Below are 112,745 nucleotides of genomic sequence, written 5' to 3' on the forward strand. Positions count from 1 at the left end.
GCCAAGCGGGCTTGAACGACCAACGTCGATGAGAAGCCGAGGCAGTTCGTGTGCAGCCGCGACGACGGCGCATGCTGGAACAACTCACAGACCAACACCAAACTGTGCGCATGGTGAGGGGACGCGGGAACCGGTTTAAGCTGGCATAAACCGGCTCAATGCGACAAGGGTTGCGCCGGGCCTCCCTTACGCCCACATCAAAGCCCCTGAACGCCTGCGGATGGGACGGACTGGACATGCATCGCGTCATCATCAGCGGTATCGGCGTCGAAATCCCCGAGCCTGAGATCAGCAATGAGGAACTGGTCGCCAGTTTCAACAGCTGGGTCGACACGGAAAACGCGCGCCGGTCGGGCACGGACCAGCCGCTGCTGCAGAAATCGGACAGCGATTTCATCGTCCACGCCTCGGGCGTGCGCAGCCGTCATGTGATCGAGCGCGAAGGCATACTCGACCCGACCCGTATGGCACCACGCATTCCGGCGCGGCCGGACGATGCGCTGTCGCTGGAGGCCGAGTTCGGCATAGCTTCGGCCCGCAAGGCCCTCGATCATGCCGGGCTGAAGCCGTCCGATATCGATTTGGTGATCTGTTCGGCCTCGCACCACCAGCGGCCCTATCCGGCGATCGCCATCGAGATGCAGCAGGCCCTGGGCACCAGGGGGGCGGGCTTCGACATGGGGCTCGGCTGCTCATCCGCCGCGGCGGCACTTCACATGGCGGTCAATCTCGTGCGTGCGGGCGCCCACAAGCGCATCCTAGTGACGACGCCCGAGATCATCACCGGCCATCTCAATTTCCGCGACCGGCAGACGCATTTCATCTTCGGCGACGCCTCGGTGTCGATGGTGGTCGAAGGGCTGGCACTCGGCGAGAAACGGCCGGGACGTTTCGAAGTGCTCGACACGCGCATCTGGACGCAGATGTCGAACAACATCCGCACCAATCTCGGCTACCACACCCGCACCGCACAGGACGATCCCTACAGGATCGATCTGGAGGGCAATCTGATCAAGCAGGTCGGCAACAAGGTGTTCAAGGAAGTCACCGTCGCTGGGCACAAATTCATCGTGGAGTTCCTGGCCGAGCACGGCCTGACGCCGCAGGCGGTGCGACGCTTCTGGCTGCACCAGGCCAATGCGCGCATGAACGCCATGATCCTGAAACTCTCATTCGGCCACGAGGTCGATCATGACCGCGCGCCCATGGTGCTGGAGCGTCTCGGCAACACGGCGGGCGCCGGCGCCATCGTCGCGCTGTCGGAGAACCATGCCGACATGAAGGCGGGCGACTTCGGGCTGATCTGCGCTTTCGGCGCGGGGTATTCGATCGGCGGCGCGCTGCTGCGGATGCTGTAGGACGCGCTTGCCGCTTCAGGCCGGCGAAAAGGGAACGAGCATCGGCACGCGGCGCGCGTAGTCGTCATAGGCGGGCCCAAGCTCGCCGCGCAGGAAACTTTCCTCCAGCCTCGCCTTGATGACGATCCCGACAAGCAGCAGGGCGGCGCCCGCGACGCCCCATACCGTGCCCTTGACGGCCACGGTGGCGAGGATCGAAAGCAGCAGGCCCGTATAGATCGGATGACGGACAAGCGCGTAAGGGCCGGTGTCGATGATGCGATGATCGGCCTTGGCCGTTACCGTGCTGGACCACAGCCGGCCGAGATGCAGGCGGGCCCACCATGCACAGGCGATGCCGATGGCGATCAGGGCGACGCAAATCCAGGCTTGGGTGAGCGTCGGTGTCCAGAGCCGAAGCCGACCCACATAGCCGTGCGCCGGAACGAACAGCAGGACGGTACCGGCGAGCCAGAGAACCCGATATCGCGCCTCCGCCCTGAAATCCGCCCGCTTGCGCACGGGATCGGCCCATGAAGCGGCAAGGATCCACGATACCAGCCAGAACAACCAGAGCGCGGCAACGGCGTGTCCCACCTGCATGACCCGAACCTCCTCCCGATCTGGCGCCATCGTCTATGCCGGCGGCGCGGCGGCAATGCGGCGCGCTGAGGACCGCAACGGCGTTTCCGGTAAGAAAGTCGTGATCGGCATCAAACGGCGTGATCGGATCATCAGCGCTTTCGACTGGACCGCATTGCGCAGGGCCTCTAGACGAGACTGATGCAGGAAACCAACTTCGAGCTTTTTCCGGCGGACCTGACGGTCGACATCGTGCCGGGCCGCAGGCTGGCGGCAAGGGCGGTGGCGCTCTATGCCGCTCCGTTCGACCATTTCGAAACCAAGGCGGTCGAGAAATTGCAGCTGGGCTTCGACGGTATAGCCGGCGATTTTCATGCCGGGATAGCGCGACGCTCCGGCGGGCGCGAACCGTGGTATCCGCGCGGCACCGAGATGCGCAACGAGAGGCAGTTGTCGCTGGTGGCGGCGGACGAACTCGCGCTGGTCGCCGAACGCATGGGCCTAGAGGAGATCAAGCCCGAGTGGATCGGCGCCAATTTGCTGATCGAAGGGGTGCCGCATCTTTCGATGTTGCCATCCGGCTCGCTGCTGTTCTTCCAGGGCGGCGTGACGATCAAGATCGATGCCCAGAACAAGCCATGCCGCGTCGCCGGGCAATCGATCGCCGAGCATGTCCGGGCGGCGGACCATGACGCCACCGCGCTGCTCTTTCCGAAAGTGGCCAAGCGGCTGCGGGGCCTTGTAGGCTGGGTCGAGAAGCCCGGAATCGTCAGGTCCGGCGAGGAAATCTCCGTGCGGGTGCCCGAGCAGTGGATTTATCGCGCCTGACGAGGTAGCCACGCCGCTCGAAACGGCGTGGCTGAGCGACCCGGACTAGGCCTTGCGGTTCTTGTTGGCGCCTTGCGCCATGACCGAAACATGGTCCCACTTTTCCCAGGTGGCGATGCGGTTGGCGTATTCCTGCTTGATCATCGGCAGCCCGCCGTCGCCGAAGAATACTCTGAGAGGTGGCTCGGCCGCGTCGACGATCGCCAGCATCGCCGGTCCGGTGGCCTCGGGATCGCCGGCCACGGCGCGACTGCGGCGCTCCGCCATGGCAGCGCGGACGGGCGCATAGGCGTCCAGCGCTTTGGAGACCTTGGCCGACGGACCGGCCCAGTCGGTGGAGAAGCCGCCGGGCTCGACCAGCGTGACATGGATGCCGAACTCCGCGACCTCGAGGCTCAGCGACTGGCTGAAGGCTTCCAGCGCCCATTTCGAGGCGTGGTAGAGGCCAAGCGAGGCGAAGGCATTGACGCCGCCGATTGACGAGATCTGGATGATGTGGCCGGAGCGCTGCGCCCGCATGATCGGCAAGGCGGCCTGGGTGACCCACAGCGCGCCGAACACATTGGTTTCGATCTGGTCGCGGGCTTCCTGCTCGCTGACCTCCTCGATGGCGCCGAAATGGCCATAGCCGGCATTGTTGACGACGACGTCGAGCCGGCCAAAGCGCTTGTGCGCCCCGGTGATTGCGGCATCGACGGCTTTCTTGTCGGTGACGTCGAGCTTTATCGCCGCGATGTTGTCGCCATACTTCTCGACGAGATCGGCGAGTGTGCCGGCATCGCGGGCGGTTGCCGCGACGCGGTCGCCGCGAGCGAGCGCGGCCTCGGCCCAGACCCGGCCAAAACCTTTCGACGATCCGGTGATGAACCAAACCTTGTTTGTCATGATGAAGTCCTTGCCCGTGCAAGCTGGAATTTTTTCAGAGATAAGTGGAGGCCTCTCCGCTTTGTGCCATATACGGTGCGTCCCGCGACTTTCCAGAGGCGGTGGCGGAATTATTTGGACGGGAGCGGCGACCGGTCAGGGGTAGCGTACAGCGCTCGACCAGGCCGGATCCTTATGCTTGTCCCAATAGAGCGCCATCAGTCGGCCGGTAATCGCGCCGGGCCTGCCGTCCGCGACTGGGCTGCCGTCGATCATCGTGACCGGCATGATGCCGCCGGCGGTAGAGGTGATGAAGACCTCGTCGGCCTCGCGCAATGCCGCGACACTGACGTCCGCCGGGGTGGCGAAGAGGCCTTCCAGCGCACAGAGATCGAAGACAGTGCGGCGGGTTATGCCGGGTAGCACTCCGATCGCTGGCGTCGAGAGCTTGTTGTCCTTGATACAGAAGACGTTGAAGCCCGGACCTTCGGCGACATTGCCGTTGAAGTCGAGAATGAGCGCTGTCTCGGCGCCGCGGTCATAGGCATCGTAAAGGCCGCGCACCAGGTCGAGCCAGTGGTAGTTCTTGATCGCCGGGTCGATCGAGGCCGGCGGAATGCGCACCTTGTCGCTGATGGCGACATTGAGGCCGCGCTGTAACTGCTCGGGATTGGCGACCGAGCCGAACGGCACGGCAAACGCCATGAAGCGGTTGATCGCCTGGCGCGGATCGCGGCTGAAAGTAGGGGAAGCGCCGCGCGTGCACAGCATTTCGACATAGGCGGCGCTGTGTCCCGACAGTGCCACGCAATCGTGCAGGATCTCCGTCACGCCATCGCGGTCGAACGGGATCGTCATGCGCAATTTCTCCAGTCCGCCGAAGAAGCGGTCGAGATGCAGGTCAAGCCGGAAGAAACAGCCGTTCCAGACATGCACCGTGTCGTAAGTGGCATCGGAATGCAGGAATCCCCAATCCAGCACCGAGATCTTGGCCTGCGACATCGGCAGGTACTGGCCGTCGAGGAAGGCGATGCCGTCGGGATAAGCATGCGGGTCGACGTGGCGGTCGCTCACCACAGGCAGCGGCCGTGTATCCTGTGCGGTCTGGCTCATCGGCACCTCCTTGCATCACAGGCTATCGGTGTCAGGCAGAGGGCATAGAGCCAGTCATCCGGCGTCGTTCGTCCTCGAAGTGAAAAGCTGCCAGCCATGCTACCGAGCGCCGTGCCGGACCGGCAACAGCTTCAATCATCCTCGTCGTCGGCGTCGAGCAGGCGGGTGGCGCGCCAGCGGGTAAGCACGACATTGGTCTGCTCGATGACGAAGAAACGCGCCGAGTCGCGGTCATAACCTTCGGCGAGCAGCTTTTCGTAGTCGGTATGGGCGTGGCGGATATGGGCAACCGTCGCCAGCCACACGGCAATGGTCGGCGGCAAGGTCTTCATGTGGACGGAGCCGGCATCCGCTCGGATCTTCTCCATATCGGCATAGGGCGCCAGCGGCAGAAGCGCGGTCAACGCCTTCGCGACGGCGCGGCGGCGGCCGGTCGGCGCCTTCATCATTCGTCGCGCCCTTCGATGGTCGCCTCGGCGAAGGCATCGGTCGATGCGAAATAGGGTTTTATGTCGACCACCGGGGTGCCGTCGAGCACGTCGATGGCGTCGATCTCGATGCGCCCGGTGGCGAGGTCGAGCGCAACCAGTTTCGCCACATGCAGGCCGATCGGGTTCGGTCGGGCAGGGGAGCGCAGACCGAATACACCTTTTGCTTCAGCCGCATGGCGCGGTTTCTGCACGATCAGAGTCCGCGGCGCCTGGTGGAGCCACGACAGGATGACGAGATGGCTGGCGCGCTCCAGCCCTTGCAGGCCGGCGCGGTAGGGTGGGTCGATCGTCAGTGCTGCCGGCTGTCGGGTCTCGCGCGCTGCGCGCATGTTTTTGGGGCAGGTTTCGCGCGTCGTCCATGGCGAGGCGATACGGCCGATGAAGACGACGCCGCCATCCGCCGGCATCAGCGCCGGATCGATCTCCAGCCTCTGCTCGCCCTCCCGTGCCTCGAACATCTCACGTCGCCCGGTCATTTTATCCATCTTTTTGTTGACGCATGTCTTGCCCTGAAACCGCTACACATTTTTAGGCAACATGCATCGAGAAATCACGCCTGCGGCATTTTCTTGTCCGGAAGCGACATAGCGCTTGCAAGGCTGCTAAAATCGACATAAACATATGTTTATATCTTTTTTCAAAGAGAATACGCTGATGCATGTCGCGCTCGACACCATGGTGGATACATTGAAGGCGGCGGCCGAATCGAGCCGCTTGCGCATACTGGCGCTGCTGTCGCGCGGTGATCTCACCGTGTCCGATCTTACCGAGATTCTCGGCCAGTCGCAGCCGCGCGTGTCACGCCACCTGAAGCTGCTCCTGGAGGCCGGGCTGATCGGCCGTTACCAGGAGGGGTCGTGGGCCTTCTTCCGGCTGTCGGATACGGATTCCGCGCGCGACTTCGTGCTGCGGCTGGTCGCCGGCATTCGCGGCGCCGATCCGCAGGTCGAGCGCGATCTCGAGCGGCTGGCCTCGGTCAAGCGCAAGCGGCAGGACCGCGCGGCGGAGTATTTTTCGCAGAACGCGGCAAGCTGGGACCATATCCGCTCCCTGCACGTGCCTGACCGTGCGGTCGAGGCAGCCCTCATGAAGCTCGTCGGCAAGCGGCCGTTCCAGTCGATGCTCGATCTCGGCACCGGCACCGGACGCCTCTTGGAGATATTCTCGCCGCTCTACCGGCGCGGCATCGGCATCGACATGTCGCGCGAGATGCTGACCGTCGCGCGCGCCAACCTCGACAAGGCCGGCGTCTCCAATGCTCAGGTGCGGCAGGGCGACATCTTCTCGCCGCCGGTCGAGCGCGACGCCTTCGATCTCGTCACCATCCATCAGGTGCTGCATTATCTCGATGATCCTGCGCGCGCCATCCATGAGGCGGCGCGGCTGCTGCGCCCTTCCGGACGGCTGGTGATCGTCGATTTCGCGCCGCATACCCTGGAATTCCTGCGCGACGAGCACGCGCATATGCGCCTCGGCTTTTCCGACCGGCAGATCGGCGAGTGGTTCTCCGAAGCGGGCCTTGATCTCGAAGATGCCCAGGAGTTCGAGCCGCGCGGCGGCACCGAGGCCAGGCTCACGGTCAAGCTCTGGCTTGGCCGCGACCGGCGCCTGCTGATCGCCGATCCTGCCAATGACAGCCAGCAGACCAAAGTGAGTTCGATAGGGGAAATCGCCTGATGAACCAGTTCCGCTTTTCCCGCCGCCCCGACATTGGCGACAAGGTCAGGGTTTCCTTCGAATTCTTCCCGCCAAAGTCGGACGAGATGGAAGCGAGGCTGTGGGACACGGTCACCCGACTGGAACCGCTGAAGCCGAAATTCGTCTCGGTGACCTATGGCGCCGGCGGTTCGACTCGGGAGCGCACGGCACGCACCGTAGGCCGCATCCTGAAGGAGACCAGCCTGACGCCGGCAGCGCACATGACCTGCGTCGACGCCCCGCGCCCTCAGGTCGATGCGGTGATCCAGGAATTCGCCGACATGGGTGTGAAGCGGTTCGTCGCCCTGCGCGGTGATCCGGCCGCGGGCGTCGGCACCGCCTATCGTCCGCACCCGGACGGCTATGCCAATGGCGCCGAGCTGGTCGGTGCGCTGAAGAGCGCCGGCGATTTCGACATCTCGGTCTCGGCCTATCCGGAAAAGCATCCGGAAAGCCCCGACTTCGCCACCGACATCGACATGCTGAAGCGCAAGGTCGACAATGGCGCGACGCGGGCGATCACCCAGTTCTTCTTCGACAACGATCTCTACGAGCGCTATGTCGAGCGCGCGCGTCGAGCCGGCATCTACATTCCGATCGTGCCGGGCATCCTGCCGGTGCACAATTTCACCCAGGTCGCCAATTTCTCGGCACGCTGCGGCGCGCTGGTGCCGGCATGGCTGGCCGAACGTTTCGACGGCCTGCAGAATGATCCGCAGACGCATGCGTTGGTCGCGTCGGCGGTGGCGGCCGAGCAGGTGCTGGACCTGGTCGAGCGGGGCGTGGGCGATTTCCACTTCTATACGATGAACCGGGCCGACCTCGTCTTTGCCGTCTGCCACATGATCGGCATCCGCTCGCATGAGGCGGAAGTGGCTGGCTCCGCAGCCGCCTGAACCGGACTTGAGATGCAGAAAGGCCGGGTAAAAACCCGGCCTTTCAAACTGGTTGATTATTGGGTGCTGGTCTTCCCCGTTTTTGGCGGGTTCAGGGAAGAACGCCTATAATGAGGGCGCCGATGAATGCAAACGCAGCACAGATCATCAATGCGTTGATTGGCCTCGTAAGTCCCATGACATAGCCTCCTTTTAAAGAGCTATGCCCAGAGTCTAGGGTCATTTGTGCCACAGGCAAGCGGAAAATGTGCTGCATTGCGACGCGATTGTGGAGTTTGCGACCTCATTTTCGCCGTTAGGCGTTGAAACTTCTAGGCAAAAACCAGATACGAACCTGTGAATAAATTATGGCGGCTTCGTGTCGTTGGCATGTCATGGCAGCGCTACCCTGCGGATGAACAGGCGCCCGTCTATGGTCACCAGGCCGAGACCGATCAGCATCATGCCGCCGATTTCGAACAATTCCAGCCGCTCGCCGAGGAACAGGAAACCGAGCAGCATGGCACTCACCGGCACGATCAGCGTCACCAGGGAGGCGTTGGTGGCGCCGGCCGAGGCGACGAGGTTGAAATAGAGGATATAGGCGAAGGCGGTGGACAGCAGCGCCAGCGCCAGCACCGCCGCCCAGACCGGCGGCGAGGCCGAGAACAGGCCCGCGGGACCGTGCGCAAGCAGCACCACCGGGATCATGATGATGGTCGAGGCGGTCAGCTGCCCGGTGGCAATGACCGGCGAGGGCACGCCCTTGAAGCGACGGGCGACCATCAGTGCGACGCCGTAGGACAACGATGCTCCGATCAGCGCGAATTTGGCCCAGACCGGGCCGCCGAGGCCGGCAACCAGGCCGGGGCCGATCATCACAGCCGTGCCGGCGACGCCAAGCGCAATGCCGGCCAGCTTGTTCCAGGAGAGCTTCTCGTCCGATGTCAGGGCGTTGGCGAGGATCAGCGTCCAGAACGGCGTGGTCGCATTGAGCACCGAGGCGACGCCGGCGCCAAGCTCAGTCTGGCCGGCGAAGATCAGCGAAAAAGGCACGACGTTGTTGGTGAAGGCCAGCAGGAAGAACAATCCTGCATGAGGAAGGTCAAGGCGGAAGGATGGGCCGCGCAGGAAGAGATAGAGCTGTAAAGCGAGTGCCGCGATGGCGACGCGAAACAATACCAGCACCAGCGGGTGAAGCTCCGCCACGGCAATGCGGGCGAAGAAAAAGGAGCCGCCCCAGATCGCGCCGAGCAGCAGAAGCTGCGCCCAGTCCTTGAGGGCCATCGGTCCGCGCGGTGCTGATGTCGCGGCTATTGCCATGTGATGCGTCCTCCCCGGACGGCCGAATGCAGGCAGCCAGACAGAAGCCATATCGGGTTCGCAGGCAAGAACCACCCGAAACCTGCCCGATGGCCTGTCTCCCCTGACAAAGCCTAGCGCCCTGCCGCCAGGCGCACGAGACACAGAATTGTTTTCATTGGCCGCTAGCTTGGATTAATTGTGCGCAGGCTAGGTCAAGGATTCGTCCATGCAGCGATTCGAGAATGCCCGCGAGGCGGCACTGGCGCTTCGCCCGGACGATCCGGTCTACTGCTTCCGCCCGCAGGTGCTGAAGGCCGATGCCTTGCAGTTCATGGGCATGTTCCCCGGCAAGACGGCCTATGCGGTCAAGACCAATGGCGAGCAGATCGTGCTGAAGACGCTGGTCGAGGCCGGCGTCTCCGCTTTCGACGTGGCCTCGCCCGGCGAGTTCGCCGCCGTTCGCGCGGTCTCGGCCGATGCCGAGATGCTCTACATGCATCCTGTCAAGGCGCAGTCGGACATCAGGCTGGCGCTGGAGAAATACGGCATCCGCGTCATTGCGCTCGACCACGAGGACGAGATCACCAAACTGACGCGGGTGGTCAGGGCGCTCGACATCGACCCGGGCGCAATCAGCGTGTTCGTTCGAGTGCAGACCAAGGGCCATGCGGCCTACGAGCTGTCGAAGAAGTTCGGCGCCGGCCCGGCCTATGCGGTCGAGCTCGCCGAACGGCTGAACCGCACCGGCTACAAGGTCGGCCTGTGCTTCCATGTCGGCAGCCAGATCGAGGACCCCGACACCTACGAAAGGGCATTGGCTTCCGCCGACTGGGTGCGCAACCGGCTGACCTTCGACCTGGCCGGTCTCGATGTCGGCGGCGGTTTTCCGGCCGAATACGGGCATGATCCCAACCGCAAGCAAGTCGCGATGCCGTCGCTCGGCCAAATCATGTCGCGGCTTTCTGGAGACCTCAAGGAATACCAGTTCGACCAGATGCCGCTGGTGGCCGAGCCCGGCCGGGTGATCGTGGCGCGCTGCCTGTCGCTGATCGTGCGGGTGCTGTTGCGCAAGGGCAAGCGGCTCTACATCAATGACGGCATCTGGGCGTCGCTGTCGGATTCATGGACCGGCAAGATCACGCTGCCGGCACGCTTCATTCCCGATCCGGCGATCCGCACGCGCAATGGCGACGAGAAAACCATCGTGCCGTTCAAGGTCTGCGGCGCGACCTGCGATTCCGTCGACATATTGTCGCGGCCGTTCTGGCTGCCGGAAACCGTCGACACCGGCGATTGGATCGAGATCGGCCATATCGGTGCCTATTCGCTGTCGCTGAGAACCCGCTTCAACGGCTTTTATCCCGACACTTTCGTCGAGGTGGCGACGCCGTTCGACGAAGGCGACGCGCCGGTGGGATTGGCGAGTCTGGAGACGATGGCGGATTAAGTAGGGAGTAGGGAGTAGGGAGTAGGGAGTAGGGAAATGGCTCCGTCACTACTTACTACTCACAGCTTCGCTAAAAGCTCCGGCGTCGGCCAGCCGTCCACGGGCAATCCCAGCCGCGTCTGCTCCTTGCGGATCGCTTCGCGGGTGTTGGTGCCCAGGATCCCGTCGACCGTCCCAACATCATAGCCCTTGGCCTCCAGTTTGGTCTGCAAAGCCTTCATCTGCTCGTTGTTGAGGCCTGGTTCAGGATTGCGCGGGTCGATCGGTGGCGCGCCGGCAAGCCGCGCGGCAAGATTGGCCGCGGTCAGCGCGTAGGTGAAGGACTGGTTCCATTCGAGATAGACGTCGAAATTTTCGTAAGTGAGGAAGGCCGGCCCCTTGCGGCCCATGGGCAGCGCCAGCCCGGCCTTCAGGCCCTTGTCGACCAGCGGCGAGCCGTCGGGATTGGTAACACCCCACTGCGTCCACTGTGTCAGCGGCAATTTGTTTGTGCGCCCGGTCTGTTCCCATGGCATCTCGTCGGGCACGCGCACTTCCTGGATCCAGGGCTCGTCGCGTTTCCAGCCGCGCGACAGCACCTTGTTGGCCGTCGTCATGATCACGTCCGGCACGCTGCCCCGCAGGTCGATCTTGCCGTCGCCGTCGCCGTCGACGCCACGGGCAAGATAATCCGAAGGCAGGATCTGCGTCTGGCCGATCTCTCCAGCCCAGGCGCCGTTGACGTCGGCCGGCAGCACGCCATGGTCGATCAATTCCAGCAGTGGCACCAACTGCTGCCGGAACAGCTGCGGGCGGCGGCAGTCATGGGAAAGCGTCACCAGCGCGCTGAGCGTATGGAAATCGCCCTGCACGGCGCCGAAATCGGTCTCCAGCGCCCAGAAGGCGGTGATGACCGGCGCCTGGACGCCGAACTGCTGGTCGGCGCGGGCGAAGATATCGGCATATTTCTTCATGTTCGCCGCGCCCTGCTTCAGCCGGTAGGCCGAGATCATCCGGTTGGAGAATTCGATGAAGGTCTGGGTGAAGACACCCTGCGCACGGTCGCGCGCCAGGGCTCTCTCATCGAAGCTGGCATCCTCGAGCGCTTCGAGGCCGACAGCGCCGACACCCGCCGCCTTGGCTTCCGCAGCCACGCCCTGCTTCCAGGTTTCGAAGTCGCCGCCACATTCCTGCGCCATTGCCGGCAAGGCCGTGGCGCACAGGAACAGCACCGCGAGGGCTTGGGGACGCAGTCGCATAGACTTCCTTTCGACATTCAGATTCCGGGCGGCCTGGCTGTCCATCTGGATGCGCGTCGCCCCGGAATACCGGCGGTTGCACTCTTGGCCGCCGGCCGTGTCGAAAGCAGGCGGCAGGCCCGGTGTCAACGGGTGTTCTGCAGCAACCCTTCCTCCGGGCGGCCTGGCTGCCGTTGACACGGTGTCAACGGGTGTTCTGCCTCAACCATTTGTCCCAGGCGGCTTGGCTGCCGTTGAAGACGTTTATATCGGACTTGCCGATCATGCCGGGAACGATGCCGGTTCCCGTATACTGCCAGAAGGTGAAGGGGTGGCTGCCATATTTCTGACGCGGGTGGCCGGCGACGGAGCGTAGCCAGTAGGGATAACCGCGGAAGGTCGACAGCTCGTTGTCTTCAAAGAAGTCTACCGACGTGTAGATGATCGGCTTCTTGCCGTAATGCCGCTCGACGATTTCGAGGAAGGTGGTCATCTCCGCGCGCACGGTGGCCGGGTCGGGGCGCAGCCTGCAGGTCGGCGATTTCGGGTTCCATTCCATGTCCAGCACCGGCGGCATGGCCGAACGGTCGACGGGGACGTTGCGGATGAACCAGCGCGCCTGTACCGCCGCCGGAGTGCAGAAATAGAAGAAATGATAGGCGGCACGAGGAACGCCGGCGGCTTTGGTGCGCGCCCAATGCTCGTTGAAATAATCATCGAAACGGTCGCCGCCCTCCGTCGCCTTGATGAAAGCGAAGGAAATACCGCTGGCCTTGGCGGTCGGCCAGTCGACCGAGGTCTGGTATTTTGAGACGTCGGTGCCGTGAACTGCGTAATTCCAGGGCGCGCCGCTGTCCCATTCATGCGGCTTGGAATCGGCGAAGCGGGGCGCGCGCACCGTAACCGAAGGGGTGCTGGATGGCGACAGTGGCGACAGATCCTCCACGGTCGAGCAGGCGCCCAGCAGCGTCAGCATGAAAAGGGCCGCGAGACGGCGCATTGCAACTCCCGAGCCGGTTGCAGCCGGTCGCTGATGGGTTTGTGCACTGATGGCCGGCGCTTGGTCTGGCCCCCGCCGGGACGATCGCCCCACAGCATCGCCCGGTATATCGTCAAAGCGCGCATTTTCGGCGCGCTTTGATTTTGTTTCCTGCCGTGATCCCAAAAACGCGGCGCGCTGTTGGGCGACATGCACCTGTGATAGCCGATCATGGTTGATATCTGGTTGACGACGCTCGACAAGGCCCATGATTTTGCGGAAGCAATGGCGGCAAATCGATGACATGGATCGAGCCTGGATTCGGGGGCGGGAAAGATGCGGATTATTGCCAAGATCGTCAAATGGCTCCTCGGCCTGGTGGTGCTGGCGGTCGTGGCGCTGTTTGGGTGGCTTTATTTCGCGCCGCCCGAACTGATCCGGGTCGGCTCGGGCTATTCGGCAAAGATCGTCTGCTCCAACGTTTTCATCGCCGGGCGCGACGCCAACGAGGTGCTTGCCATCGACGTGCAGGCGGCCGGTCATCCCTTGCTCAAGCTGATGCGGGTCTCGGTCGACAAGAACCGGGGCACAGTCTCCGCCGGCCTGCTTGGCTTCCTCGGCAAGAGCATCGCGGTTTTCCGCGACGGGCTGGGCTGCGCCTCGGTCCCGGATGGCGATGTCGGCAAGGCGCGGCGCACGGCGATCCATGTCGAACCCTCGGCGACAAGACAGGACGCGCTGTGGCCGGAAGGCGAGCGGGTCGAAGCCTCGCAGAACCCGGAGGTGGTGAAGATCGTCGACGATGCCGCCATGACCGGCGCCGGCATGCGCGCCGTGGTGGTGGTCAAGAACGGCCGCGTCGTCGCGGAACGCTATGGCGAGGGCTTTTCCGCCCGGACGCCGTTGCTCGGCTGGTCAATGACCAAGACGGTCAATGCCGCCATAGTCGGCACGCTGGTCAAGAACGGCAAGATGGCGATGACCAACCAGGGCCTTTTCGCGCCGTGGAAGGCCGATGGCCGCGCCGCGATCAGCCTTGCCGACATGATGGCGATGTCGAGCGGGCTGGAATTCAACGAAGACTATGGCGACGTCGCCGACGTGACGCGCATGCTCTATCTCGAACCCGACATGGCGGGCTTTGCCGAAGCCAAGCCGCTCACGGGCGAGGTGGGCAAGGTGTTCTCCTATTCGAGCGGAACGGCGGTGATGCTGTCGCGGCTCTGGCAGGATGCGGTCGGCGACAAGGCCAAGGCGTTGACGTGGCCGCGCACCGCGCTGTTCGAGCCGCTGGGCATGCACAGCGCCGTGCTCGAGACCGACGAACAGGGCACGTTCGTCGGCTCATCCTATCTCTACGCCACCGCCCATGACTGGGCCCGCTTCGGCCAGTTCCTGCTGCAGGGCGGGGTCTGGAACGGCAACCAGATACTGCCGGCCGGTTTCGTCGACTGGATGCGCGAACCTGCGTCGGCCTCGAAAGTCTACAGCAAGGGGCAATTGTGGATCGAGGCGCCGGGCGACGAGGAAAACCCCGGTGCCGGCGTGGCGGCGGGCCTGCCCAAGGACACCTATTGGATGGAGGGGCATGATGGGCAGACCGTCGCCATCATTCCATCCGAGCAATTAGTGGTGGTGCGGCTCGGCCTGACGCCGGCCAAGCTGGGCTACAGGCCGCAGACCATGGTCGGGGCATTGGTGAAGGCGCTGCGCTAGCCAATCAGCTGCTCGGCCGGACCACCGCCAGCCAGGCGTAGCCGCGATAAAGTGTGCGGAAACGGAAGGTTGCGCCGATTTTTCGCGATTCCGATTCCAGCACCTCGCGCAACATTTCACGGGGCGTGACGTGGAATTTTCTGAGCCAGCCGCGAAGCAGGGTCCGAAACCAGTCCGGCAGGCCTTCCTGCTGGCCGAAGTCGACGATGTGCAGGGAACCGCCCGGAGCGAGCGTTGCCAGCGCGGCGGAGACCGTCTTTTCCCAGCCTGGGATCATCGACAATGAATAGGACACGAAGACACGGTCGAAGCTGTCGCGGCCGAACAGCGCCTTTGCGTCGAACTCCGTGGCGTCGCCCCTTGCCAGCATGACGCGATCGGACAGGCCTTCGCGGGCAATCGCGGTGCCCGCGGTCTCCAGCATCTCTGCCGAAATGTCGAGGCCATAGAAGCGCGCGCCGGGAAAGCTGCGGGCGGCGAGGATGATGTTTCGCCCGGTGCCGCAGCCGAGCTCCAGCACCGTGCCGCCCGGCGGAACGTCCAGCCCTGATATCAGCCGGTCGCGGCCGAGCAGATAATATTTGCGGGTCAGGTCGTAGATGTGACGCTGCCAGCGGTAGACACCGTCCATCAGTTCGGCGTGATTGGCCGGCAGCTCGGTAGTGCTCATGAGGCGCGCTTCACGTAGAGATGAAAGCCGCCATAGATTGCCGAGCGGTCGCGGGTGGAGAATTCGCGCGAGGCATCGCTCTCGTAGCTCCACTGGTCGAGCAGGGAAGCGGAGACGCGGCCCGGCAGCAGACTTGGCTCGGCCGCAGTACGGAAGATGACACGCGCGCCGGCGGAGGCGGTGCGGGTGATTTCCGACCACAGCGCATTGAGCTGGTCGTCGGTCATCCAGTCCTGCGCGTCGAGCAGGATGAAACGGTCGACGGAACCCGCGTCCTTGCCTGCCAGGAATTCGATCAGATTGGCATGATGAATGGCGACGCGGTCTACATTGCCGCGAATGGCCTCATAGTTCTGCCTTTCAAGATAGGCGGGCAGGGCGGCTTCGCCGGGTTGGGGGTAGCGCCTGGCAAAGGCTTGCCAAGCGAAATAGTTGTTTTTCAATGGAAAATCGCAGGCGAGCTTTTCCAGCCGGGCTTTCAGCACACTGGCCATGGTGCCGTCGCCGGACGTGATGAGAGAGTCATATTGCGCCGGCGGGATGCCGAGGCCGAACAGCGAGGCCTTGCGCGAGGTCGCCCATTTCAAAAGCGGCTTTTCGAACACCGGGGCCAGCTCCTGGTGGAAGAAGCGGCGCTGCTCGCCAATGTTCCTGGCCTGCATGATGCCGGCGGGGTCGACGCCGAAGAATTTAGCCGTGCGGTGGCCCATGGCGATGAACAGGCCAAGCAGGCCGGTCTGGTAGAAATTGCGGTCGAAGACGGCGATGCGCCTGATGCCGCGCCAGTTGCGGCGCTCCCAATAGTGGCGGCTGACCGGATCGAGATGCGGCGCGATGAAGCGGTCGTAAGCCTGAGAATTGTGGTCGTTGCCGGCGGCACCGAAGAAGCGAAACAGGTCGCCCTGCGAAGGCAGGTGGCGCACCGCCTCCAGCTTCATGCGGTTCAGGGCTATGTGAGCGGCATTGAGATCGACGGCGTCGATCCTGGCCGGCGACCGGGTGAGATAGGCCAGGATATTGCAACCGCCGGAGGCAATAGTGACGACGCGGTGGCCTTCGCCAAGCTGCATTGCGTCCATGTCGACATCGGGATCTTCCCAGATCTGCGGATAGACCAGGCCCGAAAACAGGAAGGCGAACAGCCGTTCGGAAATTCCTGCCTTCGACAGGGGGCGGTTCTGGTAGACGGCTTTTCCAACTTCCTTGCCACGGCGAAAGATCAGATCTGCGGAAACGTCCGTCATGGCAAGGTGATTCCCCATTTGCTTTGCCGCAAGCGGGTAACGCCCGGCTATGACAGGTGGATGACAGCGATCCGCACAGGGGAGCGCAAAGCTGTTTCACCCCCGGGGAGGCGCAAGGCGAGGATGCGAGCGATGTTACATGCGGAAACGCATCGTTACGAAACCCATGGCTGAGTGATGCATTTCCTTCTCGACCGTTCACTGCAACGTGAGCGTGTGTTGAAGGAGAGATATCATGAAAAAACTCATTCTTGCGTCGGTGTCCGCGCTTGCGCTGCTCGGCGTCGCTGCATGCAGCGACAGCGGCACGGGGACGGATAACACCACCACCCAGAGCACCAATCCGCCGGCCGAGCAGCCAATGAAACCTGCGGCGCCCGCGGATAATTCGACCAAGCCTGCCGAGCCGGCTCCGGCAACGCCCGCTCCTGCGCCCGCGCAGTAGTCCATTAGTACCTGTGTTCTGGCGAAGGGCCGGCGTCTTGCCGGCCCTTCGCCTAGGCGGGTAGTGGTTCCGACACGAGATCGATTGTCGTCGGAGGTATGATGCCGGCCGTTATTGGCTTGATAGCGGGGACCGGTTGGCTCTAAGAAGCGGCCATGTCGATTTGGGACCGCCTCGGCGACTTCATCACGCGGATTTCGTCCTCAGCCTCGTCGGGCGTCGCCGACGTGGTCGAGGCTGTACGCACCGTTTTTTCCGGCGATGCGGATTTGCGCCGTCGCGTCGCTTTCTCGGTGGCGATGATTGCGCTCTCGGCCAAGATGGCCAAGGCCGACGGGGTCGTCACCCAGGATGAGATACGCGCCTTCCAGGAAATATTCGAGGTGCCGCCAAAGGAGACGCGCAACGTGGCGCGGCTCTATGATCTGGCCAAACGTGACGTTGCCGGCTTCGAGACCTATGCCGAGCGCATGGCGCAGCTTTGTGGCTCCGGCCATTCGAACTGCATGATGCTGGAGGATATACTCGATGGCCTGTTCCACATCGCCAAGGCCGACGGGCTGATCCATGAGCGTGAAGGCCAGTTCCTGCACCGCATCGCCGAAATCTTCCGCATAGACGAGGTGCACTACGAGGCGATCCTTGCCAGGCACGTCAATCTTGGTGCGGCCGACCCCTATGTCGTGCTCGGCATCGAGCGCGGCAAGCCGTTCGAGGAGGTCAGGAAACGCTACCGCAAGCTGGTTTCCGACAATCATCCGGACCGGCTGATCGCGCGTGGCCTGCCGCAGGAATTCATCAAGATCGCGACGACGAGGCTCGCGGCGATCAACACCGCCTATGAGATGATCGAGCGGGGCCTGCGGCACGCATGAGCGGCTTCCTGCCCGACGAGCCGAGCGCCGAGGTCAGGGTATCGCCGAATTTCGGGCCACGGCGCGAGACGCTGAAGCCCGACATGATCGTGCTGCACTATACCGGCATGCCGACAGGCGCCGGGGCCGAGGCGTGGCTGTGCGACCCGGCCAGCGAAGTCTCCTCGCACTATCTGGTGCATGAGAACGGCCATATCGTGCAGATGGTCCGGGAAAGCGACCGCGCCTGGCACGCTGGGAAGAGTTCGTGGTTCGGACGCACCGACATCAACTCCTGTTCCGTCGGCATCGAGATCGTCAACCCGGGGCATTCATTGGGTTATCCCGGTTTTCCCAAGCGACAGATCGATGCGGTGATCGGCTTGTGTGCCGGAATTGCCAGCCGGCATGCGATTGCCCCCCAGCGGGTGCTGGCGCACTCCGACGTGGCGCCGGGGCGCAAGATCGATCCGGGCGAGAAGTTTCCCTGGCGGGCCCTGTTCGAGGCCGGCGTCGGCCACTTGGTGGCGGCGGCACCGATCAGGCGCGGCGCCGTGCTGAAGACCGGCGACGCTGGCGCCGATGTCGAGGCGCTGCAATCGATGCTGGCGCTCTACGGCTATGGAGTCGAAATATCGGGTGTTTTCGACCAGCAGACGCGGGTCGTGGTCGAGGCTTTCCAGCGTCATTTCCGGCCACGCCGGATCGATGGAGTGGCGGACGGATCGACGATGCGCACGCTTCAACGGCTGCTCGCTTCCCACCGAACTTGACCCTGGGTCAGGATGCCGTCCAAGTAATGCTTTTCCGACATTAAGTTACAAACTGTCACTTAAAGTGACTTGCCCCGCCTTCATTGCGCGCAATTCGGGCCTCAAAGGGCAATCCGTACAGTTTGTCGGGCGTCTAACCCCCGGATGGTCCGACATTAATCAAGCAATGCCGCGCGGAGATCTTCGCGCGTTCAGACAGAACAGGATCACATGCAGAAATTGACCGTTGTAACGGCAGCTCTTGCTGCCGGCGTAATGACTTTTGCCTTCGGAACGGCGAGCGCCGCGCCGCTGAGCCCACGGGCCGATCAGGGGCTCGTCGCAGCGACCGCCAAGGGCAAGGCCATTTCGGCCAAAAGCAGCAAGGATGTGAGGGCGGCGAAGCGGTCTTCCGCGAAGGTGGAGAAGGCGAGCTGGACCAAGGCCAAGAAGCCGAGCACAAAACAGAAGACCAGGCGAGGCCGCAAGGCCGTCGACAAAACGACGACGGCATCGATCGGGATCAAGGAAGCAGTGGCCTCGACGGCAGCGGTGGCCAGTGGCGATCAGTATTCGGCCATCGTGGCGCGTTACGCCGCAAGCTATGGCGTGCCGGCGTCGCTCGCTCACGCCGTGATCAAGATCGAGAGCAACTATCGGCCGAACCTCGTCGGCGGCGCCGGCGAAATCGGCTTGATGCAGATCAAGCCGGCGACGGCGCGGATGATGGGCTATAGCGGCTCGGCCAATGGGCTCTTCAATCCGGACACCAACATCAAATACGGCATGAAGTATCTTGCCATGGCGCGGGATCTCGGCGGCGGCACGACGTGCGGCACGATCCTGAAATACAATGCCGGCCACGGCGCCACCCGAATGAACCCGGTCTCGGCCGCCTATTGCAGCAAGGTCAAGGTGCAACTGGCGGCTGTCGGGTCGCCGGCGTGACAAGAACCGGTCGTAACCGGCTTTTTTAGTTGCGTTTTGTGGCGTGAACCCCTTTATACCCTGGCCAGCTGGCCGGGCGGCCGCACCAGCAAAAGCCGAAAGGCCGCGGGTGAGGAAAGTCCGGGCTCCATGGAGACACGGTGCCGGCTAATGGCCGGCGGGGGCGACCCCAGGGAAAGTGCCACAGAAAGCAAACCGCCACGACTTGGCTTTGCCGGGTCGGGGCAAGGGTGAAAGGGTGGGGTAAGAGCCCACCGCGCGACTGGCAACAGGAGCGGCACGGTAAACCCCACCGGGAGCAAGACCGAATAGGGGCGGTGCGAGGGGAAACCCTCGAGGGCTGTTTCCGGCTCACCGTCCGGGTAGGTTGCGTGAGGCGCATGGCAATATGCGCCCAAGATGAATGGCCGCCACGTTCTCGCGCCGCAAGGGGCGAGGGCCATACAGAACCCGGCTTATAGGCCAGCTGGCAGTTTTTCGTCGCGATATCGAAAAGACGAGTTTGCGATCAACAGGTTGCGCCCTCGGGCGCGCCTGTTGATTCAAGCTGGCAGGCCGTTCGCCAGCCAAGTGATATCCCCCGTTGCTTGAAGCTGGTACGATTAAATCGTACCATAGGCAACCAATAGCATTTGGGAATCTTATCATGGGACAGGTCGACAAACGCAGCATCACCCTCTCGCCGGAACTGGCGGCGGCGGTCGACGATGTGGTCGCCGCTGGTGAATATGCTTCGGCTAGCGAGGTGATCCGCGATGCGCTCCGGCAATGGAAGGATCGGCGCGACCTCTTCGGCTATACGGTCGAGGAGTTGCGGAGGTTAGTTCAGGAAGGGATCGACAGCGGACCGGGACGATTTGAATCGATGGACGAAATCAAGGCCGAGGCGCGGAGACGCCTGCGATCTGACGACGCAGGATGAATTTGCTCCCCATCGTCCGGAACGCGCGCGCCGAAGACGATCTGATCATGATCTGGCTGCATATTGCGAGCGACAGCGAGGCCGCAGCCGACCGGCTGCTCGACCGCATCGAGGCGCGGTGGCAGCAACTGGCTACCTATCCTTTCTCAGGCGCGCCACGAGACGATATCGCACCGGGTGTTCGCCATCTGGTCGTCGGCAATTATCTCACCCTGTATCGAGTCAGGGGCGATGCGATCGAAATCCTTCGCGTGCTGCACGGCCATCGCAACTTCGAAACCGACGACCTCGGTTCGTAACCGATTTGTCAGTCGCCGATCCTGTCCAGCGACGCCTCGATCGCCGCCCAAAGCTCTTCAACTGGTTCGCAGCCGACTGAGAGGCGGACGAAGCCGGCTGGAACCGCATCGCCTCGTTTCGAACGCCGCTCAGCGGAGGTGTGGACGCCGCCGAAGGATGTCGCGGCCTGCATCAATTCGCAGTTGTTGATGAAATCCTCGGCCTTCTGCTCCGAAGCGAGTTCGAAGGAAACAAGGAAGCCGAAGCGTTCCATCTGGGCACGGGCAAGATTGTGCGAAGGATCGCCTTCCAGGCCGGGATAGCGCAGGCCCGTGATCGCCGGGTGACCTTGCAGGCGCCGCGCGATCACTTCCGCCGAGGAGCACATGCGGTCGAAGCGCACATCGAGCGTTTCGAGGCCACGATGCACAAGCCACGCTTCGAACGGCCCTGGAATGCCGCCGGACGTTTCGCGCCAATCCGTCACCGCGGCGATGATGTCGGCGTTGCGGCTCGCGACGTGGCCGAACAGCACGTCGGAGTGGCCGTTGGGCGCCTTAGTGTCCGCGGCGATGACAATATCCGCGCCATGGTCGAGCGGGCGCTGGCCGAAAGGCGTCATGGTCGTATTATCAACGACAAGCAGTGCGCCCGCTTTGTGTGCGGCCGCGGCCAGCGCCGCGATATCGCATATGTCCAGCCCCGGATTAGCGGGCGTCTCTACGAAAGCGAGACGATAGCCTTCGAAACCGCCATCGAGGAAGGTCGAGGTTGGCCTCACATCGTAGGCGATGCCGAGTGGTTTCAAGAAGCGTTCGGCCAGTGCCCTTGTCGTGTGATAGCCATCCGAAGGCAGAAGAATGCGGTCGCCGGTCTTGAGGACAGCGAAAAATGCCGCCGAAATCGCCGCCATTCCGGAAGGAAAAGCGACGCAGGGCGCGTCTTCCAGATGCGCCAGCATATGTTCTACCGCATCCCAGGTCGGATTGCTGAAACGGCCATACTGGTTGAAACCGGTGGCGTCGCCAGGCGCGTGAAAGATGGCAGCCATGGTGAGTGGCAGGGGGATGGAATCGCCGACGGCAAGTGCGTTGCGACGGAGGTGGGCAAGAGCCGCGGCGCGCGACCGTGCTGTTTCAGACATCGACATTCAAACCCTCTTGGTGACCCTGGACGTGTGGTGAGACGCTATGCCCGGCAACAGCTCGCGACAAGGCGCGTCCGGTTGGGCCAAGCGGCTCTAAACGCTTCGTTAGGCTTAATGATCCATAAAGACGAGACGTGTTTTCAAAGCCGCTTCCATCGGTCGCGACTGCATGTTGTGAAGCCTGTTCCCGTTGACGCCCATAACACCCCATGATATCCCATATCGATACCAAAGCCTTCGTTCCGCGTCAGAGTGAAGCGTACGCCAATCGGGCAGCCGCGGCGGCTGCGCGTTTGCCGGTTTTCGCCCCTGTCACGGAGGCGGGTTCAGGGCAGGGAACGCGTAGCGGTGGCGCGTGCAACACGACGAAGAGGGGTGCGGCGGCGCAAGCGGCCGTGACGTGTGATGGACCGGTTTCTGTCGAACACGGTGAGCAGGATCGATGCGAAGGGGCGGGTGTCCGTTCCTGCGCATTTTCGCGCCGTCGTTCAGAAACGCGGCTATTCGGATCTCTACGCGCTGCGTTGCCTGGATCTGCCGGCCATGGATGTCGGCGGGCCCGACCTGCTCGACCGCTACGAGCAGCGCATCGCGCTCGAGGATCCGTTCCAGCAGACGGCGGACGACATGTCGTTCTTCTGCCATGGCGACGGAACATTCCTGAAGCTGGACCAGGATGGTCGCATCACGATCAGCGACTTCATCCGCGAACATGCCGGCCTTTCGGCGGAAGTAGCCTTTGTCGGGCGCGGCAATTTCTTTCAGATCTGGGAGCCGGGACGGCTTGCGGCCTACGGAGCGCAGGCGCGGGCCCGGCTTTTGCAGCTTCGGCAGGGGACGAAGCCTGGGGAGCGACCGGAATGACGGTGGGCCACGGCGATGATATCAACGCCGTTGGCGGACCGGCCCGCCACATTCCGGTCCTCCTTGCCGAAGTGTTGCAGGCGCTCTCGCCAGCGGAAGGGGACGTCATCGTCGACGGCACGTTCGGCGCCGGCGGCTACACCAAGGCCATCCTGGCGGCCGGCGCGTCCGTGGTTGCCATTGATCGCGATCCGGATGCCATAGCGGCTGGTCGCAATCTCGAAGCCCAATCAGGCGGCCGCCTGCGATTGGTGCAGGCGCCATTCTCGATGCTGGACCAGCATGTCGAAAGTGCCGACGGCGTCGTGCTCGACATCGGCGTTTCCTCGATGCAGCTCGACCAGGCGGAGCGCGGGTTTTCGTTCCGCGTCGATGGGCCTCTCGACATGCGCATGGCGCAGGCGGGCCTCAGCGCCGCAGATGTCGTCAACAACTTCAAGCCGGGCGATCTTGCCCGCATCTTCGGCTTCCTCGGGGAGGAGCGCCACGCCGGGCGCATCGCGCGCATGATCGAAGCGCGTCGCGAAAAGCGTCCGTTCGAGCGCACGCTGGAGCTTGCCGACGCCATCGAGACGCATATCGGCCGGGCGCCGAAGGACAAGATCCATCCCGCCACCCGCGTCTTTCAGGCGCTGCGCATCTTCGTCAATGACGAGCTCGGTGAGTTGGCCAAGGCGCTGTTCGCCGCCGAGCGGGCGCTGAAGCCGGGCGGACGACTTGCCGTGGTGACATTCCATTCGCTGGAGGACCGCATCGTCAAGCGCTTCATTGCCGATCGCTCCGACGCCGCGAGCGGCTCGCGCCACATGCCGGAGGCACGGGCACGCAGTGCCACCTTCAGCAAGTCCGGCGGCGGCGTGACGCCGGGTGAGGCCGAGACTGCGGCCAATCCGCGCGCCCGCTCGGCAAGGCTGCGCGCCGCCATCCGCACCGATGCGCCGGCGCGTGCCGGCGATTTTTCGATTTTCGGCCTTCCAAAACTTCCCGGCCCAAAACTTCCCGGCATCGAGCGGCCGGGGGAGAGGTAAGCACGTGTTTCGTTCCAGCGACATCGTCCTCATCGCCGTCATGGTCTCGGCGGCGGCCCTGACCTACAAAACCAAGCGCGAGGCCGAGGACCAATTGGCTGCAGTGCAGAAGATCCATGCTGAGATACGCTACGAGGAGGACACGATCGACCTGCTCAAGGCCGACTGGAGCCTGCTCACCCAGCCATCGCGGCTACAGAAGCTCGCCGAGCTCTACAAGTCGCAGCTTGAACTGGAGCCGGTCAGCGCGCACCAGATCGTCGGCCTCGGCGACCTGCCAGCCAAAACCCTCGACATCCAGGACATCCTGAACGGGCGCCAAGGCGGCATGGCAGACAATTCCGGCAACACACCCTCGGACGGCAAGGATCCCATCGTGACCGGAGGCATCGCCCAATGATCGGCAAACTGCTGAAACGTCGCCCCAGGGCCAGCGAAGACGGTTCAATCGTGGTCGATGGCGCCCGCAAGGCGACCGGAGGCAAGGGCAAGGCGCGCATCGTCATGACGATGGCGGTGTTCTTCGGTATCTTCTCGATCATTTCCGGGCGGCTTGTCTATCTCGGCTTCCAGACCCCCGACATGTCGGGCGGCCCGCAGAGCCGGGTGACGGCCTCGCGACCCGACATTGTCGACCGCAACGGCGAGGTGCTGGCGACGGACATCAAGACGGCATCGCTGTTTGCAGAGCCGCGCCGCATCGTCGACGCCGACGAGGCGATCGAAAAGCTGTCGACGGTGCTGCCGGAGATCGATTACGAGCAGACCTACCATAAGCTGAAGAGCGGCGCCGGCTTCGTCTGGCTGCAGCGGCAGCTGACGCCCAAGCAGCAGGCCGACATCATGCAGCTCGGCATTCCCGGTTTCGGCTTCCGCACCGAGAAGCGCCGTTTCTACCCCAGTGGTGAAACCTCGTCCTACATTGTCGGCCTGACCAATATCGACAATCAAGGCATCTCCGGCATGGAGAAATATATCGACGAGCAGGGCCTGAGCGATCTGCAGGCGTCGGGCCTGGCGGTGGCGAAGGATCTCAAGCCGGTGAAGCTCTCGATCGATCTGCGCGTCCAGCATGTGGTGCGCGACGAGATTGCCGCCGGCCTGGAGCGCTATCGCGCCATGGGCGCGGGCGCCGTCGTGCTCAACGTCAAGACCGGCGAAGTGGTGGCCATGGCCTCGGTGCCGGATTTTGATCCGAACAATCCCTACAATGCACAAGACAAGGACCGGCTGAACCGGATGTCGGCGGGGCTCTATGAGATGGGCTCGACCTTCAAGAGCTTCACATCGGCCATGGCGCTCGATTCCGGCAAGGCGACGATGGCGAGCCGCTTCGACGCTTCGCATCCAATCCGGGTCGGCCATCAGGCCATTCACGATTTCCACGGCAAGAACCGCGTGCTGTCGTTGCCGGAGGTGTTCCTCTATTCATCCAACATCGGGTCGGCCAGGGAGGCCGAACTGGTCGGCATCGAGGCGCACCGCGAATTCCTGCATCGTCTTGGCATCTTGGACAAGATGCAGACCGAACTGCCGGAAGTCGCCCGTCCGACTGAACCGAAGGTCTGGAAACAGGTCAACTCGTTCACCATCGCCTTCGGTCATGGCGTGTCGACGACACCGTTGCAGGCGGCTGTCGGCTGCGCGGCGCTGATCAATGGCGGATATCTGATGGAGCCGACATTCCTGGTCCGCAGCCAGCAGGACGCGATGGCGGCGGCCAAGAAAGTGGTAGCCGACAAAACGGTCGAGGGCATGCGCTATCTCTACATGCTCAACGCCGAGAAGGGCTCGGCCAGAAATGCCAGGGTCCCCGGCTACCGCGTTGGCGGCAAGACCGGAACAGCCGAGAAGGTCATCAATGGCCGCTACTCGAAGGAGTTGAATTTCAATACGTTCGTCGCCGCATTCCCGATGGACGATCCGCAATATCTCGTGTTTACGATTGCCGATGCTCCGCACCCGGAAAAGCCGGGCATGACGGACGTCGCGGCCGCGAATGCCGGGGTCATGGCCGGCAATATCATCAGGCGTTCCGCGGCCATGCTTGGCGTGAAGCCAGATTTCAGCCATGAAAATGGTGCAACGCTGGTTTCCTATCAATGATTCTTAGGGCGCGCCGGCAACTGCGCGCTATTTTGTTGCGGTGAACGGAACTCGATGAAGCTCAAAAATCTAACCGGTATCCTGCCAGTCGAAGGAACAGCTTCCGTCGATCTGGAGGTTACCGGCATCTCTTCGGATTCCCGCCAGGTTAAACCCGGCGTCGTCTTTTTCGCGCTCGCTGGAAGCAAGGCGGATGGCGCCGTCTATGCCGCGGAGGCCGCCGCACGAGGGGCTGCCGCGATCGTCGCGGGCAAGGACAGCGCCCTTGGGGGACTGCCGGTTCCCGTGTTGACCGTCGATGACCCGCGCCTGGCGCTGGCCCTGAGCGCGGCCCGTTATTTCGGCAAACAGCCGCAGACGATGGTGGCCGTCACCGGCACCAGCGGCAAGACCTCGGTCGCCGCTTTCGTCAGGCAGATCTGGGAGCAGGCCGGCTTTGCCGCGGCCTCGATCGGCACCACCGGCGTGGTGGCGCCGGGCCGCAACGATTATGGCTCGCTGACGACGCCAGATCCCGTCGCCTTGCATCAGCTGTTGCTTGAACTGGCGGACGCCGGCGTCACCCATGCCTCCATGGAGGCCTCCAGCCATGGTCTCGACCAGCGCCGTCTCGACGGCGTCAGGCTGGCCGCCGGCGGCTTCACCAATCTCGGCCGCGACCACATGGACTACCATCCGACGGTCGAGGACTATCACCGGGCCAAGCTGCGTCTGTTTGATGCGCTGCTGCCGAAGGGCGCGCCGGCCGTGATCTTCGCCGACGATCCGTGGTCGGCGCCAACCATCCAGGCGGCGAAGGCCGCAAGGCTCGACGTGCTGACGGTCGGCCGCCACGGCGATTTCCTGACGCTGAAGCGGGTCGAGCATGAGCGCCACCGCCAGCGTGCCGAGGTCGAGGCCGACGGGATGCTCTACGAGATCGACCTGCCGCTGGCCGGCGATTTCCAGATAGCCAACGCGCTGGTTTCGGCCGGGCTTGCCATCTCCACGGGAACGCCAGTCGCCAAGGCCTTGAAGGCGTTGGAAAAACTCAAGGGCGCACCCGGCCGGCTCGACCTTGTCGGGACGACTGCAAACGGCGCGCCGGTCTATGTCGATTATGCGCATAAGCCGGACGCGCTGGAAAACGTGCTTGCCTCGGTGCGCCCGTTCACCACCGGCCGGGTCATCGTCGTGTTCGGCTGCGGCGGCGACCGCGATCGCGGTAAGCGGCCGATCATGGGCGAGATCGCGACGCGGCTCGCCGACGTCGTCATCGTCACCGACGATAATCCGCGCTCGGAAGTGCCGGAGACGATCCGGGCCGCGATCCTTGTCGCCGCTCCCGGCGCGATTGAGATCGGTGACCGGCGCGCGGCGATCCACGAGGCCGTCGCCATGTTGCATGCCGGGGACACGCTGATCGTGGCCGGTAAGGGTCATGAGGAAGGCCAGACGATCGGCACCGAGACCCTGCATTTCTCCGACCACGAAGAAGTCCGTGCCGCGCTGCTGGAGCGTGCCGCATGAATTTGCTGTGGACATCCGAGACGCTGGTCGCCGCCATGGACGGACGACCGATCGGGCCGATGCCGGACGGCATATCGGGCATTTCGATCGACAGCCGCAGCCTTCAGCCGGGCGACGCCTTCTTCGCCATCAAGGGCGAGGCGATGGACGGCCATGATTTCGCGACCGCCGCCATCAAGGCCGGAGCCGGGGTGCTGGTCGTGGCCGAAGGCAAGCTGCCGTCGCTTGGCCGGCTGACGGCGCCGATGATCGTCGTCGAGGACGTGCTGGTGGCACTGGAAAAGCTCGGTGTCGCATCGCGTGACCGTTCCCAGGCCAAGATCATCGCGGTGACCGGTTCGGCGGGCAAGACGACCACCAAGGAAGCGCTGCGCCACGTGCTGTCGGCGGTCGGCAAGGTGCATGCCTCGGCGCAGTCGTTCAACAACCATTGGGGCGTGCCGCTCACCTTGGCGCGAATGCCGGCCGATTGCGACTATGCCGTGTTCGAGATCGGCATGAACCATCCCGACGAGATCAGGCCGCTGGTCAAGATGGTAAGACCGCATGTCGCGATCGTCACCATGATCGCGGCGGCGCATCTCGGCTTCTTCCGCAATCTGGACGAGATCGCCAAGGCGAAGGCCGAGATTTTCGAAGGGCTGGAACCCGGCGGCGCGGCGATCCTCAACCGCGACGACGCGCGTTTCAAGCTTCTCGACAAGATGGCGCACGCCGCCGGCGTCGAGCATGTCTATGGGTTCGGCGAGAACGCGCGCTCAACCTTCAGACTGGTCAAATGCGAAGTCCATGCCGATCATTCCGACATTGCCGCCAGGATCGGCGGTCACGAGGTGACGGCTCGCATCGGCGCGCCCGGCCGCCACATGGTGCAGAACATTCTGGCGGTCCTCGGCGCGGCCCGTCTGGTCGGCGCCGATCTCGACAAGGTTGCCCTGGCGCTGGCCGATCTCTCGGCCGAGCGCGGCCGCGGCAAACGCTATGTGCTGCGTCATCCCGGTGGCTCGACTTCGAGCCATCCCGGTGGCCCGACTTCAAGCCACCCCGGTGGACCGATCACGCTGATCGACGAAAGCTACAACGCCAACCCCGCCTCGATGGCGGCCGCCATGGCGCTGCTCAACGCGACGCCGGTGACGGGCGAAGGCCGCCGCATCGCCGTGCTGGGCGATATGCTGGAGCTCGGCGAGTATTCGGCCAAGCTGCATGCTGCACTTGCCGGTCTCATCGTCGGCACCGGCACGCAGACCGTCTTTCTCGGCGGTCCGGAGATGCGGGCGCTGGCGGAAGCGCTGCCGGGCGAGATCAGGACAGAATACCGCGCCAACGTCGAGGAATTGAAGCCGGTTCTGTTTGCCGCACTGAAGCCAGGCGACGTGGTGATGATCAAATCGTCGAAGGGCATCGGCTTTGCAAAGCTGGTCGATGCGTTGCTGGGCAAGTTCCCGGCTGAAACGACAATCGGCAAACAGACCTAGGGTCAAGTCGGGGACGAAAAGCGCATGTTCACACTGCTCGTCGATTTCGCGGACAAGATCTCGGTCTTCAATGTCTTCCGCTACATCACCTTCCGCACGGGCGGGGCGCTGATCACCTCGGCGCTGATCGTCTTCATCTTCGGGCCGACCATCATAAATTCGCTCAGGTTGCGCCAGGGCAAGGGTCAGCCGATCCGCGCCGACGGGCCGCAGACCCATTTCAAGAAGGCCGGCACGCCGACCATGGGCGGCCTGATGATCCTGTCCGGCATCATCGGCTCATCGTTGCTATGGGCGAACCTGTCGAGCATCTATGTCTGGGTGGTGTTGCTGGTGACGCTGGGCTTCGGCTCGATCGGCTTCTACGACGACTATCTGAAGGTGACGAAACAGTCGCATCTCGGCTTTTCCGGCAAAGCACGGCTGGCACTCGAATTCGTCATCGCCGGCATTGCCGCCTGGGCGATCATGCATAACGGCCAGGCGCCGTTCTCCTCGTCGCTGACATTCCCCTTCGCCAAGGAATTCCTGATCAATCTCGGCTGGTTCTTCGTTCCGTTCTCCTGCTTCGTCATCGTGGGAGCGGGCAATGCGGTGAATCTCACCGACGGTCTGGATGGCCTGGCGATCGTGCCGATCATGATCGCGGCGGCGTCCTTCGGCGTCATCGCCTATCTCTCCGGCAATGCGGTGTTCGCCGAATATCTGCAGATCCATTTCGTGCCCGGCACCGGCGAACTGGCTGTTGTGCTAGGCGCGGTCATCGGCGCCGGCCTCGGCTTTCTCTGGTTCAACGCGCCGCCGGCGGCGATCTTCATGGGCGACACCGGCTCGCTGGCCATGGGCGGGCTGATCGGCACCGTTGCGGTCGCCACCAAGCACGAGATCGTGCTGGTCATCGTCGGCGGGCTGTTCGTGGTCGAGATCCTGTCCGTCATCATCCAGGTCGGCTACTTCAAGATGACCGGCAAGCGTGTGTTCCTAATGGCGCCGATCCATCACCACTTCGAAAAGCTCGGCTGGACCGAAAGCCAGGTGGTGATCCGCTTCTGGATCATCGCCGTCATCCTGGCGCTGGTCGGCCTTTCCACCCTCAAGCTCAGATAGGCGCGCCCCGTGATTCCCGCCGCATCCTTCGCAGGCAAGCGTGTTTCGCTCTTCGGGCTCGGCGGCTCGGGGATCGCGACCGCGCACGCGCTGATCGAGGGCGGGGCTGAGGTTCTGGCCTGGGACGACAATCCTGACAGTGTCGCCAAGGCGGCAGCCGCCGGGATTGCAACCGGCGACCTGCACACAGCCGACTGGGCCACGTTCTCCGCTTTCGTGCTGTCGCCCGGCGTGCCGCTGACGCATCCCAAACCGCACTGGACGGTGGAACTGGCGCGCGGTTCGGGTGTCGAGATCATCGGCGACGTCGAGCTTTTCTGCCGCGAGCGGACGCTCGGCGCGCCAGCCGCCCCATTCATCGCCATCACCGGCACCAACGGCAAGTCGACGACCACGGCGCTGACGGCGCATATATTGAAGGCTTCCGGCCGCGATACGCAGATGGGCGGCAATATCGGCCGCGCCGTGATGACACTCGATCCGCCGCAACCCGACCGGCACTATGTCGTCGAATGCTCGTCCTACCAGATCGACCTCGCACCATCGATCAATCCGACGGCCGGCATCCTGCTCAATTTGACGCCGGATCACCTCGACCGTCACGGCACCATGCAGCATTACGCTTCGATCAAGGAGCGGCTGGTTGCCGGCAGCGAGACCGCGATCGTCGGCATCGACGATTCCTGGTGTGCGCAGATTGCCGAACGGCTGGAGCGGGCGGGGCGGCACGTCATCCGCATTTCGAAGCGGCTGCCGCTGACCGACGGCTATTTCGCCGATGGCACCAATTTGATGGAAGCGGTGCATGGCCGCTACAGCCGGGTCGCCTTCCTCGAAGGCATCGGCTCGCTGCGCGGGCAGCACAATGCGCAAAACGCGCTTGCCGCGGTGGCCGCCTGCCTCAAGGTCGGGCTCGACCTCGGCGAGATCCAGTCCGGACTGGAAAGCTTTCCGGGCCTGGCGCATCGCATGGAGCAGGTCGGCCGCAAGGACCACGTGCTGTTCGTCAACGATTCCAAGGCGACCAACGCCGATGCGGCGGCACCCGCGCTGTCGAGCTTTTCACGCATCTACTGGATCGCCGGCGGCCTGCCCAAGGAAGGCGGCATCGAGCCGCTGCGCGGCTTCTTCCCGCGTATCGCCAAGGCCTATCTGATCGGCGAGGCAGCGCCGGCCTTTTCGGCGACGCTGGGCGAGGCGGTGCCGTATGAGATATCGGGCACGCTTGCAGCCGCGGTCGAGCATGCCGCGCATGATGCGGCCAAGGACGATGGCGGCGAGGCGGTGGTACTGTTGTCGCCGGCCTGCGCCAGTTTCGACCAGTTCAAGAATTTCGAGGTCCGCGGCGAAGCCTTCAGGCAAGCTGCGAATGCTATCGAGGGCGTCAAACCCATCGGAGGGGCACGATAATGCAGAGCCGTCTCGACAAAAGCCCGGTTGCGACCTGGTGGTGGACCATCGATCGCTGGTTCCTGGCGGCGTTCCTGTCGCTGATGGGACTGGGCATAGTCTTGTCCTTCGCCGCAAGCCCCGCGGTCGCCGAACGCATCGGCCTCGATAGTTTTCACTTCGCGACCAGGCAGATCATCTTCACCGTGCCGGCGCTCGGCGTGATGCTGGCGGTGTCCTTCCTCGATTCCAGAGAGATCCGGCGCATGGCGCTGATCATGCTGTGCCTGATGCTGGTGCTGATGGTGGCGGTGCTCTACATCGGCGTCGAGGTGAAAGGCGCGCGGCGCTGGGTGTCGCTTGCCGGCCTGTCGATCCAGCCCTCGGAGTTTTTGAAACCCGCCTTTGTCATCATGTGCGCCTGGCTGTTCGCCGAACACAAGCGCCAGCCCGACATTCCGGGCAATCTCTTCGCCATGTTGCTCTTGGTGCTGGTCGTGTCGCTGCTGGTGGCGCAGCCGGACCTCGGCCAGACCATGCTGACGACCGGCACCTGGGGCATCGTGTTCTTCATGGCGGGGCTGCCATGGCTGTGGATTGTCGTGCTCGGAGCGGCCGGCGTCGGTGGCGTCTTTGCCGCCTATACGGTGTTTCCGCACGTCGCCCTGCGTATCGACAAGTTCCTCACTGGCGAAGGCGACACGTTCCAGGTCGATATGGGCCGCGACGCATTGATCAATGGCGGCTGGTTCGGCGTCGGGCCGGGCGAGGGCACCGTCAAGCGGGTCATCCCCGACAGCCATGCCGATTTCGTCTTTTCGGTCGCGGGCGAGGAATTCGGATTGATCATGTGTTTCTTCATCATGTCCATCTTCGCCTTCATCGTGCTGCGCGGCCTCAACACGGCGCTGAAGGAGCATGACGATTTCACCCGCTATGCGGTCGGCGGCCTCGTCACCGTGTTCGGCCTGCAGGCAGTCATCAACATGTGCGTCAACCTGCAGCTGGTGCCGGCCAAGGGCATGACGCTGCCGTTCATCTCCTATGGCGGCTCTTCGCAGATTGCCATCGCCATCTCGATGGGAATGGTGCTGGCGCTGACGCGCAAGCGACCGGAAAAGCGCAAGCAGGTGGGCTTTGCCTTGCCACAGCGCGCCATGCCGGCGGAGTGACATGGCCAGAGGCGTTATCCTTCTCTCGGCGGGCGGAACCGGCGGACATCTGTTTCCGGCCGAGGCACTGGCGCATGAGTTGAACGCGCGTGGCTGGACGGTGCATCTGGCGACCGACGACCGCGCTGAGCGCTTTGCCGGCCACTTCCCGGCCGCCGCCATCCACCCGATCCAGTCCGCGACGCTGGGCTCGAAAAATCCTGTTGCCCTGCTTGGTGCTTTCTGGAAAATCTGGCGCGGCGTGCGCCAGGCGTCCGCCATCATCGGCAGGATCAAGCCCGATACCGTGGTCGGCTTTGGCGGATATCCGACCTTGCCGCCGCTCTACGCCGCGACGCGGCGCAAGGTACCGACGCTGATCCACGAGCAGAACGCTGTGATGGGACGCGCCAACCGGGCGCTGGCCAGCCGCGTCGATGCGATTGCCGGTGGCTTCCTGCCGCAAGACGAAAGCGCCGTCGGCGCCAAGACGGTGACGACAGGCAATCCGGTCCGCCCACAGGTGCTCGAAGCCGCAAAGACCGCCTACGCCGCCTCGGCCGGGAACGATCCCTTCCGCCTGCTGGTGTTCGGCGGCAGCCAGGGCGCGCAGTTCTTCTCCGATGCGGTGCCGGCGGCCGTCGCCTTGCTCCCCGACGCCCTGCGCAAGCGGCTGGTGATCACGCAGCAGGCTCGGGCCGATGATGTCGGGCGGGTGAAGGCGGCCTATGCCGCGCTTGGCGTCGGTGTCGAGGTCTCGCCCTTCTTCAGCGATATGGCGGCGCGCATAGCGGCCGCACAGCTGGTGATGTCGCGCTCCGGCGCGTCGACCGTCTCGGAAATCGCCGTCATCGGGCGACCGGCGCTGCTGGTGCCCTATCCCTATGCGCTCGATCACGACCAGGCCGCGAACGCAGCCGCTCTTGCGGCCGCCGGCGGTGGCGAGGTGGAGCCGCAATCCTCACTTTCGCCCGAGCGCATCGCGGCGTTGATCGGCGCCCTGATGGCCGAGCCCGAACGGCTCACGGCAATGGCTGCCGCGGCGAAGTCGGTCGGCAAACCGGATGCCGCACGGTTGCTCGCCGATCTCACAGAGGCTATTGCGTCCCGCAAAACCGTTTCGGATTTTAAGGAGGGAACGCACGCATGAAGATGCCGCAGACCATAGGCCTCGTGCATTTCATCGGCATTGGCGGCATCGGCATGAGCGGCATCGCCGAAGTGCTGCACAATCTCGGCTACAAGGTGCAGGGGTCCGACCAGGCCGACAGCGCCAACGTGCAGCGGCTGCGCGACAAGGGGATCGAGTGCTTTGTCGGCCACAGGGAAGAAAACCTCGGCGATGCCGAAGTGGTGGTTGTCTCGACGGCTATCAAGAAATCCAACCCCGAACTGAAGGCGGCACGGGAGAAATTGCTGCCGATCGTGCGCCGCGCCGAAATGCTGGCCGAACTGATGCGCTTCCGCCAGGCAGTGGCGATCGGCGGCACGCACGGCAAGACGACGACGACCTCGATGGTAGCGACGCTGCTCGAAGCCGGCGGGCTCGACCCGACCGTCATCAATGGCGGCATCATCAACGCCTATGGCACCAATGCGCGCATGGGGGACGGCGAGTGGATGGTGGTCGAAGCCGACGAGAGCGACGGGACCTTCCTCAAGCTGCCGGCCGATATCGCCGTCGTCACCAATATCGATCCCGAACATCTCGATCACTACGGCAGTTTCGAGAAGGTGCGCGAAGCCTTCCGCCAGTTCGTCGAGAACGTGCCGTTCTACGGCTTCGGCGTCATGTGCACCGACCACCCGGAGGTGCAGGCGCTGGTCGGCCGAATCGAGGATCGCCGCGTCATCACCTATGGCGAGAACGCGCAGGCCGACGTGCGCTTCACCAACCATCGCATGGCCGGCGCGACCTCGGAATTCGACGTGGTGATCCGCGACCGCAAGGGACGCGGCCAGACGACGATATCGGATTTGCGCCTGCCGATGCCCGGCCGCCACAACGTTTCCAATGCGACGGCGGCGATCGCGGTGGCGCATGAGCTCGGCCTGTCGGCCGAGGCGATCAAGAAAGGCCTGTCGTCCTTCGCCGGCGTCAAGCGTCGCTTCACCCAAACCGGCTCCTGGAATGGCGTCGAAGTGTTCGACGATTACGGCCACCATCCGGTCGAGATCGCTGCGGTGCTGAAAGCCGCGCGCAGCGCCACCAAGGGCCGCGTCATCGCCATTGCCCAGCCGCACCGTTTTACCCGGCTGCATGATCTGTTCAATGAGTTCTCCGCCTGCTTCAACGACGCCGACACGGTGATGGTGGCGCCGGTCTACGCCGCCGGCGAGGAGCCGATCGAAGGCGTGACCTCGGATGCGCTGGTGTCGCGCATCCGCGCCGGGGGCCATCGCGACGCGCGCTACATCGAGGGTCCGGAAGCAATAGCGCCTGTTGTCCGTGATCTGGCCAGGCCCGGCGACTTCGTCGTCTTCCTCGGCGCCGGCAACATCACGCAATGGGCCTATGCGCTGCCCAAGGAGCTGGCCGTCTCATGATGCAGGGCCAGGCGCTGATCGACAGACTTGGCGGCCGGCTTGCCGGCCTGCGCGGCCGCATCACGCCGAATGCCGAGATGGACAAGATCACCTGGTTCCGCGCCGGAGGACTGGCCGAGGCGCTCTTTCAGCCAGCGGACGAGGCGGATCTCGCTGCTTTCCTGAAAGCGGTTCCCGAAGAGATACCGCTGACCATAGTCGGCGTCGGCTCGAACTTGCTTGTGCGCGATGGGGGTATTCCGGGTTTCGTCATAAGGCTGTCGGCCAAGGGGTTCGGTGAAACCGAAATTGTTTCGCCGACATCGATCAAGGCTGGCGCGGCCACGCCCGACAAGCGCATCGCCGCGGTGGCGCTGGAAGCCGGCATCGGCGGCTTCCATTTCTACCACGGCATACCGGGCGCCATCGGCGGGGCGCTGAGGATGAACGCCGGCGCCAATGGCGTCGAGACGCGCGAGCGCGTCGTCGAGGTGCGTGCGCTCGACCGCAAAGGCAACGTCCAGACGCTGAGCAATGCCGATATGGGCTATGCCTACCGGCACTCGTCGGCACCGTCCGGGCTGATCTTCACCTCGGCGATTTTCGAGGGCTTTGCCGAGGACAAGGCAGTGATCAAGGCGGCGATGGACGCGGTGCAGAACCATCGCGAGACGGTGCAGCCGATCCGCGAGAAGACCGGTGGCTCGACCTTCAAGAATCCTGAAGGCACCTCAGCCTGGAAAGAGATCGACAAGGCCGGGTGCCGCGGCCTGCTGATCGGCGGCGCGCAGATGTCGCCCATGCACTGCAATTTCATGATCAACACCGGGACAGCGACCGGCTACGAACTCGAATATCTCGGCGAAACGGTGCGCACGCGGGTGCTCGAACATTCCGGCATCCGGCTGCACTGGGAGATCAAGCGCATCGGGGACTTCCGCCCCGGACACGCCGTCCAGGAGTTTCTTGGACAGCTGCTCTAGCCGCGGTTGAAGTTCATGTGACGCATGAACTTCAACCGGTCCGGAACGACCGCGCGACCGTTGCTCCAAAGACTCAACAGCACGGTTTTCGCATCCATTTTCTCAGAAAGTGAATCTCTCGGAATCATAAGCACTTGCCAGTGAATCAACTCTCTGATTCTCTGCTCCAAAGCGTTTCCTGATTTGAGTCGTTCGACGCGTTTCCCGCGTTTTCCGTCTGGGGGGCAACCTGCCGGGAGACTCGGACTCAATGTTGCGGAAATCTTGGTTTTTGATCCGCCGTGAGAGGGGATGACGGGGAATGAAAAACAAGCATGTGGCCGTCCTGCTGGGTGGTTTCTCGTCCGAGCGGCCCGTGTCCCTGTCTTCGGGGAAGGCCTGTGCCGATGTGCTTGAGACGGAAGGCTATCAAGTCACGCGCGTCGATGTCGGGCGCGACGTCGGCTCCGTGCTTGCCGATCTCAGGCCCGATGTCGCCTTCAATGCGCTGCATGGTCCTTTTGGCGAGGACGGCACCATTCAGGGCATTCTCGAATATCTCGGCATTCCCTACACCCATTCCGGCGTGCTCGCCTCGGCGCTTGCGATGAACAAGGAGCAGTCGAAGAAAGTCGTGAAATTGGCCGGTGTCCCCGTCGCCGAATCGAAGGTCGCCAATCGCTTCGCCATTCAGAACAACCATCCGATGAAGCCGCCTTATGTGGTGAAGCCGGTCAATGAGGGGTCGAGCTTCGGCGTCGTGATCGTGCATGAGGGGCAGTCGCATCCGCCGCAGGTCATCGGCTCGTCCGAGTGGAAATATGGCGATACCGTCATGGTCGAGCGTTACATCCATGGGCGCGAGCTGACCTGTGCCGTCATGGGCGACGTGGCGCTTGGCGTCTGCGAGATCATCCCGACGGGCCATTCGTTCTATGACTACGATTCAAAATATGTCGCGGGCGGATCAAAACACGAATGCCCCGCAAAAGTTTCACCGAATATTTACCAAAAAATACAGACACTGGCGCTCAAGGCTCACCAAGCTGTCGGCTGTCGGGGCGTTTCCCGGTCGGACTTCCGTTATGACGATCGTCACTCCGAAAATGGCGAGGTTGTATGGCTCGAGGTCAATACCCAGCCGGGCATGACGCCGACGTCTCTGGTGCCTGAAATCGCCGCCCAGGCAGGGCATTCGTTCGGCGATCTGTTGAGTTGGATGGTGGAGGACGCTTCGTGTCTGCGTTGAAATGGGGGCAGGGCAAGGGGAAGGGCGTGGCCGGGCCGGCGCTGTTCAGCCTGCCATTGTCGTTCGACCATTTCGTGCTGCCGCGCGTGCTTCGCCGCCCGGTGCGTATCCTGGCGCGCCTGGGCGAGGGCGAATTCCAGGCGCCGCGCTTCTCCGCCGCGATCATGTCGGCAGTGCTCATTGCCTCGAGCGGCGCCTATGGCGCCTATCTCGGCGGTCATGCCGACGGCATCGTCCAGAGCATCACTGCCCGGACCGGCTTTGCCGTCGACCAGGTCAAGGTGGTCGGCAATCGCCAGACGTCCGAGATCGATATTCTCGACAGGCTCGAGCTCGATGGCTGGACGTCGCTGATCGGCTTCGATGCCGAGGCGGCGCGGGAACGCATCGCCACCTTGCCCTGGATCGAGGTCGCCGCGGTGCGCAAGGTCTATCCGCACACGTTGGAGGTGCGCGTCGAGGAGCGTCAGGCGTTCGCACTTTGGCAGCAGGGCAGCGATCTCTCCGTCATCGAAAAAGACGGTGCCGTTATCGCACCGTTCTCGGGTGGCAAGCAGGTGCTGCTGCCATTGTTGATCGGAGCCGGCGCGCCGGCCAAGGCGCCGGAATTCCTGGCGAAGATCGAAAAATACCCGGATCTCGCGACCCGCATCAGGGGCTATGTCCGTGTCGGCGATCGGCGCTGGGACCTGAAGCTCGACAACGGCATCACTGTCAAGCTTCCCGAGGATGGCGAGGATCAGGCACTCGCCGAACTCGTCGGCATGGACCATGACAAGGGGCTGTTGTCGCGCGACATCGCCGCCGTCGACATGCGGCTGTCCGACCGGCTGGTCGTGCAACTGACGCCGGAGGCGGCGACCCAGCGCGAAGCCGCGCTCAACGAGAAGCCGAAAATGCTGAAGCGCAAGCCGGAGACGAAGATATGAGCTGGCTTGGCGGTTCAAGCGATGCCTCGTCGCGCCGCTCCGGCACCTTGACGGTGCTGGATGTCGGTTCGAACAAGGTCTGCTGCATGGTGGCGAAGCTGAAGCCATGCGATGACGGCAAGCTGCTGCGCGGACGCTCGCACCGCATCCAGGTGATCGGCATCGGACACCAGAAGTCGCAGGGCGTCAAATCGGGCGTCGTCATCGATCTCGATCGTGCCGAACATGCCATTCGTCTCTCCGTCGACGCCGCCGAGCGCATGGCCGGGCTGACGGTCGATTCGCTGATCGTGAACATGACCGCCGGCCGGCTGAAGAGCGAAGCTTTCTCGGCAACCATCAATCTCGGCGGCCATGAGGCCGACGAGGCCGACATCAAGCGGGTGCTCGGTGCCGGCGCCAAGCAGGCGCTGAAGACGGAGCGCGAGGTGGTCCATTCGCTCCCCGTCGGCTTCTCGCTCGACGCTGAGCGCGGCGTGCGCGATCCGCGCGGCATGGTCGGCGACACGCTTGGCGTCGACATGCATGTGCTGACCGGCGACGCCGCTCCGATGCGCAACCTGGAGCTCTCCATCAACCGCTCGCATCTTTCGGTCGAGCGCATGGTGGCGACGCCCTATGCCAGCGGGCTGGCGGCATTGGTCGACGACGAACTGGAACTGGGCGCCGCCTGCATCGATATGGGCGGCGGCACGACGACGATCTCGGTGTTTTCGGAAGGCAAGTTCGTCCATGGCGACGCCATCGCCATCGGCGGCAACCACGTCACGCTGGACATGGCCAAGGGACTGTCCACCTCGCTCGATGCCGCCGAACGGCTGAAGGTGATGCACGGTTCGGCGTTGCCCGGCAGCGCCGATGACCGCGACCTGGTCTCGATCCAGCCGATCGGCGACGAGGGCGAAGTGCCGCTCCAGATTCCGCGCTCCGTCATGACGCGCATCGTGCGTGCCCGCATCGACGAGACGCTCGAGCTTTTGCGCGACCGGCTGAACAAGTCCGGCTACGGCAATGCGGTGGGCAAGCGCGTGGTGCTGACCGGCGGCGCCAGCCAGCTTGCCGGCCTGCCGGAAGCGGCGCGCCGCATCCTGGGGCGCAATGTGCGCATCGGCCGCCCGCTCGGCGTGGCGGGCCTGCCCGAAGCGGCGAAGGGGCCGGCCTTCTCGGCGGCCGTCGGCTTGTTGATCTATCCGCAGATGGCGAGCTTCGAGAGCCATCCGGCGAAAGGAATTTCCGGTCTCAGGATGACCGGAACGGGCGGAAAACTGCATCGCATGAGTCAGTGGTTGAGAGACAGTTTCTAATTGACGGGGACAGCCCCATAAGTGGCCGCGGCGGCGAAGCGGCAGGAAAGGCAAAGGACGGAGACAATGACCATCAATCTGCAAAAGCCGGACATCACCGAGCTTAAGCCACGCATCACCGTGTTCGGCGTCGGCGGCGGCGGCGGCAACGCCGTCAACAACATGATCACCGCCGGTCTGCGCGGCGTCGAGTTCGTTGTCGCCAACACCGACGCGCAGGCGCTGACCATGTCGAAAGCCGACCGGCTGATCCAGCTCGGCGCGCATGTCACCGAGGGGCTGGGCGCCGGATCCCAGCCTGAAGTGGGCCGCGCGGCAGCGGAAGAATGCATCGACGAGATCATCGATCACCTGTCCAACACCCATATGTGCTTCGTCACCGCGGGCATGGGCGGCGGCACGGGCACGGGAGCGGCGCCGGTCGTGGCGCGCGCCGCCCGCGAGAAGGGCATCCTCACTGTCGGCGTCGTCACCAAGCCGTTCCATTTCGAAGGCCAGCGCCGCATGAAGACGGCGGATTTCGGCATCGAGGAGCTGCAGAAATGCGTCGACACGCTGATCGTCATCCCTAACCAGAACCTGTTCCGGCTGGCCAATGACAAGACCACCTTCGCCGACGCGTTCGCCATGGCTGACCAGGTTCTCTATTCGGGTGTAGCCTGCATCACCGACCTGATGGTCAAGGAAGGCCTGATCAATCTCGACTTCGCCGACGTTCGTTCGGTGATGCGCGAGATGGGCAAGGCGATGATGGGCACCGGCGAGGCATCGGGCGAGGGCCGCGCGATGGCGGCCGCGGAAGCCGCGATCGCCAACCCGCTGCTCGACGAGACCTCGATGAAGGGCGCCAAGGGCCTGCTGATCTCGATCACCGGCGGCCGCGACCTGACGCTGTTCGAAGTCGACGAAGCGGCGACCCGCATCCGCGAGGAGGTCGACCAGGACGCCAACATCATCCTGGGCGCCACTTTCGACGAGGAGCTCGAAGGCGTCATCCGCGTCTCGGTTGTCGCCACCGGCATCGACAAGTCGGCGGCCGAAATCGCCGCCGCGCCGATCTCGATCCGCACCGCGCCGCAGAAGCCGGCCGCCCGCCCGGCCGTTGCCGCGGCGGAAAGCCGCCCCGCGCCGGTCCAGCAGGCTGCGTTCGAGCCGCGCGCCGCCGATCCGGTCGCGGAAGCGATCCAACTGGCCGAAGCAAACGCCGCGGCGATGGCACAAGCCCGTCCGGCGCCAATTGCCCATGCGGATGATTTCCGTCCGCAGAGCAAGATCTTCCAGGCTCCGCCGGCGCAGCCGCAACCGATGGTGCAGCCCGTGGTCCAGCAGATGCAGCCGGCGCCTCAGCCGCGCGAGATCCTGCGCGAAGTCCAGCAGCCGGTCGCGATGGCTCCCCAGCGCATGCCGCGCGTCGAGGACTTTCCGCCTGTCGTGAAGGCCGAGGTCGACGCCAAGAGCCGCCCGGCCGACCATGAGAACAGCGGACCGATGGGGCTCTTGAAGCGTCTGACCAACGGCCTGACGCGCCGCGAGGAAGAGCCTGCACGCCTGCAGCCGGCGCAGCCGCGCGAGCCCAAGCTGCGTCAGGCCGCACCGGAAGTGCGCCGTCTGGCAAGCCAGGACGCGCAGCTCTACGCGCCTCGTCGCGGCCAGCTCGACGACCAAGGCCGCCTGACGCCGCAGGCCAGGGCGACTCAGGAGGACGACCAGCTGGAAATTCCGGCGTTCCTGCGTCGCCAGGCCAACTGAGCGGTTAACGGGCTGTAACAATTGTTAACAGGCAAGCAAGGAATTGCTTGCCTGTTAACGTTTAAAAGAATGGAAATTCAAGCACTTAAGAGGCTATCCATACGTCGGTTGCGGTTACAAAGAGTAAGAAACCGTGATTTGGACTATCCCTGACGGGACATTATCTTCATTGCCTACCGTCGTCGGTTTGCCGGGATTTCGGGGGAAGTGACCTGGCCTGCCGATTTTTACAAGAGAGCCGCGCCCTCGGGCTGGAGAAGCGGACCTAGGCATTTCGGGCTTATGGGGATTGTCTTGCACGACTATCAGACGACAGTGAAGACGCGCGCGTCGCTTACGGGCACCGGCGTTCACAGCGGCAAGGAAGTTTCCATCAGCTTTCTCCCGGCAGATGCCGACACCGGCATCGTTTTCCAGCTTTTTAGTGAGAACGGGCAAGGTCGCGAGTTCCGCGCCCTGTTTTCCGAGATCGGCGCAACCGATCTGTGCACCATGCTCGGTGACCCCTCTGGCGAGCACATCGCCACGGTCGAGCACATCATGGCGGCGCTGTTCGGGCTCGGCATCGACAATGTCATCATCGAGATCGACGGCCATGAGGTCCCTATCCTCGACGGCAGCGCCATGGCGTTCGTCGAGGCCATAGACCAGGCCGGCATCGAAACGCTGTCGGTCAAGCGGCGCTACATCCGGATCGTCAAGCCGGTCCGCATCGAGAACGGCGCCTCCTGGGCTGAGTTCAGGCCCTATGACGGCACCCGCTTCGAGGTCGAGATCGATTTCGAAAGCCCGGCGATCGGCCGGCAGCTGTTCGCGTCCGACATCAATGCGGACATTTTCCGCCGCGACATCGCGCGCGCCCGCACCTTCGGCTTCATGAAGGACGTCGAGCGGCTGTGGGCCGCCGGCTATGCGCTGGGATCCTCGCTTGAGAATTCGCTGGTCATCGGTGACGACAACCGCGTCATCAACATGGGCGGCTTGCGCTACCCCAACGAGTTCGTACGCCATAAGACGCTGGACGCCATGGGCGACCTGGCACTGGCCGGGGCCCGCTTCATCGGCTGCTTCCGCTCCTATCGTGGCGGCCATAGGCTGAATGCGGCCGCCTTGCGGCGCGTGCTGTCGGACCGTACCGCGTTCGAGATCGTCGAAACGACCCGCCGCGAGCGCGGCCGTGCGGCCGAGATGAGCGCCGTCAACGCGCCTCTCTATGCGCCCTGGATGATCTGAGTCGCCGCCACTTTCCGGATACCATCGCAGCTCGCTGGTGTTGCATGAATGCATCATTTGCCGGCGAAATCGCAGGGATGCTCCGGCGCGGCCCGGCCGCCACAAAAATGTTCGATTGCCTAGACATAGCGTTGCCGGGCAAGGCGGTTATGGTTTATGGCTGCTGCCGTCGATAGTGCATGTCGCCTGGAAGTGGGGACCAGTTTTGGGGAAACGATATGCAACAGGCACTGAAATAACGCCGAAAGGGCGCAATCCAATCATGTTCTTCAAGCGAGTCGGTCAATTGAAAGCGCCGCAGCGGTCCGTTTTCCTGGCGCTTTCGGTGGTTGTTCCATCGCTCTTCCTGTCTGCTTGCATGTCGTCGGAAAAAGATATCGACCTGTCGACCTATGTCGATCAGACCGAGCCGGCCGACGTTCTCTACAACCAAGGGCTCGCCAATCTGAATGCCGGACGCCTCGACGAGGCGAGCAAGAAGTTCGACGCGGTCGACCGCCAGCATCCTTATTCGGAGTGGGCCCGCAAATCGATGGTGATGGGCGCGTTCGCCGACTATCGCAAGGGCAGCTACGACGAAGCGATCTCGTCGGCCAAGCGTTATCTGACGCTGTATCCGTCAACGGATGACGCGGCTTATGCGCAGTACATCATCGGCCTTAGCTACTACCGCCAGATCAAGGACGTGACGCAGGATCAGAAGGAAGCGCGCCAGACCGTGCAGACCATGCAGGATCTCGTGACGCGCTGGCCTAATTCAGAATATGTCGATGACGCCAAGGAAAAGATCCGCTTCGCCAACGACCAACTCGCCGGCAAGGAGATGCAGATCGGCCGCTATTATCTCGAACGCCGCGAATACATCGCCGCGGTCAAGCGCTTTCGCAATGTGGTCGAGAATTATTCCAACACCCGGCATGTCGAGGAGGCGCTGGCGCGCCTGACCGAGAGCTATTATGCGATGGGCCTGACTTCGGAGGCGCAGACCGCTGCCGCCGTTCTCGGCACCAATTATCCCGACAGCCCATGGTACAAGGATTCCTACAAGCTCCTGCAGAGCAACGGGCTTGCGCCGCGCGAGAATGCCGGCTCGTGGATATCCAAGGCCGGGAAACTGATCACCGGCGCCTGATGCAGGCGTAACGATGCTTTCCAGGCTGTCGATCCGCGATATCGTCCTGATCGAGAAGCTGGATATCGACTTCCAGCCCGGTCTCTCGGTGCTGACGGGCGAGACCGGCGCCGGAAAATCCATCCTGCTCGACGCTCTGTCCTTGGCGCTTGGGGCTCGCGGTGACGCTTCCCTGGTGCGCCACGGCGCGGCACAGGGCCAGGTGATTGCCGTGTTCGACGTGCCGCGCAACCATCCGGTGCGCGCGTTGCTTGCCGAGAATGCCATCGAGGACGACGGCGACATCATCCTGCGCCGCTTGCAGACTGTGGACGGCCGCACCCGCGTCTTCGTCAACGATCAGCCGTCCAGCGTGACGCTGATGCGCGACGTCGGCCGCGCGCTGGTCGAGATCCACGGCCAGCATGACGAACGCGCCCTTGTCGATCCCGGCGCGCATCGCGACGTGCTCGACGCCTTCGGCGGCCATCTCGGCGCCGTCCGGTCGGCGGCCGAGGCCTGGCGGCACTGGCGCGCCTGCGAGCAGGAGCTCTCGCGCCATCGTGCCAAGGTGGCGGCGGCGGCGCGCGAAGCGGACTACCTGCGCGCAGCGGTCACGGAGCTGACCAAGCTCGATCCGCAGCCGGGTGAGGAGACTGAGCTTGCCGACTTGCGCGCCCACATGATGCGGGCCGAGAAGATCGCCTCCGAAATCCACGACGCGCAGGACGTGCTTTCGGGTCCATCCTCGCCCTTGCCGCAACTGGCCAGCCTGCTCAGGCGGTTGCAGCGCAAGGCCGGCGAGGCCCCCGGGCTGCTCGACGAAGTGGTCAAGTCGCTGGATGAGGCGATGCTGTCGCTCGACGCGGCGCAGTCGGGTGTCGAGGCGGCTTTGCGCGCCACCGAATATGATCCACAGCGGCTGGAAAAGGCGGAAGAGCGATTGTTTTCGCTGCGCGCGGCATCGCGCAAGCACAGCGTTGCCGTCGATGATTTGGCGCAATTGCGCGACACGATGGTTGCCGATCTTGCCGATCTCGATGCCGGCGAGGAGCGCCTTCATGGGCTGGAAAAGCAGGCGGCCGCAGCGCGCGAAGCCTATGATATCGCCGCCGCGCAGTTGTCCTCGCTTCGCCATGCCGCGGCGGTCGGGCTGACCAAGGCGGTGATGGCCGAACTGCCGGCGCTTAAGCTCGAACGCGCCGCCTTCATCGTCGAGATGAAGAGCGAGGCCGAGAGCCGCATGGAAGAGGGCATCGACCAGATCGAGTTCTGGGTGCGCACCAATCCCGGCACGCGACCCGGGCCGATGATGAAGGTTGCTTCCGGCGGCGAGCTTTCGCGCTTCCTGCTGGCGCTGAAGGTGGCGCTGGCCGACCGGGGCTCGGCGCCAACGCTGGTCTTCGATGAAATCGACACAGGGGTGGGCGGCGCCGTCGCGGATGCCATCGGCCAGCGGCTGGCAAGATTGTCCAGGCGCGTGCAGGTGCTCTCGGTCACCCATGCGCCGCAGGTGGCGGCCCGCGCGGCGACGCACTTCCTGATCTCCAAGTCCGGCAGCACCGACAAGGTCGCGACCGGCATCGCCGAAATGGACCGGGCGGCGCGCCAGGAAGAGATCGCGCGCATGCTGGCCGGCGCCACCATCACCGACGAAGCGCGCGCGGCCGCCGAGAGATTGCTGCGGGAGAATACGGCGGCTGCCTGAAAGCTCGTTTCCCGTGAAGGCGAGTCAGGATATGGCTGCATCCTGCTGTTCAGGAATGATTTTTTCGCAGGCCGGCTCCCTCCTGCCAAATCCTGATTTATAGTGGCGCCCAACCAAAGTGCGCTGCGCCTTGGTTATTGTTTTGTGCATGTCGTTGCCCCAAAATCGCACCATATTTTGGGCGGCGTGCATTGGTCAGGGAAGCCGTGCGATGTCTGAAAGACCAGTCGATTCACTCAGTGAGAGCGAAGCCGAAGCGGAGCTGAAGCGCCTGGCGCAGGAGATCGCGGAGCACGACCGCCGCTACCATACCGAGGACGCGCCTGTTATCACCGACGCCGCCTATGATGCGCTGACCCGGCGCAACTTCGCCATCGAGCAGCGCTTTCCCGCCCTGGTGCGCGAGGATTCGCCATCGCGCAGGGTCGGTGCCGCGCCGGCGGAAGGCTTTGCCAAGGTGCGCCATGCCGTGCCCATGCTCAGCCTCGCCAAGGCCTATACCGACGAGGACGTCGCAGATTTCATCGAACGCGGCCGGCGCTTCTTCGACCGCGACAAGGATCTCGACATCGCCTTCACGGCCGAACCGAAGATCGACGGCCTGTCGGCCTCGCTGCGTTACGAGAACGGCGTGTTCGTGCAGGGCGCAACGCGCGGCGATGGCGCTGTCGGCGAAGACATCACCGCCAATCTGAGGACCATCGCCGATATTCCCGGCAGGCTGAAAGGCTCGGGCTGGCCCGAAATCATCGAGATACGCGGCGAGGTCTACATGACCTATGCGGAATTCGAGGCGCTGAAGCAACGCTCGGCGGCCGCCGGCGGCCAGGACTATGTCAATCCGCGCAATACGGCGGCTGGGTCGCTGCGCCAGAAGGATCCATCGGTCACCGCCAGCCGGAACCTCAAATTCCTTGCCTATGCCTGGGGCTACACGACAGCCGACCCCGCTCCGACACAATACGATTCGGTGCAGAAATTCGCGGAATGGGGCTTCAAAGTCAGCCCGCTGATGGTGCGGGCGAGGTCGGTCGGCGAGCTGATCGCGCATTATCACCGCATCGAGGAACAGCGTTCTTCCTTGGGCTACGACATCGACGGCGTCGTCTACAAGGTCGACCAACTGGAGTTGCAGCGCCGGTGGGGCTTCGTCACCGGCGAACCGCGCTGGGCCATCGCGCACAAATTTCCGGCCGAACAGGCGATGACGACCGTGCAGAAGATCGATATCCAGGTCGGGCGCACCGGCACGCTGGCGCCGGTAGCGAGGCTTGCGCCCGTGACAGTCGGGGGCGTCGTGGTCGAGAACGTCACGCTGCACAACGAAGACTATATCAAGGGTTTCGACAGCAACGGCCAGCCGATCCGCGACGGCATCGACGTGCGCATCGGCGACACCGTGGTGATCCAGCGGGCAGGGGATGTCATCCCGCAGATCGTCAGTGTCGTCGTCGACAAGCGTCCGCCGGATGCCGTGCCTTACGAATTCCCACATACTTGCCCGATCTGCGGCTCGCCGGCGACGCGCGAAATCAACGAGAAGACCGGCAAGGAGGATTCCCGCAGGCGTTGCACGGGCGAACTGATCTGCCCCGCGCAAGCCGTGGAAGGGCTGCGCCACTTCGTGTCGCGCGGGGCCATGGATATCGAGGGACTAGGCGCGGAAAACATCGACCTGTTCTTCAATGCGGGCCTGGTCAAGACGGCCGCCGACATCTTCACGCTCAGGGATCGGCGTCCCGCCGTCACCAAGGCGCTGGCCGAGCGGCGCGAGGAGCAGGCGAGGCAGCGCGAGGCGGCGTCGGGCAAGACGCGCAAGAACGTGCGCAGCGTCGAGGACCGCAACTATGAAGGGTTGGACAAGCTCTTTGCGGCGATCGATTCGCGCCGCGAACCCGAGCTCGACCGCTTCATCTTTGCGCTTGGGATCCGCCATATCGGCGAAACGACGGCGGCCGTGCTTGCCCGGACGTTTTCGACAATCGAGGAACTGATCCGCGTCGGCAAGGAGACCGCGGCGGCTGACGATCCGCATAGTGTCTTCCCGTCGATCAACGGCATCGGCGATACGGTGATCAACGCGCTGGCCGATTTCTTCGGCAATGAGCGCAATGACGACGTGCTTGAGGCGTTGCTTAAACAGGTCAGGCCGAAGCCGTATGTCGTCACCGTCTCGGCCGACAGCGTGGTCGCGGGCAAGACCGTCGTGTTCACGGGCTCGCTGGAAAAGATGACGCGTTCCGAAGCCAAGGCGATGGCCGAACGGCTGGGCGCGAAGGTGGCGGGCTCGGTTTCGGCCAAGACCGATCTGGTGGTGGCGGGGCCCGGCGCCGGCTCGAAACTCAAGCTTGCCAGTGAACTCGGCATCGAGGTCATAGACGAGGACGCGTGGCTGCAGCGGATCGGCAAGGCATGATGTCAGGCGAATTCAAGGGGTTCGGCCAGAAGGCTATTCCGTTCCTGAAGGCACTTGATTTCCACCAGAGTCGCGAGTGGTTCGTAGAGAATCGCGACCTGTTCGAACAGGAATTGCGCGATCCGCTGGGCGATCTGGTGGAGACGCTCACACGCCGTTTCGGCGAGGCCGGGCTCGGCCTCAAGGGCGACCGCAAGAAATCACTGTTCCGGATCAACCGGGACGTGCGCTTCGCCAAGGACAAGCGGCCTTACAACCGGCATCTGTCGGCGATCCTGTCGCCCGACGGCACCAAGATGGAGCAGGGCGTGTTCTATGTCCACGTCGGGCTGGAACGCTGCTTCGCCGACATTGCCTGGTGGCAGCCCGCCCCGGAACTGTTGCTCGCCATGCGCAAGGCCATCGCGGCAAGGCCCGACAGGTTCCGCGCCCTGGTGGCCGCCTTGAAGAAGAATGGTCTTGAGTTCGAGACGGAGGGCCGCATGAAGCGCACGCCGCGGGGCTTCGAGCATGTCGGTGATTCCGATCTGGCCGAGGCCATCCGCAACCGTCATTTCTACGTCCAGCATGTCATCGATCCGGCGGGGATCCACACGGCGGCGCTGGTCGACGAGCTGGTCGATTTCACCATGCGCGCCAAGCCGCTGCTCGATTGGGGGAGGGCGATCGAGGGCAAGGTGGCGCAGGGCTAGGATTGGTCCTGGCAATCATTTCCGCTGATTGTTGGGCTCAACCGAATTCGTGTGACAAGGCGGGCCACGCTACCTAGATCAGGCCATTCTCCTGGGAGTTATCCATGGTGTCGGATGCAATTTCCGAGAACGGCGCAAAGAGCGATTTCTGGCAAGGCGTGCGGCTTTCCATGCCGGTCGTTGTGGCGTCGGCGCCGTTCGGGGTGCTGTTCGGGGCGCTGGCCGTCGACAATGGCTTCTCGGTGTTCGAAGCCTTCCTGATGAGTGCGATGATTTTCGGCGGCGCCAGCCAGATGGTCGGCATCGAGCTGTTCGGCCAGCATGTCGCGCCGTGGCTGATCGTGCTGTCAATCTTCGCCGTCAATTTTCGCCACGTGCTCTATTCGGCCGGTATCGGCCGGCGCATAGCGCACTGGCCTGTGGTCAGCCAAGCGCTCGGCTTCTTCATCCTCACCGATCCGCAATTCGCCGTCGCCGAGGCGAGGGCGCAATCCGGCGAGACGGTCGGCTTCGCCTGGTATCTCGGGCTCGGCCTGCCGGTCTATGTATTCTGGGTGATCGAAAGCGCGCTCGGCGCGGTGTTCGGCAAGCTCATCCCCGACACGCATGCGCTGGGCATCGATTTCCTGCTGCCGATCTATTTCCTTGGCCTGGTGATGGGCTTCCGCAAGCGGCCGTTGTGGCTGCCGGTGGTCGTCGCCAGTGCTTGCGCCTCGATCGTCGCCTACAAGACGGTAGGTTCGCCCTGGCACGTCTCGATCGGCGCCATCGCCGGCATGCTGCTGGCCGTCATCCTGCCGCCCCACCACTCAGGCGTGAAGGCACGGCCATGAGCACGACGTTCTGGATCATCATCGCCGGCGCGATCGCCACTTATCTTACGCGCATCGGCGGACATCTGGTCATCTCGCGCTTCGACAATATCCATCCGCGCGTCGAGGCCGGCCTCAACGCGGTGCCGGCGGCGGTGCTGACGACATTGGTGGCGCCGGAACTGTTGAATGCCGGACCGGCGGAATGGGCGGCGTTGGTTGTCACCGCTGTGGTTTCGCTGCGCGGCGGGCTGATGGCGATGTTTTTGGCTGGTGCGGCGATGCTGATCCTGGCGCGGCAGTTCGTGGGGTAGAGTTCCGGGCGCGATCGTTCGAACGCTGGCGCCGCCTTAGACGTACTCAAATCTTAGCGCCATGCGGTAACGGCGCCGTTGCCTTTTCCAGCCAGGCCAGCGTCTCGCCGTCGAGCATCGGCCCGATCTCGGCCAGCACGCGGGCGTGGTAGGTGTCGAGCCAATGCAGCTCGTCGCGGGTCAACAAATCCGAGCGCACCAGCCTGACGTCGATCGGCGCCAGGGTCAGCGTCTCGAAACCGTGCATGGCGATGTCGCCGCCGTCGATCTGCTCGGCCGGCGTCACCAGGATGAGGTTCTCGATGCGGATGCCGTAAGAACCTTCCTTGTAATAGCCCGGCTCGTTGGACAGCATCATGCCTTCGAGCAGCTTTTCGGTGCCCGTGCGGGCGATGCGTTGCGGGCCTTCGTGCACCGCCAGATAAGAGCCGACGCCATGGCCGGTGCCGTGGGCGAAGTCGCAGCCGTGCTTCCACAGCGCCATGCGGGCGACGGCGTCGATTTCCGAGCCGCGCGTGCCGGCGGGGAAACGCAGCGTGGAAATGCCGATCATGCCTTTCAGCACGAGCGTGAAGCGTTCGCGCATTTCCTCGGTCGGCTGGCCGATCGGCACGGTGCGGGTGATGTCGGTGGTGCCGTCCTGATATTGGGCGCCGGAATCGAGCAGGAACAGCTCGCCGGCCTGGAGCTTGCGGCTGGTGGCGCGTGAGACGCGGTAGTGCATGATGGCGCCATTCGGGCCGGCGCCCGAAATGGTGTCGAAGGAGACGTCGCGCAGCGGCATTTGCGTTTCCTCGCCGGTCTGCCGGCGCGTCTCTTCCAGCCGGGTGACGACCGCGATCTCGTCGAGCGAGCCGGGCTTCTGGCGGTCGAGCCAGCACAAAAGCTTCGCCACCGCCGCGCCATCGCGCCGATGCGCGGCGCGCGAGCCGTTGATCTCGGCCTGGTTCTTGGTGGCGCGCGGGATGCGGGCCGGGTCGGGAGCGGCAATCACCTCGCCGCCATTGTCCTCGACCAGCATGCGCAGCCTGTCGGCGGCCAAAACGGGGTCTAGCGCGATTTTCGCGCCGCTCTTGGCCAGCGCCACGACCGCTGCCTCGAATTCACCGGGCTCATGGGGCTCGGCAAGCTGGGTGAGATACGCCGCAACCTGGCGCGAGAATTTTCGGCTGTCCATGAATAGCCGGTGCCGTCCGTCGGCAGCGAGGACAGCAAAGCCGAGCGCCAGCGGCGTGTGCGGTACGTCGCCGCCACGGATGTTGAAGGCCCAGGCGATCGAGGAGGGATCCGTCAGCACCGCATGGGTGGCGCCCTCCTGGCCGATCGCCGCCGCCAGCCGCGCCAGCTTGTCCTTGGCGAGCTCGCCGGCAAAACCGATGGGATGGAGTTCGACAGGAGCGACCGGTGCATCCGGCTGATCCTTCCAGATTATGTCGATCGGGTTCGCCTCGAGCGGCACCAGCACGGCGCCGGTCTTTTCGGCCGAGGCCCGCAGCGCCTTGACCTCGCCGATCGTGTGCAGCCAGGGGTCGAAGCCGAGCCGCGCGCCCTTGCCGAGGTTATCCTTGAGCCAATTTGCAGGCGGATTGTCGACCAGGCTCTCGATCGAGAAGATACCGAGATCAACCTCGCCGCGCACCTGCAGCGTGTAGCGTCCGTCGACGAAGATGAAGGCGCGGTCGCGCAGGATGATGGCAACGCCGGCGGAGCCGCTGAAGCCGGTCAGCCATTTTAGCCGCGCCGAGCGGTCGGCGACATATTCGCCCTGATGCTCGTCGGCGCGGGGAACGACAAATCCATCCAGGCCGTTTTCCGCCAGCCATTGGCGCAGCAGCGCCACGCGCGGTCTGCCGACGGCCGGATTGCCAGCGGAATCAAAGGTCTGGAACATGGTGGCGTCTCCCTCGGATAGTGCCCGACCGTAGCGCATGGAGCTGGAAACCGGAATCGATTTCAGCAGGGCCAGACGGGGCTGCGTCACCGTTTGAGATGGATCGTCACCCAGCCTTCGCGGTGCAGCGTTCTGACATGGCGAAAGCTCTGGCCGACATAGGCGGAGATCACCGCATCGCGCTGCCGGTCGAGGATGCCTGACAGCACCAGCGAGCCGCCGAGGCTGATGTGTCGCGCCATTTCCGGAGCAAGCCGCATCAGCGGCCGCGCCAATATGTTGGCGATGATCAGGTCGAAAGGCGCACGCCTGGCAAAGATCGGATGGTGGAATCCGGGTGCGGTCACTGTTTCCACCAGCGCCTTGACGTGGTTGAGCCGCGCATTGGCGGCGGCAACGCTTACCGCCACCGGATCGATGTCGGTCGCCAGCACGGGAATATGGAAGAGCTTGGCCACAGCGATGGCCAGCACCGCGCTGCCGGTGCCGAGATCGAGCGCGTTGCGCGGCCGCTCGCGCCGCGTCACCTTTTCCAGCATTTCCAGGCATCCGGCGGTGGTGCCGTGGTGGCCGGTGCCGAAGGCCAGCCCCGCTTCGATCTCGATGGCAAGCTCGCCACTGTGGCGTTTACGGCGATCATGCGCGCCATGCACGAAGAAACGGCCGGCACGCACCGGTTTCAGCCCTTCCAGCGAGCGCGCCACCCAGTCGATATCGGGCAAGGTCTCGCGCTCGACCGGCCTGGACAGGGCTAGCCCTGCCAGAATGTCCTTCACCCGCGCCTCGACCGCATCGACATCGCCGTCGGCATAGAGAGAGACTTCATGAACGTCCGCGTCCTCATCGACCTCCAGCACGGCTATCGGCAAGCCTTCGTCCTCAAAGGCGGCATCGAGGGCGGCGAAAATTCTGGTGGATTCGATCTTGCCGGCGGTGAAATGGAGCCGCGTCTGGGTCATGGATTCGCATCAGCCCTTGGCCGCGAGGCGTTTGAGCTTTTCCACCGCGGTGTCGGCGCTTTCGCCATAGGCGATCGTGCCGGCGAAATCGCCCTTGCCGTTGAGCAGCAGCACCGAGGCGGTATGGTCCATCGTGTAGTCGCCGTCGCCGGTGTCGACCTTCTTCCAGTAGATGCCGAAGGACTTCGCCATGGCGTGGACTTTGTCCGGGTCGCCCGATATGCCGGTGATGCGGTCAGAGAAATTGCTGACATAGGCGTTCATGACCGCGGGGGTGTCGCGCTCCGGATCGACCGAGACGAAGTAGGCATGCAGGTTCTTGCCATCGTCACCAAGCGTCTTCAGCCAGCCGGACAGTTCGAACAGCGTGGTCGGGCAGACCTCTGGGCAATGGGTGAAGCCGAAGAAGACGACGCTGGGGTGGCCCCGGAAGGCGGCTTCGGTGATCGGCGCGCCTTTCTGGTCGACCAGCGTAAAGGCGGCACCGAAAGGCTCGCCGCCATAGTGGCCGCGATACCAGTCGAAGGTCAGCCAGCCTATGCCGGCCGCCATCAGGACGAGAATGCCGACCAGTATTGAGCGCATCATCAGTAGGATTCCGTCTTGTAATTTCATCGGCATGCCGGCCATGGCCAGGCAGCCCTTGGTTCGGCGAACAGTCTTAGCGGTTCGACCGGGTACACGCAAAGGTGCCGCGTTGACGCAACCGGCCGTGACCTATCCCGGCGTTTTGATCGGGGCCGGCGGCTTGCAATGCGATGTCCTTCGCCCCACCTAAGACCGGCAAACTTGAACCTCGGAGGCTATCTTGCAACGACTGATTGGGCGAAATCTGATCGGCGGCGCTCTGGCCGCGTGCCTTGTCCTTGGCGCCGGTGCCGCAGTCGCCGATGAAGTCGGCAAGGTCGGCGTCGACTGGCTCGGCAACGACATCATCGTCGAAGCGATCAAGGACCCGAAGGTGGACGGCGTCACCTGCCACGTGTCCTATTTCGACCGCGGCATCATCGACCGCCTGCACAAGGGCAACTGGTTCGAAGATCCTTCCGATTCCTCGATTTCGTGCCGCCAGACCGGTCCGATCACCATCGGCGACATCGACATGAGCGAAGGCGGCGAGGAGGTGTTCAAGCAAGGCATCAGCCTGATCTGGAAGAAGCAGGTGGTGAACCGCATCTACGACAAGGCCAACGAGACGCTGATCTACCTCTCGCATTCGCGCCAGGTGCAGAACGGCTCGGCCAAGATGTCGGTCACCACCGTGCCGCTCTACGGCCAGAACGTGGTGTGGACGAAGGGCAAGCCGAAATAGATGTTCTTTCGTGCAATTGACCTGACCGACAATTGCTCCCGGCTTGCGGGAGCTATTGCCCTGACGTAAAGCCGCCCGCATGGACCGTTCCGAAAATCTCGTGCTGAAAGATCCTGAGCCGCGTATCCATCCGACGGCGGAGCTGAAAGCATGCAAGCTCGGTCGCTACGCCTCGATCGGCGAGCGGGTGGTGCTGCGCGAAGTGAGCGTCGGCGATTTTTCCTATTTCGAGCGGCACGCCGAGGCGATCTACACGAACGTCGGCAAATTCTGCTCGATTGCCGCCAACAGCCGCATCAATGCGCTGGATCATCCGATCGAGCGACTGACCCAGCACAAGGTCAGCTACCGGCCCAACGAATATTTCCGCTGGCTGGGCGTCGATGCCGTCTTCCGCGAACGGCGCCAGGCGAAGGCGGTGAGCATCGGCCATGACGTGTGGATCGGCCACGGGGCCGTGATCATGCCCGGCCTCACCATCGGCAATGGCGCCGTCGTCGGCGCCAATGCCGTCGTCACGCATGACGTGCCGCCCTATACGATCGTCGCCGGGGTGCCGGCCAAGCCGCTTCGGCCGCGCTTCGCAGCCGATATCGCGGCGCGGATCGAGGCTCTCGCCTGGTGGGACTGGCCGGTCGAAAAGCTCGCCAGCGCCGTTCCCGACATGCAGGCCATGACCATCGAGACCTTCCTGGACCGCTGGGAAAATCACGCCGCGTGAGTGACGCCGGCGCGGCTGAAGAGCACGCGCATTTGCGCCAAAGGCGCGCTTCAGGGAACCACTATGCGAGCGCTCCGGACTGAACCCCTTCCGTCATGCGGGGGTGGCGCAACGGAAGGGGCTGGAGGTAAACCGCTGTGAAGCGGAAGGAACAGGCCTGTTTTGCCTGCACCGTTACTGTGACACCAAACCGATAAAGTGTGTTGTCCTTCCGATTCCCTTGATGCGTGCATTCGATTGCGGCGGTTGTATTTCTTTCCGATGGGAACCCGATATGGCCGCCGGTTGTTCCTTCCGGCGTACCGCACGGCGCGGCGCTGTTTGAGGGACCCCATGATCGAGAAGCTCTTCACCAAAATCGCCAACCGGGTAGCCCACCTTGCGGGGCTGTCGCCGACATTCGCACTCTGCTGCCTGATCGTCATCATCTGGGCAGTAAGCGGCCCACTCTTCGCCTTCTCGGACACTTGGCAACTGGTGATCAACACCGGGACGACGATCATCACCTTCCTGATGGTGTTTCTCATCCAAAACACCCAGAATCGAGACGGCGCGGCAATCCAGGCCAAACTGGACGAGTTGATCCGGGTCAGCGAAGCCAAGAACACCTTCATCGGTATCGAGCATCTGACCGAAGCCGAGGTCCAGGAGATCCGTGCCAAATGCGAGCGGGCAGCGAAGCGGCATGACGAGAAAATCGCGGCCGTAGCTGCCAAGAAAGCCGTGGCGTCAAAGAGCAAACCGAAAAAGCAGGTGGCTCGAAGCACCGGCTGAAACCGGTTAACCCCCAAGGGTTCCGTCGTTGCTCGAATGCGACCCGATCCGAACACCGGCTCTCATTTTTCGGACATGCTCATTGCTTCATGAATGCCGCGAAGGCATCCTTGTGGTCGGGGTGCCAGCGCGACAGAGCAGGGCGGTTTTCGATGATGTCGCCGATCGCCCAGGCCATGCGTTTCTCATCCAGCGGACGCGTCACCTCGTTGTCAGGGCACAGGATGTAGAAGTCGCGCTTTGTCAGGGATTCCAGCATGAAATCAATGACCTGTTCGCCGGTCCAGGCGCCGGCCGGCTTCTCGGTCGCACCCTCGGTCAGGCCGGTATAGGTGAAGCCCGGGATCAGCAGATGCGCCGACAGATGGGCACCCGGTTCGTTGCGCAGGGCATGCGCCAGTCCCTCGGTAAAGGTCTTCACGCCGGCCTTGGAGACGTTGTAGGCAAGGTTTCCAGGCGGCGTGGTGATGCCTTGCTTGGAGCCGGTGTTGACGATCAGACCCGGCTGGCGGGCTCCCAGCATGCGGGGCACGAAGGCTTCGACGCCATGCACGACACCCCAGAAATTGATGTCCAGCAGCTGCTTCCAAGCGTCGCGGTTCTCCCACGGCTTGCCCGGGTTGTTGCCGACACCAGCATTGTTCATCAGCAGCGACACATTGCCGAAGGCGCCAAAGGCTCTTTCGGCGAGACGATCCACGTCATGCGCCGTCGAAACGTCGGCGGCGACGGCCAGCACGGCATCGTCGCCGGCGATCGCGGAAACAACACGGGCCGCATCCTCAAGACGCGGGCCGGCGATATCGGCGAGCACGATCTTCATGCCCATGAGAGCCAGCCGCTTCGCGGCCGCAAGACCAATGCCGCTGACAGCACCGGTAATGACGGCGGCATTGCCCGAACCAAGCGCGGGCAAAGCGGTCTGGAGTTCTGCGTCGGTCAGCATGGGCGGCGGATTCCTTCTTGCGATGGCGCCGAACTTAGCGCCGGAGCGGGCTGGCGCAAGCCTCCACGCGCCTGGCTGCGCTTCAGCAGCCTGCTGGGCCGGGTTGACCGGTCCAGCCGAGACTGCGCATGGTGCCTCGCAAAAAGGAGATTTCCCGATTGACGGACTGGATCGAAATCCTGAAGCAGCAGACCACCATTGGCGATCAGATGAGCCGCGAAGTGCCGCAGATGCTGGCAAACCCCGAGATCAACGAAGCACAGGTGAAGACGCTGTTTTCCGCCTTGGAAAAACAGGCGGATTTCGTCGAGAAGCTGCGCATGGCGCTGGAAAAGTTCGGCCATGACTTTGCGGTCATCAAGGCGGCGGAACGGCTGGAAGAGCGCTACGCCGATCTTGCCGCGTCGGTGGCCGAGAAGCTGAAAGCGATGCGCGAATAGATCCCTATTTTTCGATCACGCGTGCGAAACGCCGGTCCGGCACAAGCCAGACCAGGGCAACCAGTACATAGATCGCGACGCCGATCCACTGGCTGATGAAGGTCAGCGGGATGGCGCAGAGATAGGCGACAAGCGAGATCTTGCCCTTGCGGTCGTTGCCGATCGCCCTGGCAAAGGCCGTATCGTTGCCGTGCAATCGGTGAAGCGTCACGACGAGAATGAAGTAGGCGATGGCGCACAGCGCAAGATCGGCGCCGTAGACGGCGACCGGCACCGGCGCGAAATGGTTTTCGCCCATGAAGGCCGTCGTCACCGGCATCAGCGACAGCCAGAACAGGAGATTGAGGTTCGCCCACAACACGCGGCCGTCGACCCGCTGCACGGTGTGGAACATATTGTGCAAATTGTTCCAGTAAAGGCCGACGTTGATGAAGGACAGCACGTAGCTGAAAAAGATCGGCCATAGCGGCAGCAAGGCCGAGAGATCCTCGCCGTGCGGCACCTTCAGTTCAAGCACCATGATGGTGATGATGATGGCCACGACGCCGTCGGTGAATGCCTCGACCCTGCCTTTGCCCATGATTTGCGCCCTATGTCCGGTGTCGATCGTTGAAGATGCTAAATCGTTAGCTGATGTTGTCAGGCCGATAAACGCCATCCGGGAAATTTCTCAACTATATCAGGGGAAACTCTCCCGCCAGGCCGGCTCGCGGCAATGGTTTGCTGTGGCAAATTGTTGACTTTTCTTGCCACAGTCCTCCATCGAAGACAGGCTCGGCTGAACCACATACGGCCGAGCGATCGAATGGAGTGACGGATGAGATTTCGATTTCTGCTCTGCCTCGCGACCATTCTGGCCGCCATCCTCGGCACGTCGGCCGCCGCGTTCGCCTACAGCGCCCACACCACCACCAACCTCAACGTGCGCTCCGGGCCCGGGTCGGGATATGCCAAGGTGGGGACGCTGCCAGCCGGCTACAGGGTGAACGTCACCGGCTGCCAACCGGGTTGGTGCAGAATCCATGGCGGCGGCTTCAGCGGCTGGGCTAGTTCCGGCTATCTCTCGCGGGCCCATGTCGTTCGCCCGCCGGTGATCATCGTGCGCCCGCCGCATGGTCCGCCGCACTGGCAGCATCGGCCGCACCGTCCTCCGCACCATCGCCCACCGCACAAACCGCGTCCCGGGAAGTGCAAGATCGCACCAGGTTTCTCCTGCAAATAACGGATTGCAGCGGGGTCACACGACAGGATGTCGTGACGGATCGGAACCATCGGCTCCGACACGAGCCTGTTCAGCCAACGGGTTTCCCGGTCCAGACAACGTCCGTCATGCTGTCAGGAGCCCGCCGGCCGGCCGGAACGTCGGGAGTAAGGGCGCGTTAAGGTCGCGATCCCTGAAACTGATGAAGAGGTTTGGCCATGGCCATTCGTGACTTGGCGCATACGCGCAACGAAGCAGGCGGCGAGGCTCTCGCAATTCCGGTGGTTGCCACAATGATCGCCGTTCTGTTTGCCGGCAGCACGGTGCTGACGCCGCTGTACATCATCTACAAGCAGCAATTCGGCTTTTCACAGATCACGCTGACGCTGGTCTACGCGGTCTATGTCGTCGGCAATCTCGGCGCCCTGCTGATGTTGGGCGGCGCGTCGGATGTCGTTGGGCGCCGGCCTGCCGCTCTCGTGGCCATGATCGTCGCCGTCGCCAGCGCGCTTGTCTTTCTGTTCGCCAACAATGTCGTTCTGCTCGATGTGGCGCGCGTCCTGAGCGGGCTTGGCATCGGTGTCGGCGCGGGGACCGGAACGGCATGGATCGCCGAGCTTCTCCCCGGCGCTGACAAGGCGCGCGCCAGCGTCATTGCCACCAGCACCAATTTCCTGGGCCTCGGTTTCGGCGCACTCGTCTCGGGACTGTTGGCGCAGTATGAACCGTGGCCCTTGCGCCTGGTCTTCATCGTTTATCTGGCGGTGCTTGTGATCGTCTCCATCCTGGTCTGGCGTACACGCGAAACGGTGGCGGAGCCTGGCGGCCTCGGGCAGATTTCCATGCGGCCGCACTTTGCCGTGCCGGATGAAATCCGCGCGCGCTTCGTCGCGCCGGCGGTGACCGGTTTCGGCGCCATGGCGCTGGTCGGCTTCTATGCCGCGGTGGCGCCAAGCATCCTGGCGCAGCAACTGCATGAGACGAACCATGCTGTCGCCGGTGCGCTGTTCTTCGAATTGGCGATCGTCACCGCGCTCAGCATCGTAGCGCTGAAGCAAATGCAGAGCGGCAAGGCCATGCTGACCGCGCTGGCGTTGATGATTCCCAGCATCCTCATGGTGGTGGCGGCGCAGATGCTGGCGTCGATGGCGCTGATGATCGCCGCCACCGCCTGCTGCGGCGTGACGGCCGCACTCGGCTATCGTGGCAGCCTGCAGGTGGTGAACGAGATCGCACCGGAGGATCGCCGCGCCGAAGTGGTATCCAGCTTCTTCATCTGCTGCTTTATCGGCAATGCCTTGCCCGTCATCGGCATCGGCATCATCTCGACCTATGCCAGCCCCATCGCGGCCAGCCTGGCGTTCGCCGCGATGATCATCGTGTTTGCGCTGGTCGCGCTGGGCTTTGGGTTGAAAAACAGGCCTTGAGAGCGGCCAGCTTCAGCCGTTCGGCGTCTCTGGGGAAAAATGCGCGCGCTGGCGCGGCACGCCGAGCCCGGTGTCGGGCGGCTCGCCAGCGGCCGGCCTGTTCTCGATCATGTGCAGGGTGCGCCAGCCGCCGAGACGGTAATAGGCCGCGGCCAGCAGCAGGGAGGTGATCGAGCCGGCGGGGAAACTCCACCACAGCGCCTCCTCGCCGATCACATCGCGCATGAAATAGGCAAAGCCGGTGCGCACGACCAGCACCGAGATCACCAGGATGACCAGCGGCGGCATCACGGCGCCCGTGGCGCGCACGGTGGCGAACAGCACGATGGTGACGCCGAACAGGATGAACGACCAGGATGCGACGTTGTTGATGTGAGCGGCGATGTCTATCGCCGCGCTGTCGCGGCTCAGGAACAGGCTGAGGATCGAGCGATCGAAGACCCATAGAAGTGCCACGAGAGCACCGGTCAGCACCAGGTTGAAGCCGACGCCTGACGCTGCGATGCGGCTGATGCGGTCCCAGCGGCCGGCGCCGACGTTCTGCGCCGCCATCGAGGACACGGCCGCGCCGATGGCGAGCGCGGGCATCTGGATGTAGGTCCATAACTGCGCGGCGATGCCGTAGGCGGCGGCCACCTGCGAACCGTAGGAATTGACGATGCCCATCACCGTCAGGGCCGCGGCCGAAATCACGATCATCTGCAAACCCATCGGCACCCCCTTGAAAACGACGACGCGCAGCAAGGCGGGATCCGGCCGCAGCAGCGCCAGATTGGCGCCGGCCAGACGCAGCGGGTGCTTACGGACATAGAGCACGATCAGGATGGCAATGACGCTCACCGTCTGGCCGACAAGCGTCGAGGTTGCCGAGCCGGCGATGCCGAGCTCTGGAAACGGCCCGATGCCGCGGATGAGCAGTGGGTTCAAGATGATGTCGAGCACGACGGCGAGCGCCATGAAAAAGAACGGCGTTCGCGAATCGCCGGCGCCGCGCAGCACCGTCATCACAAAGGACAGAAGGTTCATCATCGGCACGGCCACGAAGATGATGCGCAAATAGGAGCGCGCCAGCGGCAAGGCGTCGGGCGGTGTGCCGAGCGCGCCCAGAATGGCGTCTACCCAGATCCAGCCGCAGACGGCGAACAGCACCGAGACGAAGAAGAAGAAGGTGGCGCTGGTGCCGACGATGCGGCGCGCCTCGGGTAGGTCGCGGGCGCCGACCGATTGCGCCACCAGTATGGTGGCCGCCATGCCGATGCCGAACACCGTGCCGAGGATGAGGAACAGCACCAGATTGGCATTGGAGGTGGCGGTGAGCGCGGATTCGCCGAGGAAGCGGCCGACCCAGACGGCGTTGACCGAGCCGTTGAGCGATTGCAGCACGTTGGAGCCGAGCACCGGCAGGGCGAACAGCAGGAGCGTGCGCGGAATGGGGCCGCTGGTCAGGTCACCGGTGCGCCGGCGCGCGGGCATCTTTTCATCCATGGCGGCAATCCGGCAAAGCTGGTTCTTTTGAGTCCGGCACGCAGGATACCGCAGGCCCGACCGGGATGCACCCTGGAGAAAGGAGCGATGGCGGGTAAGGCACGCCGTCGTGCATCCGATCATGCTTGTCGGGCCGGAGGCCCGCCTGGCGCCTCCGGCAAGATGCTTACTTCCTGGCGAGGCCGGGAAGCGTGACCTGAAAGACAAGGAACATGGTGTCGACATCGGCGCCGTCCTCGGCCTTGTAGGGCGCGCCGACCTGGAAACCGTCCTGGGCGAGGAAATCGTTGTCGTTGGCGACGAACAGGAAATAGTCGTCGGGCAGCTTCGGATCGAGCACGCTCGCCAGCGACATCGCTTCCCACTTTTCCGAGAGGTTGTCCTTGTCATTGGGCGCGCCATTGTGCAGGCCGAAGCGGGCAAGCTCGGCCTTGTCGTTGATGTCGATGAACGGCGTCAGCCTTGCCGGCGTCCCCGACGGATCGAGCACGCCCTTGGGCGCCACCGGCTTGTCGGCGGCATCGAAGGGACCGCCGGCGATGTCGGTCGCGCCGGAAAGGTCGACAATGTCGATCTTGCGATACAGCGACTCTTCGCCCTTCAGGCCCTGGCCATTGCCGCTGTCGCGCGCCAGCATCAGGAAAGCCGTGTCCGACAGCGCCACGATCTCGCTTTGCGCAGCCACCTTGGTCTTGCCCTTGGCGTCCTTGAACACCGGCAGCGGCACGACATATTCATGTGCCAGCTTGAGATGGGCAAGATCGGAGGCGTCATAGACCAGCGCCCTGGTGTTCTGGCGCGTCGAGGCCGAATCGCCGCCGTCCTGCCGGGTCGCCGACTGCAAAACCGCGATCACGAACTTGCCGTCCGGCGTCATTGCCATGCCTTCGAGGCCCTGATTGTTCTGGCGGCCGGTTTCGGGATCCTTTGGGTCGGGTTCGGCAGCACCTGGGCCCGGATTGTCGGAAGCAAAGTTGGCCGTGCCGTGGCGCATCGGCACGAGCGCGGCCGGAGGCTGGGTCGCCGACATCAGACGGCCGTCGGCGGAGAAGCGGTAGATGTCGGGACCGTATTCGTCGGAGACGAGCATGGTGCCGTCGGGCAGCCGCACGATCGCCTCATTGTCGAGCGCGAGCTTGCCATTGTCGGCCTGCGGCAGGACAGGCATGTCGCCGGCGGCGGGACGCACGCCGTTCAGCGGGTCGAGACCGCTGGCGTCGGCGCCCTTGTCGTCGGTCAGGAGCATGGTGTCGGCGAGCGTCGCCTTGACGCCGGTCTGCTCCTGGCCGGCCGCGGGCGCGGCACCTGGCGCCACCGGGGCGAACTCGATGTTGATCGTGTTGAGGCGCGGCCGGTAGTCGGTGGTACCGACGACGTTATAACCGCGGTCGGGCAGCAGCCACAGCGAGCCTCTGTAGGTGCCGGCATCATGCGTCCAGCCCGCGGTGTCGATCGACATGCCGGAGCCGGAGCCGAAGGTCTCGCCGAACCTGTCGCGCTGGCCGGCCGGGATGCGGCCAACCCCCACCAGCCCCTTGTTGACGAAACTGGCGCCGCCGACGCTGGCCGAGCTGTCGGCGAAGGCGGGCAGCGAAACGGCCGAGGCCGCCAGCGCGGCGACCAGCAGCCGCAACGAGAATGAGCGTAGATGCGTCATGGATATCCCCTTGATGACAAAGCGCCGGGACGGCGGAATTCTGAGGTTGCCTGGCGGCGGCGAGGCTGCCGCCCTGGAGGGCCGCTTGTGCCCTCGGCAAGCGGTCTAAGGCGCGAACATGATGCTTGCATGACAGTTGGTGACGCATTCGCGTCGGCCCGCCGCGACGCTGCTGGGGAAGTGCGGCCGCGCCAAAAAATCGATCGTTCCGACACAGGTTCGACAGCGTCCAGGAGCTGTTCGTAGTACTAGACACTCATGTACAGTACGTATATGGTTCCGGTTTCGAACAGTCCGTGGAGGAGGGAAGCCTTGAAGTCTCACTACCGCGCAGTCGTCATCGGGGGAGGAGTGGTGGGCGCTTCGGTGCTCTATCACCTGGCGCGGTTCGGCTGGTCGGATGTGGCGCTGATCGAGCGCGCCGAACTGACGGCGGGGTCGACTTGGCATGCGGCGGCGGGGTTCCACGCGCTCAATGCCGACCCCAATGTCGCCGCGCTGCAGGATTACACCATCAACCTTTACCGCGAGATCGAGGCCGAATCCGGCCAGGACGTCGGGCTGCACATGACTGGCGGCGTCAACATAGCCAGCGATCCGGCGCGCTGGGAGTGGCTGAAATCGGCCTGGGCGGTATTCCAGTCGGTCGACATCGAGACCGCCCGGCTGGTGACGCCTGACGAGATCAAGGCAATCTGCCCGATCGTCGACGTCACCGGCGTGCTTGGCGGCCTCTACGATTCCAACGAGGGCCATCTCGACCCTTACGGCACGACGCATGCGTATGTCGGTGCCGCCAGGAAGCGCGGCGCCGACGTGATCCTGCGCAACCGCGTGGTCGAGCTGAAGGCGCGCGCCGACGGCCATTGGGATGTCGTCACAGAGCAACGCACCATCACCGCCGAGCATGTCGTGAATGCCGGCGGGTTGTGGGCCAAGCAACTCGGCCGCATGGCCGGGGTTGAACTGCCGGTGACGCCGATGGAGCACCATTATTTCGTCACCGAGGACATTCCGGAAGTCGCTGCCCTCGACAAGGAGATCGGCCTGGCCGTCGATCTCGACGGCTTTTCCTATCTGCGGCAGGAGCGCAAGGGCGTGCTGCTCGGCGTCTACGAGCAGAACCCGAAGCACTGGAACATGGACGGCGCGCCGTGGGATTACGGCATCGAGCTCATCCCCGAAGACACCGACCGCATCGGCCCGGAACTTGCCAAGGCGCATGAGCGCTTCCCTTGCCTGGCGACGGCAGGCATCCGCAAATGGGTCAACGGCGCCTTCACCTTCACCCCGGACGGCAATCCGATCGTCGGGCCGGTCCGCGGCCTGAAGAATTACTGGGTCGCCTGCGGCGTCATGGCCGGCTTCAGCCAGGGCGGCGGCGTCGGCAAGTCGCTGGCCGAGTGGATGATTTACGGCGAGCCGCAGGCCGACATTTTCGGCATGGACATCGCCCGCTACGGCGCCTTCGCCGCAAACCGGGAATATCTCAGGCAGACGACGCGACAGTTTTATTCTCGTCGTTTCGTCATGACCTTTCCCAACGAACGGCTGCCTGCGGGCCGGCCGCTGAAACGCCCCGGCGCCTATGACGGCATGAGTGCGGCGGGCTGCGAATGGACGGCTTCCTGGGGGCTGGAAATCCCCGCCTATTTCGCGCCGATGGGATTCCGCGAGGAGACGACGCTCAGGCGCTCCAACGCCTTCGACATCGTCGGTGACGAGGCGCTGCAAGTCCGGCGCGCCGCCGGCCTCATCGATATCTCGGCCTATGCGCGCTACGCGATCACGGGACCGGGCGCGGAGGCCTGGCTCGACAGGCTGCTGGCCTGCAGGCTGCCGAAGGCGGGACAGGCGAGGCTGGCGCCGATGCTCGGGCCGGACGGGCGGCTGAAGGGCGATCTCACCGTCTTCAACTGGGGCAATGGCGACTACTGGCTGATGGGCTCCTACTATCTGCGCGAATTTCACATGCGCTGGTTCGAAGCGCATATGGCTGAAGGCGTTTGCGTCACCGATATTTCAGATGCGATGTCCGGCTTCCTGGTCACCGGCCCCAATGCCAGAAAGATCGTCGAGCGCACGACGCACCAGGACATCTCCGCCAAAGCCTTGCCATTCATGGCATGCGGCGAATTCGACATCGGCATGGTGGGGGCGCGGATGGCTCGCCTTTCGATCGCCGGCGAGCTCGGCTTCGAGATCAACTGCCCGGCCACCATGCATGCCACATTGCGCGAAACGCTGCTTGCCGCCGGCGAGGATCTCGGCCTCGCCGAGATTGGCTATTACGCACTCAACGCGCTTCGGCTGGAAAAGAGCTTCGGCATCTGGTCGCGCGAATTCACGCAAGGCTACACGCCCGGCCAGACAGGTCTCGACCGCTTCATTGCTTTCGACAAGGGCGATTTCATTGGCCGCGAGGCGGCGCTGAAGGAACGCAAGGCCGGTGTTGCACGACGGATCGTGACGCTGGAAGTCGATGCCGTCGACGCGGACGCCAGCGGCTTCGAGCCGGTCTGGCACGGCGCTCGGCGCGTCGGCTTCGTCACCTCCGGCGGCTTTGGCTACACGATCGGCAAGAGCGTCGCGCTGGCGTTGGTGGATGACGATTTTGCCGAGGAAGGAACGGCGCTTTGCGTGCACATTGTCGGCACCGAGCGGCCGGCGCGTGTCATTCCGGCTTCGCCCTACGATCCCTTGGGCAAGGCGATGCGGCAATGAGGAGGTTTCGGGATGATCGATGACGCGGCACGCGAAGGCAGGCGCGAGCGCCGGCGAGGACGCATCGGCGAGGCCGGCAGCGAGGGCAGCCGCCGGCCCAATTACCGCTCTCTGAAGAACCCGTTCCTGCCGCAGCCAATCTTTTCGGACGACCACGTCGCCTCGATCCACGACACGGCGCTGCGCGTGCTGGAAGAGCTGGGCATCAAGGTTCTGCTGCCGCAGGCGCGCGACCTGCTCGCTCGCGCCGGCGCCCTGATCGACCCCGAAACCGACATGGTGCGGATCGGCCTCGACATGGTGGCGGCCGCACTGGCCTCGGCGCCAAAATCGATCCAGACCCATGCCGGTGACCGCTCCCGCGATCTGACGCTGGAACTCGGGTCGATGACCTTCCTGGCAGGGTGCGGCGCGCCGAACGTCACTGACCTCGAACGCGGCCGCCGACCAGGCACACTGGCGGCCTTCGAGGAGTTCATCAAGCTGGTGCAGCATTTCGACGTGCTGCACATGCTGGGACCTTGCGTCGAGCCGCAGGACATCGACAACCGTTTTCGCCACTACGCCGTCAACCGGGCGCAACTGACCCTGTCGGACAAGCTTCCCTTCATCTTCGCGCGCGGCACCCCGCAGGTCGACGATAGTTTCGACATGATCAGGTTGGCGCGCGGGCTGTCCGAGGACGAGTTCCGCTCGGGCGCCCATTGCTACACCGTCATCAACACCAATTCGCCGCGCCAGCTCGACATCCCGATGGCGCAAGGCATCATCGACTTCGCCAGGGCGGGCCAGGTCCTGATCATCACGCCCTTCTGCCTGGCGGGTGCGATGGCCCCGATCACGGTGGCCGGCGCGCTGACGCTGCAGCATGCCGAGGCGCTGGCCGGGTTGACGCTGGCGCAGATCGTGCGGCCGGGCGCGCCTGTCGTCTACGGCTCCTTCTCCTCCAATGTCGACATGAAATCGGGCGCGCCGGCCTTCGGCACGCCGGAACATATCAAGGCGACGCTGGGGGCCGGCCAACTGGCGCGCTTCACCGGCCTGCCGTGGCGTTCGGGCGGCGGCAGCGCGGCCAACATCTCCGATGCGCAGGCGGCGCATGAGACGCAGTTTGCGCTGTGGGGCTCGGTGCTGGCGGGCGCCACCGTGTGCATCCATGCCGCCGGCTGGCTGGAGGGGGGGCTGAGCGTTTCCTTCGAAAAGCTGGTGACCGACATCGAGGCGTTGCAGACGGTGGCTGAACTGTGCGCCGCCACGCCCGGCGACGACGATGCCATCGGCTTCGAGGCAATCGCCGAAGTGCAGCCGGGCGGCCATTTCTTCTCGGCCGGCCACACCATGGCGCGCTACCGCACCGCTTTCTACGAGCCGCTGGTGGCCGACTGGTCGAATTTCGGCAACTGGACGCAGGCCGGTTCCAAGACCGCAACCGAACGCGCCACCGGTATCTGGAAGCGCATCCTCGCCGATTTCGAACCGCCGGCGACGGCCATTGCCACGTCGGCTGTGCTCGATGATTTCATCGCGCGCCGCACCGAACAGGGCGGGGCGGCGCCGGTGTCGTGAGATAGCTTATTCCTCTCATCGTCCTGAATTGTGGGTGCGATCCGGAACCCGCTGCACCTCTCATGCATTCATGGCACGGCCGGTGCCTGCTCGCATTGCGAGCCATTGAGGGAGGACGACCACATGGGTTTCGATCAGTACCACGAACCGCCCGAAGAATTGTCGCAGGAGGTGCGAACCTTCGCCCGCATGATCACCTCGCTGATCGAGGAAGCGGAAGCGATCTCCTGGTATGAACAGCGCATGTCGGTGGAGAAGGACCCGCAGGCCCGCGCCATCATGAAGAACGCGCAAGGCGAGGAGTTCAAGCATTTCGGCATGGACCTCGAATTCCTGCTGCGTCAGAAGCAGGACTGGCGCGCGGAACTGAAGGAAATCCTGTTTACGACCGGCGATATCGTCAAGGCTGGCGAGGCGGGCGAGAAGAAAGTGGACTGAGCGGTCCGGCCCGGGTGACTACCGAAAGTTCCGTTCACTTCGGACGTCCACGCCATTGGAATTCATTCCAATCAATTTTGGCTGTGAAATCGCAAATATAATTAGGGTCAAAATCTACTTCGATTTTCACAAGAAAACCTCAGGATTTTTGACCAGCTCCTTACGCGAGTGAGTGTCCATTTTTTCTCACACACCCGCGACAAACCCATCCAGCACGCGTTTCTGGCCGGCCTTGTCGAAGTCGATGGTCAGCTTGTTGCCTTCGATGGCCGCGATGTTGCCGTTGCCGAATTTCTGGTGGAAGACGCGGTCGCCGACGTTGAAGGGGGACGGCGTGTCGGCGACGGATTTGGCGACCAACTCGCCATCGATGGTGCGGCCCTTGATGCTCGTGCGGCCGGCGCCGTAGCCGCTGTCGGTCTCGCCATAGCCGATGCGCTCGATCTGGTGGCCGGAGCGCGAGCCCCAGTTGCGATCGGTCGCCTCGGTGCGGTTCTGCTGCGCCCGCTGCCAGCCCGGCGTGGCGTAGCTGTTGGCGAAGGCGCCGGATTTTTCGGCGCCGACATTGTCGAAGCGCGAGGCGCCATAGGGGTTCTGGCGGCCGCCCCGGCCGGAAGCGAACGAGCCGCCGCCATAGGAATTGCCGTAGCCGCCATAGGAGTTGCCGCTTTCGGCGACTTCGACATGGGTTTCAGGCAGTTCATCGAGGAAGCGGGAGGGAATCGTCGATTGCCACAGGCCGTGGATGCGGCGGTTGGAGACGAACCAGATGTGCAGGTTCTTCTTGGCACGGGTGACGCCGACATAGGCCAGCCGGCGCTCTTCCTCCAGGCCGGAACGGCCGCCTTCGTCCAGCGCGCGCTGGTGCGGGAACAGGCCTTCCTCCCAGCCCGGGAGAAAAACGGTCTCGAACTCGAGGCCTTTGGCCGAATGCAGCGTCATGATGTTGACGGCGTCGAGTTCGGCGTTCTGCTCGGCATCCATGACCAGAGCGACATGTTCGAGGAAGGAGCGCAGCGATTCATACTCCTCCATGGAGCGGATCAGCTCCTTGAGGTTTTCCAGCCGGCCGGGCGCCTCGACCGAACGGTCGTTCTTCCACATGTCGGTGTAGCCGCTCTCTTCCAGGATGGTCTCGGCGAGCTCAGTATGCGGCGTGGTTTCCAGCGCCTTCTGCCAGCGTTCGAAATTGGCGGCGACCTCGCGCAATGCGGCGCGCGGCTTGGGCTTCAATTCATCGCTCTCGGCGAGCTTGGCAGCGGCTTCCAGCATCGGTACACGCAGCGCGCGGGCCGTGTCGTGGATCTGACGGATGGTGGTTTCGCCGAGGCCGCGCTTGGGCACATTGACGATGCGCTCGAAGGCGAGATCATCGGCGCCTTGCGCGACGACGCGGAAGAAGGCAAGTGCGTCGCGGATCTCCATGCGCTCATAGAAGCGCGGGCCGCCGATGACGCGGTAGTTGAGACCGAGCGTGACGAAGCGGTCCTCGAACTCGCGCATCTGGAAGGACGCGCGCACCAGGATCGCCATGTCGTTGAGATTGTGCTTCTGGCGCTGATAAGCCTCGATCGTCTCGCCGACGGCGCGTGCTTCCTCCTCGGAATCCCAGGCGGCGTGGACGTTGACCTTGCCATCCTCGGGGTCGTCGCGATCGGTGAACAGCGTCTTGCCGAAGCGACCTTCATTGTGGGCGATGAGGTGCGAAGCGGCGCCGAGGATATGCGCGGTGGAACGATAATTGCGCTCCAGCCGGATGATGGTGGCGCCGGGAAAATCCTTGTCGAAGCGCAGGATGTTGTCGACCTCCGCGCCGCGCCAGCCATAGATCGACTGGTCGTCGTCGCCGACGCAGCAGATGTTTACTTTGTTTTCGCTCACGGGCTGTTCCGCGCCTGCCGGCGCGGGCCCGACCCCTCTTTTCTGCGCGCCTTCGGCGTCGCGGGAGGGGCCTCGCAAAGGCTCGGACGCCCGGTCGGGCTTGCGGCCTTCGGCCGAATGCAAATCCGTAGACGTCGCGCTACGTCCGCTATTTGGCCGCTGCGCCAGGAGCCGCAGCCACATGTATTGCGCGGTGTTGGTGTCCTGGTACTCGTCGACCAGGATGTATCTGAACCGCTTGTGATACTCCTTCAGCACGTCCGGATTGGCGCGGAAGATGCGGATAGGGTGGCAGAGCAGATCGCCGAAATCGCAGGCGTTCAGCGTCTGCAGGCGCTCCTGATAGGCCTTGTAGAGCTCGCGGCCCTTGCCGTTGGCGAAACTACGCGCATCGCCCTCGGCAATGTCGTCCGGGCCTTGCCCCTTGTTCTTCCAGCCGTCGATCATCTGCGCGAACTGCTTGGCCGGCCAGCGCTTGTCGTCGAGGCCCTCGGCCTGGATCAATTGCTTGATCAGCCGCACGACGTCGTCGGTGTCGAGAATGGTGAAGTCGGATTTCAGCCCGGCAAGCTCGGCGTGCCTGCGCAAGAGCTTGACGCCGATCGAGTGGAAGGTGCCGAGCCAGGGCATGCCCTCGACATTGCCTTCGCCGATCAGGATGCCTATGCGCTGCTTCATCTCGCGCGCGGCCTTGTTGGTGAAGGTCACGGCCAGGATCTGCGAGGGAAAGGCTTTTCCGGTCGCCAGGATGTGGGCGATGCGGGTGGTCAAGACGCGCGTCTTGCCGGTGCCGGCGCCGGCCAGCACCAGAACGGGACCTTCGGTGGTTTCCACCGCCAGCCGCTGCTCGGGGTTCAACCCCTTGAGATAGTCGGGCGCGTTGTTGTGGCCGCCGCGGGCAGCCATGGCGCGCGCGGCGATGCCCGACGGGGCGGTGGGCCGCGCATCGGGTTCATCGAAAAAGGGCATGTCTTCGGAAAAGCCGGACATCGCCCCCGAATGTAGTGATTCGGTGGAGAAAGACCAGAACTGTCTACGTTTTGTTCCACTCCTGATTGTTTCCGGCCTGCTTGACAGGCAGGGCGGGTGAGGGAAAGCTGCGCAAAGGGCAGGGAGGGGATCCTGTTGCCCACGGCCGCCTCGAGGCGCGCAACAGTCGAAGGAGTATCATCTTGGCTGTCACCATCACCTCCCTCATTCTCCTCCTCATCGGCCTCGCGCTTGGCGCCGGCGGCATCTGGTTGGCTTCACTGGGAGGCAGCTGGTACTACATCATATCAGGCATCGCCTTCCTCATCGCCGCATGGCTGCTCTACCGGCGCAGATCCACCGCGCTCTGGCTCTACGCCGCGATTGTGCTGGGCACGCTTGCCTGGGCGGTCTGGGAAATCGGCTTCGACTGGTGGGAACTCGGGCCCCGCGGCGGCATCATCGTGCTCGTCGCGCTGTGGCTGCTGACGCCGTGGGCGAGGCGGGGCCTTATTGGTCCCGATGGCCGCGCGCCGCTCATTCTCGCCGTGTTGGCGTCGCTGGCGGTCGCCGGCTATTCAATGACGACCGATCCCAAGGATATTGCCGGCAATCTCGACATCGACAAGGTGACCCCGGCGGCCGATCTCGGCGGCGACATACCTGCCGGCGAATGGCACTTCTACGGCCGCACGCCCTATGGCCAGCGCTATTCGCCGCTCGACCAGATCACGCCGGAGAACGTCGCCAACCTGCAGCCGGCCTGGACTTATCGCACCGGCGACGTGAAAGGTCCCGACGACGTCGGTGAGACCACCTATCAGGTGACGCCGCTGAAGATCGCCGATACGCTCTACATCTGCACGCCGCACAATTTCGCCATCGCCATCGACGCCGCCACGGGCAAGGAGAAGTGGCGCTACGATCCCCAGGTCAAGCTCGACAAGGACCGCCAGCACCAGACCTGCCGCGGCGTCTCCTATTACGCCGATGCCAAGATCGGTGCCGGGCAGCCTTGCGCCGCGCGTGTCTACCTGCCGACTTCGGATGCGCGGCTGATCGCACTCGACGCCGCCAACGGTCAGGTCTGTCAGGCGTTTGCCGAAGGCGGTACGCTGAACCTTCTGACCGGCATGCCTTATCCCAAGTCCGGCTATTACTATTCGACATCGGCGCCGCTGATATCAGGCGACAAGATCGTCGTCGGCGGCGCGGTCAACGACAATTATTCCACGCAGGAGCCCTCCGGCGTCATCCGCGCCTTCGATGCCTCCACGGGCGCGCTGATCTGGAACTGGGATTCCGGCAATCCCGAGCAGACCACGCCGCTAGCGGCAGGCCAGACCTACACCGCCAATTCGCCCAACATGTGGTCGACGCCGAGTGCCGACGAAAAGCTCGGCCTGCTCTACATACCGCTCGGCAACCAGACGCCGGACCAGCTCGGCGCCGGCCGCAGCGCCAATGTCGAGAAATTCTCCTCCTCGATCACCGCGCTCGACCTCAATACGGGGCAATTGAAATGGGTGCGCCAGACCGTGCATCATGACCTTTGGGACATGGATGTGCCGGCGCAGCCGAGCCTTGTCGACATCACCAAGACCGACGGAACGGTCGTGCCGGCGCTGGTCGGGCCGACCAAGCAGGGCGACCTCTACGTGCTCGACCGGCGCACCGGCGAGCCGGTCATCCCGGTCAAGGAAGTGCCGGCGCCCGGCGGCGCCATCGAAGGCGACTACACATCGCCCACGCAGCCGGTGTCGGACCTTTCCTTCAATCCGCCGCCGCTGACCGATGCCGACATGTGGGGCATCACCATGTTCGACCAGCTGGCGTGCCGGATTGCGTTGCACAGGCTGCGCTATGAGGGCCGCTACACGCCGCCATCGCTGCAGGGCACGCTGGTCTATCCCGGCAATTTCGGCGTCTTCAACTGGGGCGGCGTGGCGGTCGATCCGGTCCGGCAGGTGCTGTTCGGCATGCCGACCTATCTCGCCTTCACCTCCAGGCTTGTGCCCCGCGCGGACGTGCCGCCGCCAGGCGACGCCAAGGGCAGCGAGCAGGGGCTGAACCGAAATGACGGCGCTCCTTATGCGGTGGTGATGGGACCGTTCCTGTCGCCGCTCGGCATTCCGTGCCAGGCGCCGCCATGGGGCTATGTCGCCGGAGCCGACCTCAGGACCGGACAGATCGTCTACAAGCACAGGAACGGCACGGTCTATGACATGACGCCGCTGCCTTTGCCGCTGAAGGTCGGCGTGCCCGGCATTGGCGGGCCGATGATCACCGCCGGCGGGGTGGCTTTCCTCGGCGCCGCGGTCGACGACTACCTGCGCGCCTACGACCTGACCTCAGGCAGGCAGCTCTGGCAGGCGCGCCTGCCAGCCGGCGGGCAATCGACGCCGATGACCTATACGGTGGCTGACGGGCGCCAGTTCGTGGTCATCGTCGCCGGCGGCCATGGCTCGGTCGGCACCAAGCCCGGCGATTATGTAATGGCATACGCACTGCCGAAGTAAGGAACGGGTTCGGTCCCGCAGGATCGCGCCCTAGCTGATTCCGAGATGGCTCTTCAGGCTTGGCACCGAGCCGAGCACTTCATTGGTGAGGTCCGGCCCGGCGGCGGCTTCGGCCTGTTGGATCAGCGTGGCGCCAGCCTGCCTGATCTGCGCCATGTCGAGGCCGGAGGCCTTGAGCGCGGCGACGCCGTTGATCAGTGCGCCGGCCTTTTCGCCGAGAACACCGCCCAGCGCGCCTTGCAACGAGGACAGCAGGCCGCCACCGCCGGCCGCGCCGGCGGCCATGACGTCGTATTGGCGGGCGAGATCGTCGGCGCCGGGAATCTTGGCGAAGAAACCCGAGACGTTGGTGCCTTCCGCCTCGTGCTCCAGCACCGAGAAGATGGTGCCGACGACTTTCTCGGTCGTTGCCTGGTCGAGGCCCGCCTTTTGCGAGACGGTGTTGACAATATCCTGGACGTTCATGGTCTCACCTCAAATTTGGGAATTTCGGGTCCGTGCAGTGGTCCCGGCCGATGCGAAGCTCGATCATCGACCGCCTGCCTGCGTCCACAAGCCGGAAGCGTAATGCCTGAGCGGCAGCCAGGGCAAGGACGAACGCGCTGGTGAGGATAGGCATGATCATCGGCGGGTGTCCTTCTGGTCGGGACGGGATGGGACGGGCATCGGTAGCACGCAGCTTCCCTTACCATTGTGGCAGTGCCGGCAGGATTTATCGGCGATGACCAAAAAGTGATGGAGCGGGCGCCGGCGTTGCCGGCTTCACTGGCTGCGGCCGATGCTTGCCGCTGCGCTCATCCAGGCTGGACCGGGCCAGCCGCGTCCCTATCTAGCTCCGGTGTTGAAGCCTGAAGCCGAGGAATGCGCCATGACCAAAGCAGCCGCCAGACCAGCAAAGCTTGGGATCACCCAGGCGATGATCGACGCCTATGACGAATACACGCATCTGACACTCGATCGCCGCCGCTTCATGGAGCAACTGACCCGGCTTGCGGGATCCGGGGCGGCGGCCGCGGCGATCGCGCCGATGCTGGCTGCCAACTCCGCCCAGGCGGCCATCGTCGCCGAGAACGATCCCCGCGTGAAAGGCCAGGACATCGCCTATCCCGGCGCCGGCGGCGAGATGAAGGGCTATCTTGTCAAGCCGGCGGACCAGGCGGGCAAGCTCGGCACCGTCATCGTCATCCACGAAAACAGGGGGCTCAACCCGCATATACGCGACGTCGCCCGGCGCGTGGCGCTGGAGGGCTTCGTGGCGCTCGCTCCGGATTTCCTGTCGCCGCTCGGCGGCACGCCCGCCGACGAGGACAAGGCGCGCGACATGTTCACCAAGCTGGATCCGGCGCAGACCGTCGCGAATGGCGTCGCGACGGTGGCTTTCCTCAAAGCCGACAAGGACGGCAACGGCAAGGTCAGTGTCGTCGGTTTCCGCTGGGGCGGCGGCACGGCCAACATGCTCGCCGTCAACGCGCCTGATCTGACGGCAAGTGTCGCCTATTACGGCATGCAGCCGAAGGCCGCGGACGTTTCCAAGATAAAGGCGGCGCTGCTGCTGCACTATGCCGGATTGGACGAACGGACCAATGCCGGCATCGACGCCTTCAAGAAGGAACTCGATGCCGCGCATGTCGAATACACGGTCTATGTCTATGAAGGCGCTAATCACGCCTTCAACAATGACACTTCGGCAGCGCGCTATGACAAGAAGGCGGCTGATCTCGCCTGGGGCCGGACCGTCGCCTTCCTGAAGGAGAAACTGGCTTAGCGCAGGATCTACTGCCAGCTCGCCGGCCTGTGCAAGGCGACGCCGGCCACCACCAGCGCAATACCGATGCACTCGCTGATGCCGGGGATCTGGCGCAGCACCAAGATGCCGATCAGCGTCGCGGTGACTGGCAGCAGAGACAGCATCAGCGCGAAGCTCGACCGCGGTAGCCGCGCCATGGCGAGCTGGTCGCAGATATAGGGGATGACCGAGGAGCAGATGCCGACGCCGATGGCCGCCAGCAGCAGCGGCGCGGAGAAAAAGGCGGGCAACGCGTCGGTGAGGCCGATCGGCAGCACGACCAGAAAGGCCACGGCCATGGCGGCGCCGAGCCCGGCGATGCCGCCGCCGGCGCCTGAAGCGGCGACGCGGTGGCCAAGCACGATATAGCCCACAAACAGCGCGCCGTTGAGGAAGGCCCAGAACAGGCCGAGGGGATCGCTGGACCATTTGACGTCGATCAGCAGCAAGGTGCCGGCCACGGCGACGGCAAGGGCAGCGAGATTGCGCGCGCTTCGGAGACCGACCAGCGCGACGCCGATGGTGCCGACGAATTCGATCGCGGCCACCAGCGAAATCGGCAGGCGGTCGAGCGCCAGATAGAAGGAGCAGTTCATTACTGCGAGACAGGCGCCGAAGGCGAGCAGCAGCAGCCGTGTCGACCGATCGGCCTGGGCGAAGGTCCGCCACGGACGCGTCAGCGGCGCGAAGATCAAGGCGGCGGTGGCGATGCGCAGCCAGGCCATGCCAAGCACGCCGATCTGCGCAAACAAAAGCACGGCGAAGGCAGGGCCGAGATAGTGGAACACGGCGCTGACACAGAACCAGACATGCGGCGGCAGCGACGTCGGCAGGCTGGTAAAGGCCGCACCTGTGGGCGTGGTTTGGACTTGCGTCCGATCGTTCATCGGATCAGTATCGCAGGTATTTTTTCCGTCTGATATGGGTCGTGGTCGTTCAGGGACCTCAGTCGCTTTGCAGATGCAAGGAGTTTTTGATGAAGCGCCTTCGAAACGAAAATCTCGACCTCGACGCGGTCGATCTGAAGATACTGCGCCTGCTGGAAAAAGATGCGCGCGCCAGCACGGCCGAGCTGGCGCGCGCCGTCGGCCTGTCGGCGCCGAGCGTGTCCGAGCGCATCAAGCAGCTTCAGGAGAGCGGCGTCATCGAAGCCTATTGCGTGCGGATCAATCCGGCGGCGCTTGGCCTGAACCTGTCGGCATGGCTGCGCATCAGGCCGGTGCCGGGGCAGCTCGCCGTCGTGGCCGAGATCATCCGCGACCTGCCCGAGATCGCGCAATGCGACCGGGTAACCGGCGAGGACTGTTTCATCGCGCTGGCGCATGTCGGCTCAATGGCCGAACTCGAACGGGTGATCGACCGCATCATTCCCTACGCGATGACCAACACGGCCATCATCCAGTCATCGCCGGTGGTGGCGCGCTCGCCGCTGGCGGCGATCAGGCGACAGGGTTGAGGTCAAACCCCTGGAATGTCGTCAACGGAAGTGGCCGCTCTACCCGCAGCGTCAGGCGTGGCCGCGCTTCATGCGGGCCTGCTTAAGGATGACGCGCCAGCGGATCATGTCGAAGGGGATCGGCTCATTGTTGTTGGCGATGTGGAAGATCTCGTTGTTGACGTTCTTCAGCGAGCGCCAGAAATCATAGTCGGTAATGCGCGGATCGGCGGCGAGCCTGTCCACCTCGACTTTGATATCGGTTTTCATGCACGTCCCCCGAATCGGCTATGCCCCGCCGCCCGTGTCGCTACTTCGATGCGGATCGTTTTCGAACGGCCCGCTGAGTCGCGCAACGGTCCAATCGGCTTGTTCCCGTTAAAACCTCGGTAAGGTTAACGCGGGCCCCGGGCGGGTTCAAGCCGTCTTGCGTTTGATGCCGATCGAGCGGCCTGCGCGTTCGGGCATCGGCAAGGCTGCGTGAGCGGCGCGCATCGCTTCGATCTTGGCCAGCACGTCGGCGGGAAAGGGGGCTACCTTGGGGCCGGACATGTCGACATGCAGTGCAAGCTGCTCGGACGTCGCGGCGAGCCAGCCGTCGGCATGGCGGATTTCCTGGTAGAACCGCAGCCGCTTCTCGTCATGGTCGATGAGCTGGAAGGAAACTGTGACCTTGTGGTCGAGATGCAGTTCCTGCACGTAGCAGACATGGACTTCGGCGGTGTAGATGGTGAGGCGGCGGTTCTTGACATAGTCCAGCCCCATGCCCATCGCCTCAAAGGCTTCATCCGAACAGCGGTCGAACAGGACGTTGTAGTAGGCCATGTTGAGATGGCCGTTATAATCGATCCAGTCCTTCTCGATAGCCATTGGCTGAGAAACAAAAGGGGCGGGGATCGGCATGGCAACTTCCTTGTTCTGGTGCTGAACAGAGCGTGGTTGTAAGAGCGGTTCATCGTTTCACGGAAACGTCGGACCGCCTCTTTGATACAATTCCCCAGGGAAAGCGCTAGGCGCTTTTCCGGGGAAAACCGCTTCACACTTTTCCTGGAATTGCGTTAGGCATCATCCATAAATGCATGACAAGCATGGACACTGGTCCATTCGCGGAGGAATTCATGGCCCTGAGCGACCTCAATCCGGTCGAGCGCAACGAAGAAGGCATCGCCGCCGTGCTCGGCATCCTCAAGCAGCGGTTTGGCGAGCGCTTTCAGACCGGCCGGGCGGTTCGCTCCCAGCATGCGCATACGACAACCTACATCCCGACGCAGGCGCCGGACGGCGTCGTCTTCCCGGAAACGACCGCCGAGGTACAGGAGATCGTGCGCGCCTGCGCCGCGCACCGCGTGCCGGTGATCGCCTTCGGCGTCGGCTCCTCGCTCGAAGGCCACACCAACGCGCCGGGCGGCGGCATCTCGGTCGACACTTCCCGGATGAACCGGATCCTCTCGGTCAATCCGCAGGATCTCGACTGCACGGTCGAGCCTGGGGTGACTCGCGAGGATCTTAACCGGCATCTGCGCGACACCGGCCTGTTTTTTCCAATCGATCCCGGCGCCAATGCCTCGCTGGGCGGCATGGCCGCGACACGGGCCTCAGGCACCAACGCGGTGCGCTACGGTACGATGCGCGAGAACGTGCTATCGCTGACGGCCGTCATGGCCGATGGCGAGGCGGTGACCACTGGCAAGCGGGCAAAAAAGAGCTCGGCCGGCTACGACCTGACACGGCTGCTGGTCGGCTCGGAAGGCACGCTCGGCATCATCACCTCGCTGACCTTGAGGCTGCAAGGGATTCCGCAGGCGATTTCCGGTGGTGTCTGCCCGTTTCCGAGCGTCGAAGCGGCTTGCAACGCCGTCATCGCGACGATCCAGATGGGCATTCCGGTGGCGCGCATCGAACTGGTCAACGCGCTGCAGATGCGGGCGATGAAGACATATTCCAAGCTCGACTATCCCGAAAGCCCGTGCCTGTTCGTCGAATTCCATGGCAGTGATGCCGGCGTTGCCGAGCAGGCCGAGACCTTCGGCATGATCGCCGAGGAGAATGGCGGCGGACCGTTCCTGTGGACCAGTGTCGCCGAGGAGCGCACCAAACTTTGGAAGGCCAGACATGACGCCTATTGGTCGTCGCTGACGCTGCGGCCAGGCGCCAAGGGCCTGTCGACCGACGTCTGCGTTCCGATCTCGCGTTTTGCCGAATGCGTCACCGAAACCGAGGCCGATATCGCCGAAATGGGGCTTGTCGCGCCGATCGTCGGCCATGCCGGCGACGGCAATTTCCACGTCCTGGTGCTGATGGACGTGAACGACCCGAAGGAAATCGCGCTGTCGGAAAAGTTCGTGGCGCGGCTCAACATGCGGGCCATCGCCATGGAGGGCACCTGCACCGGCGAGCACGGCATCGGCCAAGGCAAGATCGGCTTCCTGCGCCATGAGCTCGGCCACGGCGTCGACATCATGCGCACGATCAAGCAGGCGCTCGATCCGCTCGATATCATGAACCCGGGCAAGATCCTGCCGGCTGCCGAGTAGACGCCGTCATCGGCTCGTCTTGACCCCACCTCCAATCGGGCCGAGACTCCGTGTGCTGAAGGCCCAGAAGACGGGCAACCCAAGCGGAGGAGTGGTGTCATGGCGATTTCACGCAAGGAAGAAGCGCGCGCGCTGAGTGCCGACGAACACGAACTGGTGGAGAAATCGCACCATCCGGCGGTCCAGGACCTTTCTGACGCCGATCTGTCCGGCCTCGTCAAACGCCTTCGGGAGCGGCGCGACAAGGCGCAGACCGAGGCGCATCGACGCCGGCGCGAAATCCGGGGCAAGGGCACACCGAAAGGGGCTGTCGCTTCAAAGGCCGATGGCGGCTCTCAGTTGAAGCTTGCGATGCTGGCGACGGCCATGCGGCGGTTGAATGGCGAGGCCGAACGGCGCCGCCAGTTGACGGCGCGCGTCTCATTGGTCGACAGCGCGCGCAAGGCGCTGGCCCTGAAGCAGAAAGCACCGACGGATGGTCCAGCGTTCAACGCGCGCACCGCGCACAAGGGCATGCGAGCGGTGGCAAACCAGAGGACGCCGAATCTGGTTCGGCCGGCTGAGCTCGGCCGACAACGCAAAGCGGCCAAGGTGGCGCAGGCAAAGCGCGACGCGCGTTGAATTCGCACTGATGACGCCGATGATCGCGTGCTGATCTCCGCAGCACGCCGAAGCACGACAAACGCTTCTCCGCCGGCACGTGGTCGGTACGCTTTGCTGTGTGCGTCGTTTACCGAGTGGCCAACTTCTCTGGCGCTGCCTCGGCAAGCACCTGCAGCATCGGCCGTGTCGGTGCGAAGAATGTCGTGCCGGTGTGAGGGGTGGAGAAATCAAGCAGCCGGTCGTAGGCGCCGGGCGGGTCGCCGACATACATGCGCTGCAGCATCTTCTCGATCACCCAGAGATATCTCGAATAGCCGATGAAGTAGGTGCCGAATTCCCGTTGCCCCGGCCGGCCGAACGGCATGTTGTCGCGCAATATGTCATGTTCGGTGCCGTCGGCATCCTCGATGGTGGCGAGCGACTTGTGCGATTTGCGCGGCGCTTCGTCATCATCGATTTCGATGTTGTCGATCTTGGTTCGGCCGATGATCGCCTCCTGCACGGGCGTGGGGATTCGCGCCCACGCCTGGAGATCGTGCAGGTATTTTTGAACGACGACATAGCTGCCGCCGGCAAAATCGGGATCTTCGTCGCCAACGAGCGCCGAGGCGGGCAGATCGAGGCCGGTGGGGTTGGCTGTGCCGTCGACGAAACCGAGCAGGTCGCGGGCATCGAAATAACGAAACCCCGAGACTTCGTCGACGACGGTCACGCCGGCACCAAGCCTGTCCAGCAGGATACGCTCGAACTCGAAGCACATGTCTGGCCGCTCGGAGCGGATATGGAAGAGAAGGTCGCCCGGCGTCGTGGGCGCGGCGTGAACCGCACCCTTGATCGGCGTGAACCGCTTCAACTCCGCCGGCCGCCGGCCGGGGTTGAGCCGGTTCCATAGATCGTGGCCGATGCCGGCGATGCAGGACAGGCGGCCGCCGAGGTCGCGAAACCCGACAGTCTTGACCAGGTCGTCAAGGTCGCCGAGTACGGAACAAACCTTTCCGAGAACCGCCTGTTCATCGGCTATGGTGACGACAAGGAAAATCGCTGATTGCGAAAGCGGCGCGTCGACGCTCTGCGCATCGATCGGCACACGGTCCCAGTTCTTCCCCGACATCCCCAATTCTCCGCTTTTCCAGGATTGTTTCAGACGATCCCGGATCGGAAAACGCCGCGACCGGAACAGGGCGAGGACGCCCAAAGCAAGGTATCGCGATCAAGAGCGACCGCGCAACATCGAACGCCGTCCATGGTTGTCGCCGACGACGATCGAATTGCCTCTTTATCGACACGCGGATGCAGGTAGAGTGCGGCTGATTTCAACCAAACCGTTCGGAACTGATGCTCGCACGCCTGTTCGTGATCTTTGGTGGCCTGTTCGTGCTGGTGCTGTGCGCGGCGCTGGTGGGGCCGTATTTTGTCGACTGGTCCGGCTATCGGGCGCAGTTCGAGCGCGAAGCGAGCGCCATTCTCGGCCGCAAGGTGACCGTGCAGGGCGACGCCACGGCGCGCTTGTTGCCGTTTCCGTCGGTAACCTTCTCCAATGTCGCCGTTGCCGGCGGCCCCGCCGGCCAGCCGGCGATGACCGTCGAGACGTTTTCGATGGATGCGGAACTGGCGCCGTTCCTGCGTGGCGAGGTGCTGATTTTCGACATGCGGCTGGTGCGGCCGAAAGCGACGATCGACATCGCCGCCAATGGCACCGTCGACTGGGCGATGCGGCCGTCCTCGCCCTTCAACCTCAACCAGATCTCGATCGAGAAGCTGACGGTGACGGAAGGGCAGATCGAGCTGCGTCATGCCGCCGGCGGACGCAGCCACACCATGTCCGAGATCAATTCGACCATTTCGGCCAAATCGCTGGCGGGCCCGTGGCGCATGGATGGCACGTTGAGGTTCGACGGCCTGCGCACGACGGTTGCCGCCACTACCGGCAAGGCCGAAGCCAACGGCCAGATGCGGTTTCGGCTCAAGGCCGATCCCGACGCGTATCCGCTGGTCATCGAAACTGACGGCAATGCCGGCATCGTCAACGGCGCCGCCATCTACTCCGGACAGTTCAAGATTTCCGGCGCCGATAAGAACTCAGCCCAGTTGCGGGGCACCGATGGCGAGACGGTGAAGGTCGGCACCGGCAAGTCCAATCCCGGCTTTCGGGTTAACGGCAAGTTCGCGCTCGATCACCAGAAGCTCGGCATCGATGAATTCCGCTTCGAGACCGGACCCCTCGACAATCCCTATACCGCCGACGGCAAGGCCTCGATCGATCTCGGCCAGAAGCCGAGCTTCGCCATCGAGGCCAATGGCGCGCAGGTGCAGTTCGACGAGGCCGTGGGTGCGGCAGGCGCCGGCCTGACACTGGATCAGCGCATTGCCGGACTGGAACAGGCCTTGCTCGACCTGCCTAAGCCGACCATTCCCGGAACGGTCGAGGTCAGGTTGCCGGCCGTGGTGGCCGGTGACACCACGGTTCGCGACGTTCATCTTTCCGCCGAGCCGGTCGATGGCGGCTGGTCGGTGAAATCGCTCGCCGCGACACTGCCCGGCCGCGCCACGCTGGAGGCCGACGGCCTGCTCAGCGTCGAGAACCATTTCGGCTTCACCGGTTCGCTGCTGCTGGCGGTGGCGCAGCCTTCCGGCTTCGCTGCCTGGTTGTCGAAGGACGTCGACGAGGCGATCCGGCGTCTGCCCGCCGCCGGCTTCCGGGCCAAGGTCGATCTCTCCGAAAAGCGCCAGGCCTTCAGCGATCTCGAACTGGTCCTGGGCAAGGCGACGTTTTCCGGCCGCATCGATTCCAGCCAACCCGACGATGCCAGGCCCTCGGTGCTGATGCGGCTGGAAGGCGGCGATCTCGATGTCGACGGGCTGGCGGCCTTCGCCTCGATCTTCATCAGCGACAAGGGCGCCAACCGATTTGCCGACCGCGACCTCGATTTCCAGATCAAGGCGGGACCGGTCAGCGCCGGAGGCTTGACCGCCGATACGGTCGACACCGCGCTCAGGCTGCGCGACGGGCTGCTTGAGATCGACCGGCTGTCGGTGGGCGGGCTGGCTGGCGCGTCGATCAGCGCCACAGGCCGGATCAAGGATTTTCCGGCGAGCCCGACCGGCAAGCTTGACGCCTCCGTCGTCGCCGTCGACCTGAAGCCGCTGATCGACGTGGCGGCGCAGCACTATGCCGACAATGCCGTGCTCAAGGGACTGGCTAGCCGCGCCGCAGCCTATCCCGACCTGTTCCAGGATTCACGCGTCGATCTTGTGGTGAGTGCCGCCGACAATGGCGACGGCACAACGGGGCTTGCTGTGAGCGGGCAAGGCAAGGCCGGCGGATCGTCCTTTTCCGCCTCGCTGTCGGGGAAGGGAGCGGTCGACAAGCTTCTTGAAGCGCCTGTGGCGCTGACCTTCAATGCCAGGAACCCCGACGCCACAGCGCTGCTGGCACTTTACGGCTTGCCGGCGCTGCCGCTCGGCATGCTCGGCGAGGCAAGCACCGACATCCAGGCCAAGGGCACGCTGGGCGGCGGCCTTGCGACGAGCTTCAGCCTTGCCGGCAACGACTTCAACGCCGGTTTCGACGGCACCGTAGCCGACACGCCGCAAGGTCCGGTCGCGAAGGGCAAGGTCAGCCTCGATGCGGCCGACATCGAGCCCTGGCTGATGACATCGGGCATAGGCCTGCCGGGCATGGGGACAGGCACGTCGACGTCGCTCACCGCGCAGGCCGATTACGGCAACGGCCTACTGGTGCTCTCCGGCCTCAACGCCGCCATCAACGAAGCTGCGGTGTCGGGTGACGTGAACATCGACGTCAAGGAGGGGATTGACGGCAAGGATGGCGTGCCGCATCTGGCCGGCTCGCTGGCGCTCGACGAACTTGATCTCGACCCGATGGCGGTGGCGCTGTTCGGCGATTCCGCGTTCACGGACAAGAGCGGAGACAATAAAGGCGGTGTGTGGCCGTCGGCCCCGTTCAGCCAGAAATCCAGCCTTCCATTCACGGCCGATCTCGACTTGACCACGGCTTCCCTTGCCGCAGGGCCATTCGCGACCGCCTATGACGCGGCCTTGTCGCTGAAGCTCGACCAGGAAGGCATCCGCGTGTCCGATCTCAAGGCGAAATTCCTTGGCGGTGCGCTGACCGGCCTGTTCGAATTGAAAAACAATGACGGCACTGGGCTTTTCTCCGGCCAGATGAAGCTCGCGGACGCCGATCTGCCAGCCGTGCTGCCGGATGCCGGCATCGGCGGCAAGGGGGATGTCTCCGCGGCGTTTTCGACAAGCGGCAAATCGGTCGACGCGATGATCGCCGCTCTGTCGGGTTCGGGCACGGCGGCGCTGAAGGGCGTCACGGTCGCCGGCGTCAATCCCAATGCGTTCAGCACCTTCCTCGCCAAGGCGGACGCGATCGGCCGCGATATCGATGCAGCCAAGACCTTCGGCTTCGCGCCCGCTATCGCGGCAGATGGCAGTTTCGCGGCAAAGGATACCGACATCGCCTTCACCATTGCAGGTGGCACGCTGCGAGCGCCGCCGATCAGCCTCGAAAATCCTTCGGCGACCTTGTCCGCCGACATCACGGCGGACCTCAATGCCGATACGGTCTCCGCCAAGGGCGCGGTCACCTACCGGCCCGGCGACGAAGCGCTCGTCGGTTCCGAACCGGCGATGAATTTCAGCGTCGAGGGGCCGTTCGGCGCCGTCAAACGGCAGTTCGACAGCGAACCGCTGGCGCAGTTCCTGACCCAGCGCGCGCTCGAGAAGGAGCAGCAGCGGGTCGAGGCGATGCAGGCCGCGTTGCTGGAGAAGCAGCGGCTGCGGCGCGAAGTGCGTTACTACGCTGCGTTGCAGGACCAGCGCGACAAGGCGGCCGAGGAGCAGCGACAGCGGGAGGAGGCGGCGCGGCTGAAGGCCGAGGCCGACGCCAAGGCGAAAGCCGAGGCGGAAGCTCAGGCGCAGGCCGAAGCAGAGGCCAGGGCCAAGGCGGATGCCGAGGCAAAAGTCAAAGCCGAGGCGGATGCCAAGGCAAAGGCCGAGGAGGCGATGCGGACCTCCTCGCAGGAGAAGGCAAGGCTGGAAGCAGAGCGCAAGGGCGCCGAGCAGACGCCGAACCCGGAACCGGCGGCACCGCCGGTGGCCAATGACAATCCGCCTCCGGCCAAACCGCAGTTCAATCCGTCTACGATCGACAATTTGCTGAAGTCTTTGCAGTAGGGCAGTAGGGCAGTAGGGCAGTAGGGCAGTAGGGCAGTAGGCAGGGGATTTCCCTCGATCGTTCAAATAACGAGCAGTTCGGCGCTGTCGGCGACGTAGCGGGCGTGACGAAAATCGCGGATGGCGGCAAGCTTGCCCTCCTGCCAGACCAGCAGGATGAAATAGGCTGGTCGCGCAGCCGGATCGTTGCCGTCGTGAACGAGGACCACCGGCCTGTCCTCGACGAATCCCGGCACGAAACGCCAATCGCGGAGGCGGGAATAGTTGTGGAAATAGGTGGCCACTTCCTTGGGTCCGGTAAACCGCGTCCTGGCCACCAGCTCCAGGCGAACTTCATCGGCGAGCATGTCGCGCACGGCGTCGAAATCACGGGCGTTGAAGCGATCGATATAGGCTTCGAGCAACAGGCGTTCGGAGACGCCCAACCTGGGAACCGGCCGATCCTCGGGCTCGGCGGCGAGCTGGCGCAAGCGGCCGCGGCCACGATGCAGCGCCGCCTTGACGGCCGGGACGTTGGTGTCCAGCGCGGCGCTGATCTCTTGCAGCGAATAACCCAGAACGTCCATCATGATGACGCTGCTGCGCTGCGCGACGGGCAGGCGCATGAAGGTGTGCAGGCCGGCGGCAGCGGCCTGACGGTCGAAGGTGGCGTTGGCCGGGTCGACGATCATGTCCGGATCCTCATCGGAAAAGACCTTTTCGCGGGCTCGCCGGCGCAGAAAATCGAGTGCCGTGTTGTGCGCGATGCGGAACAGCCAGCCCTCCGGATTTGCGATCTGGCCGGCGTTCGGCAAAGCCTCGAACGCCTTGGCCAGCGCTTCCTGCAACACGTCCTCGCCGTCGAAGACGGAACCCGTCATGCGCGCGCAATAGCGGTGCAGCTTTGGGCGCAAGTCCCCAAGCAGGCGTTCGATGAGCGCGCGGTGCTCGCCAGGAATGAGGATGTTCATACGCCCGCCGTTCTCCACATCGCTTGACCGCGCCTAGTGGTCCAGCATCCGGTAACTGCCCACTACCGTCATCGCCTCGCGATGCGGAGGCTCGATGCAGCGATCCCTGATGCCGTTCTGAAAAGTCGCGAATGCCGCTAGCCCCGGAAGGGTGCCGGCCTGCTCCTCGGTTGCCGCCTCGACCAGATGGAAGAAGGTACCGTCGCCGGACCGCCATGTCATGTAGCGAAACCCTTCGGGCGATTTATCCCGCAATTCCTGGAACACGGCCTTGACCAGCCGCTCGTTCTCGTCGACCAGCTCCGGTTTGGTCCTGTAACGTATCAAATGGTGTTTCATCTTGTCTGTTCCTTTGTCGGCCCTGCACCTTGCAGGTCGCTCATGTCCGAGACGAAGCGGCGGAGCCAAAGGATTCGGGGTTTCCGGAATTTTTTTATGCGGCCCCTTATGTCCCATCTTCCCGATGGTAGCCGGGCTTCGCAAAAGTTGAATGGACGACGGCGCGTTGCTGACGGCTGTCGCGATCTCATCGTGCGCTCACCGTCGATCGAGGACGGTATGTCGGGCCTGTGGTTGGGCCAACAACGCCCAGGCCATGCGCGGCAGTTATTCGACCAGAATGCGCGCTTCCCTCGCGGCTTCGACAAAAGCATCCCTGGCGGTATCGGCCGATACGCCGCCGTTCATGGCCTGCCGGCACGCCCGCAGCGCAGCCTTATGCTTGATGCTTCCCGCATCGCGCCAGTGATTGGTGAGAAGGTCGAGAGCTTGTTCGGCATTGGACAGATTTCGAACGTCGCCAGTAACGCCTGTGGAAACCGGGACTGCCTTGGAAAACCAGATGTTGTACATGGCATAGCCTCCATTCAGCTAGGTTGCGAAACTTATCTCTAGAGCGTGTCGCGGTCCTTTCGGGCGAGCACGCTCCTCAGCATGGGTTCGATGCGCGAAAGCTCGTCGAGATGCACGGCCGACAAGTCGGCGAGGCAGGCATCGGCCCGCTCGGTCAGTTGCAGCAGCACCTTGCGCTGGTCCTCCTTGTCCTGATCTCTGACGATCAGCCCGGCCTCGCACAGGCGGTTGACCAGTTCGACGGCGCTATGATGGCGGATGCGCAAGCGTTCGGCGAGGTCGCCGATAGCTACCGGGCCTCCGCCGGGAAAACCCTTTATGGCGAGCAGTGCCTGATGTTGGCGCGGCGTCAGACCGGCGTCTTCGGCCTGTAGCTGGCTGAATTCCAGGAAGCGGCGGATCAGATAGCGGAACTCCGACAGCCGCTGGTAGTCGGCCTGGCTGATGGCGGGGCGGGGTTCTTTCGGATGCGACATATCAGACATGTGTTGTCATTCCGGCCAAAGCTCAAACGATTTCGGGCCAGGCCCGCTTGAATATTTATATCGTATTACGATACATAGCCGCCGGCAAAGCCGTTTTGACGGTTTGCCGATCCTCCAACAGCGACACGCCACGGAAAGCAGGCAGGCAATGAAGACCGAACAGGGCAGTCCCGGACATCTGCGCGATTTCACCACCGACGCCAGGGTGTTGCTGATCGCGGGCATCGCGGTGGTGGTGGCGACGGCCGGGCTGTTTGCCGGCATCATCCTGCTGAAATTGATCCGGCTCGCCACCAACGTCGCCTATTTCGGTCAATTCACGCTCGCCGATCTGAGGCTGGAGGACACGCCGCTTGGCTATGCCGCGGTCGCCGTGCCGGTGATCGGCGCACTCATCATCGGCCTGATGGCGCGCTACGGCAGCGAGAAAATCCGTGGCCACGGCATTCCCGAAGCGATCGAAGCGATCCTGCTCGGGCGCTCGCGACTGGACGCCAAGGTCGCAGTGCTGAAGCCGCTGTCGTCGGCGATCTCGATCGGCTCCGGTGGACCGTTCGGCGCCGAGGGCCCAATCATCATGACCGGCGGCGCCATCGGCTCGCTGATCGCGCAGATGCTGCCGGTCAGCGACAATGAGCGCAAGACGCTGCTGGTGGCGGGCGCCGCCGCGGGCATGACCACCGTGTTCGGAACGCCGATCGCCGCCATCATGCTGGCGGTGGAGCTGCTTCTGTTCGAATGGACGCCGCGCAGCTTCATTCCGGTGGCGGTGGCTGCCATCGTGGCGGAGGTCGAGCGCACCATGCTGCACATGCCGGGACCGATCTTTCCGTTTCAGGGCGGCATGGCGATTTCCTTTGCCGGTCTTGGCGGTTGGGTCCTGATCGGTATTGCGGCCGGCCTCCTGTCTGCCTTGCTGACGCAGATGGTCTATGCCTGCGAGGACGGTTTCCAGAAACTGCCGATCCACTGGATGTGGTGGCCGATGCTCGGCGGCCTCGTCGTCGGCATTGGCGGCCTGATCGAGCCGCAGGCGCTCGGCGTCGGCTACGACAACATATCCAACATGCTGGACGGCCGCACGATTGCGACGGCAGCACTCCTGTTGTTGGTGGTGAAAGCGGTCATCTGGTCGGTGGCGCTGGGCTCGGGAACGTCGGGCGGCGTGCTGGCGCCACTGCTGATCATGGGCGGCGCGATGGGCGCGGTGCTCGCCGGCTTCCTGCCGGCGGCCGATCCCGGCTTCTGGGCGCTGCTGGCGATGGCGGCGACCATGGGCGGCACGATGCGCGCGCCGCTGACGGCGACCTTCTTCGCGGTCGAATTGACCGGCAACACGCATGTGCTGGTGCCGCTGATCGCGGCCTGCGCCGCCGCCCATGCGGTGACGGTGCTTTTGATGAAACGTTCCATCCTGACCGAGAAGATCGCCAGGCGAGGGCATCATCTGGTGCGCGAATACCGGGTCGATCCGTTCGCGCTGACCAGGGTGCACGAAGTGATGACCACGCAGGTCCAGAGCGTGCCGGCGACGATGACGCTGCATGGCGCAGCGGCATTCCTGACCGCGCCGGAGACGCGTCATCCGAGCTTCCCGGTCATTGACGGCAACAGGCAGGTGCTCGGCCTCATCGATCCACCGGCGATCCTGCGCTGGCGGCGTGCCGGCAAGCACCGGACGACGACGCTCGGCGACTTGCTGGCCGGCAGCAAGGTGACGCTTGCCTATCCCGATGAATATCTGGAAGGCCTGTCGGACAAGCTCCTGACGGCCAACGTGTCGCATCTGCCGGTCGTGGCACGCGACGACGGAACGCTGGTCGGTTACGTCGGCTGGAAGGACCTGATGCGCGTCAGATCCAGGAAGCAGGCGGAAGAGCGCGATCGCACGGCCCTGCTGGGGTTCGGCACCCGCCGCGGGAAACAGGAAGGCACTGCCTGATGGAGCCAGGCGTCAGGCGCGGCCGCGCTTCGCCCAGGCCAGTACATGGATCCGGAGCGCCGAGGACAGATTGGTGTCACGCGGCCGGTTTTCGTCGACTTCCGCGACCAGCGCGGCAAGGGTCAGATTGCGCGCGGCGGCGATGGCGACAAGGTCGTCAAAAAACGGCTTTTCGAGCGAATAGCTGGTGCGGTGGCCACGGATCGTCACCGAGCGTTTTTCGACCGGGCTCACCTGGAGCTCATTTGGGGTCCGGATCGGGCGACGGTTGACGCCGATGGCCCGCGACGAAGAACTCGGCCTTTTCGGCAACCAGGCGGTCGCGTTCCTTCTCTGCCCCGGAGCGGCCGTACAGGGCGCGGTTCTGGCTGGCAGTGCGTTCCTTCTCCAGCCTTGCCTTCTGCTTGCGAGCCTGGCGCAGATTGACGATGTCGGCCATGACGCGCGACCCGAAGGCTTATTTCTTGCGGAAGGCGTCGAGCGAGACGACTTCGGCGCCCTTGGCGGCATCGGCATCGGCCGCCTTCTTCTCGGGTTCGGCGGCCTTCTTCTCCGCCTTCGGCTTTTTCTCGGAGACGATGGCGAGCGGTTCGGACGCCGGCTGGGAAGCTGGTTCGTCATCTGACTGGCCTTCGGTCTTGACGTCGAATTCGAGTTCGAAGTTAACCGACGGATCGTAGAAGCCGCGCACCGCCGAGAACGGGATTTCGAGTTTTTCCGGCACGTCCGAGAAGGAGAGCCCGACCTCGAAACCGGTCTCGGTGACCTTCAGGTCCCAATACTGGAACTGGATGACGATGGTCATCTGCTCCGGATAGCGCTCGCGCAGCCGCGAAGACACGCGCACGCCCGGCGCGCCGGTCAGGAAGGTGATGAAGAAATGATGGTTGCCGGGGAGGCCGGTGCGCGCGACCTCGGCCAGGACCTTGCGCATGACGCCGCGCAACGCCTCCTGGGCCAGAATGTCATAGCGGATGTGGTCGTCGGCCATGTGGCGGTCGGGTTCCGTTGAATCGTCCGCATAGCTGTAATCAAGCTTGAGCGCGGCGTAAACCGCATATAAACCGCCGCCGCGAGGAAGCGAGGACGATTGCCGAGATTTGATCGCGGAAGCCGGCTTGCGTCACCCGCAAATGTCACGCGTTGGCAAGCGCGGCGTGTTTCTTGACGCTGGTCGGGGAGGGGCGCTTGCCGAAAGCGCGCAGGAAGGTGCGCACGCCATTTGTCGCCGATTGCACGACCTCGTCCTCGGCCGGGGTGCCGCCGAGCATGAAGGTCGTCTGCAATTCAGCATTGACGAGGCCGAGGAACTGCCGCGCCGCGACGTCGGGGTCGTCGATCGCGAGGTAACCGCCATAGGCAAGGCGGGCGAAGCGGGCGGCGATTGCCGGCCATGTCCTGCCAGGACCCTGTTCGCGCCATTCGGCGAACAGTTCGGGGTAGCGCTCGCCTTCGGTCTGGATCAGCTTGCGCAGGAATTTTCCGTCGCGGTTGCAGATGCAGTTCTGGTTCAGGCGCACGGCAAAGCCGATCAGATCCGCTTCCAGATCCCTCGGCTGGTCCGGGAACGTGGCGATGGTGGCGAAGATGCCGGCATTGCAGCGCTCGGTGAGATCGCGGACTACGGCGATGAAGAGCTTTTCCTTGTCGCCATGGTGGTTGTAGACGGTCTGGCGCGATACACCCGCCTCGGCGGCGATCAGGTCGATATTGGCGCCGGCAAAGCCCTCGCGGCAGAACACGGAAGCGGCGGCGTCGACCACCGAGATGCGCTTGGCCTCGTGGCTGCGTGGCGGGAAACTGTCAGGAGAAACACCCGGTCTCATTAAAATCTATATAGAGGTGATTGACGATTTAGACAAGACTGTCTAAATTTGTGGACACGCTATAAAGGGTTCACCTCTGGACAGGCGAACAATTCGCTCTCGGAGAGTCGGAATCCCACGGGATCGAACGTCCTGGGGTCAGACGTCGCCTTGCGGCGGCAACCAGATTCGAAAGAAGCCAACATCATGAGTCCCAAATTCCTCCGCATCGCGGTCGTGCTCGGCCTGTTGTCCGCCATCGGGCCCTTCGCCATCGATATGTATCTGCCCGCATTGCCCTCGATCGGCGCGGATCTCAACGCCGGCACCGCAGCCGTGCAGATGAGCCTTTTGATCTTCTTCCTGTCGATGGGCTTCGGCCAGATCGTCGTCGGGCCGATCTCCGATATGGTCGGACGCAAGCTGCCGCTCTATGGCGGTCTTGCGCTGTTCATGGTCGGCGGCGTCGGTTCGGCATTGGCGCCGACCATCGAATGGCTGATCGCCTTCCGTTTCCTGCAGGGCCTTGGCGCCAGCGCCGGCATGGCCATTCCGCGCGCGATCGTGCGCGACCTGCACACTGGCAACGAAGCCGCCAAGCTGATGTCGTTGCTGATGCTGGTGTTCTCGGTATCGCCGATCCTGGCGCCGCTGACCGGCAGCCAGATCATCGAGAGTTTCGGCTGGCGCGCCGTGTTCTGGACCGTCACGGCCGCAGCGGTGCTGGCAACCATCCTGCTCGCGACCTCGCTCAAGGAGACGCGGCCGGCTGAAGAACGCGCCGGTTCTTCCTTTGGCACCGCCCTTTCAGGCTACCGTTTCCTGATGGGGGACCGCAATTTCCTCGGCCTGGTGGCGATCGCGGGCTTCGGCATTGCGAGCTTCTTCGTCTATCTGTCGAGCTCGTCCTTCATCCTGATCGACCATTACGGCCTGTCGCCTTCGGTCTATAGCGTGTTCTTCTCGATCAATGCCGTCGCCTTCATCGGCATGTCGCAGCTCACCGGCCTGCTTTCCGAGCGTTTCGGGCTCAAGCGGGTGGTGTGGGTGGCGGTGACCGGCTACGCCACGACGATGGTGGCACTGTTCGCTGTCATGGCTTCCGGTGTGGACCGGCTGGATGTGATGGCGGCGCTGCTGTTCGTCGGCTATGGCTTTCTCGGCCTGGTCATTCCGACCACCTCGGTATTGGCCATGGAGGAGTATGGCGAGATCGCGGGCACGGCTTCGGCGCTGATGGGCACGCTGCACTTCGCCATCGGTGCGCTCGCCATGGGTGTCGCGGGCATCTTTTTCGACGGCACGCCGTTGCCGATGGTCGCCGGCATCACGCTCTGCGCGGTGATCTCCTTCACCCTGGCCAAGATCACGCTCGGCCGTTCGCGCGAGGCTGTCGAAGCGCCGGCGGAGTAGGCGATCGCCAATAAATTGAAAGAGGTCGGGCCGATCCCGGCCTTTTTCATGCCAATCCCGTTTCGTCCAGCATGAAGCGCAGCCGTGTCTCGACAGGCGCCAGGGGCAGCCGTACCAGTTCATAACCGAGTTCGGCATAGACGCCGACCAGCGCGTGACAGGTACGCTCGGCTTCGTCGAGCGTTTGCTTGCGTTCTTCATCCTGCGTGAAGATTTCGGGCCAGGGCGGGGCAACGAAGACACGAGGGTTGTAGCGGCAACGCTTCGCTGCGATGCCGACGTGATCGGGCACCGCCAGGCCGCAGAGGCGGAGATAGCCCAGCGTGTCGGGCACGCCACGATCGAAGAAGACCGGTCCTTCCTGTTCGATCGCAGCTTGGTAGGAGCGCATCTCCCAGGACAGCATCAATTCGACGAACAACGTGCGATCGCTCCACGGCAAGGCGGGACCGCCAATGGCGGACTGGTCGCGAATGATGCCGCGTCCGGCCTCGACCGAGGTGGCGAACCCTGCACGGCGCAAGGCTTCGATCAGTGCGGTCTTGCCGGAGCCCGGACCGCCGGTCAGCACGAAGAATCGGTCGGAATTGTTTTGCATTTTTTTACCCATGACGAAGGAGGCACGCGGCTCCACTGCGTCGTCTCCCATGGGCCGAACGAAGTCTGGCCGGCGCGAGCGTGCCGTTGCGCGTGATGCAGATGAAAAAGGGGGAGAAGTGGAGGTTTCTGTTGCCAGGTACCTCCGAACCCCGCCTAGAAGTGCGAACCCCTAGGGCTTGATTTGAAGCTATCGCACTGCATTAAGCAGCGAGACGTGCTTCCGCATAGTTGTCGTTGGCAACTATAAGTTTAGCCCGATGACGGTGGTACAATGCCGGGCAAAAGTACGATCTTTACACCTTCGTCGATCCTATTTCGCCCCCAGCAAAAGCCGCTCCGTCTTCCAGAGCGGTTTTTGGTGGAGGCGCCGGGTACCGCCCCCGGGTCCGAACGGCTTATTTCATCGCCAGTTTATCGCCATAGTCGGTCAAGCCGACGAAGCGAATATAGGGGCCCATCGCCAGAAATGAAAGACCGCAATGTGCTTTGTCCCTGTGTCAAAATGCGACGCGGCAGGGTTGACTTGGGAACGGTCTCAACCGAAGCTTTGCCGCGGTGAGGAGTTACCGACCGAGCGCACGAGTTGCGGAGCGCGCCACAGCCCTCATCGACCGGATCCGTGGCGCCGACGAGGGGAATTTTGATGGCCGACTATCTTGCAGACGTGAAGAAATACGACGCCGCCGCGAGTGCGGAAATTGTCGAGAAGATCGTCAAGCATCTGGGCATCGCGCTCAGGAACCGCGACTCCTCGCTGGTGTCCTGCACCGATCCCAAAGAACTCGAGCGCGTCCGGGAAAACTGGGTCGGCAAGAAGCTCGGCGTCGCCGATGCGGCGAAGGCAGATGCTGCGATCGAGAAGACCTGCAAGGCGATGGCCGCAGACAACACCAAGAATCGAGTGACTTTTTACTACCTCGTTGCCAAGGACCTGGGAAAGCTCGGTTCGCTCTGAGAATTCCGTGCTCGCGCGGCTGCTGAAGCGCGCCGCTGGTTTGTAACGGGCACGGCTTGTGCTGCCCCTCATCTGGCTGCCGCCATCTTCTCCCCGTATAGAGACGGGGAGAGGAATGCTGTCACCGATGGTTTCGCCAATTGCCGGCGTTGCAAGACGGACACCGAGGCTGCGGCCAGTTTGCTTGGATGTCGGCGCAGACGCCGAAACAGTGATGAGGCAAGCGTCGCCTGCGCCGTTTTGATGTGTTCGGCCGCCTGTCTAGCAGCTATAATGCTCGCACAATCGAATCGAGCCGAACCGATGCGCCAGTATCTCGACCTTCTGCAGCACGTGCTGGATCATGGCGCCGACCGCGGCGACCGCACGGGCACGGGCACGCGCTCCGTGTTCGGCTACCAGATGCGCTTCGATCTGGCGCGCGGCTTTCCCGTCACCACCACCAAGAAGCTGCACCTGAAATCGATCATTCATGAGCTTTTGTGGTTCCTGGCCGGCGAAACCAATATCAAATATCTGACCGACCATGGCGTTTCCATCTGGGACGAATGGGCTGACGAGAATGGCGACCTTGGCCCCGTCTATGGCAAGCAGTGGCGTTCCTGGCCGGACGGCCATGGCAGGTCGATCGATCAGATAAACAATCTTGTGAAAGAGATACGCCGCAATCCTCAATCGCGGCGGCTGATCGTTTCGGCCTGGAATCCGGCCGAGGTGGAGGCGATGGCGTTGCCGCCATGCCATTGCCTGTTCCAGTTCTACGTCTCGGAAGGCCGGCTTTCCTGCCAACTTTACCAGCGTTCCGGCGACATCTTCCTCGGCGTGCCGTTCAACATCGCCTCCTACGCCCTGCTGACGCTGATGGTGGCGCAGGTGACCGGCCTGAAGCCCGGTGATTTCGTCCATACGCTCGGCGACGCGCATCTTTATTCGAACCATTTCGAGCAGGCGCGCGAGCAACTTCGGCGCACGCCAAGAACGCTGCCGACCATGTGGATCAACCCTGAAGTGAAGGATCTCTTCGCCTTCCGCTTCGAGGATTTCCGGCTGGAAAACTATGTCGCCGACGCGACGATCAAGGCGCCGATCGCGGTCTGAACCGCCGGCGCAACCTTGCCGACCTGACGTCTCGAGGCCGTGGCGATGGTGGTGCCTCGCCGGTACGTCGCTTTGATATCTTTTCGACAAGATCGGTCGACCTTACCCTCAGGCCAGGAGATTTCCGGGGGAGGCGTCCATGCGACTGTCAGCAGCGGTATTTGCGCTCGTCTTTGTCTTCGCTTTCAATGCCCACGCATTTGCCGAGTGCGGGTGTGAATGCATCAACAACAGCATGAAGCCGTTCTGCGACGATCCAGCTGCGAAGCTGCCAAACTGTCCCCGCGCGACTTGCAAGCCCGCTGACGCAGAGGGGAATGACCTTCCCGCAAGCGCCATATCAAGCGAGACGCGGTATGTCTGCAAAGTGCGGATGGTGAAGACGCCGGAAGGCTCGTTTCGACACACACTTATCTGCATTTAGACATTGTCTCGCCTCTCCCAATAGATCACGGCGGCGACAGCTATGTCGCCCAAAGGTGACCGCAGTTTTGGGGGAACGACGCGCTTTAGAAGATTTCAGCCTTGGTTCCGTCGAGGGCAACGGGCGCCGATTTTCTTGTGACGTCTTCGTCTGCCTTTCGCTGTATCCGTGCTGGTCTATCGCAGGTCGCGATGACGCCGCGCATTCAATGGCGACGCTGGGCGAAAAACCTTTCCTTGTTATATTCATCCGGATATATCGGATGGCAGGCTTCGAGCAGGCCGGATGCCAACTCAGGGAGAGCTTCATGACGCGCAACGGTTTTGCAGTGGCGGCGGTCGCCATTGGTGGCTTCGCGGCGGCGTGGACGGCAGCAGTGCCGGCGGCGCGCGCGCAAGACGAGGTCGTGGTGTTTGCGGCCGCCAGCCTCAAGGACGCGCTCGACGCGGTCAACAAGGCCTGCGCGGCTGATTTCGGCGAAGCGGCGACCATCTCCTACGCGGCGAGTTCGGCGCTCGCCAAGCAGATCGAAAGCGGCGCGCCGGCGGACGTCTTCATCTCGGCCGATCTCGACTGGATGAAGTATCTTTCCGACAGGAAGCTGACCAAGCCCGATACCGAAGTGAAGCTGCTCGGCAACCAGATCGTGCTGGTGGCGCCGAAGGATTCGGGCGTTGAAGCCAAGATCGAAAAGGGTTTTGATCTGGCCAGACTGGTCGGCGACGGCAAGCTCGCCATGGGCGACCTCAAGGCTGTGCCGGCTGGCAAATACGGCAAGGCCGCGCTTGAATCGCTCGGCGTCTGGTCCTCGGTCGAGGGCAAGGTGGCGCAGGCCGAGAATGTGCGTGCGGCACTCAAGCTGGTCTCGACGGGCGAAGCGGCTCTCGGCATCGTCTATGCCACGGACGCGCATGCCGAAAAGGGCGTCAAGGTGGTTGGTGTTTTCCCCGAGGATTCACATCCGCCGATCATCTATCCGGTTGCCCAAACGGCTGATTCGAAGGACAAGGACACGCCTGCCTTCCTGAAGTGCCTGCGGACGGCAAAGGCATCGGATCTATTCAGGGAGCAGGGTTTCACGGTCCTTGCGCCTGTCAACTAGGATAGCCACCTGCGCATGAACTGGCTGCTGGACCTCACTCCCGACGAATGGAATGCGGTCCGGCTGTCCATCAAGGTGGCGACAGTGGCGATGATCGCCAGCCTGCCGCCGGGCATAGCGATAGCGCTGCTCCTGGCGCGCGGCCGCTTCTGGGGCAAGACGCTGCTCAACGGGCTGGTGCATCTGCCGCTGATCCTGCCGCCCGTGGTGACCGGCTATCTCCTGCTTCTGACCTTCGGCAAGCGCGGGCCGGCCGGCGCATTCCTGGCCGAGCATTTCGGCATCGTTTTTTCCTTTCGCTGGACGGGTGCGGCTCTTGCCTGCGGCGTCATGGGTTTTCCGCTGATGGTGCGGGCGATCCGATTGTCGATCGAGGCCGTCGACCGCAAGATGGAGGCGGCGGCCGGAACGCTCGGCGCCAGCCCGCCATGGGTGTTCGGCACCATCACCTTGCCGCTGATCTTGCCTGGGCTGATCGCCGGCGCCATCCTCTCCTTCGCCAAGGCGATGGGCGAGTTCGGAGCGACGATCACCTTCGTCTCCAACATCCCCAACGAGACGCAGACGCTGCCGTCGGCGATCTACACGTTCACCCAGGTGCCGGGCGGCGATGCCGGAGCGCTTCGGCTGACGCTGATCTCGATCGTCATCTCGATGGCCGCCCTGGTGGCCTCGGAAGTGTTGGCGCGGCGCGTCGGCCGGCGGATGGACATCGAATGAGCGTCCTTGTCGACATCCGCCATCGGCTCGGCGATTTCCCCCTCGACATCCGCTTCGAGAGCGCCGGGCGGCTGACGGCGCTGTTCGGGCCCTCCGGCTCGGGCAAGACGACGCTGATCAATATGATTGCCGGGCTGATCCGGCCCGACCAGGGACGCATCGAGGTCGATGGCCGTGTGCTGGTCGACACGGCCAAGGGCATTTTCGTGCCGAAGCACAGGCGCCGGATCGGCATGGTGTTCCAGGACGCGCGTCTGTTTCCGCATATGAGCGTGGCGAGCAATTTGCGCTATGGCCGCTGGTTCACGCCGGCGGCGGAGCGTTATGCCGAGATCGACGCCGTCGTCGAATTGCTCGGCATCGAGCCGCTGCTGGCGCGGCGGCCGGCAAAGCTCTCGGGCGGCGAGAGGCAGCGCGTCGCGATCGGCCGGGCGCTGCTCGCCAGCCCCCGGCTGTTGCTGATGGACGAGCCGCTGGCCTCGCTCGACGAGGCGCGCAAGGCCGAAATCCTGCCCTATGTCGAGCGCCTGCGCGACGAGACCAAGATCCCGATCGTCTATGTCAGCCATTCGATCGCCGAGGTGGCGCGGCTGGCGAGCGACGTGGTGATGCTGGCGCGAGGCAAGCTTGCCGCCAGCGGCCCGACCACGGCTGTCATGCAAAGGCCGGACCTTCTGCCGGCGGAGGAGCGCGGCGAGGGCGGCGCGGTGCTGGACACCAGCGTACTGCAGCATGACGAGGTTTTCGGCATGACGGTGCTTGGCTCGAACGCCGGCGAGATACGTGTGCCCAAGCTGGCGGCGACGGTGGGCGCGCCGGTGCGCATACGCATCCGCGCGCGCGACGTCATGATCGCCACCGAACGGCCGTCTCGTCTCAGCGCGCTCAACATCCTGGCCGGCACGATCGTCGCGATCAGACCGGGCGAGGGGCCGACGGTCGAGATCGGTATCGACTGCAACGGCGCGACCGTGCTGGCACGGGTCACCGAACAGTCGCGGCAGGTTCTGAAGCTGCGGCTCGGCGGACAGGTCTTCGCCGTGATCAAGACGGTGAGTTTCGACCAGGCAAACACCGGGGGCGGGCTCGCCGCGGAGGCGGACGGCTGAGACGGCGAGCGGGTCTCTGCGCTATATCGATTTGGAATAGCGAGGCGGCCAGGGACGCTCTAACATGGCGGGCGTGATCGCGGAGGAAGACAATGCCGTCGCTGAGCTTGCGGATAAATCTCGACCCCGACGGGCGCATCGGGCCGGGCAAGATCGAATTGCTGGAGCAGATCGCCGCCTTCGGTTCGATCTCGGCCGCCGCGCGCGGCATGGAGATGTCCTACAAGCATGCGTGGGACTTGGTCGAGGACATGAACCGGGTGTTCGGCAAGCCGCTGGTGGCCGCGCAGACCGGCGGCCGCAAGGGCGGCGGCGCGCAACTGACGGCGGTGGGCCTGGCCGTAGTCAGCCGTTTCCGCGCCATCGAACGCGCGGCGGCTTCGGCGGCCGCGACGCATATGGAGGCGTTGCAGGCGGAGATTGAGGAGGGGTAGGGCAGTAGGGCAGTAGGGCAGACCAACTCGGGCGCGTCGAATTTTTCGTGTGCTTTCTTGTGTTCCGGCTCCTGATGTCTCGTTCACTTACTGCCCTACTCCCCTACCTTCCTCAGCACGTACGTATCCATGATCCAGCCCTTTTCCCCGCGAGCCTGCTCGCGGATTTTCTCGATTTCGGCGCCGACGTCGCGGAGGCGGCCGGAGACGATGATTTCGTCCGGCGTGCCGAGATAGGCGCCCCATTGGATGAAAAGATCCTGGTCGGCGAGCGTGTTGAAGGCGCATTTGCCGTCAAGCATGACGACGGCGCTGCCGGCATTTTGCGGCATACCTTCTTCCGTCAACCGGCGGCCGGTGGTGATCAGGATGGAATCGCCGATGCGGTTCAGCGCTGTCGCGTGGCTGGCGGCGAGCGCCTGGATGGCGGTGATGCCGGGAATAACCTCCAGTTCGAAGGCGACGTTGCCCCTGAGGCGTACGCGCTCCAGGATGCGCAGCGCGCTGTCGTAGAGCGAGGGGTCGCCCCAGATCAGGAAGGCGCCGCAACCATCCTCGGCGATCTCTTCGCGGATCAGGTCTTCATAGATGGCGGCGATTGCCTCGTGCCAGTCATCGACAGTCGAGCGATAGGAAGGCGCCGGTTCGGCCCGCACGGGCACGTCGAATTCCACGCGGCGTGAATTCGGGTTGGTGACGAAGCGGTCGCAGATGTGACGGCGCAGTTCGGCAAGATCGTTCTTCTTCGCACCCTTGTCGGGGATGAACAGCACGTCGGCCCGATTGAGGCCGTCTATGGCCTGCACGGTCATATGGTCGGGATTGCCGGCGCCGATGCCGATGACGAGAAGCTTGCGCATGAAGCGAACTCCTGCCCGATCGCAACCCTTTAGTCCAGACTGGCGTGGCGCGGATGCGGAAGGGCTTTGAAACGCCACGTTGAAACCGCTAGGGTCATCGCGACATTCTCGCCGAGGGGCTTTCATGTTGCGATATGTTCTGACGGCGGTGCTGGCCTTGTCGGCCGCACCCGCGTTCGCCAATGATTCCGTTGCCGAACTCGGCACCGGCGGCCTGGTGCTGTCGCGCAGCGATGCCGTGGCGATGCAGAGCGAGGACCTCTTCATCTCGCCGGAAAAGGTGACCGTGGATTACGTCTTCCACAACAACACCGATAAGGACGTCGACGCGATCGTCGCCTTCCCAATGCCCGACATCTCCGGCGATCCCGAGGAGATGCCGGCGATCCCCGAAAACCAGAGCGACAATTTCCTTGGCTTCGAGGTGACGATCGACGGCGTGGCGGCAAAGCCTGAGCTCGAGCAGAAGGCGTTCGCGCTCGGCATCGACATCGGTGCCGACCTGAAGGCGCAGAACGTGCCTTTCAACCCATTCGGCGAAGCGGCAAAGGCGGCGCTCGGGAAGCTGCCGCAAACGGTGGCGGACGACTGGGTCACCCGCGGCATCATCATCGAGGACACTGTCGATGACAGCCCTGGCGCGAAACCCAATTATGCACCGTTCTGGCAATTGCGCTCGACCTATTGGTGGCGCTCGACCTTTCCGGCCAACAAGGACGTCCACGTTTCCCACCGCTACAAACCGAGCGTCGGCGGCACCTCGTCGGTCAGCTTCTTCTACGACGGCAAGTTCCAGGGACAGTACGCCGCCTACAAGTCCCGCTACTGCATGGACGACACCTTCGAGAACGCAGTGCGCAAGGCTGCCAAGAACGATCCCGACGGCTATCCAAAATATTACGAGAGCCGCATCGCCTACATCCTGACCACCGGCGGCAACTGGGCGGCCGGCAGCATCGGCAAGTTCAAGCTGACCGTCGACAAGGGCAATCCCAAAGCCCTGGTCTCGTTCTGCGGCGACAATGTCAGGAAGGTCGGGCCGACGAGTTTCGAGATGACGGCTGAGGACTTCTATCCAGAGCGCGACATCGACATCCTTATCCTCGATCCATCCGACAATGGGAACGGCAACTGATGCACGTGGCAATCTATGTCGCCATCGCCGAGAACGGCGTCATCGGGCGGGACGGGGGGCTGCCCTGGCGGCTTTCCACCGATCTCAAGCGCTTCAAGGCAGACACGATGGGCAAGCCTATCATCATGGGCCGCAGGACCTATGAAGGCATCGGCCGGCCGCTGCCGGGCAGGCTGAACATCGTTGTTACCCGTGACAAGACCTGGCGCGCCGACGGCGTCGAGGTGGCGCATACGCTTGAGAACGCGATCCAGCTGGCTGATGTGCGGGGGCGCTGCATGAGCGGGGTGGACGAGGTCTGCGTGATCGGCGGCGGCGAAATCTATGCGCAGGCGCTACCGCTCGCTGACCGGCTGCATGTCACCCATGTGCTGGCCGCTGTCGACGGCGACGCGCATTTCCCGCCGATCGATCCGAAACGCTGGCGCGAAGTCAGTTCGCAGGAGATCCCGGTCGGCGAAAAGGACAGCCACGCGACGCGCTATACGGTTTACGAGCGACGCCGCGAGAGCCATTGAAAGAAAAAAGGCGTTTAAAGACGACAAAGGGTCGCGACCGGCCCAAAACCGATGATGCCGGCAGAGCATCGCGTTGAAAGCATGCCGTGGCGTCCCTATAGAAGAACAAGACTGGATTTGCGCCGAAATTCCGGCGCTTGAGGGAATTCCAAGCGAAAGGACATTCATGCCCTGGAACGACAAAGGTGGCGGTGGCGGCGGCCCATGGGGCGGCGGCGGCAACAATCAGGGACCCTGGGGGCAGGGACCGAAGGGGCCAAGCGGACCGCAAGGCTCGCCTCCCGACCTCGAGGACATCATCCGCCGTGGCCAGGACAGGCTGCGGCGTGCGTTGCCCGGCGGTGGCGGCGCCAGTCCGGCCATATTCGGGCTGATCGGCGCGGCGCTGGTCGTGCTATGGGCGTTCCAGGCAGTCTACACCGTGCAGCCCGATGAGGTCGCGGTCGAGCTGCGCTTCGGCAAGCCGAAGGCCGAGCTGTCGCAGCCCGGCCTGCATTTCCACTGGTGGCCGCTCGAAACCGTCGAAACGGCCAAGATTTCCGAGCAGCTCGTCGACATTGGCGGTGGCGCGTCCAGCGGCAACACGTCGGGGCTGATGCTTTCGGGCGACCAGAACATCGTCAACGTGCAGTTCTCGGTCGCCTATCAGGTCTCCGATCCCCGCGCCTATCTGTTCGACGTCTCCGACCCGGATGGCATGCTGCGGCAGGTCGCCGAGAGCGCGATGCGCGAGGCCGTCGGCCGCAGGCCGGCGCAGGACATCTTCCGTGACGACCGCCAGGGCATAGCGGCTTCGGTGCGTGAGATCATCCAGACCACGCTCGACGGCTACAAGGCCGGGCTTCAGGTCAACGCCATCTCGATCGAGGACGCGGCGCCGCCCCGTGAGGTCGCCGACGCCTTCGACGAGGTGCAGCGCGCCGAGCAGGACGAGGATAAGTTCGTCGAGCAGGCCAACCAGTACTCCAACCAGAAGCTCGGCCAGGCACGCGGCGAGGCCGCACAGGTCCGCGAAGACGCGGCCGCCTACAAGAACCGGGTGGTGCAGGAGGCCGAAGGTGAGGCCCAGCGCTTCATCTCCGTCTATGACGAATATGCGAAGGCGCCCGACGTGACGCGCAAGCGGCTTTACCTGGAAACGATGGAGAAGGTGCTGAAGGACTCCGGCAAGGTGATCGTCGAGCAAGGCAACGGGCAGGGGGTCGTCCCCTATCTGCCGCTGCCGGCATTGCAGCAGAAAGCGCCGGCTCCGGCCCCGCTTGGCGCGACGACGGGAGGTAACCAGTGATGGCCAACCGTCTCCCCGTCATCGTCGTCATCGCGGCGGTCATCCTGTTCCTGCTCTATTCGTCAGTCTTCGTGGTCAATGCGCGCCAGCAGGCGCTGGTGCTGAGGTTCGGCGAGATCGTCGACGTCAAGACCGAGCCCGGCATCTACTTCAAGGCGCCGTTCTCGTTCTTCGACGCCGACACGGTGCAGTTGATCGAGAATCGGGTGCTGCGCTTCGACCTCGACAACATCCGCGTCCAGGTCTCGGGCGGCAAGTTCTATGAGGTCGATGCCTTCATCGCCTACCGCATCTCGGATCCGCGTGTCTTCCGTGCCGCCGTATCCGGCCAGATCGAGCTCGCCGAAGCGCGGCTGAGGACGCGTCTCGACGCTGCCTTGCGCCGCGTCTACGGTCTGCGCGACTTCGAGGCCGCCCTTTCGGAGGAGCGCGCTGTGATGATGCGCGAAGTGCGCGATCAGCTACGGCCCGACGCCACCTCGCTCGGCCTGCAGATCGAGGATGTCCGCATCCGCCGCACCGACCTCACCGCCGAAGTCTCGCAGCAGACCTTCGATCGCATGAAGGCGGAACGTCTGGCTGAGGCCGAAAGGCTGAGGGCGCGCGGCAATGAGGCGGCGCAGCGCATCAAGGCCCGCGCCGACCGTGAGGTGGTCGAGATCATCGCGGAAGCGCAGAAGGAGTCCGAAATCCTGCGCGGCGAGGGCGAGGCGCAGCGCAGCGCCACCTTTGCCGAGGCTTATCAGCGCGATCCGGCGTTCTTCGATTTCTACCGGTCGATGAACGCCTATGGCACGGCGCTGGACAACACCGGCACGACAATGGTGCTGTCGCCGAATTCGGAGTTCTTCCGTTTCTTCCGCGACCCTGACGGCAAGGAGGCGCCGGCAAGGCCGGCGGCTCCGCAGCCGGCACCACCTGCCGCCCCGGCGACGGCACCCGCGGCTTCGACCAGCACCGGCCAATAGCGGCCGGTGCAGGATTTCTTCGCGGCAATAGGCCTGGTCCTCGTCATTGAGGGCCTGGTCTATGGCGGCTTTCCCGGTTTCGCCAGGAAACTGGCGGGCGAGGTGCTGTCATTGCCGGACAATGCATTGCGGATTGCCGGGCTGGTGCGATTGGCGCCGGCGTCGGTATCGTCTGGCTGATCCGCGGCGGCTAGGGGGTGTGCAAAAACGCGGGATTTACACTCTGCCAATAGCCATAGCCGCAAACGTGCCCTATTTCTTGCCATCATGGCGCGACACGGCGTTTCCGTCGAAGCGCTTTTCTCTTTCAGAAGTGCCGGGAGGCTTCTCGATGACATCCAACACCCTTTTGCGCGCGGCTCGACGCACGTTCGTCGCTGGCGCGGCAGCGCTTCTTCTGGGCACCGTGGCCGTTCCGGCCTTCGTGACGCCGACAATGGCCGCCGACGGGCCTGCTTCGGTGGCCGACCTGGCGCAAGGCCTGCTCGGCGCGGTGGTCAACATCTCGACGTCGCAGACGGTGAAGGGCACGGAAGGTCCGGGCGCGGTGCCGATGCCGCAGCTTCCCGAAGGCTCGCCGTTCCAGGATTTCTTCGACGATTTCTTCAAGAACCGCGGCGGCGACAAGGACAATGGCTCGCAGAAAGTGCAGTCGCTCGGCTCCGGTTTCGTCATCGACGCCGAGCAGGGCATCGTCGTCACCAACAACCATGTCATCGCCGATGCCGACGATATCGAGGTCAATTTCTCCGATGGAGTCACGCTGAAGGCGACGCTGGTCGGCACCGACACCAAGACCGATGTCGCGGTGCTCAAGGTCGATCCGAAGGGCCACAAGCTGACGGCGGTGAAGTTCGGCGATTCCACCAAGATGCGCGTCGGCGACTGGGTGATGGCGATCGGCAATCCGTTCGGCCTCGGCGGCACGGTCACGGTCGGCATCGTCTCGGCGCGTAACCGCGACATCAATTCAGGCCCCTATGACGATTTCATCCAGACCGATGCCGCGATCAACCGCGGCAATTCGGGCGGGCCGCTGTTCAACAGCGCCGGCGAGGTCATCGGCATCAACACGGCGATCATTTCGCCGTCCGGCGGCTCGATCGGCATCGGCTTCTCCATCCCCTCGCAGCTCGCATCGGGCGTTGTCGAGCAACTGCGCCAATATGGCGAAACGCGGCGCGGCTGGCTTGGCGTGCGCATCCAGCCGGTGACCGACGACATTGCCGAGAGCCTCGGCATGGCGACCGCCAAGGGTGCGCTGGTCGCCGGCGTCATCAAGGGTGGACCGGTCGACAACGGCACCATCCAGGCCGGCGACGTGATCATCAAGTTCGACGGTAAGGACATCCATGAAATGCGCGACCTGCCGCGTGTGGTCGCGGAGAGCCCGGTCGGCAAGGCGGTCGACGTGCTGATCGTGCGCAAGGGTGTCGAGCAAACGGTGAAGGTAACACTTGGCCGGCTCGAGGACAGCGAGAAGCTCGCCAGCGGCGAAAACGGCAACACCGACCAGGACAAAGGCGACAAGGCGCCGGCGGTTTCGACGGCCTCGGTGCTCGGCATGACCGTCGGCGAATTGAACGACGATACGCGCAAGAAGTTCAGCATCGCCGCCGATGTTTCGGGCGTCGTCATCACCGATGTCGCCAAGGACTCGGCCGCGGCTGAACGCGGCATCCAGCCGGGCGAGGTGATCACCGAAATTGCACAGGAATCGGTTGCCACGCCCAAGGATGTGATGGACCGGATCGGCGCGCTGAAGGAGCAGGGACGCAAGAACGCACTGTTGATGCTGGCGTCCAAGACCGGTGAGCTGAGGTTTGTGACGATCCGGATGGACTGAGGATCGCTAACGATGGTCATATTGTAACATCCCATGGGATGTACTATTTTGACTTGTGAGGCGGATCGTACTGGACACAAACGTTTTGACGGCAGGCTTGCGAAGCAGGAATGGCGCGTCTTTCGCCATCCTGCAGCTGATTGCGGATCGGCAAATTCGCCCATTAGTGACGACAGCGCTGTTTCTTGAATATGAAACCGTGCTGGCCAGACCCGAGCAGGTGGCGGCTCACGGGTTGTCCGCGCCGGATCTGGGCCGTTTGCTGGCCGGCTTTGCATTGCTGGCTGAGCCGGTCGAGCTGCACTTTCTCTGGCGGCCGCAATTGAACGATCCGAAGGATGAGATGGTGCTTGAAGCAGCGATCAACGGCCGGGCCGATGCGTTGGTGACTCACAATCGCCGGGACTTCCTAGCTGCGGCAGGCCGTTTTGATGTACTGCTTGTGAGCCCGGCCGAGTTCTTGGAAGGACTTCGTACATGAGCAAAGCGACTTATCCGCTGAAACTGCCACAGTCGGTTAAGGAAGCAGCCGCGCGCCTCGCGAAGGCCGATGGCGTGTCGCTCAATCAATGGATTGCGTCGGCTGTGGCGCAAAAGGTCGGGGCAATGGAAGCGGCAGCTGACTTCCTGCGTCGTCGTGCCGGCGACGCGTCACCGGGCGATTTCGCGAAAATGCTGGGGCGGGTCGCAGACAGATCGCCACAGTCCGGCGACGAATTTCCACCTGACAGGCATTGATCAGCGACGATTCTTCCGCCAATCCGCGCTCGTCAGCCTGTAGAACACATGCCTCTTCAGCTCCGGGTGGCTGTCGGGAATGCCGGGGTGGTCGAAGTTGGCCGAGGGATCGGCGGTCATGCCGAGGCGCTTCATGACGGCAGTGGAGCGGCGGTTGTTCTCGACCGCGAAGGAGACGATCTCGCCAAGGCCGAGTTTTTCGAAGCCGTAGGCCAGCCATGCCTCGGCAGCTTCCGTGACATAACCCTTGCTCCAGAATTCGGGCGCCAGCCGCCAGCCGACCTCAACGGTGCCGGCGGGAAGGAACGGCAGATGGTCGGTCCCGGTGATACCGACAAAGCCGATGCATTGACCTGATGCGGCGACCTCGGCGGCGGCAAAGCCATAGCCGTCCCGATCGATGATGGCCCGCAGTTCGTCCATCTTGGCGTCTGCTGCGGCGCGGCCGCGACGGAAGGGGAAGAACTCCATCACGCGTTCATCGGAATTGATGCGATGGAACAGCTCCCGGTCGCGATCCTCCCAGTTGCGCAGGATCAGGCGCTCGGTGCGCATTGGTTTCATTGGACGAACTCTTCCTGCCCGTAGCCTTGCAGATAGAGCAATGCGGTCAGGTCGCCATGGTCGATGCGAACCTTTGCCTGTGCAGCCACCATCGGTTTGGCATGCAGCGCAACACCGGTGCCGGCAAGGCGGATCATGTCGAGATCGTTGGCCCCGTCGCCGACAGCAATGGCATCGGCCGGGGTGAGGCCGAGACGCGCCGTGATCTCGATCAGCGCCTCGGCCTTGGCGGCGCGGCCGAGGATCGGCTCGCCGACCAACCCGGCAAAGAGGCCATCCTGTTCGAGCAGGCGGTTGGCGCGGTTTTCATGGAAGCCGAGCATGGCGGCGATGCGTGAGGTGAAGACCTCGAAGCCGCCCGAGACTAGCGCGGTCCAGGCGCCGTTGGCCCGCATCGTCTGCACCAGCGCGCGACCGCCGGAGGCCAATGTCAACCGGTTGGCAACGATCAGATCGACCACGGCCGCATCGAGCCCCTTGAGCAACGCCACGCGCTCGCGCAGGGCGGGCTCGAAGGCGACCTCGCCATTCATCGATCGTGCGGTGATCGCCGCGATGTGCTCCTTGACGCCGATCTCGTCGGCTAGCTCGTCGATGCATTCCTGGTCGATCATGGTCGAATCCATGTCGGCGATGAGGATCTTCTTGCGGCGCGTTGCCGACTGCTGGACGATCACGTCGATCGGCTCGGCGGCCAGCGCCGCGCGCAGATTGGCGGCCGCCTCGTCGGCTTGTGCATTCGCTGGCAGTGCGAGATCGCAGGCAATGTCTTCGGCCATCCAGCGAACAGTGCTTGCGCCCACCGACCGTGAGGCCATATTCGCAAGCGATGGCGACAAGGCACGATCGGCGGGATGGGAAACAAGCGTGGCGATAAGCGGCATCGATAATTCCGGTGCGGATGCGGGCGAAGGCCGCGTGAAGAATGCGATCCTGATAGCCGGGCCGACCGCCAGCGGCAAGTCGGCGCTGGCGCTCGACCTGGCCGAACGTATAGGCGGCGTGATCGTCAACACCGATTCCATGCAAGCCTATTCGGTTCTCGACGTGTTGACTGCCCGGCCGGAGGCGGCGGACCTCGCTCGGGCACCGCATTATCTCTATGGGCATGTCCATCCCGGCACCGCCTACTCGACCGGGGCGTGGCTGCGCGACGTGACGAGGCTGATCGAAGACGGCGCGCTCTCGCGGCGACCGATCTTCGTCGGCGGCACCGGCCTTTACTTTCGCGCCTTGGCCGAGGGCATTTCGGAAATGCCCGACATTCCGCGGCAGGTACGCGACCGTTGGCGCTACGAGTTGAAGGAGCAAGGCGCCGTCAAACTGCATGGCATCCTGATGCGCGAGGATTCCAGAGCAGCCATGCAGTTGAAGCCCACGGACAGCCAGCGCATCGTGCGGGCGCTCGAAGTGCTCGACGCATCCGGCCGCTCGATCCTGGACTGGCAGGCCGCGCGGGGCCGGCCGCTCATCGACAGACAGACGGCCCGCTTCTTCGTCATCGAGCCGGACCGGGCCGCGCTGGTCGGACGCATCGAAAGGCGTTTCGACCAGATGCTGGCCAAGGGCGCACTGGACGAAGTCAGGCAACTCGCATCGCTTCGTCTCGATCCGCAATTGCCGGCGATGAAGGCGATCGGCGTTCGCGAACTGCAAGCGGCGATGGCCGGACAATCGGGTTTTCCCGAGGCGATTGAGCGCGCCAAGATCGCAACCAGGCAATATGCCAAGCGGCAGACGACCTGGTTTCGGCACCAGCTAGGACCGGAATGGCAAAGATTGCATCCTGGTGACGATATCGAAACCACGATCCAAACGCTTGTTGCTAATGCAACCTAGAAAGCCTTTCCTTCACGGAAAGGTTCTCGTTGTGGTTGTCCAAATTAACCCTCCGTAAGGCCCGCCATGCCATAAGGTCGATGGGCATTTTTCCATCGGGGAGCAGATGCGTTTCCACAAGGCGGAATCGGCGTTTTTCGTCTTTATCTTCGTGATCCTGGCCGCCGGCCTGGTGACGCTGCATGCCTATGGACTGCTGCAATCCTTTGCCACCGAACTGCACACGGCCTCCGGCCTGGACAAGGTCATCTACCTCAACAAGCTGCTTTTCGCGACGGGCGTGCTGCTCGCGACCGCGCTGTTCTTCGGCATCTTCTTCATCTACCCGCTGATCCGCAGGCAGGCGACGGAGGAAGGCAAGCTGCGGGCCATGACCGTGTCACTGAGCGCCCGCTCCGAGACGTTCGAACATGCGGCGCTGACAGATAGCCTGACCGGCATGCAGAACCGGCGCTATTTCGACGACGCGCTGAAGGAATATCTCGAGGAGTTCAAGCGCATCGAGAAACCCGTCGGGCTGATGATCCTCGACCTTGATCATTTCAAGCAGGTCAACGATACACATGGCCACGACGTTGGCGACGAGGTACTCAAGGCCGTCGCCAGCTGTCTCAAGGACATGACGCGCTACCATGACGTGGTGGCGCGATTGGGTGGCGAGGAATTCGCCGTGGTCACGCCCAACATGGAGGCGGAATTGTTGTCGAAATTCGCCGAGCGTATCCGCAAGGCGATCGCCAACATGTCGGTTCTTTCGGGCAATGTCCGGCTCAAGATCACCACCAGCGTCGGCCTTGCCGTCTGGGACCGCAAGGAGACGGCGGAAGAATTCTATCGCCGCGCCGACCGCCAGCTCTACGAGGCCAAGAGGCAAGGCCGCAACCGCGTCTGCGCCTGAAATCCCGAAGAAGAATTCACGAGGCCGGTTGCCTGACGCGGCTTTTTCGACTTCCGGTGCTCACGGACTGAATGTCCGCTCCGCTCCGGCTTCTCGAAACCACGCCATTCAATCCGGCCTGATGAATTCCCTTTCGGGATTTGACCAAGCTGGTTCGATGATGTGAAGCCCTTGGAAGCTTGTGTGCGGCTTCCCGGCCGGTCGTCAGAGAGCTTGCAGGCTCAATCGTTCTGGGGGCGCATGCCGAAGGTGGCGGGCTTTAGGCCGTAGCGCATGTCGAAATCATCGTCCGATTGCACGCGTGCGGCCGGCGGCTTGCGGTAGTCGGGATCGCCGGCCTGGCGGCCAGAATCGACCACTTCGGCAAAGGCCATCGCCTGCTGCTGCGGCTTTGGAACGTTGCGAAGCCGTTCCACGATCGTCACCAGATCGACATCGTCGCCGGTTTTCGACGACATGGCTTGTTCGCGCTTGGCCGTGCCGGGGATCAGTTCAGCCGGCAGTCTCTCGAACTTCAGCCGCATCGTCGTGGCCACGCCTTCGCCGAAGGCGATCGCTTCGCGCTGGCCCATGGACGACAGGAAAGCAAGCGTGGAGGCGGACGAGTCGGCGATGGCCGAGCGGATGATCGCCTGGTCGTGCTCATTGGCGAGCCGCATGGCGAAGAAGGTCGAGCACTGCGACAGGATGGTCGGGTCGAGTTCGCCCGGGCGCTGTGTGACGACGCCGAGATAGCAGCCATACTTGCGGCCTTCCTTGGCAATGCGCGACAGCGCGTGCCTTGTCGGCGCGAAGCCGAGGCGCGCATCGGCCGGCATGTAGCGATGCGCTTCTTCGCACAGCAATAGGAGCTGCAGCTTGCCCTCGCTCCACAGTGCAAGGTCGAACGCCAGGCGCGCCAGCACCGAACAGACGGAATTGACCACTTCGGACGGCATGCCGGCCATTTCGAAACAGGTCACAGGGCGGCCGTTATGCGGCACGCGGAAGATGTTGCCGATCGTCTCGTGGATGGTGTCCTCGATCAGGCGCGAGTTGAACATGAAACGGTAGCGCGGATCGGCTGCCGCCGATTCGATGCGCGTCTTCAGCGATTTGAGCGTCGGGCGCTCGTTCTTGCTTTCGAGCATGCCCATGCGCTCGTCAATCTGCTTGAGCAGATCGGCAATGCGGTAGGGCACTGGCGTATCGGCGGTCAGCGCATCGCTGCCGCGCCTGAGATAGGCACCGGAATTGGGGTTGCGATAGAGGTTTTTGGCGAGCGGAATGAGGTCGCGCAGCGCATCGATCTCGTCGGGCACGGTCTCGCGGCCGCGAAATAGAACCTCGGCGAATTCCTCGAGCCGGAACATCCAGAACGGAAGGTCGAGCGTCTTGGAATCGACCTTGACGCAATATTCGGGCAGCGACGCGGCGAATTCATTGTGCGGATCGAGGATCAGGATGCGCAGATCCGGCCGCGCCGCGATCGATTTGCGCAGCAGCAGCGAGACGGCGGTGGACTTGCCGACGCCGGTGGTGCCGACAATGGCAAAGTGGCGCGCCAGCGTGTCGTCGATGGCGATGTTGGCGGCGATCGCCTCGTCCTGCGACAGCGAGCCGATGGTGATCGAATGACGCCCGGCCAGATCGTAGACGGCCTGCAGGTCACGGCTGCGGATGCGGTGCGCGATGGCGCCTATATGGGGATAGGTGGTGATGCCGCGGTCGAAGATCGGCTTGGAGCCGGGTTCGGCGCCGTCGCGCACTTCGCCGATCAGCTCGATGCTGACCTCGATGGCGTTCTGGCCTTCGCTGTTCCAGGCGCGATCCGACTTGCCGATCGCATAGACCAGGCCGACGGTGCGTGTCGTGCCGAGATTGACCGAGATCATCTTGCCGACCGTCCACAGGCCGGTCACCGCGCCGTCGACGTCGTCCGCAAAGGCGCTGATGGTGGCGCGGGCGCCGTCGCATTGCACGACATTGCCCAGGATGCGCCTGTCGTTCTGTTCGGCGTTGCGGCGCTCCTGCGATGTCGGTTCTCCGACCGAGGCTTCGCGTTCGACATACATGGACAGGCCAATCCCCATTTTCCCTCACGTCGAAGCCTACAGGAACGGGGTTAAGGTCGAGTGTGGCCGGATGGTGTAGGGAGGATTAAGAAGCCGGCGAAAATTGTCGCGACAAGGCTCTTTTCCAGTTATCAGTTTTCGCTATAATAGACGAATGGATGATATAGCGAACGACATCTCCTCGACAATCGGCAGGCGGATACACGCCGAGAGGACGATACGGGACTGGTCCCTGGCCGAACTCGCCGAGCGCTCCGGCGTCTCCAAAGCCATGCTGAGCACGATCGAGCGTGGCATGACCAGCCCGACGGCAGCGCTCCTGGTGCGGATCGCCGCCGCCTTCGGCATGACGCTGTCGACCCTTATCGCACGCGCGGAATTGCAGGGTGGCGGCTTGCTGCGGGCGAGCGACCAGCCCGTCTGGCGCGATCCCGATACCGGCTATGTCAGGCGGCATCTTTCGCCGGCCGGCGACATGCCGCTCGAACTGATCAGGGTTCATCTGCCGGCGGGCGCCAAGGTCAGTTTGCCCGCGGCGTCCTACGCCTTCATCAAACAGCAGATATGGCTGATCTCCGGACGGCTGGAATTCATCGAGGGCGATCTGGTGCACAGGCTCGAGCCCGGCGACTGTCTGGCGCTCGGCGCGCCGTCGGACTGCACCTTCCATGCGCTCGAGGCGGGCGCCGACTATCTCGTCGCGCTGGTCAGGGCCTGACATCATGCCGAGACGTCCAAAGCGCTCCCACAATGGGGGACCGCCGCTCGACGACTACAAGGGGCCGCCATGGGGCAAGGGCGATCCTTATATTTTCCTGGCCTGGCAGGCCGCGCATGCCAAGGCGTTGAAAGCACCGAGCCGCGACGTCATGCTGATGCGCGTGGACAAGGCGGAACGGCTGGGACTTACCTATGAGGAATACACGCTCGAACTCCTCGAACGCGGACGCCACCTTCAGGAAGAGGACACCGAACGCATCGCCGCGATCAAGGCGGCGCGCAAGGGAAAGCGATTCAGCGCTTTCGATTGACGCCAGTTCGACCGTATCGATCCTTCCATCTCAGCCAAGCAGAACGAGCATGCATTCCATCGAGATCAGAATGTTGACGCAGGACGCGCGGACACAGGCGTTGCTTGGCGATCTTCTGGTCGAAACGGTTGCCGCGGGCGGGTCGGTGAGCTTCATGCATCCGCTGGCGCCGGAAACCGCCCGCAGGTTCTGGGACACGTCGCTGACGGCGGCCGCAAGAGGTGAGCGGGTGGTGCTTGGCGCGTGGGAGGCAGACACGCTGGTCGGCACGGTCACGCTGCTGCTCGACTGTCCGCCCAACCAGCCGCACCGGGCCGAGATCGCCAAGCTGATGACGCGCCTCGATCGTCGAGGCAAAGGCGTGGCGACCCGCCTGATGCAAGCGGCCGAGGCCCTTGCGGTGGAGAGGGGCCGCACGCTTCTGGTTCTGGATACGGCGACCGAAGAGGGGGCGTCCGGGCTCTATGAGAGGCTGGGCTTCACGCTGACCGGGGAAATACCGGACTATGCATTGAAGCCCCATGGCGGGCTGACCGGCACGCTCATCTACTGGAAGCGCATCGGCCGGTGAACGTCATGTCGGAGATGGCTCGCCGAGGCGCGACAGCAGCCATTGGCGGAAATCCTGCTCGGCACCGGTCAGTCGCGCGATCGGTGCCTTGGTCAGAAAATGCCCCGATGTGCTCGGGAGCTCGAAATCGGAAAGCCTGGCCAGGGCCTTGCTTTCGAGTGCCGCGTCAATCAGCGGCCGCGAGCCCAGAAGCACGCCCGCGCCGGCTCGCGCAGCCTCCATCGCAGCCACGAAGCTGTCGAAGCGATGCGAGCGCCTGGGGTGACCGGCCAATCCCGCCGCGGCGAACCATTCCGCCCACATCTCGCGCGCACCAGCGACCAGGAGCAGCGGCAGGGATATCCAGTCGGCGGCACCGGCCAAGGCCGGGGCGGCCACCGGCACAAGCCGCTCGGCGGTCAGCCTGTCGGCTATGCGTCCGGGAAAGGATCCGTTGCCGAAACGGATGTCCAGCGCTGAACCCGGCAGGTCATAGTCGGTCGGGCGATGGATCGTCACCAGGTGGAGGTGGATGCGCGGCAGCGCCTTGGCAAGGTCGGGCAGCTTCGGAACGAGCACCAGCAAAGAGAAGGAGATCGGCGCCCGCAAGGTAACGGTCTCGACGGCGCGGGGCTCGAACAGTTCCGCCGTGCTGCTGCCGATGGTGGCGAAGGCTGATTGGATGTGGGGCAAGTAGGCGGCACCCTCCGGCAACAGTGCGACGCCCCGCGCCAGCCGTGAGAA

109 protein-coding genes, 2 other RNA genes and 1 pseudogene (2 of these 112 cut by a window edge) are annotated in these 112,745 nt (G+C 63.7%); 73 read left to right on the top strand and 39 right to left on the bottom strand.

The genetic code is table 11. The features are described 5' to 3' along the window. Both tam and FJ949_RS08610 read left to right on the top strand, forming a co-directional pair. Positions 1-15, top strand: the 3' end of a protein-coding gene (tam, locus tag FJ949_RS08605) for a trans-aconitate 2-methyltransferase (RefSeq protein ID WP_224646765.1). Its footprint begins 768 nt before the window's first position; only the last 15 of its 783 coding nucleotides appear in the window; its start codon lies beyond the left edge, outside the window; its stop codon occupies positions 13-15. Between the two features lie 221 nt (positions 16-236). Further along, on the top strand, positions 237-1,358 hold the full coding sequence (locus FJ949_RS08610; RefSeq protein ID WP_140495154.1) for a beta-ketoacyl-ACP synthase III: 1,122 nt from the start codon (positions 237-239) through the stop codon (positions 1,356-1,358). Positions 1,359-1,373: 15 nt separating this feature from the next. On the opposite strand, the gene FJ949_RS08615 is transcribed toward FJ949_RS08610, so the two are convergent. After that, positions 1,374-1,940, bottom strand: coding sequence for an isoprenylcysteine carboxylmethyltransferase family protein (locus tag FJ949_RS08615; protein WP_140495156.1), 567 nt, complete (start codon positions 1,938-1,940; stop codon positions 1,374-1,376). Positions 1,941-2,120: 180 nt separating this feature from the next. On the opposite strand from FJ949_RS08615, the gene FJ949_RS08620 reads away from it, so the two are divergent. Continuing rightward, complete coding sequence (locus FJ949_RS08620) at positions 2,121-2,747, top strand: MOSC domain-containing protein (protein ID WP_140495158.1); 627 nt, start codon at positions 2,121-2,123, stop codon at positions 2,745-2,747. Positions 2,748-2,792: 45 nt separating this feature from the next. On the opposite strand, the gene FJ949_RS08625 is transcribed toward FJ949_RS08620, so the two are convergent. The 4 genes from FJ949_RS08625 to tsaA all read right to left on the bottom strand — a co-directional run bounded on the left by FJ949_RS08625 (position 2,793) and on the right by tsaA (position 5,691). Further along, on the bottom strand, positions 2,793-3,632 hold the full coding sequence (locus FJ949_RS08625; protein WP_140495160.1) for an SDR family oxidoreductase: 840 nt from the start codon (positions 3,630-3,632) through the stop codon (positions 2,793-2,795). A 135-nt stretch (positions 3,633-3,767) separates the two neighbouring features. Continuing rightward, complete coding sequence (locus FJ949_RS08630; protein ID WP_140495162.1) at positions 3,768-4,724, bottom strand: aminotransferase class IV; 957 nt, start codon at positions 4,722-4,724, stop codon at positions 3,768-3,770. Positions 4,725-4,855: 131 nt separating this feature from the next. Then, positions 4,856-5,170: a DUF2293 domain-containing protein gene (locus tag FJ949_RS08635; RefSeq protein WP_140495859.1), complete on the bottom strand. Its 315-nt coding sequence runs from the start codon at positions 5,168-5,170 to the stop codon at positions 4,856-4,858. Further along, positions 5,170-5,691 carry a tRNA (N6-threonylcarbamoyladenosine(37)-N6)-methyltransferase TrmO gene (gene tsaA, locus FJ949_RS08640; protein WP_140495164.1) on the bottom strand — a complete coding sequence of 174 codons (522 nt, stop codon included), beginning with the start codon at positions 5,689-5,691 and terminating at the stop codon, positions 5,170-5,172. Before tsaA ends, FJ949_RS08635 begins: the two co-directional genes overlap by 1 nt. Positions 5,692-5,869: 178 nt before the next feature. Here tsaA and FJ949_RS08645 point away from each other — a divergent pair, with 178 nt between their 5' ends. Together FJ949_RS08645 and metF are read left to right on the top strand one after the other, a co-directional pair. Continuing rightward, positions 5,870-6,892 carry a metalloregulator ArsR/SmtB family transcription factor gene (locus FJ949_RS08645; RefSeq protein WP_140495166.1) on the top strand — a complete coding sequence of 341 codons (1,023 nt, stop codon included), beginning with the start codon at positions 5,870-5,872 and terminating at the stop codon, positions 6,890-6,892. Beyond that, entirely contained in the window at positions 6,892-7,809 is a 918-nt protein-coding gene (gene metF / locus FJ949_RS08650) for a methylenetetrahydrofolate reductase [NAD(P)H] (RefSeq protein ID WP_140495168.1), read from the top strand. Before FJ949_RS08645 ends, metF begins: the two co-directional genes overlap by 1 nt. Positions 7,810-8,181: 372 nt before the next feature. Here metF and FJ949_RS08655 read toward each other — a convergent pair whose 3' ends face one another. After that, positions 8,182-9,111, bottom strand: a complete 930-nt coding sequence (locus tag FJ949_RS08655) for a DMT family transporter (RefSeq protein WP_140495170.1) — start codon at positions 9,109-9,111, stop codon at positions 8,182-8,184. A gap of 208 nt (positions 9,112-9,319) precedes the next feature. Here FJ949_RS08655 and FJ949_RS08660 point away from each other — a divergent pair, with 208 nt between their 5' ends. Further along, the gene (locus tag FJ949_RS08660; RefSeq protein ID WP_140495172.1) at positions 9,320-10,540 is read left to right on the top strand and encodes an alanine racemase; all 1,221 of its coding nucleotides are present in this window, start codon (positions 9,320-9,322) and stop codon (positions 10,538-10,540) included. 59 nt (positions 10,541-10,599) lie between these two features. Here FJ949_RS08660 and FJ949_RS08665 read toward each other — a convergent pair whose 3' ends face one another. Together FJ949_RS08665 and FJ949_RS08670 are read right to left on the bottom strand one after the other, a co-directional pair. After that, positions 10,600-11,778 carry a lytic murein transglycosylase gene (locus FJ949_RS08665; RefSeq protein WP_140495174.1) on the bottom strand — a complete coding sequence of 393 codons (1,179 nt, stop codon included), beginning with the start codon at positions 11,776-11,778 and terminating at the stop codon, positions 10,600-10,602. 184 nt (positions 11,779-11,962) lie between these two features. Beyond that, positions 11,963-12,757 (bottom strand): GH25 family lysozyme, encoded by a 795-nt coding sequence (locus FJ949_RS08670; protein WP_140495176.1) that lies wholly within the window; start codon positions 12,755-12,757, stop codon positions 11,963-11,965. A 315-nt stretch (positions 12,758-13,072) separates the two neighbouring features. On the opposite strand from FJ949_RS08670, the gene FJ949_RS08675 reads away from it, so the two are divergent. Continuing rightward, complete coding sequence (locus tag FJ949_RS08675) at positions 13,073-14,452, top strand: serine hydrolase (protein ID WP_140495178.1); 1,380 nt, start codon at positions 13,073-13,075, stop codon at positions 14,450-14,452. A 4-nt stretch (positions 14,453-14,456) separates the two neighbouring features. Here FJ949_RS08675 and FJ949_RS08680 read toward each other — a convergent pair whose 3' ends face one another. After that, entirely contained in the window at positions 14,457-15,122 is a 666-nt protein-coding gene (locus FJ949_RS08680; RefSeq protein WP_140495180.1) for a class I SAM-dependent methyltransferase, read from the bottom strand. Next, on the bottom strand, positions 15,119-16,366 hold the full coding sequence (locus FJ949_RS08685; RefSeq protein WP_224518994.1) for a DUF3419 family protein: 1,248 nt from the start codon (positions 16,364-16,366) through the stop codon (positions 15,119-15,121). Before FJ949_RS08685 ends, FJ949_RS08680 begins: the two co-directional genes overlap by 4 nt. A 235-nt stretch (positions 16,367-16,601) precedes the next feature. On the opposite strand from FJ949_RS08685, the gene FJ949_RS08690 reads away from it, so the two are divergent. The 7 genes from FJ949_RS08690 (at position 16,602) to FJ949_RS08720 (ending at position 20,586) form a co-directional block, all read left to right on the top strand. Further along, positions 16,602-16,811, top strand: coding sequence for a hypothetical protein (locus tag FJ949_RS08690; RefSeq protein WP_140495184.1), 210 nt, complete (start codon positions 16,602-16,604; stop codon positions 16,809-16,811). A 155-nt stretch (positions 16,812-16,966) separates the two neighbouring features. Continuing rightward, positions 16,967-17,686 (top strand): DnaJ family molecular chaperone, encoded by a 720-nt coding sequence (locus tag FJ949_RS08695; RefSeq protein ID WP_140495186.1) that lies wholly within the window; start codon positions 16,967-16,969, stop codon positions 17,684-17,686. Beyond that, positions 17,683-18,438: an N-acetylmuramoyl-L-alanine amidase gene (locus FJ949_RS08700; RefSeq protein ID WP_140495188.1), complete on the top strand. Its 756-nt coding sequence runs from the start codon at positions 17,683-17,685 to the stop codon at positions 18,436-18,438. The genes FJ949_RS08695 and FJ949_RS08700 overlap by 4 nt, the downstream gene beginning before the upstream one ends. Positions 18,439-18,648: 210 nt before the next feature. Beyond that, on the top strand, positions 18,649-19,365 hold the full coding sequence (locus FJ949_RS08705) for a transglycosylase SLT domain-containing protein (protein ID WP_140495190.1): 717 nt from the start codon (positions 18,649-18,651) through the stop codon (positions 19,363-19,365). 64 nt (positions 19,366-19,429) lie between these two features. After that, positions 19,430-19,839: RNase P RNA component class A (gene rnpB / locus FJ949_RS08710), an RNA gene on the top strand. Positions 19,840-20,011: 172 nt separating this feature from the next. Beyond that, positions 20,012-20,287 (top strand): type II toxin-antitoxin system ParD family antitoxin, encoded by a 276-nt coding sequence (locus FJ949_RS08715; RefSeq protein WP_140495192.1) that lies wholly within the window; start codon positions 20,012-20,014, stop codon positions 20,285-20,287. Further along, the gene (locus FJ949_RS08720) at positions 20,284-20,586 is read left to right on the top strand and encodes a type II toxin-antitoxin system RelE/ParE family toxin (protein ID WP_140495194.1); all 303 of its coding nucleotides are present in this window, start codon (positions 20,284-20,286) and stop codon (positions 20,584-20,586) included. Before FJ949_RS08715 ends, FJ949_RS08720 begins: the two co-directional genes overlap by 4 nt. Positions 20,587-20,594: 8 nt before the next feature. Here the strand turns inward: FJ949_RS08720 and FJ949_RS08725 are convergent, their stop codons facing one another. Continuing rightward, a complete protein-coding gene (locus FJ949_RS08725; RefSeq protein WP_140495196.1) occupies positions 20,595-21,710 on the bottom strand; it encodes a cystathionine gamma-lyase in 1,116 nt (371 codons plus the stop codon). A 408-nt stretch (positions 21,711-22,118) separates the two neighbouring features. Between FJ949_RS08725 and mraZ the strand changes: the two genes are divergently transcribed. The 23 genes from mraZ (at position 22,119) to FJ949_RS08840 (ending at position 49,350) form a co-directional block, all read left to right on the top strand. Next, positions 22,119-22,577 carry a division/cell wall cluster transcriptional repressor MraZ gene (mraZ, locus tag FJ949_RS08730; protein ID WP_140495198.1) on the top strand — a complete coding sequence of 153 codons (459 nt, stop codon included), beginning with the start codon at positions 22,119-22,121 and terminating at the stop codon, positions 22,575-22,577. After that, on the top strand, positions 22,574-23,605 hold the full coding sequence (gene rsmH, locus FJ949_RS08735; protein WP_140495200.1) for a 16S rRNA (cytosine(1402)-N(4))-methyltransferase RsmH: 1,032 nt from the start codon (positions 22,574-22,576) through the stop codon (positions 23,603-23,605). The genes mraZ and rsmH overlap by 4 nt, the downstream gene beginning before the upstream one ends. A gap of 4 nt (positions 23,606-23,609) precedes the next feature. Then, entirely contained in the window at positions 23,610-24,005 is a 396-nt protein-coding gene (locus FJ949_RS08740; RefSeq protein WP_140495202.1) for a hypothetical protein, read from the top strand. Then, the gene (locus FJ949_RS08745; protein WP_140495205.1) at positions 24,002-25,711 is read left to right on the top strand and encodes a penicillin-binding protein 2; all 1,710 of its coding nucleotides are present in this window, start codon (positions 24,002-24,004) and stop codon (positions 25,709-25,711) included. Before FJ949_RS08740 ends, FJ949_RS08745 begins: the two co-directional genes overlap by 4 nt. A gap of 54 nt (positions 25,712-25,765) precedes the next feature. After that, positions 25,766-27,220: a UDP-N-acetylmuramoyl-L-alanyl-D-glutamate--2,6-diaminopimelate ligase gene (locus FJ949_RS08750; RefSeq protein WP_140495207.1), complete on the top strand. Its 1,455-nt coding sequence runs from the start codon at positions 25,766-25,768 to the stop codon at positions 27,218-27,220. After that, entirely contained in the window at positions 27,217-28,698 is a 1,482-nt protein-coding gene (locus tag FJ949_RS08755; RefSeq protein ID WP_140495209.1) for a UDP-N-acetylmuramoylalanyl-D-glutamyl-2,6-diaminopimelate--D-alanyl-D-alanine ligase, read from the top strand. The genes FJ949_RS08750 and FJ949_RS08755 overlap by 4 nt, the downstream gene beginning before the upstream one ends. 24 nt (positions 28,699-28,722) lie before the next feature. Next, positions 28,723-29,805, top strand: a complete 1,083-nt coding sequence (gene mraY, locus FJ949_RS08760) for a phospho-N-acetylmuramoyl-pentapeptide-transferase (protein ID WP_140495211.1) — start codon at positions 28,723-28,725, stop codon at positions 29,803-29,805. A gap of 9 nt (positions 29,806-29,814) precedes the next feature. Next, on the top strand, positions 29,815-31,215 hold the full coding sequence (gene murD / locus FJ949_RS08765; RefSeq protein ID WP_140495213.1) for a UDP-N-acetylmuramoyl-L-alanine--D-glutamate ligase: 1,401 nt from the start codon (positions 29,815-29,817) through the stop codon (positions 31,213-31,215). Then, complete coding sequence (gene ftsW, locus FJ949_RS08770) at positions 31,215-32,366, top strand: putative lipid II flippase FtsW (RefSeq protein WP_140495215.1); 1,152 nt, start codon at positions 31,215-31,217, stop codon at positions 32,364-32,366. Before murD ends, ftsW begins: the two co-directional genes overlap by 1 nt. Position 32,367: 1 nt before the next feature. Next, positions 32,368-33,495, top strand: coding sequence for an undecaprenyldiphospho-muramoylpentapeptide beta-N-acetylglucosaminyltransferase (gene murG / locus FJ949_RS08775; RefSeq protein WP_140495217.1), 1,128 nt, complete (start codon positions 32,368-32,370; stop codon positions 33,493-33,495). Beyond that, positions 33,492-34,892, top strand: coding sequence for a UDP-N-acetylmuramate--L-alanine ligase (gene murC, locus FJ949_RS08780; protein WP_140495219.1), 1,401 nt, complete (start codon positions 33,492-33,494; stop codon positions 34,890-34,892). Before murG ends, murC begins: the two co-directional genes overlap by 4 nt. Then, positions 34,889-35,854, top strand: a complete 966-nt coding sequence (murB, locus tag FJ949_RS08785) for a UDP-N-acetylmuramate dehydrogenase (RefSeq protein ID WP_140495221.1) — start codon at positions 34,889-34,891, stop codon at positions 35,852-35,854. Before murC ends, murB begins: the two co-directional genes overlap by 4 nt. A gap of 301 nt (positions 35,855-36,155) precedes the next feature. After that, entirely contained in the window at positions 36,156-37,082 is a 927-nt protein-coding gene (locus FJ949_RS08790) for a D-alanine--D-alanine ligase (protein WP_140495223.1), read from the top strand. After that, positions 37,070-38,011 (top strand): cell division protein FtsQ/DivIB, encoded by a 942-nt coding sequence (locus tag FJ949_RS08795; RefSeq protein WP_140495225.1) that lies wholly within the window; start codon positions 37,070-37,072, stop codon positions 38,009-38,011. Before FJ949_RS08790 ends, FJ949_RS08795 begins: the two co-directional genes overlap by 13 nt. Beyond that, on the top strand, positions 38,008-39,315 hold the full coding sequence (gene ftsA / locus FJ949_RS08800; RefSeq protein WP_140495227.1) for a cell division protein FtsA: 1,308 nt from the start codon (positions 38,008-38,010) through the stop codon (positions 39,313-39,315). Before FJ949_RS08795 ends, ftsA begins: the two co-directional genes overlap by 4 nt. Positions 39,316-39,381: 66 nt before the next feature. Continuing rightward, positions 39,382-41,064, top strand: a complete 1,683-nt coding sequence (ftsZ, locus tag FJ949_RS08805) for a cell division protein FtsZ (protein ID WP_140495229.1) — start codon at positions 39,382-39,384, stop codon at positions 41,062-41,064. Between the two features lie 282 nt (positions 41,065-41,346). Next, on the top strand, positions 41,347-42,297 hold the full coding sequence (gene lpxC, locus FJ949_RS08810; RefSeq protein WP_140495231.1) for a UDP-3-O-acyl-N-acetylglucosamine deacetylase: 951 nt from the start codon (positions 41,347-41,349) through the stop codon (positions 42,295-42,297). Between the two features lie 262 nt (positions 42,298-42,559). Further along, positions 42,560-43,429, top strand: coding sequence for an outer membrane protein assembly factor BamD (locus tag FJ949_RS08815; protein ID WP_140495233.1), 870 nt, complete (start codon positions 42,560-42,562; stop codon positions 43,427-43,429). A 13-nt stretch (positions 43,430-43,442) separates the two neighbouring features. Then, a complete protein-coding gene (recN, locus tag FJ949_RS08820; protein WP_140495235.1) occupies positions 43,443-45,116 on the top strand; it encodes a DNA repair protein RecN in 1,674 nt (557 codons plus the stop codon). A 211-nt stretch (positions 45,117-45,327) separates the two neighbouring features. Continuing rightward, complete coding sequence (gene ligA / locus FJ949_RS08825) at positions 45,328-47,532, top strand: NAD-dependent DNA ligase LigA (RefSeq protein WP_140495237.1); 2,205 nt, start codon at positions 45,328-45,330, stop codon at positions 47,530-47,532. Beyond that, entirely contained in the window at positions 47,532-48,224 is a 693-nt protein-coding gene (locus FJ949_RS08830; protein ID WP_140495860.1) for a TIGR02453 family protein, read from the top strand. Before ligA ends, FJ949_RS08830 begins: the two co-directional genes overlap by 1 nt. A 104-nt stretch (positions 48,225-48,328) precedes the next feature. After that, positions 48,329-49,057, top strand: coding sequence for an AzlC family ABC transporter permease (locus FJ949_RS08835; protein WP_140495239.1), 729 nt, complete (start codon positions 48,329-48,331; stop codon positions 49,055-49,057). Continuing rightward, complete coding sequence (locus FJ949_RS08840; protein ID WP_140495242.1) at positions 49,054-49,350, top strand: AzlD family protein; 297 nt, start codon at positions 49,054-49,056, stop codon at positions 49,348-49,350. Before FJ949_RS08835 ends, FJ949_RS08840 begins: the two co-directional genes overlap by 4 nt. A gap of 46 nt (positions 49,351-49,396) precedes the next feature. Here the strand turns inward: FJ949_RS08840 and FJ949_RS08845 are convergent, their stop codons facing one another. The 3 genes from FJ949_RS08845 to FJ949_RS08855 all read right to left on the bottom strand — a co-directional run bounded on the left by FJ949_RS08845 (position 49,397) and on the right by FJ949_RS08855 (position 52,788). After that, the gene (locus FJ949_RS08845) at positions 49,397-51,241 is read right to left on the bottom strand and encodes an aminopeptidase P family protein (RefSeq protein WP_140495244.1); all 1,845 of its coding nucleotides are present in this window, start codon (positions 51,239-51,241) and stop codon (positions 49,397-49,399) included. Positions 51,242-51,327: 86 nt separating this feature from the next. Next, entirely contained in the window at positions 51,328-52,200 is an 873-nt protein-coding gene (locus FJ949_RS08850) for a 50S ribosomal protein L11 methyltransferase (RefSeq protein ID WP_140495246.1), read from the bottom strand. A 9-nt stretch (positions 52,201-52,209) separates the two neighbouring features. Next, positions 52,210-52,788, bottom strand: coding sequence for an SCO family protein (locus tag FJ949_RS08855; protein ID WP_140495247.1), 579 nt, complete (start codon positions 52,786-52,788; stop codon positions 52,210-52,212). A gap of 220 nt (positions 52,789-53,008) precedes the next feature. On the opposite strand from FJ949_RS08855, the gene FJ949_RS08860 reads away from it, so the two are divergent. From FJ949_RS08860 to FJ949_RS08870, 3 genes are all read left to right on the top strand, one after another. After that, positions 53,009-53,512 (top strand): CreA family protein, encoded by a 504-nt coding sequence (locus tag FJ949_RS08860; protein ID WP_140630936.1) that lies wholly within the window; start codon positions 53,009-53,011, stop codon positions 53,510-53,512. Between the two features lie 79 nt (positions 53,513-53,591). Continuing rightward, entirely contained in the window at positions 53,592-54,233 is a 642-nt protein-coding gene (locus FJ949_RS08865) for a DapH/DapD/GlmU-related protein (protein WP_140495251.1), read from the top strand. Between the two features lie 333 nt (positions 54,234-54,566). Next, a complete protein-coding gene (locus tag FJ949_RS08870; protein ID WP_181165307.1) occupies positions 54,567-55,007 on the top strand; it encodes a low affinity iron permease family protein in 441 nt (146 codons plus the stop codon). Positions 55,008-55,086: 79 nt separating this feature from the next. On the opposite strand, the gene FJ949_RS08875 is transcribed toward FJ949_RS08870, so the two are convergent. Continuing rightward, positions 55,087-55,953, bottom strand: coding sequence for an SDR family NAD(P)-dependent oxidoreductase (locus FJ949_RS08875; protein ID WP_140495253.1), 867 nt, complete (start codon positions 55,951-55,953; stop codon positions 55,087-55,089). 158 nt (positions 55,954-56,111) lie between these two features. Between FJ949_RS08875 and FJ949_RS08880 the strand changes: the two genes are divergently transcribed. Beyond that, positions 56,112-56,393, top strand: a complete 282-nt coding sequence (locus FJ949_RS08880; protein ID WP_140495255.1) for a hypothetical protein — start codon at positions 56,112-56,114, stop codon at positions 56,391-56,393. Between the two features lie 4 nt (positions 56,394-56,397). Here FJ949_RS08880 and FJ949_RS08885 read toward each other — a convergent pair whose 3' ends face one another. After that, the gene (locus FJ949_RS08885; protein WP_140495258.1) at positions 56,398-56,973 is read right to left on the bottom strand and encodes a TMEM175 family protein; all 576 of its coding nucleotides are present in this window, start codon (positions 56,971-56,973) and stop codon (positions 56,398-56,400) included. A 237-nt stretch (positions 56,974-57,210) separates the two neighbouring features. On the opposite strand from FJ949_RS08885, the gene FJ949_RS08890 reads away from it, so the two are divergent. Next, positions 57,211-57,615, top strand: a complete 405-nt coding sequence (locus FJ949_RS08890; RefSeq protein WP_140495260.1) for an SH3 domain-containing protein — start codon at positions 57,211-57,213, stop codon at positions 57,613-57,615. A gap of 197 nt (positions 57,616-57,812) precedes the next feature. Further along, positions 57,813-59,021, top strand: a complete 1,209-nt coding sequence (locus FJ949_RS08895; protein ID WP_140495262.1) for an MFS transporter — start codon at positions 57,813-57,815, stop codon at positions 59,019-59,021. A gap of 12 nt (positions 59,022-59,033) precedes the next feature. Here FJ949_RS08895 and FJ949_RS08900 read toward each other — a convergent pair whose 3' ends face one another. Next, positions 59,034-60,506: an MATE family efflux transporter gene (locus tag FJ949_RS08900; protein ID WP_140495264.1), complete on the bottom strand. Its 1,473-nt coding sequence runs from the start codon at positions 60,504-60,506 to the stop codon at positions 59,034-59,036. Positions 60,507-60,672: 166 nt separating this feature from the next. Next, positions 60,673-62,163, bottom strand: coding sequence for an esterase-like activity of phytase family protein (locus tag FJ949_RS08905; RefSeq protein WP_140495266.1), 1,491 nt, complete (start codon positions 62,161-62,163; stop codon positions 60,673-60,675). Between the two features lie 312 nt (positions 62,164-62,475). Between FJ949_RS08905 and FJ949_RS08910 the strand changes: the two genes are divergently transcribed. The 3 genes from FJ949_RS08910 to FJ949_RS08920 all read left to right on the top strand — a co-directional run bounded on the left by FJ949_RS08910 (position 62,476) and on the right by FJ949_RS08920 (position 66,891). Continuing rightward, the gene (locus tag FJ949_RS08910; RefSeq protein WP_140495268.1) at positions 62,476-64,887 is read left to right on the top strand and encodes an FAD-dependent oxidoreductase; all 2,412 of its coding nucleotides are present in this window, start codon (positions 62,476-62,478) and stop codon (positions 64,885-64,887) included. A gap of 12 nt (positions 64,888-64,899) precedes the next feature. Then, positions 64,900-66,453: a trimethylamine methyltransferase family protein gene (locus FJ949_RS08915; RefSeq protein WP_140495270.1), complete on the top strand. Its 1,554-nt coding sequence runs from the start codon at positions 64,900-64,902 to the stop codon at positions 66,451-66,453. Between the two features lie 123 nt (positions 66,454-66,576). Beyond that, positions 66,577-66,891, top strand: a complete 315-nt coding sequence (locus FJ949_RS08920; protein ID WP_140495272.1) for a hypothetical protein — start codon at positions 66,577-66,579, stop codon at positions 66,889-66,891. 186 nt (positions 66,892-67,077) lie between these two features. Here the strand turns inward: FJ949_RS08920 and FJ949_RS08925 are convergent, their stop codons facing one another. After that, positions 67,078-69,762, bottom strand: coding sequence for a UvrD-helicase domain-containing protein (locus FJ949_RS08925; protein WP_140495274.1), 2,685 nt, complete (start codon positions 69,760-69,762; stop codon positions 67,078-67,080). Between the two features lie 182 nt (positions 69,763-69,944). Here FJ949_RS08925 and FJ949_RS08930 point away from each other — a divergent pair, with 182 nt between their 5' ends. Next, on the top strand, positions 69,945-72,260 hold the full coding sequence (locus FJ949_RS08930; protein ID WP_140495276.1) for a glucose/quinate/shikimate family membrane-bound PQQ-dependent dehydrogenase: 2,316 nt from the start codon (positions 69,945-69,947) through the stop codon (positions 72,258-72,260). Positions 72,261-72,290: 30 nt separating this feature from the next. Here FJ949_RS08930 and FJ949_RS08935 read toward each other — a convergent pair whose 3' ends face one another. After that, a complete protein-coding gene (locus FJ949_RS08935) occupies positions 72,291-72,725 on the bottom strand; it encodes a hypothetical protein (protein WP_140495278.1) in 435 nt (144 codons plus the stop codon). A gap of 403 nt (positions 72,726-73,128) precedes the next feature. On the opposite strand from FJ949_RS08935, the gene FJ949_RS08940 reads away from it, so the two are divergent. Then, a complete protein-coding gene (locus FJ949_RS08940; protein ID WP_140495281.1) occupies positions 73,129-74,025 on the top strand; it encodes a dienelactone hydrolase family protein in 897 nt (298 codons plus the stop codon). 8 nt (positions 74,026-74,033) lie between these two features. Here the strand turns inward: FJ949_RS08940 and FJ949_RS08945 are convergent, their stop codons facing one another. Further along, positions 74,034-74,933 (bottom strand): EamA family transporter, encoded by a 900-nt coding sequence (locus FJ949_RS08945; RefSeq protein WP_140495282.1) that lies wholly within the window; start codon positions 74,931-74,933, stop codon positions 74,034-74,036. 89 nt (positions 74,934-75,022) lie between these two features. Here FJ949_RS08945 and FJ949_RS08950 point away from each other — a divergent pair, with 89 nt between their 5' ends. Beyond that, positions 75,023-75,502, top strand: a complete 480-nt coding sequence (locus tag FJ949_RS08950; RefSeq protein WP_140495284.1) for an Lrp/AsnC family transcriptional regulator — start codon at positions 75,023-75,025, stop codon at positions 75,500-75,502. A 51-nt stretch (positions 75,503-75,553) separates the two neighbouring features. On the opposite strand, the gene FJ949_RS08955 is transcribed toward FJ949_RS08950, so the two are convergent. Further along, the gene (locus tag FJ949_RS08955) at positions 75,554-75,751 is read right to left on the bottom strand and encodes a hypothetical protein (RefSeq protein WP_140495286.1); all 198 of its coding nucleotides are present in this window, start codon (positions 75,749-75,751) and stop codon (positions 75,554-75,556) included. Positions 75,752-75,898: 147 nt separating this feature from the next. Then, positions 75,899-76,384: a thioesterase family protein gene (locus FJ949_RS08960; RefSeq protein ID WP_140495288.1), complete on the bottom strand. Its 486-nt coding sequence runs from the start codon at positions 76,382-76,384 to the stop codon at positions 75,899-75,901. 215 nt (positions 76,385-76,599) lie between these two features. Here FJ949_RS08960 and FJ949_RS08965 point away from each other — a divergent pair, with 215 nt between their 5' ends. Together FJ949_RS08965 and FJ949_RS08970 are read left to right on the top strand one after the other, a co-directional pair. Then, complete coding sequence (locus tag FJ949_RS08965) at positions 76,600-78,015, top strand: FAD-linked oxidase C-terminal domain-containing protein (protein WP_140495290.1); 1,416 nt, start codon at positions 76,600-76,602, stop codon at positions 78,013-78,015. 99 nt (positions 78,016-78,114) lie between these two features. Further along, the gene (locus FJ949_RS08970) at positions 78,115-78,636 is read left to right on the top strand and encodes a hypothetical protein (RefSeq protein ID WP_140495292.1); all 522 of its coding nucleotides are present in this window, start codon (positions 78,115-78,117) and stop codon (positions 78,634-78,636) included. A gap of 109 nt (positions 78,637-78,745) precedes the next feature. On the opposite strand, the gene FJ949_RS08975 is transcribed toward FJ949_RS08970, so the two are convergent. After that, complete coding sequence (locus tag FJ949_RS08975; RefSeq protein WP_140495294.1) at positions 78,746-79,729, bottom strand: Dyp-type peroxidase; 984 nt, start codon at positions 79,727-79,729, stop codon at positions 78,746-78,748. Positions 79,730-79,953: 224 nt separating this feature from the next. On the opposite strand from FJ949_RS08975, the gene FJ949_RS08980 reads away from it, so the two are divergent. Next, positions 79,954-83,823 carry an AsmA family protein gene (locus FJ949_RS08980; RefSeq protein ID WP_140495296.1) on the top strand — a complete coding sequence of 1,290 codons (3,870 nt, stop codon included), beginning with the start codon at positions 79,954-79,956 and terminating at the stop codon, positions 83,821-83,823. Between the two features lie 62 nt (positions 83,824-83,885). On the opposite strand, the gene FJ949_RS08985 is transcribed toward FJ949_RS08980, so the two are convergent. The 4 genes from FJ949_RS08985 to FJ949_RS09000 form a co-directional block, all read right to left on the bottom strand. Then, a complete protein-coding gene (locus FJ949_RS08985) occupies positions 83,886-84,773 on the bottom strand; it encodes a sigma-70 family RNA polymerase sigma factor (RefSeq protein WP_140495298.1) in 888 nt (295 codons plus the stop codon). A 33-nt stretch (positions 84,774-84,806) separates the two neighbouring features. After that, positions 84,807-85,112 carry a hypothetical protein gene (locus tag FJ949_RS08990; RefSeq protein WP_140495300.1) on the bottom strand — a complete coding sequence of 102 codons (306 nt, stop codon included), beginning with the start codon at positions 85,110-85,112 and terminating at the stop codon, positions 84,807-84,809. A 267-nt stretch (positions 85,113-85,379) separates the two neighbouring features. Beyond that, complete coding sequence (locus FJ949_RS08995) at positions 85,380-85,625, bottom strand: DUF982 domain-containing protein (protein ID WP_140495302.1); 246 nt, start codon at positions 85,623-85,625, stop codon at positions 85,380-85,382. Positions 85,626-85,663: 38 nt separating this feature from the next. Further along, positions 85,664-86,110: a MarR family winged helix-turn-helix transcriptional regulator gene (locus FJ949_RS09000; RefSeq protein ID WP_140495304.1), complete on the bottom strand. Its 447-nt coding sequence runs from the start codon at positions 86,108-86,110 to the stop codon at positions 85,664-85,666. A gap of 148 nt (positions 86,111-86,258) precedes the next feature. Between FJ949_RS09000 and FJ949_RS09005 the strand changes: the two genes are divergently transcribed. Continuing rightward, positions 86,259-88,052, top strand: a complete 1,794-nt coding sequence (locus tag FJ949_RS09005; RefSeq protein WP_140495306.1) for a chloride channel protein — start codon at positions 86,259-86,261, stop codon at positions 88,050-88,052. A gap of 12 nt (positions 88,053-88,064) precedes the next feature. Here the strand turns inward: FJ949_RS09005 and FJ949_RS09010 are convergent, their stop codons facing one another. From FJ949_RS09010 to FJ949_RS09025, 4 genes are all read right to left on the bottom strand, one after another. Beyond that, the gene (locus FJ949_RS09010) at positions 88,065-88,286 is read right to left on the bottom strand and encodes a ribbon-helix-helix domain-containing protein (RefSeq protein ID WP_140495308.1); all 222 of its coding nucleotides are present in this window, start codon (positions 88,284-88,286) and stop codon (positions 88,065-88,067) included. Between the two features lie 7 nt (positions 88,287-88,293). Continuing rightward, a complete protein-coding gene (locus FJ949_RS09015) occupies positions 88,294-88,491 on the bottom strand; it encodes a DUF4169 family protein (protein WP_140495310.1) in 198 nt (65 codons plus the stop codon). Positions 88,492-88,509: 18 nt separating this feature from the next. Then, a complete protein-coding gene (locus tag FJ949_RS09020) occupies positions 88,510-89,043 on the bottom strand; it encodes an SspB family protein (RefSeq protein ID WP_140495312.1) in 534 nt (177 codons plus the stop codon). A 145-nt stretch (positions 89,044-89,188) separates the two neighbouring features. Then, positions 89,189-89,878 (bottom strand): TetR/AcrR family transcriptional regulator, encoded by a 690-nt coding sequence (locus FJ949_RS09025; RefSeq protein ID WP_140495314.1) that lies wholly within the window; start codon positions 89,876-89,878, stop codon positions 89,189-89,191. Positions 89,879-90,064: 186 nt separating this feature from the next. On the opposite strand from FJ949_RS09025, the gene FJ949_RS09030 reads away from it, so the two are divergent. After that, entirely contained in the window at positions 90,065-91,270 is a 1,206-nt protein-coding gene (locus tag FJ949_RS09030; RefSeq protein WP_140495316.1) for a multidrug effflux MFS transporter, read from the top strand. Between the two features lie 46 nt (positions 91,271-91,316). Here the strand turns inward: FJ949_RS09030 and FJ949_RS09035 are convergent, their stop codons facing one another. Both FJ949_RS09035 and ssrA read right to left on the bottom strand, forming a co-directional pair. After that, positions 91,317-91,868, bottom strand: coding sequence for an AAA family ATPase (locus FJ949_RS09035; RefSeq protein ID WP_140495318.1), 552 nt, complete (start codon positions 91,866-91,868; stop codon positions 91,317-91,319). A 117-nt stretch (positions 91,869-91,985) separates the two neighbouring features. Continuing rightward, positions 91,986-92,346: a transfer-messenger RNA gene (ssrA, locus tag FJ949_RS09040) on the bottom strand. A 167-nt stretch (positions 92,347-92,513) separates the two neighbouring features. On the opposite strand from ssrA, the gene FJ949_RS09045 reads away from it, so the two are divergent. The 6 genes from FJ949_RS09045 (at position 92,514) to FJ949_RS09070 (ending at position 97,712) form a co-directional block, all read left to right on the top strand. Continuing rightward, on the top strand, positions 92,514-92,825 hold the full coding sequence (locus FJ949_RS09045; protein WP_140495320.1) for a DUF2853 family protein: 312 nt from the start codon (positions 92,514-92,516) through the stop codon (positions 92,823-92,825). Positions 92,826-93,128: 303 nt separating this feature from the next. Further along, positions 93,129-93,923, top strand: a complete 795-nt coding sequence (locus FJ949_RS09050) for a thymidylate synthase (protein ID WP_140495862.1) — start codon at positions 93,129-93,131, stop codon at positions 93,921-93,923. Between the two features lie 731 nt (positions 93,924-94,654). After that, positions 94,655-95,449, top strand: coding sequence for a molybdate ABC transporter substrate-binding protein (gene modA / locus FJ949_RS09055; RefSeq protein ID WP_140495322.1), 795 nt, complete (start codon positions 94,655-94,657; stop codon positions 95,447-95,449). 15 nt (positions 95,450-95,464) lie between these two features. Continuing rightward, positions 95,465-96,169: a molybdate ABC transporter permease subunit gene (gene modB / locus FJ949_RS09060; protein WP_140495324.1), complete on the top strand. Its 705-nt coding sequence runs from the start codon at positions 95,465-95,467 to the stop codon at positions 96,167-96,169. After that, on the top strand, positions 96,166-97,278 hold the full coding sequence (modC, locus tag FJ949_RS09065; protein WP_140495326.1) for a molybdenum ABC transporter ATP-binding protein: 1,113 nt from the start codon (positions 96,166-96,168) through the stop codon (positions 97,276-97,278). Before modB ends, modC begins: the two co-directional genes overlap by 4 nt. Positions 97,279-97,370: 92 nt before the next feature. Further along, the gene (locus tag FJ949_RS09070) at positions 97,371-97,712 is read left to right on the top strand and encodes a winged helix-turn-helix domain-containing protein (protein WP_140495328.1); all 342 of its coding nucleotides are present in this window, start codon (positions 97,371-97,373) and stop codon (positions 97,710-97,712) included. 95 nt (positions 97,713-97,807) lie between these two features. Here the strand turns inward: FJ949_RS09070 and cobF are convergent, their stop codons facing one another. Beyond that, positions 97,808-98,572, bottom strand: coding sequence for a precorrin-6A synthase (deacetylating) (cobF, locus tag FJ949_RS09075; protein WP_140495330.1), 765 nt, complete (start codon positions 98,570-98,572; stop codon positions 97,808-97,810). Positions 98,573-98,696: 124 nt separating this feature from the next. On the opposite strand from cobF, the gene FJ949_RS09080 reads away from it, so the two are divergent. The 8 genes and pseudogenes from FJ949_RS09080 (at position 98,697) to FJ949_RS09115 (ending at position 105,065) form a co-directional block, all read left to right on the top strand. Then, positions 98,697-99,707: a DUF4424 domain-containing protein gene (locus FJ949_RS09080; protein WP_140495332.1), complete on the top strand. Its 1,011-nt coding sequence runs from the start codon at positions 98,697-98,699 to the stop codon at positions 99,705-99,707. Continuing rightward, positions 99,707-100,225, top strand: a complete 519-nt coding sequence (locus tag FJ949_RS09085) for a dihydrofolate reductase (protein ID WP_140495334.1) — start codon at positions 99,707-99,709, stop codon at positions 100,223-100,225. The genes FJ949_RS09080 and FJ949_RS09085 overlap by 1 nt, the downstream gene beginning before the upstream one ends. A 166-nt stretch (positions 100,226-100,391) precedes the next feature. Further along, a complete protein-coding gene (gene hflK / locus FJ949_RS09090) occupies positions 100,392-101,513 on the top strand; it encodes an FtsH protease activity modulator HflK (protein WP_140495337.1) in 1,122 nt (373 codons plus the stop codon). Next, complete coding sequence (locus tag FJ949_RS09095; protein ID WP_140495339.1) at positions 101,513-102,481, top strand: protease modulator HflC; 969 nt, start codon at positions 101,513-101,515, stop codon at positions 102,479-102,481. Before hflK ends, FJ949_RS09095 begins: the two co-directional genes overlap by 1 nt. A 6-nt stretch (positions 102,482-102,487) precedes the next feature. Continuing rightward, a pseudogene (locus tag FJ949_RS09100) lies at positions 102,488-102,675 on the top strand (DUF2065 domain-containing protein). Positions 102,676-102,812: 137 nt separating this feature from the next. Next, positions 102,813-104,327, top strand: a complete 1,515-nt coding sequence (locus FJ949_RS09105; protein WP_140495341.1) for a DegQ family serine endoprotease — start codon at positions 102,813-102,815, stop codon at positions 104,325-104,327. Between the two features lie 55 nt (positions 104,328-104,382). After that, positions 104,383-104,808, top strand: a complete 426-nt coding sequence (locus FJ949_RS09110; RefSeq protein WP_140495343.1) for a putative toxin-antitoxin system toxin component, PIN family — start codon at positions 104,383-104,385, stop codon at positions 104,806-104,808. Then, positions 104,805-105,065 (top strand): toxin-antitoxin system HicB family antitoxin, encoded by a 261-nt coding sequence (locus FJ949_RS09115; protein ID WP_140495345.1) that lies wholly within the window; start codon positions 104,805-104,807, stop codon positions 105,063-105,065. Before FJ949_RS09110 ends, FJ949_RS09115 begins: the two co-directional genes overlap by 4 nt. Here the strand turns inward: FJ949_RS09115 and FJ949_RS09120 are convergent, their stop codons facing one another. Both FJ949_RS09120 and serB read right to left on the bottom strand, forming a co-directional pair. Next, positions 105,066-105,629, bottom strand: coding sequence for a GNAT family N-acetyltransferase (locus tag FJ949_RS09120; protein ID WP_140495347.1), 564 nt, complete (start codon positions 105,627-105,629; stop codon positions 105,066-105,068). Further along, the gene (gene serB, locus FJ949_RS09125; RefSeq protein WP_140495349.1) at positions 105,626-106,513 is read right to left on the bottom strand and encodes a phosphoserine phosphatase SerB; all 888 of its coding nucleotides are present in this window, start codon (positions 106,511-106,513) and stop codon (positions 105,626-105,628) included. The genes FJ949_RS09120 and serB overlap by 4 nt, the downstream gene beginning before the upstream one ends. On the opposite strand from serB, the gene miaA reads away from it, so the two are divergent. Together miaA and FJ949_RS09135 are read left to right on the top strand one after the other, a co-directional pair. Then, positions 106,503-107,468 carry a tRNA (adenosine(37)-N6)-dimethylallyltransferase MiaA gene (gene miaA, locus FJ949_RS09130; protein ID WP_140495863.1) on the top strand — a complete coding sequence of 322 codons (966 nt, stop codon included), beginning with the start codon at positions 106,503-106,505 and terminating at the stop codon, positions 107,466-107,468. The genes serB and miaA overlap by 11 nt on opposite strands. Positions 107,469-107,574: 106 nt before the next feature. Beyond that, complete coding sequence (locus tag FJ949_RS09135; protein ID WP_140495351.1) at positions 107,575-108,366, top strand: GGDEF domain-containing protein; 792 nt, start codon at positions 107,575-107,577, stop codon at positions 108,364-108,366. A 221-nt stretch (positions 108,367-108,587) separates the two neighbouring features. Here FJ949_RS09135 and FJ949_RS09140 read toward each other — a convergent pair whose 3' ends face one another. Beyond that, positions 108,588-110,420, bottom strand: coding sequence for an ATP-binding protein (locus FJ949_RS09140; RefSeq protein WP_140495864.1), 1,833 nt, complete (start codon positions 110,418-110,420; stop codon positions 108,588-108,590). Positions 110,421-110,574: 154 nt separating this feature from the next. On the opposite strand from FJ949_RS09140, the gene FJ949_RS09145 reads away from it, so the two are divergent. From FJ949_RS09145 to FJ949_RS09155, 3 genes are read left to right on the top strand one after another with little or no spacing between them, the layout of a single operon-like run. Beyond that, the gene (locus tag FJ949_RS09145) at positions 110,575-111,138 is read left to right on the top strand and encodes an XRE family transcriptional regulator (RefSeq protein ID WP_140495353.1); all 564 of its coding nucleotides are present in this window, start codon (positions 110,575-110,577) and stop codon (positions 111,136-111,138) included. Positions 111,139-111,142: 4 nt separating this feature from the next. Beyond that, a complete protein-coding gene (locus tag FJ949_RS09150; RefSeq protein WP_140495355.1) occupies positions 111,143-111,451 on the top strand; it encodes a hypothetical protein in 309 nt (102 codons plus the stop codon). A 49-nt stretch (positions 111,452-111,500) separates the two neighbouring features. Continuing rightward, complete coding sequence (locus FJ949_RS09155) at positions 111,501-112,022, top strand: GNAT family N-acetyltransferase (RefSeq protein ID WP_140495357.1); 522 nt, start codon at positions 111,501-111,503, stop codon at positions 112,020-112,022. Positions 112,023-112,025: 3 nt separating this feature from the next. On the opposite strand, the gene FJ949_RS09160 is transcribed toward FJ949_RS09155, so the two are convergent. After that, positions 112,026-112,745 carry the 3' portion of a LysR family transcriptional regulator gene (locus tag FJ949_RS09160; RefSeq protein WP_140495358.1) on the bottom strand. The gene runs 168 nt beyond the window's last position, so 720 of the gene's 888 nt are visible here — the last part of the coding sequence; its start codon lies off the right edge, out of view; the stop codon is at positions 112,026-112,028.

The organism is Mesorhizobium sp. B2-4-1 (assembly GCF_006442185.1).
Classification (GTDB): domain Bacteria; phylum Pseudomonadota; class Alphaproteobacteria; order Rhizobiales; family Rhizobiaceae; genus Mesorhizobium.

Coding starts and splice junctions, on each gene's coding strand:
- FJ949_RS08875 (WP_140495253.1), bottom strand. CDS start 55,953: ATGCTGACCGACGCAGAACTCCAGACCGCTTTGCCCGCGCTTGGTTCG.
- FJ949_RS08900 (WP_140495264.1), bottom strand. CDS start 60,506: ATGGATGAAAAGATGCCCGCGCGCCGGCGCACCGGTGACCTGACCAGC.
- FJ949_RS08660 (WP_140495172.1), top strand. CDS start 9,320: ATGCAGCGATTCGAGAATGCCCGCGAGGCGGCACTGGCGCTTCGCCCG.
- FJ949_RS08840 (WP_140495242.1), top strand. CDS start 49,054: ATGAGCACGACGTTCTGGATCATCATCGCCGGCGCGATCGCCACTTAT.
- FJ949_RS08925 (WP_140495274.1), bottom strand. CDS start 69,762: ATGTCCGGCTTTTCCGAAGACATGCCCTTTTTCGATGAACCCGATGCG.
- FJ949_RS08625 (WP_140495160.1), bottom strand. CDS start 3,632: ATGACAAACAAGGTTTGGTTCATCACCGGATCGTCGAAAGGTTTTGGC.
- lpxC (WP_140495231.1), top strand. CDS start 41,347: ATGGGGATTGTCTTGCACGACTATCAGACGACAGTGAAGACGCGCGCG.
- FJ949_RS08970 (WP_140495292.1), top strand. CDS start 78,115: ATGGCGATTTCACGCAAGGAAGAAGCGCGCGCGCTGAGTGCCGACGAA.
- FJ949_RS08895 (WP_140495262.1), top strand. CDS start 57,813: ATGGCCATTCGTGACTTGGCGCATACGCGCAACGAAGCAGGCGGCGAG.
- FJ949_RS08720 (WP_140495194.1), top strand. CDS start 20,284: ATGAATTTGCTCCCCATCGTCCGGAACGCGCGCGCCGAAGACGATCTG.
- modA (WP_140495322.1), top strand. CDS start 94,655: ATGACGCGCAACGGTTTTGCAGTGGCGGCGGTCGCCATTGGTGGCTTC.
- FJ949_RS08705 (WP_140495190.1), top strand. CDS start 18,649: ATGCAGAAATTGACCGTTGTAACGGCAGCTCTTGCTGCCGGCGTAATG.
- FJ949_RS08750 (WP_140495207.1), top strand. CDS start 25,766: ATGAAGCTCAAAAATCTAACCGGTATCCTGCCAGTCGAAGGAACAGCT.
- ftsA (WP_140495227.1), top strand. CDS start 38,008: ATGAGCTGGCTTGGCGGTTCAAGCGATGCCTCGTCGCGCCGCTCCGGC.
- FJ949_RS08685 (WP_224518994.1), bottom strand. CDS start 16,366: ATGACGGACGTTTCCGCAGATCTGATCTTTCGCCGTGGCAAGGAAGTT.
- ftsZ (WP_140495229.1), top strand. CDS start 39,382: ATGACCATCAATCTGCAAAAGCCGGACATCACCGAGCTTAAGCCACGC.
- FJ949_RS09145 (WP_140495353.1), top strand. CDS start 110,575: ATGGATGATATAGCGAACGACATCTCCTCGACAATCGGCAGGCGGATA.
- FJ949_RS08680 (WP_140495180.1), bottom strand. CDS start 15,122: ATGAGCACTACCGAGCTGCCGGCCAATCACGCCGAACTGATGGACGGT.
- FJ949_RS08615 (WP_140495156.1), bottom strand. CDS start 1,940: ATGCAGGTGGGACACGCCGTTGCCGCGCTCTGGTTGTTCTGGCTGGTA.
- FJ949_RS09005 (WP_140495306.1), top strand. CDS start 86,259: ATGAAGACCGAACAGGGCAGTCCCGGACATCTGCGCGATTTCACCACC.
- FJ949_RS08935 (WP_140495278.1), bottom strand. CDS start 72,725: ATGAACGTCCAGGATATTGTCAACACCGTCTCGCAAAAGGCGGGCCTC.
- mraZ (WP_140495198.1), top strand. CDS start 22,119: ATGGACCGGTTTCTGTCGAACACGGTGAGCAGGATCGATGCGAAGGGG.
- FJ949_RS08940 (WP_140495281.1), top strand. CDS start 73,129: ATGACCAAAGCAGCCGCCAGACCAGCAAAGCTTGGGATCACCCAGGCG.
- FJ949_RS08955 (WP_140495286.1), bottom strand. CDS start 75,751: ATGAAAACCGATATCAAAGTCGAGGTGGACAGGCTCGCCGCCGATCCG.
- FJ949_RS08855 (WP_140495247.1), bottom strand. CDS start 52,788: ATGATGCGCTCAATACTGGTCGGCATTCTCGTCCTGATGGCGGCCGGC.
- FJ949_RS09095 (WP_140495339.1), top strand. CDS start 101,513: ATGGCCAACCGTCTCCCCGTCATCGTCGTCATCGCGGCGGTCATCCTG.
- FJ949_RS08645 (WP_140495166.1), top strand. CDS start 5,870: ATGCATGTCGCGCTCGACACCATGGTGGATACATTGAAGGCGGCGGCC.
- FJ949_RS09030 (WP_140495316.1), top strand. CDS start 90,065: ATGAGTCCCAAATTCCTCCGCATCGCGGTCGTGCTCGGCCTGTTGTCC.
- FJ949_RS08990 (WP_140495300.1), bottom strand. CDS start 85,112: ATGAAACACCATTTGATACGTTACAGGACCAAACCGGAGCTGGTCGAC.
- murB (WP_140495221.1), top strand. CDS start 34,889: ATGATGCAGGGCCAGGCGCTGATCGACAGACTTGGCGGCCGGCTTGCC.
- FJ949_RS08665 (WP_140495174.1), bottom strand. CDS start 11,778: ATGCGACTGCGTCCCCAAGCCCTCGCGGTGCTGTTCCTGTGCGCCACG.
- FJ949_RS09115 (WP_140495345.1), top strand. CDS start 104,805: ATGAGCAAAGCGACTTATCCGCTGAAACTGCCACAGTCGGTTAAGGAA.
- FJ949_RS09150 (WP_140495355.1), top strand. CDS start 111,143: ATGCCGAGACGTCCAAAGCGCTCCCACAATGGGGGACCGCCGCTCGAC.
- FJ949_RS08690 (WP_140495184.1), top strand. CDS start 16,602: ATGAAAAAACTCATTCTTGCGTCGGTGTCCGCGCTTGCGCTGCTCGGC.
- FJ949_RS09085 (WP_140495334.1), top strand. CDS start 99,707: ATGCACGTGGCAATCTATGTCGCCATCGCCGAGAACGGCGTCATCGGG.
- recN (WP_140495235.1), top strand. CDS start 43,443: ATGCTTTCCAGGCTGTCGATCCGCGATATCGTCCTGATCGAGAAGCTG.
- hflK (WP_140495337.1), top strand. CDS start 100,392: ATGCCCTGGAACGACAAAGGTGGCGGTGGCGGCGGCCCATGGGGCGGC.
- rsmH (WP_140495200.1), top strand. CDS start 22,574: ATGACGGTGGGCCACGGCGATGATATCAACGCCGTTGGCGGACCGGCC.
- FJ949_RS08905 (WP_140495266.1), bottom strand. CDS start 62,163: ATGACGCATCTACGCTCATTCTCGTTGCGGCTGCTGGTCGCCGCGCTG.
- serB (WP_140495349.1), bottom strand. CDS start 106,513: ATGCCGCTTATCGCCACGCTTGTTTCCCATCCCGCCGATCGTGCCTTG.
- mraY (WP_140495211.1), top strand. CDS start 28,723: ATGTTCACACTGCTCGTCGATTTCGCGGACAAGATCTCGGTCTTCAAT.
- FJ949_RS09120 (WP_140495347.1), bottom strand. CDS start 105,629: ATGAAACCAATGCGCACCGAGCGCCTGATCCTGCGCAACTGGGAGGAT.
- FJ949_RS09140 (WP_140495864.1), bottom strand. CDS start 110,420: ATGTATGTCGAACGCGAAGCCTCGGTCGGAGAACCGACATCGCAGGAG.
- FJ949_RS08790 (WP_140495223.1), top strand. CDS start 36,156: ATGAAAAACAAGCATGTGGCCGTCCTGCTGGGTGGTTTCTCGTCCGAG.
- FJ949_RS08885 (WP_140495258.1), bottom strand. CDS start 56,973: ATGGGCAAAGGCAGGGTCGAGGCATTCACCGACGGCGTCGTGGCCATC.
- murG (WP_140495217.1), top strand. CDS start 32,368: ATGGCCAGAGGCGTTATCCTTCTCTCGGCGGGCGGAACCGGCGGACAT.
- FJ949_RS09020 (WP_140495312.1), bottom strand. CDS start 89,043: ATGGCCGACGACCACATCCGCTATGACATTCTGGCCCAGGAGGCGTTG.
- FJ949_RS08695 (WP_140495186.1), top strand. CDS start 16,967: ATGTCGATTTGGGACCGCCTCGGCGACTTCATCACGCGGATTTCGTCC.
- FJ949_RS08945 (WP_140495282.1), bottom strand. CDS start 74,933: ATGAACGATCGGACGCAAGTCCAAACCACGCCCACAGGTGCGGCCTTT.
- FJ949_RS08745 (WP_140495205.1), top strand. CDS start 24,002: ATGATCGGCAAACTGCTGAAACGTCGCCCCAGGGCCAGCGAAGACGGT.
- FJ949_RS09035 (WP_140495318.1), bottom strand. CDS start 91,868: ATGCAAAACAATTCCGACCGATTCTTCGTGCTGACCGGCGGTCCGGGC.
- FJ949_RS09000 (WP_140495304.1), bottom strand. CDS start 86,110: ATGTCTGATATGTCGCATCCGAAAGAACCCCGCCCCGCCATCAGCCAG.
- FJ949_RS08965 (WP_140495290.1), top strand. CDS start 76,600: ATGGCCCTGAGCGACCTCAATCCGGTCGAGCGCAACGAAGAAGGCATC.
- ligA (WP_140495237.1), top strand. CDS start 45,328: ATGTCTGAAAGACCAGTCGATTCACTCAGTGAGAGCGAAGCCGAAGCG.
- tsaA (WP_140495164.1), bottom strand. CDS start 5,691: ATGACCGGGCGACGTGAGATGTTCGAGGCACGGGAGGGCGAGCAGAGG.
- FJ949_RS09025 (WP_140495314.1), bottom strand. CDS start 89,878: ATGAGACCGGGTGTTTCTCCTGACAGTTTCCCGCCACGCAGCCACGAG.
- FJ949_RS08700 (WP_140495188.1), top strand. CDS start 17,683: ATGAGCGGCTTCCTGCCCGACGAGCCGAGCGCCGAGGTCAGGGTATCG.
- FJ949_RS08915 (WP_140495270.1), top strand. CDS start 64,900: ATGATCGATGACGCGGCACGCGAAGGCAGGCGCGAGCGCCGGCGAGGA.
- FJ949_RS08620 (WP_140495158.1), top strand. CDS start 2,121: ATGCAGGAAACCAACTTCGAGCTTTTTCCGGCGGACCTGACGGTCGAC.
- FJ949_RS09070 (WP_140495328.1), top strand. CDS start 97,371: ATGCCGTCGCTGAGCTTGCGGATAAATCTCGACCCCGACGGGCGCATC.
- modB (WP_140495324.1), top strand. CDS start 95,465: ATGAACTGGCTGCTGGACCTCACTCCCGACGAATGGAATGCGGTCCGG.
- FJ949_RS09135 (WP_140495351.1), top strand. CDS start 107,575: ATGCGTTTCCACAAGGCGGAATCGGCGTTTTTCGTCTTTATCTTCGTG.
- metF (WP_140495168.1), top strand. CDS start 6,892: ATGAACCAGTTCCGCTTTTCCCGCCGCCCCGACATTGGCGACAAGGTC.
- modC (WP_140495326.1), top strand. CDS start 96,166: ATGAGCGTCCTTGTCGACATCCGCCATCGGCTCGGCGATTTCCCCCTC.
- FJ949_RS08920 (WP_140495272.1), top strand. CDS start 66,577: ATGGGTTTCGATCAGTACCACGAACCGCCCGAAGAATTGTCGCAGGAG.
- FJ949_RS08610 (WP_140495154.1), top strand. CDS start 237: ATGCATCGCGTCATCATCAGCGGTATCGGCGTCGAAATCCCCGAGCCT.
- FJ949_RS08655 (WP_140495170.1), bottom strand. CDS start 9,111: ATGGCAATAGCCGCGACATCAGCACCGCGCGGACCGATGGCCCTCAAG.
- FJ949_RS08830 (WP_140495860.1), top strand. CDS start 47,532: ATGTCAGGCGAATTCAAGGGGTTCGGCCAGAAGGCTATTCCGTTCCTG.
- FJ949_RS09045 (WP_140495320.1), top strand. CDS start 92,514: ATGGCCGACTATCTTGCAGACGTGAAGAAATACGACGCCGCCGCGAGT.
- FJ949_RS08995 (WP_140495302.1), bottom strand. CDS start 85,625: ATGTACAACATCTGGTTTTCCAAGGCAGTCCCGGTTTCCACAGGCGTT.
- FJ949_RS08890 (WP_140495260.1), top strand. CDS start 57,211: ATGAGATTTCGATTTCTGCTCTGCCTCGCGACCATTCTGGCCGCCATC.
- FJ949_RS08975 (WP_140495294.1), bottom strand. CDS start 79,729: ATGTCGGGGAAGAACTGGGACCGTGTGCCGATCGATGCGCAGAGCGTC.
- FJ949_RS08815 (WP_140495233.1), top strand. CDS start 42,560: ATGTTCTTCAAGCGAGTCGGTCAATTGAAAGCGCCGCAGCGGTCCGTT.
- FJ949_RS08675 (WP_140495178.1), top strand. CDS start 13,073: ATGCGGATTATTGCCAAGATCGTCAAATGGCTCCTCGGCCTGGTGGTG.
- FJ949_RS08960 (WP_140495288.1), bottom strand. CDS start 76,384: ATGCCGATCCCCGCCCCTTTTGTTTCTCAGCCAATGGCTATCGAGAAG.
- FJ949_RS08985 (WP_140495298.1), bottom strand. CDS start 84,773: ATGAACATCCTCATTCCTGGCGAGCACCGCGCGCTCATCGAACGCCTG.
- FJ949_RS08845 (WP_140495244.1), bottom strand. CDS start 51,241: ATGTTCCAGACCTTTGATTCCGCTGGCAATCCGGCCGTCGGCAGACCG.
- FJ949_RS08635 (WP_140495859.1), bottom strand. CDS start 5,170: ATGAAGGCGCCGACCGGCCGCCGCCGCGCCGTCGCGAAGGCGTTGACC.
- ftsW (WP_140495215.1), top strand. CDS start 31,215: ATGCAGAGCCGTCTCGACAAAAGCCCGGTTGCGACCTGGTGGTGGACC.
- FJ949_RS09015 (WP_140495310.1), bottom strand. CDS start 88,491: ATGGCCGACATCGTCAATCTGCGCCAGGCTCGCAAGCAGAAGGCAAGG.
- FJ949_RS08725 (WP_140495196.1), bottom strand. CDS start 21,710: ATGTCTGAAACAGCACGGTCGCGCGCCGCGGCTCTTGCCCACCTCCGT.
- FJ949_RS09050 (WP_140495862.1), top strand. CDS start 93,129: ATGCGCCAGTATCTCGACCTTCTGCAGCACGTGCTGGATCATGGCGCC.
- FJ949_RS09105 (WP_140495341.1), top strand. CDS start 102,813: ATGACATCCAACACCCTTTTGCGCGCGGCTCGACGCACGTTCGTCGCT.
- FJ949_RS08865 (WP_140495251.1), top strand. CDS start 53,592: ATGGACCGTTCCGAAAATCTCGTGCTGAAAGATCCTGAGCCGCGTATC.
- murC (WP_140495219.1), top strand. CDS start 33,492: ATGAAGATGCCGCAGACCATAGGCCTCGTGCATTTCATCGGCATTGGC.
- FJ949_RS09155 (WP_140495357.1), top strand. CDS start 111,501: ATGCATTCCATCGAGATCAGAATGTTGACGCAGGACGCGCGGACACAG.
- FJ949_RS08630 (WP_140495162.1), bottom strand. CDS start 4,724: ATGAGCCAGACCGCACAGGATACACGGCCGCTGCCTGTGGTGAGCGAC.
- FJ949_RS08950 (WP_140495284.1), top strand. CDS start 75,023: ATGAAGCGCCTTCGAAACGAAAATCTCGACCTCGACGCGGTCGATCTG.
- cobF (WP_140495330.1), bottom strand. CDS start 98,572: ATGCGCAAGCTTCTCGTCATCGGCATCGGCGCCGGCAATCCCGACCAT.
- FJ949_RS08755 (WP_140495209.1), top strand. CDS start 27,217: ATGAATTTGCTGTGGACATCCGAGACGCTGGTCGCCGCCATGGACGGA.
- FJ949_RS09080 (WP_140495332.1), top strand. CDS start 98,697: ATGTTGCGATATGTTCTGACGGCGGTGCTGGCCTTGTCGGCCGCACCC.
- FJ949_RS08850 (WP_140495246.1), bottom strand. CDS start 52,200: ATGACCCAGACGCGGCTCCATTTCACCGCCGGCAAGATCGAATCCACC.
- FJ949_RS08980 (WP_140495296.1), top strand. CDS start 79,954: ATGCTCGCACGCCTGTTCGTGATCTTTGGTGGCCTGTTCGTGCTGGTG.
- FJ949_RS08715 (WP_140495192.1), top strand. CDS start 20,012: ATGGGACAGGTCGACAAACGCAGCATCACCCTCTCGCCGGAACTGGCG.
- FJ949_RS08670 (WP_140495176.1), bottom strand. CDS start 12,757: ATGCGCCGTCTCGCGGCCCTTTTCATGCTGACGCTGCTGGGCGCCTGC.
- FJ949_RS08835 (WP_140495239.1), top strand. CDS start 48,329: ATGGTGTCGGATGCAATTTCCGAGAACGGCGCAAAGAGCGATTTCTGG.
- FJ949_RS08870 (WP_181165307.1), top strand. CDS start 54,567: ATGATCGAGAAGCTCTTCACCAAAATCGCCAACCGGGTAGCCCACCTT.